The 104,723-nt window shown below is 64.2% G+C and carries 98 protein-coding genes and 1 pseudogene; 59 read left to right on the top strand and 40 right to left on the bottom strand.

All coding sequences use genetic code 11. The annotated features are described in order from the left end of the window. Positions 1-2,053, bottom strand: a 2,053-nt coding sequence (locus tag HYR72_13925; GenBank protein ID MBI1816073.1) for a DUF4215 domain-containing protein, incomplete at its 3' end; no start/stop codon positions are given. Positions 2,054-2,339: 286 nt separating this feature from the next. On the opposite strand from HYR72_13925, the gene HYR72_13920 reads away from it, so the two are divergent. The 5 genes from HYR72_13920 to HYR72_13900 all read left to right on the top strand — a co-directional run bounded on the left by HYR72_13920 (position 2,340) and on the right by HYR72_13900 (position 7,485). After that, positions 2,340-3,752, top strand: coding sequence for an MFS transporter (locus HYR72_13920; GenBank protein ID MBI1816072.1), 1,413 nt, complete (start codon positions 2,340-2,342; stop codon positions 3,750-3,752). Positions 3,753-3,828: 76 nt separating this feature from the next. Further along, a complete protein-coding gene (locus HYR72_13915) occupies positions 3,829-4,668 on the top strand; it encodes a thioesterase family protein (GenBank protein MBI1816071.1) in 840 nt (279 codons plus the stop codon). A gap of 30 nt (positions 4,669-4,698) precedes the next feature. Next, entirely contained in the window at positions 4,699-5,568 is an 870-nt protein-coding gene (gene ilvE / locus HYR72_13910; protein MBI1816070.1) for a branched-chain-amino-acid transaminase, read from the top strand. After that, positions 5,562-5,993 carry a GNAT family acetyltransferase gene (locus HYR72_13905; GenBank protein MBI1816069.1) on the top strand — a complete coding sequence of 144 codons (432 nt, stop codon included), beginning with the start codon at positions 5,562-5,564 and terminating at the stop codon, positions 5,991-5,993. The genes ilvE and HYR72_13905 overlap by 7 nt, the downstream gene beginning before the upstream one ends. A 451-nt stretch (positions 5,994-6,444) precedes the next feature. Further along, positions 6,445-7,485 (top strand): PilT/PilU family type 4a pilus ATPase, encoded by a 1,041-nt coding sequence (locus tag HYR72_13900; GenBank protein MBI1816068.1) that lies wholly within the window; start codon positions 6,445-6,447, stop codon positions 7,483-7,485. A gap of 157 nt (positions 7,486-7,642) precedes the next feature. Here HYR72_13900 and HYR72_13895 read toward each other — a convergent pair whose 3' ends face one another. The 11 genes from HYR72_13895 to HYR72_13845 form a co-directional block, all read right to left on the bottom strand. Continuing rightward, positions 7,643-8,290, bottom strand: a complete 648-nt coding sequence (locus HYR72_13895; GenBank protein MBI1816067.1) for a DJ-1/PfpI family protein — start codon at positions 8,288-8,290, stop codon at positions 7,643-7,645. 120 nt (positions 8,291-8,410) lie between these two features. After that, complete coding sequence (locus HYR72_13890; protein ID MBI1816066.1) at positions 8,411-8,824, bottom strand: DoxX family protein; 414 nt, start codon at positions 8,822-8,824, stop codon at positions 8,411-8,413. Positions 8,825-8,967: 143 nt separating this feature from the next. Beyond that, complete coding sequence (locus tag HYR72_13885; GenBank protein MBI1816065.1) at positions 8,968-10,026, bottom strand: questin oxidase family protein; 1,059 nt, start codon at positions 10,024-10,026, stop codon at positions 8,968-8,970. Positions 10,027-10,225: 199 nt separating this feature from the next. Then, positions 10,226-11,947, bottom strand: a complete 1,722-nt coding sequence (locus HYR72_13880) for an amidohydrolase family protein (protein MBI1816064.1) — start codon at positions 11,945-11,947, stop codon at positions 10,226-10,228. A gap of 153 nt (positions 11,948-12,100) precedes the next feature. Beyond that, positions 12,101-13,603, bottom strand: coding sequence for a response regulator (locus tag HYR72_13875; GenBank protein MBI1816063.1), 1,503 nt, complete (start codon positions 13,601-13,603; stop codon positions 12,101-12,103). Between the two features lie 127 nt (positions 13,604-13,730). Continuing rightward, on the bottom strand, positions 13,731-14,606 hold the full coding sequence (locus HYR72_13870; GenBank protein MBI1816062.1) for an LLM class F420-dependent oxidoreductase: 876 nt from the start codon (positions 14,604-14,606) through the stop codon (positions 13,731-13,733). 22 nt (positions 14,607-14,628) lie between these two features. Beyond that, the gene (locus tag HYR72_13865; GenBank protein MBI1816061.1) at positions 14,629-15,051 is read right to left on the bottom strand and encodes a YjbQ family protein; all 423 of its coding nucleotides are present in this window, start codon (positions 15,049-15,051) and stop codon (positions 14,629-14,631) included. Between the two features lie 59 nt (positions 15,052-15,110). Beyond that, on the bottom strand, positions 15,111-15,863 hold the full coding sequence (locus tag HYR72_13860; GenBank protein ID MBI1816060.1) for a phenylacetate-CoA oxygenase subunit PaaI: 753 nt from the start codon (positions 15,861-15,863) through the stop codon (positions 15,111-15,113). A gap of 4 nt (positions 15,864-15,867) precedes the next feature. Continuing rightward, on the bottom strand, positions 15,868-17,226 hold the full coding sequence (gene galK / locus HYR72_13855) for a galactokinase (GenBank protein ID MBI1816059.1): 1,359 nt from the start codon (positions 17,224-17,226) through the stop codon (positions 15,868-15,870). Then, entirely contained in the window at positions 17,223-17,993 is a 771-nt protein-coding gene (locus HYR72_13850) for a nucleotidyltransferase family protein (GenBank protein ID MBI1816058.1), read from the bottom strand. The genes galK and HYR72_13850 overlap by 4 nt, the downstream gene beginning before the upstream one ends. A gap of 133 nt (positions 17,994-18,126) precedes the next feature. Next, a complete protein-coding gene (locus HYR72_13845) occupies positions 18,127-18,609 on the bottom strand; it encodes a metallophosphoesterase family protein (protein MBI1816057.1) in 483 nt (160 codons plus the stop codon). Positions 18,610-18,845: 236 nt separating this feature from the next. Between HYR72_13845 and HYR72_13840 the strand changes: the two genes are divergently transcribed. After that, complete coding sequence (locus HYR72_13840) at positions 18,846-19,649, top strand: GNAT family N-acetyltransferase (GenBank protein ID MBI1816056.1); 804 nt, start codon at positions 18,846-18,848, stop codon at positions 19,647-19,649. A 173-nt stretch (positions 19,650-19,822) separates the two neighbouring features. Continuing rightward, complete coding sequence (locus HYR72_13835) at positions 19,823-20,650, top strand: hypothetical protein (protein ID MBI1816055.1); 828 nt, start codon at positions 19,823-19,825, stop codon at positions 20,648-20,650. Between the two features lie 231 nt (positions 20,651-20,881). Here the strand turns inward: HYR72_13835 and HYR72_13830 are convergent, their stop codons facing one another. From HYR72_13830 to HYR72_13810, 5 genes and pseudogenes are all read right to left on the bottom strand, one after another. Then, a complete protein-coding gene (locus HYR72_13830; protein ID MBI1816054.1) occupies positions 20,882-21,784 on the bottom strand; it encodes a hypothetical protein in 903 nt (300 codons plus the stop codon). Positions 21,785-21,810: 26 nt separating this feature from the next. Then, positions 21,811-22,002: pseudogene (locus HYR72_13825) on the bottom strand (hypothetical protein). 154 nt (positions 22,003-22,156) lie between these two features. Then, positions 22,157-23,059: an HNH endonuclease gene (locus HYR72_13820; GenBank protein ID MBI1816053.1), complete on the bottom strand. Its 903-nt coding sequence runs from the start codon at positions 23,057-23,059 to the stop codon at positions 22,157-22,159. 436 nt (positions 23,060-23,495) lie between these two features. Beyond that, complete coding sequence (locus HYR72_13815) at positions 23,496-23,840, bottom strand: DUF86 domain-containing protein (protein ID MBI1816052.1); 345 nt, start codon at positions 23,838-23,840, stop codon at positions 23,496-23,498. After that, positions 23,827-24,129, bottom strand: a complete 303-nt coding sequence (locus tag HYR72_13810; protein MBI1816051.1) for a nucleotidyltransferase family protein — start codon at positions 24,127-24,129, stop codon at positions 23,827-23,829. Before HYR72_13810 ends, HYR72_13815 begins: the two co-directional genes overlap by 14 nt. A gap of 136 nt (positions 24,130-24,265) precedes the next feature. Between HYR72_13810 and HYR72_13805 the strand changes: the two genes are divergently transcribed. The 7 genes from HYR72_13805 to HYR72_13775 all read left to right on the top strand — a co-directional run bounded on the left by HYR72_13805 (position 24,266) and on the right by HYR72_13775 (position 29,793). Continuing rightward, a complete protein-coding gene (locus tag HYR72_13805) occupies positions 24,266-25,513 on the top strand; it encodes a GNAT family N-acetyltransferase (protein MBI1816050.1) in 1,248 nt (415 codons plus the stop codon). After that, on the top strand, positions 25,510-26,322 hold the full coding sequence (locus HYR72_13800; GenBank protein MBI1816049.1) for a pantothenate kinase: 813 nt from the start codon (positions 25,510-25,512) through the stop codon (positions 26,320-26,322). Before HYR72_13805 ends, HYR72_13800 begins: the two co-directional genes overlap by 4 nt. After that, complete coding sequence (locus HYR72_13795; GenBank protein ID MBI1816048.1) at positions 26,322-26,603, top strand: Trp biosynthesis-associated membrane protein; 282 nt, start codon at positions 26,322-26,324, stop codon at positions 26,601-26,603. Before HYR72_13800 ends, HYR72_13795 begins: the two co-directional genes overlap by 1 nt. 13 nt (positions 26,604-26,616) lie before the next feature. Beyond that, positions 26,617-27,024, top strand: a complete 408-nt coding sequence (locus tag HYR72_13790) for a VOC family protein (GenBank protein ID MBI1816047.1) — start codon at positions 26,617-26,619, stop codon at positions 27,022-27,024. Continuing rightward, positions 27,011-27,574 carry a hypothetical protein gene (locus HYR72_13785; GenBank protein ID MBI1816046.1) on the top strand — a complete coding sequence of 188 codons (564 nt, stop codon included), beginning with the start codon at positions 27,011-27,013 and terminating at the stop codon, positions 27,572-27,574. The genes HYR72_13790 and HYR72_13785 overlap by 14 nt, the downstream gene beginning before the upstream one ends. After that, positions 27,571-29,352, top strand: a complete 1,782-nt coding sequence (locus HYR72_13780) for a carboxypeptidase regulatory-like domain-containing protein (GenBank protein MBI1816045.1) — start codon at positions 27,571-27,573, stop codon at positions 29,350-29,352. The genes HYR72_13785 and HYR72_13780 overlap by 4 nt, the downstream gene beginning before the upstream one ends. Positions 29,353-29,442: 90 nt before the next feature. After that, positions 29,443-29,793 (top strand): response regulator transcription factor, encoded by a 351-nt coding sequence (locus HYR72_13775; protein ID MBI1816044.1) that lies wholly within the window; start codon positions 29,443-29,445, stop codon positions 29,791-29,793. Positions 29,794-29,871: 78 nt separating this feature from the next. On the opposite strand, the gene yqeC is transcribed toward HYR72_13775, so the two are convergent. After that, the gene (gene yqeC / locus HYR72_13770; GenBank protein MBI1816043.1) at positions 29,872-30,618 is read right to left on the bottom strand and encodes a putative selenium-dependent hydroxylase accessory protein YqeC; all 747 of its coding nucleotides are present in this window, start codon (positions 30,616-30,618) and stop codon (positions 29,872-29,874) included. A 172-nt stretch (positions 30,619-30,790) separates the two neighbouring features. Here yqeC and HYR72_13765 point away from each other — a divergent pair, with 172 nt between their 5' ends. The 7 genes from HYR72_13765 to larC all read left to right on the top strand — a co-directional run bounded on the left by HYR72_13765 (position 30,791) and on the right by larC (position 40,718). Then, positions 30,791-32,239 carry a hypothetical protein gene (locus HYR72_13765; protein MBI1816042.1) on the top strand — a complete coding sequence of 483 codons (1,449 nt, stop codon included), beginning with the start codon at positions 30,791-30,793 and terminating at the stop codon, positions 32,237-32,239. Next, positions 32,236-33,273 (top strand): MoxR family ATPase, encoded by a 1,038-nt coding sequence (locus HYR72_13760; protein MBI1816041.1) that lies wholly within the window; start codon positions 32,236-32,238, stop codon positions 33,271-33,273. The genes HYR72_13765 and HYR72_13760 overlap by 4 nt, the downstream gene beginning before the upstream one ends. Then, positions 33,248-34,234, top strand: coding sequence for a DUF58 domain-containing protein (locus HYR72_13755; protein ID MBI1816040.1), 987 nt, complete (start codon positions 33,248-33,250; stop codon positions 34,232-34,234). The genes HYR72_13760 and HYR72_13755 overlap by 26 nt, the downstream gene beginning before the upstream one ends. A 42-nt stretch (positions 34,235-34,276) precedes the next feature. Beyond that, complete coding sequence (locus HYR72_13750) at positions 34,277-36,172, top strand: VWA domain-containing protein (protein MBI1816039.1); 1,896 nt, start codon at positions 34,277-34,279, stop codon at positions 36,170-36,172. Beyond that, positions 36,169-38,808, top strand: a complete 2,640-nt coding sequence (locus tag HYR72_13745) for a VWA domain-containing protein (protein ID MBI1816038.1) — start codon at positions 36,169-36,171, stop codon at positions 38,806-38,808. Before HYR72_13750 ends, HYR72_13745 begins: the two co-directional genes overlap by 4 nt. A gap of 96 nt (positions 38,809-38,904) precedes the next feature. Beyond that, complete coding sequence (locus HYR72_13740; protein ID MBI1816037.1) at positions 38,905-39,483, top strand: ImmA/IrrE family metallo-endopeptidase; 579 nt, start codon at positions 38,905-38,907, stop codon at positions 39,481-39,483. Positions 39,484-39,539: 56 nt separating this feature from the next. Beyond that, entirely contained in the window at positions 39,540-40,718 is a 1,179-nt protein-coding gene (larC, locus tag HYR72_13735; GenBank protein MBI1816036.1) for a nickel pincer cofactor biosynthesis protein LarC, read from the top strand. Between the two features lie 2 nt (positions 40,719-40,720). Here the strand turns inward: larC and bioD are convergent, their stop codons facing one another. The 4 genes from bioD to bioF form a co-directional block, all read right to left on the bottom strand. Beyond that, positions 40,721-41,434, bottom strand: coding sequence for a dethiobiotin synthase (bioD, locus tag HYR72_13730; GenBank protein MBI1816035.1), 714 nt, complete (start codon positions 41,432-41,434; stop codon positions 40,721-40,723). Positions 41,435-41,491: 57 nt separating this feature from the next. Beyond that, on the bottom strand, positions 41,492-41,653 hold the full coding sequence (locus HYR72_13725) for a hypothetical protein (protein ID MBI1816034.1): 162 nt from the start codon (positions 41,651-41,653) through the stop codon (positions 41,492-41,494). Between the two features lie 163 nt (positions 41,654-41,816). Next, on the bottom strand, positions 41,817-43,187 hold the full coding sequence (bioA, locus tag HYR72_13720; protein MBI1816033.1) for an adenosylmethionine--8-amino-7-oxononanoate transaminase: 1,371 nt from the start codon (positions 43,185-43,187) through the stop codon (positions 41,817-41,819). Continuing rightward, positions 43,184-44,365: an 8-amino-7-oxononanoate synthase gene (gene bioF / locus HYR72_13715; GenBank protein MBI1816032.1), complete on the bottom strand. Its 1,182-nt coding sequence runs from the start codon at positions 44,363-44,365 to the stop codon at positions 43,184-43,186. Before bioF ends, bioA begins: the two co-directional genes overlap by 4 nt. Before the next feature lie 116 nt (positions 44,366-44,481). On the opposite strand from bioF, the gene HYR72_13710 reads away from it, so the two are divergent. From HYR72_13710 to HYR72_13700, 3 genes are read left to right on the top strand one after another with little or no spacing between them, the layout of a single operon-like run. Then, positions 44,482-45,156 carry a TetR/AcrR family transcriptional regulator gene (locus HYR72_13710; protein MBI1816031.1) on the top strand — a complete coding sequence of 225 codons (675 nt, stop codon included), beginning with the start codon at positions 44,482-44,484 and terminating at the stop codon, positions 45,154-45,156. A gap of 2 nt (positions 45,157-45,158) precedes the next feature. Further along, positions 45,159-46,244 carry an acyl-CoA dehydrogenase family protein gene (locus HYR72_13705; protein ID MBI1816030.1) on the top strand — a complete coding sequence of 362 codons (1,086 nt, stop codon included), beginning with the start codon at positions 45,159-45,161 and terminating at the stop codon, positions 46,242-46,244. A gap of 56 nt (positions 46,245-46,300) precedes the next feature. Beyond that, on the top strand, positions 46,301-47,524 hold the full coding sequence (locus HYR72_13700; protein MBI1816029.1) for an acyl-CoA dehydrogenase family protein: 1,224 nt from the start codon (positions 46,301-46,303) through the stop codon (positions 47,522-47,524). Positions 47,525-47,551: 27 nt separating this feature from the next. Here the strand turns inward: HYR72_13700 and HYR72_13695 are convergent, their stop codons facing one another. From HYR72_13695 to HYR72_13675, 5 genes are all read right to left on the bottom strand, one after another. Beyond that, complete coding sequence (locus tag HYR72_13695; protein MBI1816028.1) at positions 47,552-51,622, bottom strand: PAS domain S-box protein; 4,071 nt, start codon at positions 51,620-51,622, stop codon at positions 47,552-47,554. 156 nt (positions 51,623-51,778) lie between these two features. Further along, the gene (gene rsmH, locus HYR72_13690) at positions 51,779-52,684 is read right to left on the bottom strand and encodes a 16S rRNA (cytosine(1402)-N(4))-methyltransferase RsmH (protein ID MBI1816027.1); all 906 of its coding nucleotides are present in this window, start codon (positions 52,682-52,684) and stop codon (positions 51,779-51,781) included. Between the two features lie 47 nt (positions 52,685-52,731). After that, positions 52,732-55,320: a PAS domain-containing protein gene (locus HYR72_13685; protein ID MBI1816026.1), complete on the bottom strand. Its 2,589-nt coding sequence runs from the start codon at positions 55,318-55,320 to the stop codon at positions 52,732-52,734. Between the two features lie 155 nt (positions 55,321-55,475). Continuing rightward, positions 55,476-55,934 (bottom strand): response regulator, encoded by a 459-nt coding sequence (locus tag HYR72_13680; protein MBI1816025.1) that lies wholly within the window; start codon positions 55,932-55,934, stop codon positions 55,476-55,478. Further along, complete coding sequence (locus tag HYR72_13675) at positions 55,931-57,514, bottom strand: response regulator (GenBank protein ID MBI1816024.1); 1,584 nt, start codon at positions 57,512-57,514, stop codon at positions 55,931-55,933. Before HYR72_13675 ends, HYR72_13680 begins: the two co-directional genes overlap by 4 nt. Positions 57,515-57,756: 242 nt before the next feature. On the opposite strand from HYR72_13675, the gene HYR72_13670 reads away from it, so the two are divergent. The 7 genes from HYR72_13670 (at position 57,757) to HYR72_13640 (ending at position 62,331) form a co-directional block, all read left to right on the top strand. Continuing rightward, complete coding sequence (locus HYR72_13670) at positions 57,757-59,166, top strand: alkaline phosphatase family protein (GenBank protein ID MBI1816023.1); 1,410 nt, start codon at positions 57,757-57,759, stop codon at positions 59,164-59,166. A 62-nt stretch (positions 59,167-59,228) separates the two neighbouring features. Continuing rightward, on the top strand, positions 59,229-59,441 hold the full coding sequence (locus HYR72_13665) for a dodecin domain-containing protein (GenBank protein MBI1816022.1): 213 nt from the start codon (positions 59,229-59,231) through the stop codon (positions 59,439-59,441). Positions 59,442-59,471: 30 nt separating this feature from the next. Next, the gene (locus HYR72_13660) at positions 59,472-60,449 is read left to right on the top strand and encodes an MBL fold metallo-hydrolase (protein MBI1816021.1); all 978 of its coding nucleotides are present in this window, start codon (positions 59,472-59,474) and stop codon (positions 60,447-60,449) included. A 312-nt stretch (positions 60,450-60,761) separates the two neighbouring features. Continuing rightward, on the top strand, positions 60,762-61,010 hold the full coding sequence (locus HYR72_13655; GenBank protein MBI1816020.1) for a hypothetical protein: 249 nt from the start codon (positions 60,762-60,764) through the stop codon (positions 61,008-61,010). Between the two features lie 41 nt (positions 61,011-61,051). Then, entirely contained in the window at positions 61,052-61,261 is a 210-nt protein-coding gene (locus tag HYR72_13650; protein MBI1816019.1) for a YgiT-type zinc finger protein, read from the top strand. Between the two features lie 175 nt (positions 61,262-61,436). Continuing rightward, positions 61,437-61,838: a hypothetical protein gene (locus HYR72_13645; GenBank protein MBI1816018.1), complete on the top strand. Its 402-nt coding sequence runs from the start codon at positions 61,437-61,439 to the stop codon at positions 61,836-61,838. Positions 61,839-61,902: 64 nt separating this feature from the next. Beyond that, positions 61,903-62,331, top strand: coding sequence for a hypothetical protein (locus HYR72_13640; protein ID MBI1816017.1), 429 nt, complete (start codon positions 61,903-61,905; stop codon positions 62,329-62,331). An 88-nt stretch (positions 62,332-62,419) separates the two neighbouring features. Here HYR72_13640 and HYR72_13635 read toward each other — a convergent pair whose 3' ends face one another. Both HYR72_13635 and HYR72_13630 read right to left on the bottom strand, forming a co-directional pair. Then, positions 62,420-63,391, bottom strand: coding sequence for a TIGR03560 family F420-dependent LLM class oxidoreductase (locus HYR72_13635; GenBank protein MBI1816016.1), 972 nt, complete (start codon positions 63,389-63,391; stop codon positions 62,420-62,422). Positions 63,392-63,578: 187 nt separating this feature from the next. Beyond that, on the bottom strand, positions 63,579-67,112 hold the full coding sequence (locus HYR72_13630; GenBank protein MBI1816015.1) for a hypothetical protein: 3,534 nt from the start codon (positions 67,110-67,112) through the stop codon (positions 63,579-63,581). Positions 67,113-67,469: 357 nt separating this feature from the next. On the opposite strand from HYR72_13630, the gene prfB reads away from it, so the two are divergent. Further along, positions 67,470-68,504 (top strand): peptide chain release factor 2, encoded by a 1,035-nt coding sequence (gene prfB, locus HYR72_13625; protein ID MBI1816014.1) that lies wholly within the window; start codon positions 67,470-67,472, stop codon positions 68,502-68,504. A 75-nt stretch (positions 68,505-68,579) separates the two neighbouring features. Further along, positions 68,580-70,544 (top strand): GIY-YIG nuclease family protein, encoded by a 1,965-nt coding sequence (locus HYR72_13620; protein ID MBI1816013.1) that lies wholly within the window; start codon positions 68,580-68,582, stop codon positions 70,542-70,544. On the opposite strand, the gene HYR72_13615 is transcribed toward HYR72_13620, so the two are convergent. From HYR72_13615 to HYR72_13605, 3 genes are all read right to left on the bottom strand, one after another. Continuing rightward, positions 70,437-72,083, bottom strand: coding sequence for a VCBS repeat-containing protein (locus HYR72_13615; protein MBI1816012.1), 1,647 nt, complete (start codon positions 72,081-72,083; stop codon positions 70,437-70,439). The genes HYR72_13620 and HYR72_13615 overlap by 108 nt on opposite strands. Before the next feature lie 202 nt (positions 72,084-72,285). Beyond that, positions 72,286-72,504 (bottom strand): hydrogenase maturation nickel metallochaperone HypA, encoded by a 219-nt coding sequence (locus HYR72_13610; protein MBI1816011.1) that lies wholly within the window; start codon positions 72,502-72,504, stop codon positions 72,286-72,288. A 24-nt stretch (positions 72,505-72,528) separates the two neighbouring features. After that, a complete protein-coding gene (locus HYR72_13605; GenBank protein MBI1816010.1) occupies positions 72,529-73,245 on the bottom strand; it encodes an iron-containing redox enzyme family protein in 717 nt (238 codons plus the stop codon). A gap of 136 nt (positions 73,246-73,381) precedes the next feature. Here HYR72_13605 and HYR72_13600 point away from each other — a divergent pair, with 136 nt between their 5' ends. Then, on the top strand, positions 73,382-74,080 hold the full coding sequence (locus tag HYR72_13600; protein MBI1816009.1) for a nitroreductase family protein: 699 nt from the start codon (positions 73,382-73,384) through the stop codon (positions 74,078-74,080). 4 nt (positions 74,081-74,084) lie between these two features. Here the strand turns inward: HYR72_13600 and HYR72_13595 are convergent, their stop codons facing one another. Beyond that, on the bottom strand, positions 74,085-74,282 hold the full coding sequence (locus HYR72_13595) for an AbrB/MazE/SpoVT family DNA-binding domain-containing protein (protein ID MBI1816008.1): 198 nt from the start codon (positions 74,280-74,282) through the stop codon (positions 74,085-74,087). A gap of 92 nt (positions 74,283-74,374) precedes the next feature. On the opposite strand from HYR72_13595, the gene hemL reads away from it, so the two are divergent. From hemL to atpE, 5 genes are all read left to right on the top strand, one after another. Continuing rightward, positions 74,375-75,661 (top strand): glutamate-1-semialdehyde 2,1-aminomutase, encoded by a 1,287-nt coding sequence (hemL, locus tag HYR72_13590; protein ID MBI1816007.1) that lies wholly within the window; start codon positions 74,375-74,377, stop codon positions 75,659-75,661. A 33-nt stretch (positions 75,662-75,694) separates the two neighbouring features. Beyond that, on the top strand, positions 75,695-75,889 hold the full coding sequence (locus HYR72_13585; GenBank protein MBI1816006.1) for an AtpZ/AtpI family protein: 195 nt from the start codon (positions 75,695-75,697) through the stop codon (positions 75,887-75,889). Between the two features lie 13 nt (positions 75,890-75,902). Further along, positions 75,903-76,277, top strand: coding sequence for a hypothetical protein (locus tag HYR72_13580; protein ID MBI1816005.1), 375 nt, complete (start codon positions 75,903-75,905; stop codon positions 76,275-76,277). Further along, positions 76,278-77,000: a F0F1 ATP synthase subunit A gene (gene atpB, locus HYR72_13575; GenBank protein MBI1816004.1), complete on the top strand. Its 723-nt coding sequence runs from the start codon at positions 76,278-76,280 to the stop codon at positions 76,998-77,000. Between the two features lie 105 nt (positions 77,001-77,105). Further along, the gene (atpE, locus tag HYR72_13570; protein ID MBI1816003.1) at positions 77,106-77,423 is read left to right on the top strand and encodes an ATP synthase F0 subunit C; all 318 of its coding nucleotides are present in this window, start codon (positions 77,106-77,108) and stop codon (positions 77,421-77,423) included. Positions 77,424-77,482: 59 nt separating this feature from the next. Here atpE and HYR72_13565 read toward each other — a convergent pair whose 3' ends face one another. Beyond that, positions 77,483-79,186 (bottom strand): hypothetical protein, encoded by a 1,704-nt coding sequence (locus tag HYR72_13565; protein MBI1816002.1) that lies wholly within the window; start codon positions 79,184-79,186, stop codon positions 77,483-77,485. Between the two features lie 57 nt (positions 79,187-79,243). Then, entirely contained in the window at positions 79,244-79,567 is a 324-nt protein-coding gene (locus HYR72_13560; GenBank protein ID MBI1816001.1) for a hypothetical protein, read from the bottom strand. Between the two features lie 117 nt (positions 79,568-79,684). Between HYR72_13560 and HYR72_13555 the strand changes: the two genes are divergently transcribed. From HYR72_13555 to HYR72_13535, 5 genes are all read left to right on the top strand, one after another. Beyond that, positions 79,685-80,170, top strand: coding sequence for a 4Fe-4S dicluster domain-containing protein (locus HYR72_13555; GenBank protein ID MBI1816000.1), 486 nt, complete (start codon positions 79,685-79,687; stop codon positions 80,168-80,170). Beyond that, complete coding sequence (locus tag HYR72_13550; protein MBI1815999.1) at positions 80,167-82,044, top strand: aldehyde ferredoxin oxidoreductase family protein; 1,878 nt, start codon at positions 80,167-80,169, stop codon at positions 82,042-82,044. Before HYR72_13555 ends, HYR72_13550 begins: the two co-directional genes overlap by 4 nt. Before the next feature lie 17 nt (positions 82,045-82,061). After that, the gene (locus HYR72_13545) at positions 82,062-82,322 is read left to right on the top strand and encodes a MoaD/ThiS family protein (GenBank protein ID MBI1815998.1); all 261 of its coding nucleotides are present in this window, start codon (positions 82,062-82,064) and stop codon (positions 82,320-82,322) included. 123 nt (positions 82,323-82,445) lie between these two features. Continuing rightward, positions 82,446-83,897, top strand: a complete 1,452-nt coding sequence (locus HYR72_13540) for an NAD(P)/FAD-dependent oxidoreductase (protein MBI1815997.1) — start codon at positions 82,446-82,448, stop codon at positions 83,895-83,897. A gap of 104 nt (positions 83,898-84,001) precedes the next feature. Further along, positions 84,002-84,244 carry a MoaD/ThiS family protein gene (locus HYR72_13535; protein MBI1815996.1) on the top strand — a complete coding sequence of 81 codons (243 nt, stop codon included), beginning with the start codon at positions 84,002-84,004 and terminating at the stop codon, positions 84,242-84,244. A gap of 53 nt (positions 84,245-84,297) precedes the next feature. Here the strand turns inward: HYR72_13535 and HYR72_13530 are convergent, their stop codons facing one another. From HYR72_13530 to HYR72_13520, 3 genes are read right to left on the bottom strand one after another with little or no spacing between them, the layout of a single operon-like run. After that, on the bottom strand, positions 84,298-85,296 hold the full coding sequence (locus HYR72_13530; protein MBI1815995.1) for an LLM class flavin-dependent oxidoreductase: 999 nt from the start codon (positions 85,294-85,296) through the stop codon (positions 84,298-84,300). A 38-nt stretch (positions 85,297-85,334) separates the two neighbouring features. Continuing rightward, a complete protein-coding gene (locus tag HYR72_13525) occupies positions 85,335-85,748 on the bottom strand; it encodes a hypothetical protein (GenBank protein MBI1815994.1) in 414 nt (137 codons plus the stop codon). Beyond that, the gene (locus HYR72_13520) at positions 85,741-86,433 is read right to left on the bottom strand and encodes an adenine nucleotide alpha hydrolase (GenBank protein ID MBI1815993.1); all 693 of its coding nucleotides are present in this window, start codon (positions 86,431-86,433) and stop codon (positions 85,741-85,743) included. Before HYR72_13520 ends, HYR72_13525 begins: the two co-directional genes overlap by 8 nt. A gap of 130 nt (positions 86,434-86,563) precedes the next feature. Here HYR72_13520 and HYR72_13515 point away from each other — a divergent pair, with 130 nt between their 5' ends. Further along, a complete protein-coding gene (locus HYR72_13515; GenBank protein MBI1815992.1) occupies positions 86,564-87,391 on the top strand; it encodes a hypothetical protein in 828 nt (275 codons plus the stop codon). Between the two features lie 86 nt (positions 87,392-87,477). Here the strand turns inward: HYR72_13515 and HYR72_13510 are convergent, their stop codons facing one another. Continuing rightward, positions 87,478-88,635 (bottom strand): lipid-transfer protein, encoded by a 1,158-nt coding sequence (locus HYR72_13510; GenBank protein MBI1815991.1) that lies wholly within the window; start codon positions 88,633-88,635, stop codon positions 87,478-87,480. A gap of 146 nt (positions 88,636-88,781) precedes the next feature. On the opposite strand from HYR72_13510, the gene HYR72_13505 reads away from it, so the two are divergent. The 4 genes from HYR72_13505 to HYR72_13490 are packed head-to-tail and all read left to right on the top strand — an operon-like array spanning position 88,782 to position 91,294. After that, a complete protein-coding gene (locus HYR72_13505) occupies positions 88,782-89,804 on the top strand; it encodes a phosphotransferase family protein (protein ID MBI1815990.1) in 1,023 nt (340 codons plus the stop codon). Beyond that, positions 89,801-90,544, top strand: a complete 744-nt coding sequence (locus HYR72_13500; protein MBI1815989.1) for a hypothetical protein — start codon at positions 89,801-89,803, stop codon at positions 90,542-90,544. Before HYR72_13505 ends, HYR72_13500 begins: the two co-directional genes overlap by 4 nt. A gap of 1 nt (position 90,545) precedes the next feature. Next, positions 90,546-90,953, top strand: coding sequence for a hypothetical protein (locus HYR72_13495; GenBank protein MBI1815988.1), 408 nt, complete (start codon positions 90,546-90,548; stop codon positions 90,951-90,953). After that, positions 90,950-91,294 (top strand): hypothetical protein, encoded by a 345-nt coding sequence (locus tag HYR72_13490; protein MBI1815987.1) that lies wholly within the window; start codon positions 90,950-90,952, stop codon positions 91,292-91,294. Before HYR72_13495 ends, HYR72_13490 begins: the two co-directional genes overlap by 4 nt. Positions 91,295-91,498: 204 nt before the next feature. Here HYR72_13490 and HYR72_13485 read toward each other — a convergent pair whose 3' ends face one another. Further along, on the bottom strand, positions 91,499-93,751 hold the full coding sequence (locus tag HYR72_13485; protein ID MBI1815986.1) for a hypothetical protein: 2,253 nt from the start codon (positions 93,749-93,751) through the stop codon (positions 91,499-91,501). A gap of 217 nt (positions 93,752-93,968) precedes the next feature. Here HYR72_13485 and HYR72_13480 point away from each other — a divergent pair, with 217 nt between their 5' ends. From HYR72_13480 to HYR72_13435, 10 genes are all read left to right on the top strand, one after another. After that, the gene (locus HYR72_13480; GenBank protein MBI1815985.1) at positions 93,969-95,669 is read left to right on the top strand and encodes a tetratricopeptide repeat protein; all 1,701 of its coding nucleotides are present in this window, start codon (positions 93,969-93,971) and stop codon (positions 95,667-95,669) included. Continuing rightward, positions 95,666-96,496 carry a hypothetical protein gene (locus HYR72_13475; protein ID MBI1815984.1) on the top strand — a complete coding sequence of 277 codons (831 nt, stop codon included), beginning with the start codon at positions 95,666-95,668 and terminating at the stop codon, positions 96,494-96,496. The genes HYR72_13480 and HYR72_13475 overlap by 4 nt, the downstream gene beginning before the upstream one ends. After that, complete coding sequence (locus HYR72_13470; protein MBI1815983.1) at positions 96,493-98,202, top strand: ABC transporter substrate-binding protein; 1,710 nt, start codon at positions 96,493-96,495, stop codon at positions 98,200-98,202. Before HYR72_13475 ends, HYR72_13470 begins: the two co-directional genes overlap by 4 nt. Then, a complete protein-coding gene (locus HYR72_13465; protein MBI1815982.1) occupies positions 98,202-99,185 on the top strand; it encodes an ABC transporter permease in 984 nt (327 codons plus the stop codon). The genes HYR72_13470 and HYR72_13465 overlap by 1 nt, the downstream gene beginning before the upstream one ends. Continuing rightward, positions 99,182-100,189 (top strand): ABC transporter permease, encoded by a 1,008-nt coding sequence (locus HYR72_13460; GenBank protein ID MBI1815981.1) that lies wholly within the window; start codon positions 99,182-99,184, stop codon positions 100,187-100,189. Before HYR72_13465 ends, HYR72_13460 begins: the two co-directional genes overlap by 4 nt. Positions 100,190-100,234: 45 nt before the next feature. Then, positions 100,235-101,026, top strand: coding sequence for a glucose 1-dehydrogenase (locus tag HYR72_13455; GenBank protein ID MBI1815980.1), 792 nt, complete (start codon positions 100,235-100,237; stop codon positions 101,024-101,026). A gap of 47 nt (positions 101,027-101,073) precedes the next feature. Beyond that, positions 101,074-102,186, top strand: coding sequence for an NAD(P)H-dependent oxidoreductase (locus HYR72_13450; GenBank protein ID MBI1815979.1), 1,113 nt, complete (start codon positions 101,074-101,076; stop codon positions 102,184-102,186). Then, the gene (locus HYR72_13445) at positions 102,183-102,620 is read left to right on the top strand and encodes a nuclear transport factor 2 family protein (GenBank protein MBI1815978.1); all 438 of its coding nucleotides are present in this window, start codon (positions 102,183-102,185) and stop codon (positions 102,618-102,620) included. The genes HYR72_13450 and HYR72_13445 overlap by 4 nt, the downstream gene beginning before the upstream one ends. Continuing rightward, positions 102,553-102,789 carry an SDR family oxidoreductase gene (locus tag HYR72_13440; protein MBI1815977.1) on the top strand — a complete coding sequence of 79 codons (237 nt, stop codon included), beginning with the start codon at positions 102,553-102,555 and terminating at the stop codon, positions 102,787-102,789. The genes HYR72_13445 and HYR72_13440 overlap by 68 nt, the downstream gene beginning before the upstream one ends. A gap of 694 nt (positions 102,790-103,483) precedes the next feature. Further along, a complete protein-coding gene (locus HYR72_13435; protein ID MBI1815976.1) occupies positions 103,484-104,542 on the top strand; it encodes a diacylglycerol kinase in 1,059 nt (352 codons plus the stop codon). Positions 104,543-104,723 lie beyond the last annotated feature (181 nt).

Below are 104,723 nucleotides of genomic sequence, written 5' to 3'. Positions count from 1 at the left end.
CGCACTGCTCCAGCAGACAATTGCGATCGCAGCCATCGCCGCTGATCACGTTGCCGTCGTCGCACTCTTCGCCTGGGCTGACGACGCCATTGCCACAGCGCGAGCGCGTGCAGTTGATGTCGCAGCCGTCGCCGTTGACGGTGTTGCCGTCGTCGCACTCTTCGTTGTCGGCGAGGTGAGCGTCGCCGCACACCTCGGCCACGCAGTGGCGGTCGCAGCCGTCGCCGCTGAGCGTGTTGCCATCATCGCAGTCTTCGTTGGGAGCGACGATGCGGTTGCCGCAGCGGCTGATCGTGCAGTTGACATCGCAGCCATCGCCGTTGATGGCGTTACCATCGTCGCACTCCTCGCTGCCTTCGGCGCGGCCGTTGCCGCATTGCTCACGCAAACAGCGAAAGTCGCAGCCGTCGCTACTGACGGTGTTGCCATCGTCGCACTCTTCGCCCTTGGTGACGATCCCGTTGCCGCAACGCGTGGTGGTGCAGTTGGCGTCACACCCATCGCCGTCGATCGTATTGCCGTCGTCGCACTGTTCGAGGCCGTCGACGCGGCCGTTGCCACAGATCTCGCGTAAACATCGGTGGTCACAGCCGTCGCCGTCGCGCGTGTTGCCGTCGTCGCACTCCTCGCCGGTGGTGACGATTCCGTTGCCGCAAGCGGTGCGGGTACAGTTGGAGTCGCAGCCGTCACCATCGAGTTGATTGCCGTCGTCGCACAGTTCTTTGCCCGCGACGATGCCGTTGCCGCAACGGCTCACCGTACAGTTCGCATCGCACCCGTCCCCGCTGACAGTGTTGCCGTCGTCGCACTCCTCGCCGCTATCGAGTTTCCCGTCGCCACACGGCAACGGCGTCGGCGTGATCGTCGGCGTTGCGGTGGCCGGTAGCGTCCCAGTCACCGTCGCGGTTACGGTCGGGCTGCGGGATCCGGCGCTACAGTTCGGCGCATCGAGGGGACAGATGGAAACGACATTGCCATAGATCGTGTTGTAGTAGACCCACGTGTTGACGAAGCCGCCGTCGGGAAGGGCTGCGCTGCGAAGCCGAATGCCAGACTGCGTGGAGAGCTGTGCGGGCGGACCGAACGGGTTGCCGGTGATATCGAAGGCCTGACCGAACAACGGCGAGTTAAGCCCACTGTTCAGATACATCCAAACCACCAAGAGATTGCCGTTGGGATCTGACTTCATATCGAGCATCTCGTGCGGGATGCCGGCCTGGATGGGGTCGGCAGGGTCCACTTGATGAATCAGAATGGCGTCGCCGGCAGGCGTGCCATCGCTGGCGTAGGAGCGGAGCCAGAGTTGGTGTTCGTCCCGAGTCGAACCGAGCACGGCGAATCGACCGTCCGGTGCCGCGGCAACTTTGGTCGCGACAAATTGAGAGCTAACCAAGATCGCCGGCGCTCGAGGTTGGCCGTTCGCGGCAAACAGCTGAACCCAACTCGTCGGTCCGGGATAGTCGACCGATCGGCTCATGACGAAGCCACCATCGGGCAGCGGCGCCATATCAACGAAGCTGCAGCTCCCGATGTTGAAGCTCGCCCCGAGCGGCGCACCAGCACTATCCAGAAGTCGCGCGCGGCAATCCCCTGCCCATGCCGCGACCGAACCGGTCGCGAGCCTGGTGATCGCCGGGAAAAATTTTAGCATCGATGACTGGTCCTCATCGATGAGGAACGCATCCCCGTCAGGGATTCCCGCGCTGTCGAGCAGACGCCCGCGTAAGGTTTGCTGGTACGGCGGCGACGCGACGACACCTTTTGTGGACGGCCACGCGGCAAGATAGCCACCGCGCGCATCGGGCGCGATGGCGATGGTCCACTCCACACCGCCAGTGTCATCGACCCGCACCGCATTTCCCAATGGCGCACCTTGCGCCGAGAAGTGGCGCACGGTCAGTGAGCTGGTTGGGGCGCTGATATATACGCCGCGATAGAGGTAGCTCGTGCCATTGTCCCACGCGAATAGGAGAGAGCCGTCGGTGCCGGCGGCGACATCGACGCCGTTGGTTGCAAAACCAGCGATCGTGGTCCCGACTTCGAAAGTCGGCACTTGAACAACCTGAGCGTAGCTCGTCGTCGCCGACGCAGGCACCGATACAGATGAGACGAGGATCAACCAACTGACAGGCCGACAGCGCATCCTAATTTCCCCCGTAGGATGACACGCGAGCTACGAATCGGGTCGGACTGTAACAGGCTTATCCGACCCTTGCCAAGGGCAATATGCGAGCTGGGGCGGGAACCCCGCAGGGCAACCCGACCGAGTCGCGCGATCGCGAAAGGAAGCCCGGCTGCGCTCGCCTGACCATCCCTGCTTGAGCTATGAGAAGCTCCCGATGGCGTTACCGCAACCAGCAATCGAACCGATGCACTCACTGCGCCGTACCAATCTCGGAGCGGCGGCAATGCTTGGCTATGGCGCGGGAAACTTCGCGTTCGCCTTGCTTGGGCTGGTGGTCGCGGTCAACTTGCAGTTCTTCTACACCGACTACGTTGGCTTGTCGGCGGGCTTGGTGTCGTGGGCGTTGCTGTTCGCGCGCCTGTTCGATGCGTTCGTCGATCCGTTGATGGGCTACGTCTCCGATCGCACCACCACGCGCTTCGGACGCCGGCGACCGTACATCATGGGGTCGGCGCTGCCGTTGGGCGTGGCGTTCTACCTTCTGTTCGCGCCGCCGGTGGTAGCCGATCCCGCGCAGAATCAGAACGCGCTGTTGCTGTACCTGCTGGTGCTCTACACGCTGACCTATTTCATCTGGACGATCGGCGCGATCCCCTACTACAGCCTGGGCGCGGAAATGAGCGACGACTACCACGAGCGCACGCAAGTGATCGCCGTGCGCGAAGGGTGGGGTTTGGTGGGTTTGCTCGCAGCGACGATCCTGCCAGCGTACCTGATCTATCTCTACGGCGGCCGCGCCGGCTACGGCGCGATGGGGGCGATCCTCGGCCTCGGGACCTCGTTCTTTCTGTTTCTCTCCGGCGCAGTGGCGCGTGAGCGACCGGAATTCCAAGGCCGGCCGGCGATGAATCCGTACGCCGGCATCATCGCCACGCTGCGCAACAAGCCGTTCCGCGTCCTGCTGATTGCGTTCGCCTTCAGTGCGATCGCCGGTGCGGTGCCGGCGGTGTTGGTGATCTACATCGCCGTTTACATCATCGGGACTCCGGCGTGGTGGGCGCAGTCGATCCCGGAGTGGCTGCCGACGTGGTCGTACTACTTGCTGATCTACTTTCTGAGCGCGGTGGTGTCCCTGCCGCTGTGGAACCGCGTGGCGGCGCGCTTCGGCAAACGTGGGACGTGGGGCATCGCGATCGTGCTCGCGACGTTCACCAGCGCCGCGTGCTTTTGGCTGAGCGAAGGCTCGATCGGATTTTTCTCGGTGATCTTGGTGCTCGGCGGCATCAGCTTCGGCAACTACCAAGCGCTGCCGCCGTCGATGGTGGCCGATCTGATCGATCACGACGAGATGCAAACCGGAGGGCGACGCGAAGGCGCGTACTTCGCGCTGTGGTCGTTTGTGATCAAAGCCGGCAACGCGGTCACCGGCTTCGCCGCGTTGCAAGTCCTCGAACACGTCGGCTATGTGCCCGGCGCGCCGCAGAGCGAAACCGTCAAGCTGTGGATGCTGTGGATGTACTCGTGGTTCCCGGCGCTGTTCTATCTCTTGTCGGGGCTGACGCTGCGGCGCTTCCGTTTCACCCGCGACGATCTCGCGACGGCGCAGCGGGCCGTCGGGCGCGCGTAGCGCATCTCATCGTCGCTCTACGAATGTTCGATCGCACCTCTTGCACGAACGGTAGTGCTTATGGCGCAATGCGCCCATGGGTGACTTCGGGATCGACACGGCCGTCGAAGGACGTGACGGCCACTATCGCGCGCGATTGTCACGCGATTGGGAGATCTGGGGTCCGAACGGCGGCTATGTCGCCGCCATCGCGCTGCGCGCCGCCGGCGCCGCGACGCCGCTCAAGCGTCCGGCGAGCTTCACCTGCCACTTTCTCAGTGTCGCCGCGTTCGATGTGGTTGACCTGCGGGTAACCACGCTGCGTGCGACCAAACGTGCGGCGTCGCTGCGTGTGTCGATGACGCAGCAAGAGCGGCCGATCCTCGAAGCCATCGTCTGGGTGGTCGATGAGGTGCCGGGACTCGAGCACGACGTAGCGCAGATGCCGACCGTGCCGACGCCTGATGCGCTGAAATCGATTGAAGAGCTGGTCGCGCCCGAAGATCGTAAGAGTGGCTACGCGTTCTGGCAGAACCTCGAGTCGCGACCGATCGAATGGGTACCGTGGACCGAGCGCAAGGCGGGCGCGCCGGAGTGGCGCGAATGGTATCGCTTCCGGCCGACGGCGACGTTCGGCGATCCATTCACCGACGCGGCGCGCTCGCTGCTGCTGATCGACACGCTGGTGTGGCCGGCGTGCTGCCGGGCATACGAAGCCGACACGATGCCGTTTATGGCGCCGAGTCTCGACGTCACCGCGCACTTTCATCGCGCCGCTCCGACATCGGAGTGGTTGTTGTGCGATGCATCGGCGGCGATTGCCGCGCACGGCCTGATTGGCGGCCGGGTGACGATCTGGTCGGTCGATGGTCAGCAGCTCGCCAGCGGCGGCGCGCAGTTGTTGTGCCGCCCATGGCCCAAGCCGAGCGACGCTTGACCGAAGGCGGCGCGCGAGCGAGGTTAGTGCATGCACATCTACATCGACGGCGAATGGTATTCACGCGAGACCGCCAAGGTTTCGGTCTTCGATCACGGCCTGCTCTACGGCGACGGTGTGTTCGAGGGCATCCGGGTCTACAACCGGCGAATTTTCCGACTCGAGGCGCACCTCGATCGGCTCTACGCCTCGGCGCTGGCGCTGGCGCTGACGATCCCACTCGATCGCGCGCAGATGACGGCGGCGGTGCGAGAGACCGTGCGGCGCAATGAGAAGGAAGACGCCTACATTCGCCTCGTCGTCACCCGGGGCGCCGGCGATCTGGGAATTGATCCACGCAAATGCGCGCGCGCCAGCGTGATCATCATCGTCACCGATATCTCGGTCTATCCGCGCGAGCTGTACGCCAGCGGCATCAAGGTCATAACATCGGCGACGCGGCAGGTGTCGCACGACGCCTTCGATCCCCGCGTGAAGTCGCTCAACTACCTCAAGAACATCCTGGCGAAGACCGATGCCAACCGCGCCGGAGTGCACGAAGCCATCATGCTCAACGCCGATGGCTTCATCGCCGAGTGTACCGCCGACAATTTCTACGTCGTGCGCGGTGGTCGTTTGCTGACGCCGTCGCCGCAGGACGGTGCACTCGAAGGCATTACGCGCGGCGCGATTCTCGAACTCGCCGCCGAAGCCGGTATCGCTGCAAATGAAGCGCGGTTGACGCGCTATGACGTCTATACTGCGGACGAATGTTTCGTCAGCGGTACGGGAGCGGAGTTGATGCCGGTCACCGAAGCTGACGGCCGCCCCATCGCCGACAGTAAGCCTGGCCCGATCACACGCAAATTGACCGAAGCCTTCCAGGCGTTGGTGCGGCACGAAGGCGAGCCGATCTGGTGAGTGAACTGGTTGTTCGTCCCTTTGAGACCGCCGACCAGGACGCGGTGATCAAGCTGTGGCGTCGTTGCGATCTGGCAACGCCGTCGAACGATTCGCAACGCGACATTGCCCTCAAGCTACGCGCACAACCGGAGCTGTTCTTCGTCGGCGTGATCGATGATCGCGTCGTTGCGACAGTGATGGCCGGTTACGATGGCCACCGCGGTTGGATCAACTATCTCGGCGTCGATCCCGACGCGCAGCGCCGCGGCGTCGGCCGCCGCATGATGAGGCACGCCGAGGCCGCTCTGCGCGAACGCGGCTGCCCGAAAATCAATCTGCAAGTGCGCGCATCGAACGACGCGGTTGTACGATTTTACGAGCGCCTCGGCTACACCGTCGAAGCGCGCGTCAGCATGGGCAAGCGCATCGATCGGGAGTCATGACGCGAGCATCTGACGCGTGAGTTGCGGCGCTGCGCTGGCTCAGGCAAATGTTCGCTGAACGGGCGAAGACGTGAAGCCGATCGACAGTGTGTTGAAGATTCTCGTGCAACAGGCGGGCACCGAGCTGCGGCTTGCATCCGATCGTCGGCCGCGGATGTTCCAGGGCGACACCGAGCTGCCGTTGACGATTCCCGCGATGTCCACGGAACGTATCCGCGCGTTGCTCGATGATCTGTGGACGATGCATGAAACGGAATTGCGCGCGCGCGGCCACTTGTCGCTCAGCTACACCAGCGCCGAGTTGGGGAACTTTAGCCTGCTGCTTGCACAGCCGGACGAGTCGATGTTGGAGGTGCGGGTTCGTCGCGACGGAGACGGGATTGGCGAGCGCGCCGAGTCCCCCGGCAGCGCTGTCGAGAAGACCGGCGCAATCCCGGCGCTGCTCGTCGACATGCTGACGCGAGCCGCGTCTCAGGGCGCCAGCGACATTCATTTGAGTCCGCAGCGGGCGCCGATTGTGCGCATCAATGGGGAACTACGAGTGTTCGATGACACGGCGGGATTCGATGCGACGGCGCTGCTCGCCGGGCCAGCGCAGTTGGAGCGCGTGCGAGACCGCGGCTCGGTGGATCGCGCCTTCGATTTGCCGGGAGTGGGACGAGTACGCGTGAACGTTTACGCCAGCGAAGAAGGGTTGTGCGCCGCCGTGCGCATTCTCCGGCGAGAAGCGCCACCGCTCGCGGATCTGAATCTGCCATCGCTGCTCGAACCGCTCGTTGACCTTGCGCACGGGCTGGTCATCGCCTGCGGACCGACGGGTTGTGGCAAGAGCACCACGTTAGCTGCCCTCGTGCAGCACGCGCTGCGGGCGCGTTCGCAGGTGCTGCTGACGATCGAAGACCCGATCGAGTACGTCATCCGGCCGCTGCGCGCGTCCGGACTGGTCCGCCAGCGTGAAGTGGGGACGCACGTGCGTGATTTCGCCACCGGCTTGCGCGACGCGCTGCGCGAAGATCCCGACATCCTTCTCATCGGCGAGATGCGCGACCCCGAAACCATCAGCCTGGCCCTCACGGCGGCCGAGACCGGCCACCTCGTCTTCGCGAGTCTGCATAGCCGCACGGCGGCATCAGCCGTCGAGCGGATCGTCGACACCTATGCGCCCGAACGCCAGCGGCAAATCCGAGTACAACTCGCGGATTCGTTGCGCGCGGTGATCTCGCAACGCCTGCTGCCGACGGCGGATGGAACGAGTCGCGTTCCGGCCGTGGAGCTGCTCAGGGTCACCCACGCCGTGGCCAATCTGATCCGCGAGGGCCGCACGGCGCAGATCGTCAGCGCACTCCAAGCCGGCGGAAGCGATGGCATGCTGGTGCTGGAACGCAGCCTCACGGATTTAGTGCGCACCAATCGGATCCGCCGCGAGACGGCGCTGGCAGTGGCCAACGACTCCACCACGCTGGGTGAATATCTGCGCGCGGCCGGGTGCTAACGCCAAAACCGGAAATACTTCAACGCAAAGTCGCAAGGACGCGAAGACGCAAGGCGACTATTTCGCGAAGAGAGTCCATTGCTCTGAGAGTCGTTCCAGGGCGTTCGTTATGCCGAACGATCGGACTCAAATCTTCGCGTCTCTGCGGTGAACCCGCTCACCGTGCCAGCGTCATCAGCACCTCCGCCATCGCCGCGAGCGCTCGCTGCACGGCCTCCGGGCCTGCTTTGTCAGGCGACCCCGTGTCGAACGGTGGCGCCGGATCGTACTCCATCATGAGCTGCAACGTCTGCGCGAACTCCGTCCCCGCGATTGCGGCCACGAGCGTCAGCGCCATGTCGATTCCGGCGCTCACGCCCGCCGCCGTCACGATCTTTCCGCGCTGCACGACGCGTTCGCGCACGGGCACGGCGCCGAGCCGCGCGAGATCGTCCATCGCACCCCAGTGTGTCGTCGCCTCGACCCCCGCGAGAACGCCGGCGCCCGCGAGCAGCAGCGAACCGGTGCAGACCGACGTGGTCCACGTCGTCGTCCGATGGGCCCGCGCGATCCAGCCGACGATCGGATGATCTGGCACCAGTGTACCGGTGATGATGCCGCCGGGTACCAGCAAGATATCCGGGTTCGGTAGATCGGCGAACGCGGCGCGCGCGTTCACGGTGAGGAAGCCCGATTCGTCGGTGACCGGGCCCGCTTTTTCTGCGACGAAGGTCACCTGCGCGCCAGGGAGACTCGACAGCACCTGGAATGGACCCATAGCGTCGAGCGACGTGAACCGTTCATAGAGGCCGATGGCAATGTGCATGCACGAACGCTAGGCGAGCGAGCGGGCTACGACAATGGGGCGCAGATGATTTGGCCGGATCGGTTGGCAGATTGTCCGGGGACGGTAGCAAGGATCGGATCAACCGCTATTGGATCGAGGTTAGGACCGCTGCACCCCCAGCTGCGTGATCAGCAGCGCGGCGCCCGCCATCGTCACGCCTTTCAGGAAGAACGAGGTCTGGATCGCGGCCATCTGCGCGTCTGGCGCTGCGACCATGCCGACGCCGTGCACGGTGATGGTCACGGGAATGAGAAAGAGGACGATCAACCAAGCGCCCAGGCGCGGGTAACGGTTGGTGACAATCAACGTCGCACCGGTTAGCTCAACCGCCGCGGAGATGATGACCCAGAATGCGCGAAACGGAATCACGGCAGGCATCAGGGCCACGTAGTCGCTCATGCTGGTGAGGTGCGTGATGCCCGACAAGAAGAAGATCAGTGTGAACATCACTCGCCCGACCATCGTGACGACCGGGTGCAGCAACTCGACGTCCGATCCTTTCATGGCTGGCATGGTCACCCCTCCCAATCTCCATCCGGAGAAGAAGAACTCAACGCAAAGTCGCCAAGGCGCAAAGCCGCAAGGGCTTCAATCCGAATATTCGCTTTGTGCCTTCGCGTCCTTGCGCCTTTGCGTTTGAGCAAGGTTCGACATTCTTACGAAACCGCAGGCAAGACGTCCAGCGCGTTGCGCGCGGCCGCCAAGTACGCGGGCGACGGATTGCGCGCGTATTGGCGCAGACAGGCTTCGGTGAATTTGATCGCGTGCTCGTCGCCGTGCGCGATCGCCATGTCGATGAGCGTGTCGGCATCTTCGCCCGGCGGGTCGATCGCGCCCTCCGGCGCCGGGCGGCTGCCGAAGGCGGCGTAGAGGCCGCAGCCCGCTTGCCATGCAAAGCGGAGCGCCGCGCGCGCCGTCGCGTCATCGAGATACGGCAACAGGCTGGCCAGCGCGGTGACGCTGGTGACCCCGTGGATGAACACGATCGCGGTCAGGATGTCGTGGGTGTTGGCGAGATACATGCGTGCAAAGACATCCGTTAGCTCGGAGACCAACTGATTCGCATCGCCGCTGACATCGACGAGCCCAATCACCGGCGCGAAGTCGGGAAAGTCGTTCAGCCCCACGAGTGACCCGACGATGGTTCCGGTAAAGCGACGCTGTTCCAATGGCACAACCGCGACCTTGGTGATGGCTTCGCGCGGACGCATCGCGCGATCGCTCACGCCGGCGCTCGTCGGCAGTTCCTGATACGCGTACGCCCACGACGCGAGCGCGTCGGCTAGTTCACTGAGGCGGCCTGGCGATTCGGATTCGGCCAAGCTGCGCACCGCGTGTCCGACGCGAATCACGCCGTGGGTTGCCGAGGCGCAGATGCCGGGCGCCATACGGCTCACCCAGCGATCGAGCACCTCGCGCCAGGGTCCGGCGCGCAGCTCTTCGCCGAAGAACGCGCTCCAGTCGCCGAAGCGATGCTCCTGCGCGAGTGCGCTGCGCCAGTTCTCGCGCGTGATCCGCTCGCGAACGGACAGTCGCGGCAACATCCCCTTGCGGTAACGCTCGATCCACGGGATCACCGCGTCGGGCCGGCCGAGCGCACACAACGCTTCCGCCGCCATCGGCGCGTGGCTGGTGAGGCCGTTGCTGAGATCGGGTCCGTAGGCGGAGAGAATCTCCAACGCTTCGTTCATTGACCGGTAAGAGGCGGCAGTCATCGCGACTCCTCGGGTTGCGGGCGGTTCCTTCTGGATATCAGAACGCGCCCCCGTGTCGATACTCGAAGTTTCGCCATGAGTGGAGATCAACCCGAACGAGGAAAGGGAACCGCCGATGCACGCCGATCCACGCCGATGGGATTTGCTGAAAGCTCCGATCGGCGTCCATCGGCGGTTCCATCAAGTCTTCGCCTTGGGACTAACTGCCAACTGTGACCGATTCGGTGTCGCGTCCGGAGCGCATGATTCGGCCGGGGAGATTGCCGGTTTCCTTGCCTGCGGTCACGATCTCCACACCGTTCACCAGCACGTGCTCGATGCCGCGGGCGCCGCAGAAGAGGCGGTCGGAACCACCGGGCAGGTCGGCGCGCATGCGAATTGGCTCGGACGCGATTGTTTTCGGATCGAACAGCACGAGATCGGCGTGCCAGCCGACGGCGATGCGCCCGCGCTCTTTCAAACCAAAGAAGCGTGCCGGAGCATCCGTCATCATGTGCACCGCCTCTTCCACCGAAATGAGTTGGCGCTCGCGGACGACGTCGCCGAGGAAGATCGTCGGGTAGCGAGCGCCGCACATGCGATCGAGATGCGCGCCAGCGTCGGAGCCACCGATCATCGCGCGTTCATCGCGCCACACTTGCACGCGCAGCTTCCAACTTTCCGCGTCGTCGTCGGCCGGATGCGGCCACAAGCCGGTCCGCAGCTCATCGGCGACGACGATATCGAAGAGGGTCTCGAACGGATCGCTCCCGCGTTGTTTCGCGATCTCGTCGACCGTGCGTCCGGTGAGTCCTTCGTTCTGCGGCGCGAACGTTTCGCCGATCTCGTAGGCGCCCCACCGCTGGAGGCTAACGAGCGCACCGGTGACGGCTTCGGCGCTGGTGCGCATTCGGCGGCGCGTCGCCGGATCGGCGAGCGCGCGCGCCCGCTCGGGCAGCGGCAGATCGAGAATCGACGCCCATCCGGGGAGCAGATTGAGCGCGCAGTAGTCGAGAAAACTCATCTTCACACCGCCGAGCATCGGCATCGTCAGCGCGACGATGCGCGCGCCCGCCCGCTTGGCGCGGGTGCCGGCGGCGAGCTGATGTTCGTGCCGGCCGCGATTGGCGGCCGAGACTTGCATGACGTTCCAGTTCACCGGCCGGTTGGCGGCGCGCGACATGGCGATCATCAAATTCATCTCGGCTTCGCCGAACTGCGTCATGCAGCCATCGACGATCAGCTCGAGCGTCGTACCGGGATGTTCGCCGACGGCTTTGGAAAACGCGAGCATCTCTTCGGGCCCACCAAAGCGCGAGGGGACAGGATTGCCGTCGCCATCCGAATGCGTGAATGCTTGCGACGACGAGAATCCGAAGCCACCGCCCGCGAGCGACTCGTGCAGGAGCTGGGTCATCTTCGCGATTTGGTCGGTCGTGGCGGGCGTGCCGACCGCTCCGTCCCCCATCACCGAGCGGCGCAGGGCACAATGGCCGACTAGGAAGGCGGCGTTCAAGCCGACGCGACCTTCGAGGCAGTCCATATATTCGCCGAAGCTCGACCAATTCCACTCGATGCCGTTTTCGAGCGCGGCGAGCGGCATGCCTTCGACCTTCACCATCATGCGGCGAATGTAGTCGGCGTCCTTGGCCCCGATCGGGGCGAGGCTGAAGCCGCAGTTGCCGCCGATGACCGTGGTGACCCCGTGCAGATTCGATGGAGTCAGGAACGGATCCCAGAAGATCTGCGCGTCGTAGTGCGTGTGCGGATCGATGAAGCCGGGCGCCAGCGTGAGGCCGGTGGCATCGAGGGTGCGCTTCGCGGGCTCGTCGGTCGCGCCGATCGAGAGGATGCGGCCATCGCGCAATCCGACATTCGCGCGAACGCCTGGTTTGCCCGTGCCGTCGATGACCGTGGCGTTCTGAATGAGAAGGTCCAGCATGATCACACTCCCGCCGAGGCAGAATCTGCCTCATGCAATGCCAGATATGTGAACGCTTGTTAATCTCCGCGACACAGAAAAATGCGTCCGCCGGAGGCGGCCACGCCGAAGATCGGCCTACAAAAGCATGCGGGAGAGTGCGGTAGTGGGTCGTTACTTCAGCAAGAAGACGACGACCGAAGCGATGATGCCGACCACCGCGGCGCCGGCAGCGAAGATGGCCATGCGAGTGGCTTGCTGGCTCTCGAAGGAGGCGAGGGCGCCTTCGAGCTGGCGGACGGCGAGCTTGGCGGCTTGCTTGCCGATGTCTTGCGCCGATTGTCCGGTCGCCTTCTGTACGGCGTGCGCACTGGCTTCGACCGCGGCTTGCGCCGCCGCGGTGCGCGCGGCTTGCTTGATCTCCTCTTCGATCTCGGGTGCGAGCCGTGTCGGCTTGGCGAGCAGCGCGCGGAACTCGGCGAGTCGCTCGTCCATCTGTTCTGTGAGTTGGGCGGACAGTTGGCTCGCGAGTGGATCGATGCGCGCGTTGAGCACTTCGGTGGCGACCTGTTGCGCCGCATCTTTGGCCGCGCGGCCGGCGAGTTCGTGCACCGATTGCTGCGCCACGCGCAATGCCGTCTGCGTGGCGGTGTCGACCGCCTCCTGCTTGGCGGCCGAGCGCGCCATGCTGCGAATGTCGTCCAAGATGGCGGACGAAACGGTCGCGGGTTCGCCGAGGCGCGCGTTGACGTCGGCGAGTTGGTCACGCACATGGTCGCGCAACTGATCGGCGAGCGCGTTGGCGCGGCTGGAGTAGACCTCGGCGGCGACCTGTTTCGCGGTGTCGCTGGCGGTGTGCTTGGCGACGTCGCGCGCCGCCTGTTGCGCGACGCGCTGCGCGGTTTGCGTCGCGGCCTCGGTCGCGTCGCGGGTGGCGACGGAGCGGGCCACCTTGGTAACTTCTTCGAGCAGCGCGGGCGTCAATGAGCTGGGCGCGGCGCCGCTCTCGCGCAACTCCTCGATCTGGTCCTGCAGCTTCTCCTGCACCCGGATCAGCAGCTCGCTTTCTTGGGCTTGGTTGAGTTCGACCGCGGCTTGGCGGGCCACATCTTCGCACCGCGCGATCATGTCCTGGCGCAGCTCAGAGAGCTGCTCTTGCAGCACGCGGGTCACGAGGGTCTGGACGACCGCCTCGGCCGTCCGTCGCGCGAGGTCCTCGATCGCCTCGGAAGTCAGCGCTGCCGGCGTTGGGACGTGCGACGGAGCAATCGGGGCAACGGTCGGCGCCTTGGGGGCGTTCTTCACCGCGCCGTTGCCGACCTGCTGGAGGATGCGCTTGAGCAGATCCGCCTTGGGTGGCTTGGGCAGAATGGCGACGGCGCCATGAGCGCGAGCCTTTTGCACGTAGGCGTCGCCCTCGGTCGAAGTATACATGACGATCGGAATTGCGGCGGTAATGGGATTGGAGCTGATCGCCTTCGCCGCCTCCAGGCCATTCATCCCGGGCATGATGTGGTCCATGAAGACGATGTCCGGCTGCTGCCCACCCAAATACGCTAGTGCGGCTTCTGCGGACTCGGCTACATCGACCATCATGCTGTGTTGTTCGAGCATGCGGCGGAGCATGAGCCCGGCGGACTTGGAGTCGTCGACTACTAGTGCGTGCTTGATCGTCATGTCGGTCCCTTGCCGGCGGATGAGAGGATTGGCCTCGTAGGAAGTCATAGGGTTTCCCAGTCGGGAACCTGCTCAGCACACGCCATGCCGAACGCCTGGCCGCGCACAAACGTAGCCGGGCGGGCACTTAACGTAGAAGGGCAGCGGCCAATTCCCGCCACTGGCGCACGGGAATGGCGCGTGGATCGGCATCGAGCACTTGCAGGCACACATGGTCCGCGCCGGCATCGTGATGGGCGCGCACCCGCTTGGCCACAGCCTCGACCGTACCCCAGACGACGATGGCGTCGACCAGGCGATCGCTGCCGCCCTTGGCGATGTCGTCGTCGCTGAAGCCCAGCCGCTTCAGATTGTTTACGTAGTTCGGCAGGCCGAGATACGTGGCCATGTGCGTGCGGGCGATGTCGCGCGCTTTGATCGGATCGGTTTCCAACACGACGGCTTGCTCGGGAGCGAGCAGCGGACCCTTGCCCATGGTTTCGCGGGCGTGTGCCGTGTGCTCGGGAGGTACGAAGTACGGGTGCGACCCGTTGGCGCGTTCGGCGGCAAGCTTGAGCATCTTGGGTGCGAGCGCGGCCAGCACGCGCACCGGTGGCGTGGACGGGGTCGCGGCCATGAATGGCGCGCTGTCCATCGCATCGAGATAGCCGCGCATCGCGCTCAGCGGCTTGTCGTAGTTGTGGCCGCGCATGCCGACCAGCGGTCCATGGCTGACGCCGATGCCGAGCAGAAAGCGATCGGGATAGGCTTCGGTGAGCGTCTTCTGCGCACCGGCCATCGCCATCGGATCGCGGGCCCAGATGTTGGCGATGCCGGTGGCGATCACAATGCGCTGAGTGCCCGCGAGCAGGAGCGCCGAACTGGTGAAAGCCTCGCGTCCAAGCGCTTCGGGAATCCAAATCGCGCCGTAGCCGAGCGCTTCGATCTCCGCCGCCGCCTCCTGCGCCTTCGCAGTCGGGTGCAGGTCGAGGAAGGTCCAGATGCCGACTCGCCCGATGTCCATGCGTTCCTCCGTTGCGATGCTGTTATTCGCCGATGATTTTGATGAGCACGCGCTTGGTGCGATTGCCGTCAAACTCGCCGTAGAAAATCTGCTCCCAGCGGCCGAAGTCGAGCTTGCCGTTGGTGATGGCGATCACGACCTCGCGACCCATGATCTGGCGCTTGTGGTGCGCGTCGCCGTTGTCTTCGCCAGTGCGGTTGTGGTGATAGCGCTCGGGGCTGGGGTCGAACGGCGCGAGCTGTTCGAGCCAGCGGGCATAGTCCTCGTGCAAGCCCGGCTCGTCGTCGTTGATGAACACGCTCGCGGTGATGTTCATCGAGTTGACCAGGCACAGCCCTTCGCGGATGCCGCTCTCGGCCAGCGCCGCTTCCACTTGCGGTGTGATGTTCACGAACGCCATCCGCGCTTTGAGGTGCAGCGGGATCTCTGTGCGGAAGCTGCGCATACCCGTCGTTGTCTGACGACGCACGCAGCAAGTCAACAGGGGCGAGCGTGACGGCCGATCTATGCGGACGGAAGCAGGACGCGATGGGGGTAGGTCGGCGTGAGTCGCGGCATCTGCAAGCCGACCGCAGTGAGCCGCCGCTCGACGATGCGACGAAACTCGTCGGCCAGCTCGCTGTTGTCGACCGCCTTGAAGCCGAAGGCGCGACAAGCCGCGGTGAAGCGCGAGTGCGGCGGTCCAAAGAAGTTGAGGCCGCGCGGAATCCACACGCCGACCTTCTGCTGCACGATGACCGCGCCGCGTTCATCAACGGCGCGGCGGAACTCGGCGGTGGCAAAAGCATCGTGATCGCGCTCGTCGCGCAGGATCGCGTCGGCCGCCTCCGCGTGCGGGCGGTAGCTGCTCACGGCGTAGTTGCGGCCGATCATCAGCAGCCCGCCGGTATCGAGGCAGAAACCGGCAAGCAGCATGTCGACGAAATCTCCATCCGTGGTGGCGAACGCGCGCGGGGCGTCGAACGATGGCGCCTGCCACGCGGCGGCGACCAGTGCATCGGCGGCGGCTTCGGCCACATCGAGCTCCGCGAGCAGGTCATAGATGAGGCGCGCGTGATCCAGCTCCTCCAGGACATTCTTGGCGATCGCGTGCTGTCGTCGATAGCCGGCGAGAGCGGGCAACGCGCGCGCGAATCCCAGGCCCGTTACCTTCTCCGCGAGCGCGTGCGCCGCCAGCAAGCGCAGCAACGTCTCGCGATAACCGGGACCCGCCGGAAGATTTGACGTGTCGATGCTACGGGGCGACAACGCGGTCATCGCCCTAGGCGCCGAGCCGTCGGACCGTCGCCCCGGCGCAGGGTTGAAACACGAATCGATGCCCGACCGTGCGCGCGCCATTGCCGAGCCGTGGGCGGTAGAAGCGCCGGTCGATCAATTCGAGGAAGCTGTTCACCGCACTCGCGTTGACCAGCGCGACGATGCAGCCACCGAAGCCGGCGCCGGTTACCCGCGCGCCCACTGCCCCCGATTCCTTCGCCGTGGCGACGAGCTCTTCAATTTCTGGGCAACTGATTTCATAGTCGTCGCGGCAACTCGCGTGCGACGCATCCATCAAGGCGCCGAAGGCGGGTGCGTCGCCGCTCGCCAAGATACGCTCGGCGCGATTCACGCGCTCGGCTTCGGTGAGTACATGGCGCAATCGCGGCAGCACCGTGAAACGATCCCCGATCTCGCCGGGGATGTGGCATTCGTCGCGCAACTGCATTGGGCTGGCGCCCACCACGCGCGCGATCTCCGCCAATGTCAGAGGCCGCGGTGGCAGCCGGGCGTCGACGGCGGGTAGCAGCTCGGGCAGCGAGCGACCGGGAAACAGGTTAGCGAGATCGCCCAGCGTGCGCAGCGCGCGCGGCAGCGCCGGCGCCAGGGCCACTTCGCAGGCGCGCACCGCCAAGCGACACTCGACCACGCGCAGATTGTACGCCAGGCGCGCGGCGCCCGACTTCTCCGCGGTCACGAGACTGTGGCACACGACGACGCGATAGCCCGACGGCAATGGCACTGGCCGCACCCGCAGCGGAAAGAAATCGATGCGCAACGCATGGTCGGCGACTGCGAGCAAACTGATGCATTGATCCATGCCGCCGCTGAGCGTGCCGACGTAGCGCTCGGCGTGGGGCAGCAGTTCGGCCAGCTCGGCAAATGGAATCTCGATGTCGTTGAGCGCGAGCACGGCCAGCGCGCTCGCCACCACCAAGGCGGACGACGACGACAACCCCGCGCCGGCGGGGATGTTGCCGTCGACCAGAAAATCGCCTCCCTGCCGCAGTGTGCCGTGGCGCGTCGCGTACAGCCCCTGCGTTGCGGCCTTGTGATAGTTGCCCCAGTCACCACCAGCGAACGGCGCGATGGTCGAGGCAAGGTGGTAGTTGCGCGCCGGATAGGTTTCATCGAGGTTGCGTAGCCGCACGGCCGTGTCGGCATTGGCCGCCGCCGCGATCATCACCGCGTGATCGATCGCCATCGGTAACACCGGCAAACCGTTGTAGTCGGTATGCTCGCCGAGCAAGTTGACGCGGCCGGGAGCGCGGACGAGGTGCGTCGGCGGGCGTCCAAAATGGTTGCGGAAGCTCGTCAGCAGGCGCGCGATGCGCCCGTCGTCCGGATCAATCGTTGCGGTCATGGCTGGCAAGGCGCCGGGCGCACGGTGGACTCACCTAGGTGCGGCGCGGCGGCCGGAAATTCGCGGTCGGCGCGGCGCAGATCGTCCGGGGTGCCGACGTCGCTCCAGTAACCTTCGATTGGTAGGCTGTAGATTGCGCGCCCGTCTGTGATCATCGCTGCGATCGCCTGCGGTAGCTCGTACTCGCCGCGCGCCGACGGTTGCAGACGCGCCGCGTAGTCGAGCACGAGCTGATCGAACACGAACACGCCGGCGTTGTTCCAGTGTGTAGTCGAGCTGCCGCGTCGCGGCTTTTCAATGATGCGGCTGACACGGCCAACGTCGTCGACGTACGCCGCCGCGCCGGCCCACGGATCGTCGACCGCGTTGAGCGCCAGCAACGCATCACACGGGCGCGCGCGGAAGCGCTGCACCATGGCGGCATAGAACTCCGGCTGCACCAAGATGTCGCCCCAACTGAGCGCGAACGGTTCGTCGGCCAGCGCGTCGCGCGCCAGCAACAGAGCACGCGCAGTGCCCTCGGCGGTGGTTTGCCGGCGGTAGATGATGCGCACGCCCAGGCGCGCGCCATCGCCCAACGCCGTTTCGATCTGCTCGCTGCGGTAGCCGGTCACGATGACCAACTCGCGCACGCCGGCCGCGGCGAAACCGGCGATGATGTGTTCGATCAACGGCCGGCCGGCGACAGGGAGCAGAGGCTTCGGGCATGTCTCCGTCAGCACGCCCATGCGCGTGCCACGGCCCGCGGCCAGCAACACCGCTTGCATGCGGCGAGCATAGTCACGCGGACGCCAAAACGCGAGAACGAAATTCGCAGGCGCGTGGACCTTTCGACGGCGTCGACGATGGCGGTCGATCGGAAATCGACTGCGCAAGGGCGGTCGAGTACCGGTGGCGGCTTCAATCCCGGTCCAACCACACTAGCCGCGCGGTCGGATCGCCAGCGCCGACCGTGAGCAACGCGACACTCCGTCGCAGTCGAAACCGCCGCCGGCCGCCGCCGCCGGGATTCACGAACAACACACCGTCGTGCTCAGCGACGTACTGGACGTGGCTGTGACCGAAGATGACCACGCGCGGCCGATGCGTGTCGATCAATCTCGCGACGTCAGGCAACCAGCGGTGATCTGTTTGCGCGTGGTGAACCAGCAGCATCCGTGTGCCGTCGCAGCGGACCATCCGGTGCGCCGGCAGCGTGCGCTGCAACTCCGGCGGATCCGCATTGCCATGAATCGCGGTCACCGGCGCGAGTGTTGCGAGTTCGGTGAGCACCGCCGCACTGCCGACATCACCGGCATGGAGAATACGCGCAACCCGGCGAAACGTCCGCGGCACGTCCGGGTGCAATTGCGCGTGGGTATCGGCAATCAGTCCGACGAGCATGCGAATCCCGACCAGCGACCGCAACCGTTGCCCGGTGCGATAATCGTGTCAAGCTTGCGTGGCGCCAGCATACGTTGGCGCGTGGCGCTTTCGGTGTTGAGGGAAAGACACCCTTCGACAGGCTCAGGGTGAAACGGATAGGGTCATTGAAATCGTTCCGATCATCCGTTCGTGCTGAGCTTGTCGAAGCACGTCTTGGGAGAAAATCGACAGTCCCTTCACGCGAAGGAGAGGCAATGACGGTGAACGACGATGATCTGATGCACCGCGTCTGCGACACCGTGCATGGCTATCTCGAAGTCGGCAACGAGGTATTCGAAGCCAACGGTGCGCGGTTTGTGCGCAACCGTTCATGCCCCCGGCGCTACGATGCGAATCACGTGGCGCATGTCCAATGCGCGGTGACGACCGAGATCGCGCGGCTTTTGCAGCGGGTCGAGTCGGAGTTTGCGGAGTTCCGCCACCGCCGCTTCGAGGTCAATCCGTTCACGCCGCAGCAATTCGTCGCGCGACTCACGATCGACGACTACACGTTCAGCGAGACCTTGCAGATGGTGCTCCATGGAGAGTTGCAGGCGCGGCCGCGCGCCGTCGACATTCGATTGGTGCATAGCGAACCCGAGTGGCTCGCGTACGGTGAACTCGTCGCGCTCGAATGGGACGAGCGAACCCACCAAAGTGAACGCGCGCCGGACCCCGATACGCTTGCCGACTTCATGACCAACAAGCGCTGCCAGTCGCCCGCGATTCGTCACTGGTTAGCGTACGAAGAGGGAGTCGCCTGCGCCTACTTCTCATCATGGCCCGGACGTAACGGCGTCGGGATCGTAGAGGATCTCTTCACCGTGCCCGCGCGGCGCCATCGCGGCATCGCGACCGCGTTGATCGTACACGCGGTGGCCGATGCTCGCGCCCGGGGCGCCGGCCCGATCGTCATCGGCGCGCGTGTCGACGACACCCCGAAGCACCTCTACGCCGCGATGGGCTTCGAGCCGCTCCTGCTCACCCGGCAGTATCTGCGTGTGGCGTCGTCGACCTGACGGCACGACCCGCGTACGACGAAGGCGCTGGTGTCGAGCGAATGCTCGCCGTCATCCACCAACTGCAGGCGTTGTGAGCCGAAGCGGACTCGTTCTTGAATCGTGCTAACGTGCTGGAGGCACGATACACGAGCGCTGGCCCGTGGCTCGGCCAGATGTGGAAGGGTGGGCTCATGGACGAAGGTGTGCAGAAATTTACCGAGGCTGTCACGAGTTCGCTGTGGATATTCGGCGGGGTGCAGGTGGTCGTTGTGAGCTTGGCTGCCTGGCTCGGAAAAGTATGGATGGGGCGTGTTTCGGAGCGGGAGCGCCGGCGAACGGAAGAGAGTGTTGAACGGCTGAGGCATGAACTTCGCGCCATGGAATCAATGACGGCTGCCACCCGCGACGCGTTTGCGTTCGGCAGTCAAGTTTCACACGAACGCCGCCTCCAGGCCGCTGAGGCGCTATGGGTCGCTGTTCTCAAGCTGCGGGTGTCTACGAATCTCATGCGGGGATTCCATGATGTACCCGCAAAGGGAGAACACGAAGCTGCAATCCGCAATCCCGAGAACGAATTGCTCAAGGACTGTAACTGGAAGACCGTGGCTGAGCTGGCGGAGTTGGGGCCACAGATTGAAATGCACCGTCCCTTCCTAAGCGAAAGGCTCTGGGATTTGTTCTTCGCATATTCGTTCGTGTTGATGCGCTCTTGCGTTGTAACGATCGAGGCTCTCCGCGGGGAGCCGTTCGTGGTGTGGTATGACGATCCCGGTATACGCCAGATTCTCGGCGCTGCGCTCACCGAACGCGAGCAAGCCGACATATTCAGCGAGAGGTTCCCATTCGCCAGTTGCGTCGACATTCTGGAAAGGAAGATCCTCGGGGAGAGTGAGCGCATTATCTCCGGGCGCCGTGCAGGGGAGGAGGCCCTGGACAGAGAACAGGAACTCGCTCGTACAATCCGCAGCCTTCCTGCAGAGCTCGGAATTTCAAGCGCAGAGCAAGCTCCGCAGGCATAGGGCCTCTATACCTGCGCCATGCCACGACGGGAGCCCAATCCCGCCTGACACTTCCTTGTGGCGCCCAGACGACGTTGTGACGAATCTGCTCGGTTCGTTCGACACGAGCAGGCCGGACGTGCGGTGAAGCGACGGAATACGGAGAGCTTTCTGTGTCGCGCGCGGCAACTCGCGTCCACACGGTAGGGGACACAGCCCGACCACTCGCGAGCACAGGGCACAGGGCTGCGATCAGTTGACTTTTTCACCGTGTCTTGCGGCCCACGCTGCCCAGTGAGGCTGAAGTGCCTCCTCGAACTGCTGGCCTACCGCCATCAGCTCCGTTGCCAACGCCGTGAAGCCGTTCCGCTCAGACTGCGGAAGGCCCACTCCTTGGCACTCAATCAGTCGGCACAACTCAATGAAGCGCGAAGTCAACTGATGGTAGAGGCACCGGTCGAACGTGACGTGGAATTCGAACCACATATCGAGAAGTCCTTCTCTAACCTCTACCTTCTTGCTTTCGCTTTGGACCTGCTCAAGGAACTGCCCGAAGAGCCATCCTGTTTGGTTCACAAGTTCTCGACTCTTGTGGATGTACTTGTTCGCGTCCAGCGTGCGACGAAACCTTTCATGTACTTCGCTCAGGTCCTCGATCATTGTGATGAGTTGAGGATCCGTTTGCGAGGCTCCGGCTTGTTCGGCCAGCGACCGCAGCCACCGTGCCAGCTCCCCGTACGTGCAATCGTCAATGGTGAGCCGCCTGCCCTTCCGCATGCCCTTCCATGGGACCTCGACGCGGTCACCTGCGAGCCAGTCGGAGAGATGGTTGGACCAACCGAGTATCGTGAGCGTACACCCAGTTTCCATTGCGACTCGCAGCATCGCAGGAGCTTGCACGCGGAATCCTTCATCAAGCAGTCTCTTTGAAGCCGCGAGGTCATAGGCAACGACTTCCGCGACGCGCCGCCACTGGGCCAAAGGCTTAGCTTGGCGATCCGAGGCGAACGACAGAACGCGTTCGACTTGCGCTACAACACGTGAGTAGAGCGCAGCAAACTCGTCCCATGATCGCTCGACAAGTGCCAAGTCCTCTCGGCCATGACCTTGGGCGATCTCCTTTAGGTAGGAGGAGAATTGTTGAGCAATCTGCATGGCTGTCCTGAAACCCGCAGCCCCTGCTACACGCCGTACACCTTCAGCACCTCATCGCCGTAGTGGTTGATCACTTTGATTGCGATCTTGCCGGTCTTGGGTGGATCGAACGGGCAGCTGGTGGTGGAGTAGAGCGACGACCACGCGGCTTCGTCGACCTCGGTGCGGAGGGCGCGTTTGAGTTTGTCGTAGGGTTCGTCGGCGTCGGTGAAGTAGGCTCCGGCCCTCGCCACTATTCTCTTGGTCCCAGATGTGCGAACCCCGTGAGGTCGATTGCTGTTTGGTTGGCGCATCCGCTCCACCTGACCCCACTCCTTCACCGCGACAAGAAGCGAGACCTTCGACTGCGTCCTTCTGCATGCGGCCCGTTGGTCACTCGACCCGATCGCCCTTTGCCCGGTTGCATTGTTCGCAGAGCAGCTCGATGTTGCGGGCTGTGTTGCTGCCTCCCCGCGAGATCGGCACGATATGGTCGTATTCGAGCTTCTCGCGGCTGCCACAGCGACCACATCTACCATCGTCTCGGCGCCAGACGGCAATCCGTACCTGTTCGGGAATGCGTTCGCGCCGTTGTGAGTCTTGCTGAACGGAGTCGGACTTGTAGAGCTGCTTCAACTTCTCGAACCTTCGTCGCTCACGATCGTAGTGTTCGAGGATCAGGAGTTGCAGCTGCTCGTCGCTGTAATTCTTCCTTGCGAGCGGGACTCCGATCTCGACCGCCTCTCCCTTAAAGAACCAGGTATACCGGGAAAACCCATCCGGCTGCCGAGGGGCACGCACTGGATCCCGTTCCGACGCGTGAATCGCGTCCTTCAACCGCTGCTCGAAGTGCCGAATGTCCTCCGCTCCGACGAATGGACCAGGCGGTTCCATCGGCGGTCGGGGCAGAATCGGTGAAATCGGCGGAGTCGGCGGAGTCGGCGAAATAGGCGGAGTCGGCGAGATAGGCGAAATCGGTGCGATAGGCCGAACCGGCGGATCGGGCCGAACGGGCTTAGGACACGAGCACGCTATTGCGTTCGGATGCGACAAGCAACCCGACGGTGGCAATTGCGGATTCTGCCGCTGATATTCCGCCATCTTCTGTTCATATTCTGCCTTTTGCCCTGCCACCTTCCGTTCATGTTCTGCCATCTGCCGCTGATATTCTGCCTCTCGCTCTGCCATCTGCCGCGGATATGCTGCCTTTTGCCCTGCCACCCTCCGTTCATGTTCTGTCATCTGCCGCTGATATTCTGCTTTTCGCTCTGCCATCTGCTGTTTATGTTCTGCCATCTGGCGCTCGTATTCTGCGCTCTGCGAAGCGTAATCCTCCCACCGCCGGCGGAGCGGTGACATCTCTTCGACGCGGTTGGCTGCCCACCCACGCGCTGGCCCCATTTTCTGTATTGACATTGCAACCCTCTCCAACTCTCGGCGAGTATCGAGAGCGACACGACACTAGCCACAACTCCTCTGCAGCAGGTGGTCGGGCGCGGCCGGCGCCGCGTGAGTTACGTTTTTCTTGTTGCCCAGTTCGCGCCACACGCGGCGGACCATTGGGTCCGGCGTCTCCGTGAACGGGCTTGGGCCGCTGCGGTTGAGAATGGTCTTGGGCTTCGCTTCGTCCTCAGCAACGAAGTCGCGCAACTCCTGGTGGGGATGTTCTTGCGTTTGTCCTTATGGCGGACGGACTCGACCGCGACCGTCTTTACGCTCTTTCGCGCCATCGTCAGGGTTTCTCGATCGAGAGGATGTGTTCCAACTGGGCGATCAAGGGTGGAAGGTCGACCGTCGCCACTTCCCAGACGATGTCGAAGTTGATCTGGTCGTAGCCGTGCGCGATGCGGTGGCGCATGCCGATGATGCCGGGCCACCGAATCGCGGGGTGTTTGGATCGAGTCTCCGGAGACACGCGTGCCGCGGCTTCGCCGATGATCTCGATGAGGCGCACCAACGACAGGTTCAACATCCGATCCGAATCGAGGTCGCTGCGCGAGCGTGCCTGCGCAAAGCCAACGGCCTCGCGCGCCGCATCCAGCATATGGAGCAAGCGGACGCGATCACTCTTGAGCATAGATGACCTCTGCCTCAGCGACGACTTCGTCACGGAAGTAGGGACTCAGGCACTGGGGCGTATTGAGATCAACCCTTCGCCCCAGCAGTTCGGAAAGCTCGTGCTCCAGCTCAAAGAACTTGAGACCCGGCACATGTCCAGGCTCGAACTCGACCAGTACATCGATGTCGCTGTCAGGTCCGAACTCCCCGCGGAGGATCGAACCAAACACCGCGAGGCGCCGGATGTCGTTGCGGCGACAGAACGCCGCCAGTGTCTCGCCAGGGATCTCGATCCCGTGCAGTTTCATTCCGCCCCTTCTTCCGCACTATTCTGCGGGCTAGTTCCCGACGTGTCAAAGCCACGCGACTTCATATCATTCCCCGGCGTTGCAACGCTCGTCCTTTTCGATTACCGGCCACACGCGATTGTGGTATGGGGGCGCGGTGACGAAACCCGCAGCGGCCGAGGTCGCCACCGACCTCCTGTTCAGCGAGAAGGAATTCTATCTCGACGAGTTTCGCGGACGCACGCTCGTGCTGGCGCTGCCGCTGCGTGAGTTTGCCGGCGACGCGGAGTACGACGCGCTCGGTGCGGTCGCCCGCGAACTGCTCCGCAACGACACCCGGGTCCTGTTGATCTTCGGCGGCACCGGTCGCTTGTCGGGCGAACAGTTGCTGCGCCGTCTGCAACGGCGACTGGGACCGTTGCTGTTCCACGAGGAGACGCTGCCGTTGTTCTCGCAAGTGCGCGGGCAACGCGGGCGCACTACGGCCTTCGCTCAACTGTCCGATGCGGCCTTGGCGGACCCGGACGCCGCGATGGGCGTGCTGGCGAAGGTGTGGGGCATCTTGCGCGGTGGCCCATTGCTCGTCGGTGCGGTCGAAGACGAAGCGGCGCTGTGTACTGTCAGTGCCGCGGTTGCCGAGCGCTTCGGCGTTCACAAGTTGGTGTTGGTCGAGCCGCAAGGTGGCATCACTGGAACGGACGGGCAGCAGCTCTCGTTCATGGACGAACCGACGCTGGCCACGCTGTTGAATGAGGGCGAGGCCGAGTGGGCGGGGCTGGCTGACCGGCGGGGCACATTGCGCGTGGTGCGGACCGCCCTCGCCGGCGGTGTCGGCTCGGTCAATCTGTGTTCGCTCGCCGGCTTGGCGCGCGAGCTGTTTACCTACGAGGGCTCGGGCACGCTGTTCACGCTTCAGGACTACTGCCGTGTCGAGCGGCTGCGCATCGATGAGTTCGAAGAGGTCGAACGCCTGATCGAGCGTGGCCAGCGCGAAGGCTTCCTCAAGTTCCGCAGCCAGGAGGAGATCAGCGAGATACTGCTGACCGGATATGGCGCGACTATCAGCACGCATCACCTCGCCGGCGTCTGCGCGCTGGTCACCGCACCGTACGCGGACGCATGCGCCGGTGAAATCGTCGGCCTCTACACCGTCACTCGGTTCAAGGGTGAAGGTGTGGGTGCTCGCTTGATTCAGCGCGTGCTCATCGATGCCGGCGAGCAAGGGCTCGACTACGTCTTCGCCTGTACGACCGAAGAACGAGCACAAGCGTTCTTCGAACGCCAAGGATTTCGTCCTGTCGCCAGCGCCGCCGTACCGGAAGCCAAGTGGAAAAACTACGCCGCCGCCCGCCGCGACCGCGTTGCGGTCTATCGCTTGGACATCAGTAAGGCCACGCGTTCATGATCATCGGCATCGACATCGGCGGATCGACCACCGACGCCGTGGTCCTCGACAACGAGTTCCGTGTCGTCTCGGTGGAAGCGAACGATCCCATTGCCGCAGCCGCCGGCGCACTCGGTAAGCTGGTCAACGACCTCAACGCGCAATTGACCGACGTCACGGCCATCGCGGCCACCGGTGGGGGTGCGTGCCACCTGGGCGATCAGTTGCTCGGCATCCCGATACGCAAAGTCGACGAGATCACCGCGATCGGCGTCGGCGGCTCCACGCTGGCGGACAAACGCGACGCGTTGGTGGTGTCGATGGGCACTGGCACCGCGATCGTCTCGGTCAAACCCGAACGCATCATCCATGTTGGCGGCACCGGTGTTGGCGGTGGCACGTTGCTGGGTTTGTCGAAGCACTTGCTCAACGTGGCGCGGCTGGAGACGCTCGAGCAACTCGCGTCCACCGGCGATCTCACGCGCGTCGACCTAACCGTCGGCGATATCGCCGGCGGTCCACTCGGTACGCTGCCCGCCGACGCCACCGCGAGCAACTTTGGCAAGCTGTCCTCCGACGCGCGGCCGGAAGACAAGGCGCGGGCGCTCATCAACATGATCGCCGAAGTCATCGTCGTGCTGAGCGTGTCGGCGGCGCGCGCCGCCGATCACCGCGACATCGTGCTCACCGGCAAACTGGTGCGCGTGAAGCCGTTCCTCGATCGCGTCACCGCCACTCGCTTTCTGTTCGAGCGCAACTTCATCGTGCCACAGCACGCGGAGTACGCGACGGCGATCGGCGCCGCGCGCAGTGTACGGGGGGAAGCGTAATGGCCAGAGCGTGCAAGGTCGTCGGCGTCTTGTTGATCGCGATTGGTGTGGCGGTCGCGGTTTCCTTCGCCACGCTGATGGTTCGCGATGACGACTACGCCAAGAAGGAACTCATCGTTGCCCGTAATCCGACCAACGACGTGTACAAACTCGAATTCGGTTTCGCCCAGATCCGGCGTGGGTTTCACTTGGTCTCGGTGGCGGGCGGCGTGTTGCTCACGCTCAATGGGGCGACGCTCGTATTGCTCGGTTCGGTCGCCGGGCGCGCGGGTCGTTCTTGAGTCAGGTGGCGCGTTGGTCACCGGCATCGACCACATCGGCATCTTCGTGCGTGACCTGGACGCGTCGTTGCGCTTCTACACGCAGACGCTGGGGCTGGCGGCGACGCCGATCGAGTCGCGCAGCGAGCCCCCGATCCGCATGGCCTACGTGCAGGCCGGCAGCGTACGGTTGGAGCTGATCGAGGCGTCCGATCCGGCGCAAACAATGATTCGCTATCTGCCGCGACAGGAGCCGGGCATCTACCACGTCGGCCTCCGCGTGGATGACGTCGATGCCGACTTTGCGGCTCTTCAACAGCGCGGCGTGGCGACGATCGACACCGTACGTGAAGGCGACGCGATGCGCGTGGCGTTTCTCCACCCCGATGCGGCAGGCGGTGTGCTGATCGAGTTGGTGACGCGGAAGGATGAACACGCATAAGACAGGAAAGGCGCGGCGAGCGCTACCGTTGCGGTTAGCCATCGTCTGTCTGGCGGCGGTCGCACTGGCGGGCTGTGCGAATCGGCGCCCGATCTCAGCGCCGATGTTCCCGGCTTCGGTGCCGGCAGCCGGGCTGCGGGTGATGCTGACGTGGGACGGGACCGCCGATCTGGATCTCTACCTCACCGGGCCGTCGTGGGAGACCGTCTACTTCGGCAACAACCCGAGCAGCGAGGGCGGCAAGCTAGAACGCGACGTGCGCTGCGCGGACCTGAGCGAAGCCGGGGAACCGCCGCTCGAATCCGCGACGTTCGCCGAACCCGCCGCGGGTCACTACCGCATCGGCGTCGACTACATGGAAGCGTGCGGCGGCCAGAGCGATCCGCAGCCGTATCGATTGCTGGTCGAGTACGGCGGCGTCCGCCACGAGCAAGTCGGGGTTGCGCGCCATCACGAGTTCGTGCCGATTGTGCTAGAATTCGAACTGCGTCAGATGTCGAATGGTCCGCTCACGCTCGTGGTTGATTCCAAGCCGGGGGTGAATCCATGAAACGCACGCTGCTGCTGGTGGTGAGTCTCGGGTTGTTACTCGCGCTGCGCGCGCTCGCAGCGGAGACGGGAGTATTCGATGGCTTTGTGGTCGATGCCGGCGGCGCGCCGGTCGAAGGCGCGATGGTCACCGCCACAAGTCGCGGTTTGCAGCGCGGCACGACCGTCTACACGACGGCGAACGGAGCGTTCCGCTTACCCCCGCTCGAGGCGGGCGCGTACGATGTCCGCGTCCGCCGCCTCGGCTACCAGGATGTCGTGCAGCAAGGACTCGATCTGCATGACGGTACGCAGCGGTTGCGGCTGGCGCTGACGCCCGAGACGGATCCCAACGAACTTGCGTGGCAACTGCCATCGAGCCTGTGGATGCCGTTGCTGCTGGCCGAGTTGTCGAGCGACGAGAAGCGCGAGGAGTTCACCCGCCAATGCACCTTCTGCCATCAGCAAGGCAGTTGGGCGACGCGCGTACCACGCAGCGCCGAGGACTGGGACAAGATCTTCAAACTGATGGCGCGCATGGGCGGCGTCATCTCGCCCGCGCTGCGTGCCGAATTGCCGCACGCCTTCAACACGGCGTATGCCGAGGCGAGCTACCAGCAGCCGCTGATGCAAGCGCGCTTCACCGCCCCGGCGGCGCCGCGCAATGCCGCGGCGGTGATCACCGAGTGGGACATCGGCCATCCGGCCTCGATGCAACACGACATCACCGTGCATCCGGACGGCACCATCTACTCGGTGGATACGAACCAGGATCAACTCTACCGTTTGGATCCGCGCACCAATGAGCGGAAAGCGTGGGACATCCCGCGCGGCGACTCGCCGCTCGGTGGTGTGTTCGGCACCGCCGGTGCGTTGATCGCGCCCAACAGCAACGCCCACGTCGCGCCGCACAGCCTGCAAGTCGCTCCCGACGGATCGGTGTGGATCACGCTCTGTTTGGGCAACAAGGTCGCGCGCTTCGATCCCAAGACCGAGCAGTGGCAGATCATGCCGCAGAAGGAAGGCTTGTACCCGCACACGCTGCGCTTCGATCATCAAGGACGTGCTTGGTACACGCTCGCGGTGAGCAACCACGTCGGCATGATCGATCCCAAGACCGGTGAGCAGCGCACCATTCGGCTGCCGGCCCGGACCTGGGGCCAGGCGCTCACGGTGCGCGTCGTGCCCTGGTTTCTGTGGGCCAGCAAGTACGTCTCGATGGGTGACACCTCAAGCGGTGAAGGCGTCAATCTCCCGGTCCCGTACGGCATCGACATCGCGCCCGACGGCGGGGTATGGTTCAGCCAACTCAACGAGCGCCGCATCGGCCGCATCGATCCCAGCAACGACGCGATCACGCTCATCGACACGCCGTTCCCGGGGCCACGCCGGTTGCGGTTCGACTCGCAGGGCAATCTGTGGATTCCCGGCTTCAGCGCCGGCCTGATCGCGCGCTACAACCTCAGCAGCGGAGAATTCAAGACGTGGAAGCTGCCGATCGGCGGCGTCGAAACTCCCTACGCGCTCAATGTCGACCGCCACACCGATACGATCTGGATCTGCGGGACCAACTCCGACACCTTGATGCGTCTCGATCCGGCGAGCGAACAATTCACCGTGTTCCCGCTGCCGACCCGGGTGACGTACACGCGCGAGATCGACTTCGACGATGCCGGAGGGGTGTGGACGTCGAACTCGAACTTCCCCACCTGGCAGATCGAGGGGCCGGGTCCGAAGATCATTCGCCTGCAGCCCAACGCCGCACCGGCGCCGGACGGCTTGCAGGCGCGCCGCGATTGACTCGATTGCTCAGCGTCCCTTCGATCGGTGAGCGGGCGATTGCCGCTGGCCACCCTCTTGCTAGAACTCATCAGCTCAACGGGGGGACGGATGGCGCGCATACTCGTTGCGGATTGCAGCGATCCAGATTTCAGTACGGCACTAGCCAAGGTGCTCGCGCTCAAAGGTTTCGGTACGGTGGCCACGGCGTGTGGTACGGCCGAGGCCGTGTGGATGCAGATCCTCGCCGAGCCTCCCGACTTGCTCCTCATTGACAGGCGCGTCGGCGCGGAAATTCTTACGAAGCTGCGGGCAACGCCGCGCGCTCAAGCGGTCCGCGTGTTGGTGATCGATAGCAACTACAAACATGGGCACGAGGTGCCCGGTGCCGATGGCTACATCCAGAGCCCCGCGCCGCCGCATGCCTACATCCAAGCCGTCCGCGATGCCTTGGCCACCTGAATGTGCGTCATTGCAACGCATCAGTGCCATTGGCGTGACACCCACAGCCCGCCGGCGGTTCGCTAGACCGTAAGCGGTTCAGCCTCCCCACACCGCGCGGACCGGATCAGGCGATTGCAGCGCCGTTGCGATCACCAGGATCGCCGCATGGGTGCGAATCGCGGCCGTCAATGAGCTGGCGATATCCAACTCGGGTTGACCGTCCACTCTATTGAGCACAATCGCTCGTCGCGTCGCCGGTGACACATCGCGGAAGCCGCCGCGAGGATGCAGCAGCACGCGCGCGGCAGCATCGATGGTCAACGGCGTGCCCAACGCAACGCCGGCGAACTCCGCGACCCGCTCGGGGCGATGCATGTGGCGTTCGTCGATCGGCTTCCCGATCGCGTCGATCCCGGCCACGGCGGCGACCAGCGTCGCTTGCGCTGGAATCACTGGTTCGTGCGCCGCCGGCGCTTTGAAGGACCGACGCCCGGCCCCGTCGGCCTGCACCAGAGTAACATCCGCCCACGCGGCGAGCGGTGCCACCCAATCGACCGGTACGCCGCGCAGTCGAGTCGGGAGCTGTTCCGTAACGATCAAGAGCGGTAGATCGCCAGCGCGGCGACTCCGAGCCGCCGCACACGCCGTGGCGAGCGAATCGCACAACTGTGTGTCGATGGCGCCCCGCTGAGCCTCGATCTTGGTGGTGCTGAGCACCAACACTCGGCGCCGCAACTGATGGAACTCGACCGCGAGCCGTCGCACTGCGCTGGTCTTACCACCGGCGCCGATGACGGCGACGATGTCGTGGTCGTCGATTGCTAGAGCTTCTCGCAGTAGCATAGGTCGTTGCGGGATCTCTCTGCACGCAGCTATCGCTCAGCGGCGGCGATGTCCATCGGCTGTTCGCGTCATGTAGGCGGGCTCCACCCGTGCTCCACTTCTGTTGAAGTTAGTTGACCCCCCTGTGCCCCTCCTTTATGGTGCGCCTACATTGCACGCGGTGTGGGCATAGATGCCGGCTGTGATTCTCGGCTTCGAGGAGATTGAGGACCGCCTGCGCATCCTGCGCCGCCGTGTGAATCTGTTTACGGCGCAGCATGTCGGATACGTCACCGCCAGCGTTCTCGCGCTCGCCGTCGCGGCGTTGGTGCTGGCGGCGCTGCGCGGCTCGCCGCTGATGTTTCGCATCACCTTCTACGCTGGATTGGTCGCGACATTCACTGTGCTTATCGGTGCGCCGCTGGTGCTCTATCAACGCTGGCGCGATCTGCCGCACGTTGCGGCGCTGGCAGACGAGCGCGCGCGGCTGAAGGACCGGTTGGTGACGCTGCTCACCGCCCGCGAACGCCGGCCGCCCTCGCGCCTCGCGGGACTGTTGCTTGCCGACGTGCTCGCCTTGGGACAACGCTGGGACCCGCGTGCCATTGCGCCGCGGCGCGTGCCGCATTCGGTCTACGTGTTTCTGCTGGCGCTCGCCACGCTTGGTTCCACCGCATTCATCGCGCGGCCCGAGCCACCCGCCGCCCATGAAGCGGTCGCGCTCCCTGCCAGCGGCAGCGCGGAGGCGGCTGCAGCGGCGCAGGCGCTCGCTGGTGGCAAGCTCGTCGGCAAGCCGCAGGCGGCACCGCATCCGGGTGAATCGGGACAGAACGCACCGCAACCCGACGGCAGCGCTGACCTTGCGCCGCTCTCGACTCAAAACATGACCGGTGATGTACCCGCGCACGGTCCCGGGGCGCCCAAGCTGTCCAACGACGGCGATTCGCAAACACCAGACAACCCACGCAACGGCGAACTCGCGCCGCAACTCCAGCAACTGATCCGACAAGCCTTCAACGCCGAAGCCGCGGGCAAGCCGCAACAACTCGCGCAGAATCAATCACAGCGGGCTGAGTCTCCAGAGCACAGGGCCGGAGCGACCAAAGACCGGAACCCATCACACGACGATCGCGGACAGCCGGATCGTGAATCGAAGGGCGACAGTAAGACCCAAAGTGACCACCAACAGTCCGGCAGCAACGACAAGCCGAACGGTGATGCGCGGGTGAACTCGGATCAGGCGAAGCCGCGCGATAACGAGCAATTGCACGCGGCCCAGAACCCTGGCAGCCAACCCTCATCAGAGGGACAGAACTCCGAGCATGGCGAAGTCGGACCGAATGGCAGCAACCCGGGCAATCTACTCGCCAAGCAGGCCAAACCTGGCGCCAACGGCACCGCGGAACCGAAGACATTCAAGCTGACGTTGAACTCCTTCCTGCAAGGGATGCCGCGCAAAACGGATGCGCAACCACCGCCACCGCATGGCCGCGTAACCGACGACGGCTTCGCCGAGGTGGCACGTGGCACCGCCACGCTCAGCGAGCAGCAGCTCGGCGATGATCTCCTGCGCAAGACCGACGTGCCGCCGGAGTTCGAAGACGTTGTCCGCCGCGTTTACAGCCAACGGCCGGAGTCATGAGCGTCGCCAACAGCCGCCGCCAGGTCGAGGAGTTTCAATCGACCTTCCAACAGATCCGCGATGAGATGGAGCGGGTCATCGTCGGCCATCGCGGCATCCTCGAACAGATTCTGATCACGTTCTTCGCTGGCGGACACGTGCTCATCGAAGGTGTCCCCGGCACCGGCAAGACGCTGATCGTACGCTCGCTTGCCGAGGTGTTGAACCTGCGCTTCAGTCGCATTCAGTTTACCGTCGATCTGATGCCCGCCGACATCACCGGCACGCGCATGGTGATGGAAGTCGACGGTCGCCGCGAGTTCGCCTTCATCGAAGGGCCGGTCTTTTCGCACGTCCTCCTCGCCGACGAGATCAACCGCGCGACACCGAAGACGCAGTCCGCGCTGCTCGAAGCGATGGCCGAGTTGCAGGTGACGGTGGCCGGGACGACCTATCGGCTATTGCCACCGTTCTTCGTGCTGGCCACGCTCAACCCGATCGAGATGGAAGGTACCTACGCGTTGCCCGAGGCGCAGCTCGATCGCTTCTTCTTCAAAGTGCGGTTGGCGTATCCGAACGCCGAGGAAATGCAGCGCATCATCGGAACGACCACGACCGCGGAGATTCCCACGGTGCGGCCGCTGTTCGACCCCACCGACGCGCCGGCGCGCATCGAAGGCTTGAAGGCGCTGGTGCGCCAAGTGTTGATTGCGCCGCACCTCGAGCAATACGCGGCAACTCTGGTGCGCGCGACCGTGCCGTCAGGCTCGAAGTTTGCGCCCGCTGGTGGCAGCGGTCTGCCGCCCGATGAGCGCATCGCGCGCTACGTGAGCTTTGGATCGAGTCCACGTGGCGGACAGGCGTTGCTGCTCGGCGCCAAGGTACGCGCGCTGCTCGATGGGCGGGTGAACGTCACTTTCGACGATATCGACCAAGTCGCGGTGCCCGCGCTCAATCATCGGCTGGTGCTCAACTTCGCCGCCGAAGCCGATGGCGTCGATGCGGGCAATTTGATCGAGGGCATCGTTCATGCCGCGCGCCGGCTCCAGCGCTGAGCGCTTGCGCGGCCTGCTTGCAGCGTTCAACTCCGCGCCGACGGCGCCCGCCTCCGCCGGGCTTGCCGAGGTGCTGCAGCCCGTTTTTCTGAAAAAGCTCGATCGGTTGCAACTGCGCGTCCGTCACAGCTTGGCCACCCGTCCGGGCAACACGCCCATGCCGCACGGGACCCAGCCGTCGGGTATCGAGCTGGCCAACTACAAGGCGTATCATCCGGGCGACGATCTGCGTTACCTCGACTGGAACGCGTACGGGCGCCTCGATCAGTTGCTGATCAAGACCTTTCGCGCGGAGCGCGAAGCGGCGCTGCATGTGTTCATCGACTGCAGTGCGTCGATGGCCGCGCCGGTCGCTGATCGAAAGTTTGAGTTCGCGATTGGCCTCGCCGCCAGTCTCGCCTACATCAGCTTGCGCCACAACGATCCGGTGCGATGCGTTGCACTGTCGGCGGACGGTGGACGTGGTTTCCGCGCCTCGCCGTGGTTTCGTCATCGCGACATGATCGGCCAGGTGCGCGACTACCTCATGAGCTTGCACACGGCCGGCGCGACGACATTGGCGGAAGGGGTAAGCGACTACGCCGGTCATGCGCGCGTACCCGGCGTCGCCGTGGTGGTGTCGGACTTTCTTGTCGAACCCGCGCGCTACGAGGCGGCGCTGCGCGGATTGGTCGGGCGTGGCTGGACCGTCGGGGCGTTGCGCCTACTGGGTCCGGGCGAGCGCGATCCGGCGCAGGTCTTTCGGCGTGGACGACTCCGCGACAGCGAAACCGGTGTCGAACGCGTGATCACGCTCACACCCACCAACCGCCAACGCTATGAAAGCGCGCTGCAGCTCCACCTCGATGCGTTGCAGACCTGGTGCCGCCGCCATGAAGTCTACTTCGCCACCGTCGATCCGCAGGCAGGACTCGAACACGCGCTGTTCGACACGTTGCCAGGAATGGGCATGCTGCGATGAGCGCATTCCGCACTCCGCATTCGCCATTCCGCATTTGAAGCCATGGGCTTGCTGAATCCTGGCGCGCTGATCTTCGCGTCACTCTACATCGTCCTGGTGTTGCTCTACCTGTGGGAGCGCATTCGGCGGCGCGTCGAGATCCCCTCGTTGTTGTTGTGGCAGACGGTGGCCGACGATGTGGTGCAGGCGCGCAAGTTTCGCCCGGACCTGCTCTTCTTCCTGCAAGTGCTGTTGCTGGCCGCGTTGATCGCGGGGCTCGCGCGCCCGTATCTGAGTGACGGCCGCGCGATCACCGCCGCGCGTCGGCACGTCTACATTCTCGATACCTCCGCGAGCATGCAGGCGCGCGAAGGCCGCACGACGCGTTTCGAGGCGGCGCGCAGCGAATTGCGCCGCCGACTCGAAGCGCTGCCCGTCACCGACGAAGTCATGCTCATCACCGCCGCCGCGCATCCGGAAACCATCGCCGACTTCACTCGCGACCGCAGCATGCTGTTACGCGCCTTGGAGAACACCGTCCCCACGGACACCGGCACCGAACTCGAACTCGCGCTCGCGGTCGCTGCGGGCGCGCGCCAGCGCACCGACGCGTTCACCGACGTGATGGTATTCACGGATCAGTCGCCGAGCCATCTGTCGCCGCGTTGGCGCGACGAGGCGACGCTGGTTCCATTCGGCGAGAGCGACGCCAACCTCGCCATCACCGGCCTGCAGATCTTCCAGGGCCGCTTCCAAGACGCGCGCGCCGCCCGCGCCAACGTGGTGGTGCAGAACTTCTCGCATCGCGAGGGCCACGGCATGTTGACCGTTCGGCTCAACGACACGCCGGTGACGCAGACCGGCTTCAGTATCCCTCCCCGTGACGTGCGTGCATTCTTGGTCCCGAATTTCCCCGGCTCGGGTCGTGTCGTGGCGCAGTTGGACGCTCAGATCGATGGCGACGACGCGCTCGCCGCCGACAACGTTGCGCTCGGCTGGATTCGACCGCTCGCGCTCACGCGCGTGCTCGTGGTCTCGCTCGCCACGCCGCTGGTCGATGAGTTGACGACCGTGGCGCGCGCGACGGCGGGTCTGCAGCTCATGACACTGACACCGGAGGCGTACGCGGCACAAGCGAAAACGGCGGGGTTCGACAACTATGATGTCGTGATCTTCCACCGCGTCGTCCCCGACACCGCCCCGGCCACGGCCGCGCTCTACATCTATCCGCCGACCGACAACCCGCTGTTTGCCATCGGCGGCGATGTCCACGGCGTCGAAGTGCTCGATTGGAATGATCAACATGAAGCGGTCGGCGCCTTGCACCCGCTGGCGACCATGCCGATCCAGCACGCGCGGGCAATTCTACCCGCCGAATGGTGGGAGCCGCTGTTGTTTTCGCGCACACTCGAGCGGGAGTTTCCGCTTGCCCTCGCAGGCGAGCAGCACGGTCATCGTGTCGCTTGCATCACCTTCGACCTCGAAGCTGAGCGGCTGCTCAGCAGTGACAACGTCAGCTTTCTGCTGTTCTTCCTCAACCTGGTGAACTGGCTCGCGCCTCCGCCGGTGGACGTGACCACGACTACGACGGGCAGTGTACTGCCGATTGCCGGCTTGCCGTCGTTGCCGACAACCGCTGTCGATCCGCACGGCCGGCATCTCGCTCTCGGCGACGGCGCGCATGCGAGTCTCGAAGCGCTCAGCGCTGGCGAGTACCGCATCAGCACCGACGGCACCACGCGCACGGTGTACGCAAACTTCTTCGACCCGATAGAGTCGGATATTGGCCGAGCGGACAAGGAGCCGCTGGTGCGAACGGCGGCCACCACCGCGCAGCCCGAGAAGACCGCGCGACCAGCGCCTGGTGCCGAGTTCGGCTGGTGGCTGGTTGCCGCCGCTGCGGCAGTGCTGCTGACTGAGTGGGTAGTGGCGATGCGGCGGGCGGAGCGGGCCGCATGATTCAGGAACCCAGCCTGCCATATCTGTTCGCGCATCCGGAAACCGTCAGCGTGACGGTCGCGCAGCCGTGGATGCTGCTGTTGCTCGCCGCGGCTCCGCTGCTCATCTACCTTGGACGGCGGCGCGCGCGAGTCGCGCGTTGGTTGCGGGCGGCGGCGTTCTCGCTCGTGACGCTGAGTTTGGCGGGGCTCGCACTGACGACGCGCCTGCCGAGCGATCGGCTCTCGCTGGTCGCGGCGGTTGACGTGTCGACCAGCATCGATGAAACCGGGCGCCAGTGGGAGCAACGATATCTGAGTGAACTGGCGCGCGCGCTCGGACCCGAGGACGAACTGGCGGTGGTCGCCTTTGCGCGCGAAGCCAGCGTGATACGGCCCCCGAGCGCACCGAGTCCAGTCGAAGGGTTGCCACGCCTGCTCGCCGGCGAAGCCGCCGCAACCGACATCGCCCGCGGGCTCGATGCGAGTCTGGCCCTGTTCGCGCCCGACACGGAACGCCGTCTTGTCCTACTCAGCGACGGCCTCGAGACTCGCGGCAACACTGCTGCACCGATTGCCCGCGCGCGGCGCAGCGGCGTGCATGTCTCGGTCGCGGTGCCAGCGCACCAAACCCATCGCGATGTCGCCCTCGAGCGGGTCTCGATGGCGTCGGTCGTCGGCGAAGGCGCGATCTTTCCGCTGCGCGTGATTGCCCGTAACTACGCACGCCCTGGGCCGGCGTTGCTCACGCTGTTCGCCGACGATCAGGCGCTCGGCAGCGAGACCGTCACCTTGCAAACTGGACTTAACACGATTGAGATTCCGTATCGTCTCACGGGCGCCGGCAGCCATCACCTACGTGCCGATTTGCACGCACCCGACGACGACATTCCCGGCAACAATCAGCGCGACGCCACGGTGACGGTGCTCGGGAAAACGCGCGCGCTACTGATCACGGCCGAGCCGCATTCGCCGCTCGCCTCGGTTCTGGCGCGCAAAGATATCGAAACCGAGGTGCGGCCACCGGCACGTTTTCCCGATCGCCTCGACGAGCTGCTCGGCTACCACTGCGTGATCATTCAAGATGCCGTGGCGAATGGCTTCGATAGCAAGCGGCTGGCACTGCTTGAGCGCTACGTGCGCGACTTCGGTGGCGGACTGATTGTCGTTGGCGGCGACCGCACCTACGGCGATGCCGGTTTCAAACACACGGTGCTGGAGCAACTGTTACCGATCACCCTCGAACCGCGACGGCCGCAGCACACCGAGCGCGAGCCGATGGGGTTGTTCGTCCTGATCGATCGTTCCAACAGCATGGGGTACAACAGCCGCATCCGCACGCTGCGCGACGGCGAAAAGCTGCGCTACGCGCGCGAAGCGGCGCTGGCGGTCATTCATCAGCTCAAGGATCACGACCTGGTCGGGGTCGCGGCGTTCGACTCGCAACCGTTCGAACTGGCGCCGTTGCGCTCGCTGCGCGAAAACCGCGCATCGCTTGAAGAGACCATCCCTCGCCTCTCCGAGGGCGGGGGCACCGACTTTTACGACGCGCTCGAATCGGCGCGGGCGCAACTGGTCGCGTCGCGGGTCGGCACCCGCCACATCATCTTGCTCACCGATGGTGACACCAATCGCGGCGCGTCGGATCACTACCCCTTGATCGCCGCGCTGGCGTCAGCCGGCATCAGCGTCACCACGATTCGGATCGGTGACGATACCGTGAACATGCAGCTCCTCACAGATATTTCGGGGCAGACTGGCGGCCAGTTCTATCACGTCGAGAACGTCGAAACGCTGCCCGAGTTGATGCTGCGCGATACCACCGAGAAGCTCGCGCAAGCGCCGCACCAGGATCGTCACTTCCTGGCGCAGTTCGGCGCGCCGAGTCAGTTGCTGCGCGGGGTCGAGGCGAAAGACGTACCGGCGCTGAGCGGGTACGCGTTCGCCAAGCTCAAGCCGGGCGCGGAAGCGCCGCTCTGGGTGCTGACGCGCGATCGCAAAGACCCGCTGTTGGCGGATTGGCAGTACGGGCTCGGCCGTGTCACCGCGTTCACCGCCGGCCTGATGGATGACGCGGAAACCTGGGTCGGCTGGCCGGGCTTTGGAAAATTTTGGTCGCAAGCGGTGCATTGGAGCGTGCGCGATCAAACGCCGTGGGACTACGCGCTCACGGTGACTCGGCGTGAGGGCATCACGCAACTGACGGTGCGCACGTTCGACGGGAGTGACGACAGTACGATGCTCGCGCGCTTGCATGTGAGCGACGAAAATACACTCGACATCGCGCTGGTGCCGGCGGCACCCGGGCAGTTTGCGGGGCGCGTGCCGAACGTGCCGGGCGGTCGCTATCCGCTCACGATCCTGAAACGCCGGGGCGAGCGCGATGTGAATCAGCGCATGACACTGGTGACAATTCCGAGTGCCGATGAGCCGGCGCACGAGGAACGCTACGCGCCGACCGCCGACACGGCGTTGCTGACTCGCATCACTGAGGCCACCGGCGGGCTTATGAATCCGACGGTGCGCGAACTGGTCGCCCGCAAAGCGGGCTCCCGCGAGCTGATCCACGGGCTCGACTATCTCCTCATCCCGCTGGCCATGGCGCTCTTTCTGGCCGACGTAGCCGTCCGCCGCATGACCCAGCCGCCGCAAGTGTAGCCCCGGGGCTGTTCAGCAGGGTTCGACGCAAAAGCGGTTGCGGCAACGTTTGCTGCATGGTACAAGCTGCCCCTTTCCAAAATTCAGGAGGCTCCCGTGCCGAACACCAAGCGTCCCCGCTCCGCTCGTCCGACGCCGCATTACGATGCCGCGCAAGCTATCGTTGATGACATCCACCGTCGCGTCGATTTTCGGCACCCGCCGTTTCATTTCGAGCCGTTTCTGAGCGCGCACGATTCCTACAAGGTGTTTGAAGTCGAGTTGCCGCTCGGCCTCGATGGGCAGTTGTTCCTAACCCCCGACGGCGAGCAGAAGACGATTCATCTGCGCAAAGATAATCCGCGCCCGCGCCTGCGCTTCACCCTCGCGCATGAGATCATTCACGCCGAACTTCACTTCGCGCGCGGGCAGTTGCAAGACCTGACGGCCTGTCGCACCACCGAGCACGTCGAAGGACAGCGTCCATTGCTCGAACGCGAAGCGGATTTTGGTGCGGCCGCGTTACTCGTACCGCTGTGGATGCTGGATCAACATCTGCCCTATCGCTTGCGTCATGACTATCCGGACACCGTGGTGCGCGAGATGGCGCGCGTGTTTCGCGTGAGCGAGATGGCCATGCGCATCCAGATGAAGCAGTACACGTCGCACAGCGGCGAGTTCCCCCGTCCGTTCTAGTTCGGTACTGCGCGCGTGGTTGCCGGTCGCGGCTGCCCGCGTGCTACGATGACCGCATGCGCATCGCCTACTTCGACGCGTTCTCCGGCGTCAGCGGCGACATGACCGTTGGCGCGTTGCTCGCGCTCGGCTTGTCCCTCGATCGACTCAAAGCGGAATTGCAGCAACTACCCGTCGCCGGCTACGAGTTGGACGCCGCCCAGGTGCAGGTCAACGGCATCGGGGCGACTCAGTTTTCGGTCCATGTGCATGATCATCATGATCACGGGCACGCGCATCATCACCGTCCATTTCGCACCATTCGCGCGCTGATCCACGACAGCGGGCTCAGTGCCGCGGTGAAGACCACAGCGCTGGCGATCTTCACGCGGCTGGCGGAGGCCGAGGGACGCGTCCATGGCATCGCGTCGGATGATGTCGAGTTCCACGAAGTCGGCGCGGTCGACGCGATCGTCGATGTGGTCGGCACGGCGATCGGCTTCGCGGCGCTCGGCATCGAAGCGGCATACGTGTCGCCGTTACCGCTCGGCTCGGGCATCGTGCACACGCAACACGGGCCGCTGCCGGTGCCAGCGCCGGCGACGGTCGAATTGCTGCGTGGGCTGCCGGTCCGCGCCGAAGATGGCGAAGGCGAGCTGGTGACGCCGACCGGCGCCGCGATTGTTGCCGCACTTGCGCGATCGAGCGCGCCACCGATGCGCATCACGGCCGTCGGCTACGGTGCCGGTACTCGCCGTCTCGCCGACCGGCCCAACGTCTTGCGCCTTGTCCTGGGTGAGTCGATTGCTGCGCTCGGTGAAGACGAACTCGTGCTGATCGCCACCAACATCGACGACGCGAACCCCGAACTCTTCGACCATGTCATCGAGCGCCTGCTCACCGGCGGCGCGCGCGACGTGTACCTAACGCCGGTGCACATGAAGAAAAATCGCCCTGGCATCGTGCTCAACGTGTTGTGTACCGAGATCGATCGCGAGCGATTGGCCGCGATCATTTTCGCTGAGACCACGGCGATTGGCGTGCGTTATCACGCGGTGCGACGCCAGATCCTGCCGCGCGAAACGATACAGGTCACGACGGAATTTGGAACCGCCAGCGTGAAGATCGCGCGCGGCCCCGACGGCCGCGAGAATGTTGCTCCCGAGTACGAAGACTGCCGCCGGCTGGCGAACGAGAAACGGGTACCGCTGAAAGTCGTCTATCAAGCCGTCATTGCCGCCGCGCTGCGACGATAGAGTCAGCGCAACGCGTTGAGATCGACGCGGTCGGCGAACAACCGGGCGAGACGTTCGCGGTCGGCCGCAGTTTGGTTCACCGCGCCGAGCCAGGGGATCACGCCGAGCGGTGGCCCGAGCAGCTCATGCAGCAGGCCGACGTTCGTCTCTGCGGCCAGATCGTGAGTTGGAGTCAGCGCATTCACCACGTAGCCGACGAGCGGCAAGCCAACCTGTTGCGCGTGCCGCAGGGTGAGCAATGCGTGATTGATCGCGCCGAGTTTGTTGCCGACCACGACCACCAAGCGTCCGTGCAGCCGCCGACATAGGTCGGCGAACGTGAAGGCATCAACAAGCGGGACCAGCAGACCACCGGCGCCTTCCACCAACACCACGTCGTGAGTGGCAGCGAGGTGTTCGTTGGCGGTTGCGATGACGTTGATGTCGATTGTCCGTCCCTCCCGTTCGGCGGCCACGCGGGGCGCGAGCGGATCGCGAAAGCGGTACGGGCAGATGAGGTCGTCGGCCGCATCACAGCCCGAGAAAAACGCTAACCGTTGAGCATCGATGGCAATGCGCTCGCCGGTGACGGCGAGCGCACAACCAGTTTCCGCCGGCTTGAGGACCCCGACGCGGGTTCCTTGGGTCCGCAGCGCAGCGGCCAATCCGGCGGCGACGGTGGTCTTCCCGACCCCCGTGTCGGTACCAGTGATGAGAATCGTGTTGGGAGAAGGCACGGGCTCGTCCGGCGACCAGCCCTTTGTAACAGATGACGCTCGAAAGGAAACGGATGCTCAGGCGACCAGATGGAGCGCCACCCAACTGATCAGCGCCCACAATCCGAGGCTGATCACGGTTCCAGACAGGAACCCGAGGAGCGGAACGCCGGGGAGCCGATCCAACTCAAGGAGATCGTCGCCTTCAAACCCGATGACTTCTGCAAATGGGGGCTGCATCTTTATCCTCCGCCGTACTCGACGAAGCAGCAATGCTCATGCCGTACCTCGACCGGCGAGCCGCACTGAGCCGTACCCAGCAAACTGTCCTGTGAACTGGACGGTTGTGTGCGCAAAAAGTGACTAAAACTTTGCAGGTGTTACGAACGCGACGCTATGCGACCTAACGCGTCACCTCGTCTATCGCCTGGCGGGTCACGTGACACAGGGTCACCAGCTCGTGAGCGGTGATGCTCAGTGGCGGCATGAGCACGATCACGTTGCCGAGCGGGCGCAGGATCACGCCGAGGGCGCGGGCTCGTTCGACCACGCGCGCCCCGACCCGATCCGCTGGGTCGTAGGGTGCGCGCGTGGCCACGTTTCGAACCAATTCGATTCCGACCATCAGTCCCCACTGGCGAATGTCGCCGACGTGCGCGAGGCGAGCAAAATCCGAACGCAAAATCTGGGCGAGTTGCGCGGAGCGGCTGGCCACCCGATCGATGACCCGCTCGTTGTCGAACAGCTCCAAGTTGGCGAGCGCCACGGCACAGCCGAGCGGATTGCCGGTGTACGTGTGCCCATGGAAGAAGGTTTTGAAGTCTTGGTACGGCGCGAGGAACGCGGCGAATATTTCCTCCGAGGTCAGCGTCGCTGCCAGCGGCAGGTAGCCGCCAGTGATGCCCTTACCCACGCACAGGATATCGGGACTGATACGGTCGTGTTCGACCGCGAACATCTTCCCGGTGCGGCCGAAGCCGGTGGCCACCTCATCGCAGATCAACAATGTGCCGGCCTTGTGAGTCAGCTCGCGCAACGCAGCCAGGTAGCCTTGGGGTTGGCTCCACATGCCCGCGGCACCCTGCATCATTGGCTCAATGATCAACGCCGCGATGTGATCGCCACGATCGGTGAACAGCTCCGCCGCTTCTTGTACGGCCATCGCCAGGGCCTGCGGCTCCGACGCGCCACGCTGCCAGCGGAACACGTGAGGTGGATTGAGCCGCTCGCAGGGGAACAGCAGCGGCTTGAAGTAGCGGTGGAAGGCCTCCGAATAACCGACGCTGACCGCGCCGAGCGTATCACCATGGTACGACTCGGTAAGCGACACGAACGTGTCTCGCTGCGGCTGGCCCTTGAGTTGCCAATATTGATACGCGAGTTTGAGTGCGATCTCGACCGCAGTCGCGCCGGCGTCGGAGTAGAAGACGCGAGTCAATCCGGCCGGCGCGATCGCGATCAGCCGCCGCGCCAGTTCGATTGCCGGCACGTTGGAAAGGCCGAGCATCGTGGTGTGGGCGATGCGATCGATCTGCGCGTGCAATGCCGTGTCGAGTTCCGCCTTGCGATGGCCGTGAACGTTGCACCACAACGAAGATACGCCATCGATGTAGCGTCGACCCTGCGCGTCGATGAGATAGTTGCCCTCGCCGCGCACGATGATCAGCGGTTCTTGCGCGAGCCAATCGCGCATCTGCGTGAACGGGTGCCAGAGATACTTGTGATCCCACTCGGCGAGTTCGAAGAACCCCGTCGGTTCGGGGAAGGTCGTCATGCGTGGGCGACGCTGCGCTGGCCGGCGACACGCGCGAAGGCGGCAAGCGCCCCTTCAATCTCGTCCGGCCGGTGCGTCGCCATGGTTGTCGCGCGCAGACGCGACGTGCCGACGGGCACTGTCGGTGGCCGGATGCCTTGCACGAACACGCCATCGAGCAGCAACTGTTCGCAATCGCGCATCGTCTCGCTCGCATCGCCGATGAGCACTGGAACGATCGGCGTACCTTCGGCAGCCACCGCGAAGCCGAGCGCGCGCACACCTGCGGCCAAGTGTGCTGCGTTGGCCAGCGCACGCGCGCGGCGGGTCGGCTCGGTCTCAACCACCATCAGCGCCGCTGCTGCCGCGGCGACCACCGGTGGAGGTAACGCGGTGGTGTAAATCAAGCTGCGCGCCGTGTTGACGAGGAAGTCGATGAGCTGGCGGCTGCCAGCAACGAAGGCGCCAAACGAGCCGAGCGCCTTGCCGAGCGTCCCCATCTGGACGGTCATTGCATCCTTGACGCCCAACAATTCGACCGCGCCGGCACCCGATGGGCCGAGCACGCCGGTGGCGTGTGCCTCGTCGACCATCACCATGGCGCTGTGACGCTCGGCCAGTGCGCCGATCTCGCGCAGCGGCGCGATGTCACCATCCATGCTGAACACCGAATCGGTGACGATCAACTTGCGCCGCGCCGGCGTGCGCAGCGCGCTCTCGAGTTGGCTGAGGTCGCAATGTCCGTAGACTCGCAACTGCGCTCGCGAGAGGCGGCAACCGTCGATCAGGCTGGCGTGATTGAGTGCGTCGCTGCACACGAGATCGCCGTCGCCAACCAGCGCCGCGATCACGCCGACGTTGGCGTGGTACCCTGAGTTGAACAGGATCGCCGCTTCGGTGCCTTTGAAGGCCGCGAGCCGCTCTTCAAGCTCACGATGCGCACGCATCGAGCCCGAAACCAATCGTGACGCCCCCGCTCCGAATCCTTGATCGCGCGCAGCCGCGCACGCGGCTTCGACTACCGCTGGATGATTGGCGAGACCGAGGTAATTGTTCGAGCACAGCATCAGCACGCGCCGATCGTCGAGCGTAACCCAGGCGTCCTGCGCCGACTCGATCCAGCGCAACGCGCGCCGCAGTCCGGCCGCCTCGCGGCGCGCCAACTCGGCCGCGATCCAGTCATCCGCCCTCATCGTCATCGCCGCCACGCTTATGTCCGGGCTGACGGCGAGTCAATTCGGGGTGCGCCAACCCGTGTCGGCGGCGAACAATCCCATTGACACGGGGCGTCAAATCAGCATACTGAACGTTCAGTATGCAGGCGACAGCGCAGAGCCGAGGCGGCGAATCGCGGCGTGAGCTGCTCGATGTCGCCATCGATTGCTTCGCACGCTTCGGTTACCAGGCGACCTCGATCGACCGCATCGCGCGCGAGGCGGGGGTGACGAAGGGCGCGCTGTACTATCACTTCAAAGACAAAGGCGAGCTGCTCTTCGAGGCGGTCAAAAGCCGGGTCGGACAGTGGGAGAACCGCGTGGTCGGCGAGGTGCGGGCGGTGACGTCCGCAGCCGAGCGCTTGCGGCAGGTTGCGCAGGTGTGTCTCGACCACGCCACCAAGAGCAATCACCGGCGCATGATCATCACGCTGATGGTCGAAGCGCTCGACACCAACGCGCCGTTGTCGGCGGAGTTCCGGGCCATGATGCAGCGCTTCAGGACGTTCTTGCGAACCCTGGTGCAGAGTGGGCAACGCCACGGAGAATTCCGCCCCAACGTCGATGCCGCGGTTGCCGCCGAAGTGTACGCCGGTGCCGTCATGGGGGCGGAGATCCAGTACTATCAGGATACGAAGGCGATCTCGCTGCAGGCCACACTCGACGCATTCATCGAGCAGTACCTCGGCTGGCTCGCCGCCGACTCGCACTCGAATCACAATCATCGCCGCACACGTGCCGCGGCGCCCGCAAAGCCGCGCGGGAGGAGGAGCTAACCATGGTGAGTTTCCAACCGAGCGAAGACCAACAGCTCATTCGCGACACGGTCGCGAGCTTCGCCCAGGAACAGATCCGTCCGGCCGCCCACGAGGCGGACGAGACCGGTGCGATCCCGAGCGCGCTGATTCAGCAAGGCTGGGGATTGGGGCTGGTGCAGAGCGTGATCCCGGAAGCGCACGGCGGGGCCGGCGAGCCCATTTCGGCGATCAGCGGCGCGCTGGTGGCGGAGGAACTCGCGTGGGGCGATCTCGCGATTGCCCTTCATCTGCTGGCGCCGCGGCTGCTGCTCTATCCGATCATTCTCGCCGGCACGCCCGAACAGCAACAGCGCATCCTGCCGGCATTCGGCGCGAATCAATTTCGGGCCGCGACTGCCGCGGTGATGGAGCCGCGCTTCGGTTTCGACCTCGCCCAGCTAAGTACGACCGCGCAGCGCAGCGACGGCAGCTTCACCCTCAGCGGTGCGAAGTGCTTTGTCCCCATTGGTGGCAGTGCTGAACAGGTGTTGGTCTACGCACGGACCAGCGACGGCGTGGCCAGCGGATTTCTCGTCGACAAGGGCGCCGCGGGCATCGTCCGTATCGAGCGTGAGCAGAACATGGGTATCAAGGCGCTCGAAACCACCGAGATGGATTTCGACAAGTGCACGGTGCCGGCGGCCAACCAACTGGCGTGCGATTTCCCCGCGTTGATGAACCGCTCGCGCGTGGGCTTGGCCGCGCTGGCGGTCGGCGTGGCGCGCGCCGCCTTCGAGTACGCGCGCGACTACGCCAAAGACCGCAAAGCCTTCGGCGTCGCCATCGCGCAGAAGCAAGCGATCGCGTTCATGCTCGCCGAGATGGCGATCGAGATCGACGCCACCCGGTTACTCGCCTGGGAAGCGGCGTGGAAGATCGATCGTGGTGAAGACGCCACCCGCGAGGCGGTACTCGCCAAACACTACGCCGCCAGCATGGTGATGAAGGTCACCGACAACGCCGTGCAGGTGCTTGGCGGCCACGGCTATATTCGCGAGCATCCGGTCGAGTTGTGGGCGCGCAACGGGCGTGGCATCGCCACCTTCGAGGGTCTGGTAATGATCTAGAGGACCGTGGTTTTCACGGGTCCCGAATGTACGAGAGTGAGAAAACGGAGGTCACCATGATCGACTTCGAATTGTCCGCCGACATCGCACGCAGCCGCGACATGATTCACATGCTGGCGGAATCGGCGATGCGACCCATTTCGCGCGAATACGATGAGCACGAGCACGACAAGCCGATGGAGTTCTTCGATATGATGTGGAACGCATCGAAGATGAGTCCGGTCAGCATCGGCGGCGATGGCAAGGCGGCGAAAAAAGATGGTCCTGCCACCCGCAGCCTCGGCGCCGCGGTCACGATCGAAGAGCTGTCGTGGGGCGATGCTGGCCTCTATCTGAGCATCCCCAACCCCGGCCTCGGCGGCGCCGCGGTGATGGCCGCCGGCACGCCTGAGCAGAAGGAGCGCTTCCTCGCGCGCTTCAAGGAAGGCGCACCCAAGTGGGGGGCGATGGCGATCACCGAGCCGAGCTGCGGTTCCGACTCTGCCGCGATCACCACCACCGCGGTGCGCGACGGTGACCAGTGGGTGCTCAACGGCACCAAGATCTTTTGCACCAGCGGCTATATGGCGGTCGAGAAATCGGAAGGCTTTGTGGTCGTCTGGGCCACCGTTGACAAGTCCGCCGGCCGCGGCGGGATCAAGGCCTTCGTCGTCGACCACCACACGTCCGGCATGACCGTCACCGGCCTCGAAAAGAAGATGGGCATCCGCGCCTCAGACACCGCCACCATCGTGTTCGAGGACTGCCGCATCCCGCTCAACAATTTGCTCGGTACCGCCGAGGTGAAAAAAACTACCGAAGGTTTCAAGGGAGTCATGGCCACCTTCGACTCGACGCGTCCGATCGTCGCCGCGAGCGCGTTGGGCATCGGCCGCGCGGCGCTCGACTACACCCGCGAGGCGCTCGCCAAGGAAGGCGTCGCCATTCGTTACGGCGCACCCGCGCACACCCTCACCACCATCGAGCGCGATTTCATGGATATGGAGGCCAACCTCCAAGCCGCGCGCCTGCTCACGTGGCGCGCATGTTGGATGATGGACCAAGGAATGCAGAACAACTTGGAAGCTTCGATGTGCAAGGCGAAGGCGGGGCTCGCGGTCACTCAAGTGACGCAAAAGGCCGTCGAGCTGCTGGGACCGATCGGCTACTCGCGCAAGATCCTGCTCGAGAAGTGGATGCGCGATGCCAAGATCAACGACATCTTCGAAGGTACCCAACAGATCAATCTGCTCATCATCGCGCGCCGGATTCTGGGCTACTCGAGCAAGGAGTTGAGCTGAGCGGATATCGTCGGCCGCCGCTTGGCGTCACCCGGTCTCCGCTTGCCGCGCCGAGCGGGTGTCGGTCGGTACCCAGATGTGGAAGGTCGAGCCGCGATCGACCTCGCTGTCGACGGTGATTGTCCCGCCCAGCATGTCTACCAAGCGGCGCGCCACGTACAGGCCAAGCCCAACCCCGCCGTAGCGGCGCGTGGACGAGCCGTCTACCTGGCGAAACGGTTCGAAGATCACCCCTAGTGACTCCGGCGCGATACCGACGCCAGTGTCGGCGACATTGATCTCCACGCCCCCATCACGCGCGTGCGCTTCGAGACTCACCTGACCTCGAGGCGTGAACTTCAACGCGTTGGCGATCACATTTTTTACCACGACCTTCAACTTGAGCGGATCGGTTTGTAGCGACGGCAACTCGGGCGCCAAGTGCGAAACGAACTGGACGCTCGGCTTCTGCTGCCGCAACTCGCGCAGCTCGTTGTCGACCTCGGCTAACAGATCACCTAGACCTGTCTCGCGCAGATCCAGCGGTACTCGCCCCGATTCCAGTCGACTGAGATCGAGTGTTGCATTGATCAACTCGAGGAGCTGACGCGCGCTGTAGTCGGCGCGCCGGAGGCGCGAGGCCTGTTCCGGTGCGAGCGGCCCGAACGCGCCATCGAGCAGGAGATCATGGTATCCCATGATGATGTTCAGCGGCGTCCGGAGCTCGTGCGACATGGTGGCGACGAAGTCTGACTTCAGTCGGTTCGCTCGCGCCAGCTCCTCAACCAGGTGGGCGTTGGTGAGCGCGACGGACGCGAGTTGCGCGACCCCTCGCGCGGTACGTTGCTGCTGCTCGCTGAACGGCAAGAGTCGGCCGCGATAGCCCGCAGTGAGCAGCCCGAAAATCTGGCCGCCGTGGCGCAGCGGCAGGAACATGGTCACGGTGACCCCGAAGAGACTCGGCCGTTCACCCAGTAGCAAATCGGCCGGTTCATCGTTGACCACCTGCGCCACCTCATCGCGCTCGATCCGCTCGAGCAGCTTGACCAGGTGAGTCCGTGGCAGATGCAGTACGCGGAACGCGTCCCACTGCTCCATCGGATCGCCAGCGTTGCCCGAGGGCACGAACACCTCGCCGTTCCGGTGCAACAGATAGGCGTGGCTGTAGTCACACCCCAACACCTCACGGGTGAGTCGACACAAGCGATCGACGAGCACGCCGTGATCGAGCGACCCGATCAATTCTTGTCCGACACGGGCGAGGGCGCTGGAGACCGCCGCTTCTTCCTCCAATGCCTCATACAATTCGCTGGCCTCGATGGCGACCGCCAGCTGGCGCGCGATGGCGTCGAGCAGCTCCGCCTGGCGCGCACTGAACGCGTGGCCGGGGGAACGGCTGAAGGCGACCAACGTGCCGAACTGCCTGTCGCGCATGTGCAACGGTGCGGCGATGAGGGCGGTAATATGAAAGCGTTCACAGATCTCGACCGGAACCCACGGCTGAGCGTGAATGTCATTGATCACCAGCGCCTCGGCAGCGCGCTCCTGGTCGCTGAACAGGGGCTGCCCGAACGTGAGCGCGTCGAGGTCGGCCGCCGAATGCGGGGCCATGCCACAATGCGAAATGGCGCGCTCGGCTTGCTGCGCGTTGTCCCACGAGAAAGTGATGACCGCATCGCACGGCAGCACTTGAGCGGTGCGTCGTTGCACGCGTGCGAGCAGCTCGGAGAAATCGAGCGTCCCACTGATGTCGCGAGCGACTTCGAGCAGCGCCGCCTTCTCGGCTTCCCCGCGCCGTCGTTCGGTGATGTCGCGCGCAATGCCGTCGATCGCCACCGCTACACTCTCCCGATACTGCGTGCTGGAGGTTACTTCGAACGTGATGCGCTGCCCGTGCTTTCCGATCAGGTCGAGTTCGAAGGCCGGGGTCTTGTTGCCCTGCAGTTGGCGCAGGAAGGCCTCTTGCGCGTGCGCGAGCTGGTCGGGGGCAATCGCCGAGACGAAGTTCATCGCCATGGCTTCGGCACGGGTGTAGCCAGTGATCCCTTCCACCGCCTGGTTGATCGATGTGATCTGTCCGGTTGGATCGATTGAGAAGATGATATCCTCGGCGTTCTCCACTAGTTCGCGATAGCGTTCCTCGCTGGCCTGCAGCGCTTCGGTCGCGCGCACGCGTTCGGAAATGTCGAACGCGATCCCGAGCACAGCCGGTTGTCCGCCGATCTCCACGATCGCCCCGGCCGCGTCAAGCCAGCGTGCTTCGCCGCTTTTGGTACTGATCTTGATCTCCGAGTGCCGTACCCTTGGCTCATCGGGCGGCTGCGCAAACGGAAGGATCCGTACCTGTTCTCGAAAGTCCGGATGGAGCACGTCCCAGAAATTCATCTTCAGGATCTCGGTCTGCGAGTATCCGGTGATGGCTTCAGTGGCAGGATTCGCGTAGCGGAAGGTCTCGCCTTGGATGAAGATCGCAGACTTGGCCGTCTCGGCGACGGCTCGGAAGCGCTCTTCGCTCTCACGCAACGCTTCCTCAGCGCGCTTGCGCTCACTGATGTCCCGCGAGATGCCGAACAATCCGATGACGTTTCCGCTCGGATCACGGTACGGCCCTTTCGTGGAGAGGTAGGTACGGGTCGTCCCCGCAATGGTTCCGACTTCCTCGTAGGTTTGCGTTTCGCCCGCGAACATGACGTCGCGGTCGCGGGTCATGATCTCGCGCGCGGTGTCGGGCGAGAAGAATGCCGTATCATCCTTGCCGATGACGGTGTCGACGGGGACGCCGAGTACCTGCGCTCCGGCGAAATTGATCAGCAGATACCGGCCGTGCAGATCCTTGACGAACACCGCATCGGTCGTGCCCTCGCTGATCGCGCGCAGCAGCACGTGGCTATGCCGCAATTGTTCCTCCGCTTCCTTGCGGTCCGTGATGTCTTGCGCCGCCCCGAACACCTGCACGACCCGACCGGCCGGCTCGTCCCATACCGGGCGGGCGTAGTTGCGCAGCCAGCGCTGCGAGCCGTCGGAGGTGACGATGCGAAACTCGAAGACGTCGGGTTTGCCGGCGAATATGCGAGCGCGGTGCTGAAGCGCAACCGGCAAATCATCCGGATGAAGGCGCCTTGGCCAATTGGCGCTATCACGCATTTCTTCGACGGAGTAACCGGTGATCGCCGAGAAGGCGGGGGTGGCCCAGTCGAATACCAAGTTGCCGTCGGGCTCGACCCGCAACGAGTAGGCGAAGTCCGACGTGAGTTCGGAGACCGCGCGGTAGCGCGCTTGCGACACCTGCAGCGCCGCTTCCGCCTGCTTCTGCTCGGTGACGTCCTGCGCGGCACCGTGGATGCGCACGACACGCTGCTGCGCCGCATCCCACACCGGGCGCGCGACGAGGCGGGACCACCGCACTTCGCCGCTCTTGGTGACGAAGCGCGCATCGGTCTGCGCCTGTTCGTTGCTGCGCAGACGATCGAGGAGCGCCAGCACGCCCGGCAGATCGTCGGGATGCATCGCGCTGGCCCACCCGCCGCGCGCGTCGAACTCCTCCGGCGCGTAGCCGAAAATCGGGGTATCGCGTCCGAAGCGCTCGCGTACCAACGTGCCGTCGGGTTCGACCCGGAGGGTGAACGGATAGTCCGACGTGAGATCGAGTAAGGTGCGGTAGCGCTCTTCCGAGCGACTGAACTCCGCTACCGCCGCGCTACCTTCACTGCGGCGGCGCGCGCGGTCGAGGCTTTCCCACACGGCGGTGGTCAAGCGGCCGAGATCGTTCTTCGGCACGTAGTCGTCGAAGCCGGCTTTCATGGCCGCCACCGCCGCCGCAATGCTGCTGATCTCGGTGACCATGACCACCGGGGCGTGCGGCCGGCGCGCTTTGGTGTCGCGCAGCAATGCGAGGCCGGTGGTCCAGCTCAGACGGTACTCGGTGACAACGAGATCAAACGCACTAGCGGCGAGCACTTCCGCCCACGCTGCGGCACCGCCGATCTGGATGACCTTGAGCCGAGGAAACTCGCTATGAAGTGCGGCGACGGTGCGGCGCGAGTCATCCGCGCTGTCGTCGGCCAAAACAACGCGCAGTACGGAATTCTCTGTTGGTTCAGCGGTAGGGGTCAACACCATGGCCAGCCCGTGCGGGCTGCCGCTGGATCTCTCACCATCCTCGCGACCACCCTCACCGCCGATCCGTCCAGCGTGCAGCAACGACCTCGCACACTTGGAGTCGAACTTACGCCGCGGCGATGGACGCGGTCAAGCACAAGTTGAAGAGAGGGCCCTTCACAACTTCTCGGCGACGCGCAGCTTGGCGCTGGCGGCGCGTGGATTGGTGGCCACTTCGGCCTCGGTCGGGCGCAGCGGTCGCTTGGTTACCACCCGCACGCGGCCGGCGCCCCGCTCGGCGACGAAGAACTGTTTCACCAGGCGATCTTCGAGTGAGTGGAAGGCGATCACCACCAGCCGACCACCCGGATTGAGGAGGGCCAGGGCCTGTGGCAGGGCTTCACTGATGGCCTCGAGTTCATCGTTGACGGCGATGCGGAGCGCTTGAAAGATACGCGCCGCAGAGCGTGCCGCCCGCCAGCGCAAGCGCGCCGGCAGCGCCGTCGCGATCAGCTCGAACAGTTGGTCGGTGGTGGTGATCGGCGTCGCTTCACGCTCGATCATGATGCGGCCCGCAATCCGGCCGGAGAAACGCTCCTCACCGAAGCTTTGGAAGATCGCCCGCAACTGCTCGTGGGTGCGTGTGCGCAGGAGGTCCGCGGCGGTTTCAGTCGCGGTGTCGGTCGGATCGAAGCGCATGTCGAGCGGCTCGCCGCGCATGAAGCTGAAGCCGCGGCCGCTGACGTCGAAGTGGTAGGAACTGAGCCCGAGATCGAACAATACACCGTCGACCGGAGCGAATTGCCTGGCTTCGACGATGGTGGTCAGAGCCTGGAAGCTCCCGCTGGCGAGCACGAGGCGGCCCGACTCGACTTCCGCCGCGAGCGTGCCGCGTAAGGCCGTGAGCAAATCCGGATCGCGGTCGATCCCGAGCACCCGCCCCGCGGGTGCTGTGCGCTCCAGGATCGCGGCGGCGTGCCCGCCGCCATCGATGGTGGCATCGACGAAGCGGCCGCCCGCGCCGGTTACCAGATGGGCGAGCACCTCAGGCAGCATGACAGGGATGTGCACCGGTTGGGTCATGGTGGTCGCGTAGCGCGCGGGTGGCGCGAGAGCAAGATCGCGGAGACTCAGTTCGGAGCTAGCGTGCGCTCGCGGGTGAGTTGACGGGCCGCGCCGGCGGCGCTGTAGGTGCGCGGAATCCACACGCGGAAACACGAGCCGCGACCGGGTTCGCTCTCCAACGTCACGTTACCGCCGAGCAAGTCGAGTAGTCGTCGTACGATGTAGAGACCGAGACCGACTCCACCGGCCCCGCGTGCGTGCGCGCTGTCCGCCTGCCGAAAGGGTTCGAATATGAACGGCTGGATGGCAGGCTCGATGCCAATCCCGGTGTCACTCACGGCGATCTCTACACCATCCTCACGGCGTTGCGTCGTGATAGTCACGGATCCAGCGTCGGTGAATTTCAGGGCGTTCACAACCAGGTTCTTCACGATCACTCGCAGCTTGAGCGGATCGCTCACCACGTTGGGGAGATCGGGGGCGCTTACCCACTCAAAATTGACGCCGGGCTTGACGCGCACCACACGCGTCTCCGCGTCGAGTTCCTCGATCAATTGCTCAAGGCGCACCGGGCGAAGGTCGAGCGGCACCCGGCCCGCTTCGAGCCGGCTCAGATCGAGGGTCGTGTTGACCAAATCGAGCAACTCGTGAGAGCGCTGGCGAATGCGCTGCAAGGTCTCAGCCTGCGCCTCGGTCAAGTGGCCGAACATTTCGTCGAGCAACAGATCATTGTAGCCGATGATGACATGCAGCGGACTGCGCAGCTCGTGCGACATGGTCGCGACGAAGTCAGCCTTGAGGCGATTGGCATGTTCGAGCGCTGCCACCAGGTGGACGTTCTCCAGCGCGAGCGAGGCCAGATGCGCGATGCCGCGGCTGATCCGCTCCTGTCGAAGGCTGAAGGGATCGGTGCGATCACGATATTCGGCGGTCAGAATCCCGATGACCTCGTCGCCCCGACGCAACGCTACGTGCAACGTGCGGCTGGCTCGCGGCACCGCGGGTGGTAGGAGGTCGGACCGCTCGGCGGCGGTCTGCACGAAGCCATCGTGTTCCAGCCGATCCAACAGGGGCGCGATCACCGACCGCGGTACTTTCACCAGGCGCAGCGACTCCCAATCTTCCGACGTGTAGCCATAGGCCGAGGCCGCGCTGAACACACCCGCCTCGGGCTCCCAGATGAGCGCGTGACTGTAGTCACAGGCGAGCACCTCGGTGGTCAGCCGGCACAGCCGCTCTTGCACCACCGGTGCGCTCAGCGAGGAGATCAACTCGCGGCCGACCCGTGCTAACGCCCCGGCGACTTCCGCCTCGTCTTGCTGCGCGCGGTACAATTCCGAGGCCTCGATGGCCACGGCCAACTGTCGCCCGATGCTCTCACACAACTGCACTTGGTCGGGGGTGAAGCGCCGGCCGCTGGTCTGGGTGAACGCCACCAAAGAACCCAGCATCCGCCCGCGGACGTGCAGCGGCACCGCCACCAAGGCCGCGAGATGAAAGCGCTCGTAGATCGTGGCTGGCAGCCAAGGCTGCTCACGGAAATCATTGATCACAATCGTTTGCCCGCCAGTCAGCCGCCCGCCGAACAACTCGCCGTACGAGAACTTCAGTGCCGTCGCCGCAGGGATGAGGTCGGGCGGTACGCCGTGGTGGGAAACGATGCGGAAAGCTTGTTCACTCGGGTGAAAGTAGAACGTGGCGACGGTCTCGCACGGCAGGATTTCCGCGGTCCGCCGTTGCACACGATCCAGCAGCTCGTCGAGGTCGAGTGTGCCGGTAATATCGCGCGCCACTTCGAGCAGCACCGCCTTCTCTTCCTCGGCTCGACGCTGTTCGGTGACATCGATCAAGAAGCCAACCATGTGCAGAGCGCCCGTGCTGTCGGTCACGAAGTAGCCACGGTCCTCCACGCAGATGTAGCGGCCATCCTTGCGCCGCACGCGATATTCGAGTCGAAACGGTTCACGCGTCCGGCGCACGTGTGACACTTCGCGTTCGAAGCGCGCCAGATCATCTGGATGCGTCATACTGAGCGCGTCGTCCAACTGACGGGGTACGTCCGCGGGCGTGTAGCCGAGGATGCGCTCGTAGTCGCCGGCGAAGGTGACCTCGTTGGTGCCGGCGTTCCAATCGTAGAGGATGTGGCCGCTGGCCCTGACCGCTGCCTCGTAGCGGTCTTTCCACTCAGTCAATTCGGCGATGGAGCGCTTCAACTCCGTGATGTCCTGCGCCGCGCCGTAGATGCGTACCGTGCGGCGCGCGCCGTCGTTCCACACCGGACGGCAGTGATTGCGAATCCAACGCACCGCGCCCTGCTTGGTGACGATGCGAAACTCGGTGACGTCGGCGTGACCGGCGAGCAGCCGCTGATTCTGTAGCAGCGCGGGTGGCAGATCGTCGGGATGAACCAGTGCGCGCCAGCCCCCGCGGGCATCGAGATCGCCTTCGGCGTAGCCAGTGACGCGCCGAAACGCATCGGTCACCCACTCGCTTACCAGTCGTCCGTCCCGCTCCACACGAAACGCGTAGGCCCAGTCGGATGCCAACTCTGAGATCGCGCGGTAGCGTTCGTTGGCCACACTCGCGGCGGCGCGGCCGCGCCGCGGAGGCGGTGTTGCTGCGGCAGTGCGGCGTCGCTTGGGTTTGCGTATCACGTGTCCATCCACTGCCCCGCTTGTCTCATTCCGTTGCGGCCGGGGTCAATCAGCCCGTACCCTAAATCGGAACGTGCCCAACGTAAAGTGCAATATTGAAGCGAGCCGGCTTGCTGCGAGCCGACCTGAGATTGAATGAAGGAAGGGGTCGGGCGTTACGAACGTCGGTCGAGTTCGTCGGAGATCTGATTCACGTTCAACCAGTAGTGGGCTAGATCGCACACCGTTTCGCGAAACTTCCCGAACTCGACCGGCTTGCACACGTAGCTGCTCGCACCACTCTGCCACGCGGCGCGGATATCGTAGCTCTCGGTTGACGAGCTAAAGATGACGACAGGGAGTAGCGCGGTGCGGGCATCGGCGCGCAGGCGGCGCACGACTTCCAGGCCATCCATTTTGGGCAGCTTCAGATCGAGGAGCACGAACACCGGCAGTCGCTTGGGATCGTGGCCAGAATGCGCGCCGGTGGCGAAGAGAAAATCGAGCGCCTCGACACCGTCGCGCGCAATTTCGATGTCCACGTGCGCCGCGTCACTACGCTCGAACGCGCGCAACGTCAGCGCCGCATCGTCGGGACTATCTTCGACCAGCAGGATGAACCTGTCTGCCATCAGATGCCTCCGTGGGTCGCGGGGGACTCAAGGAGCCCATTGGTCGCACTATCCGGCGCGAGTGTAAAGGAAAACGTCGCCCCGCCCTCGGTGACGCCGTTCGTCCACACGCGCCCGCCGTGGCGCTGGATGATCCGCGCGACGGTGGCGAGGCCGATACCGGTCCCTTCGAATTCGGCGATGCCGTGCAGGCGTTGGAACGGCCGGAACAGCTTGTCGGCGTATGCCTCATCGAACCCGGCCCCATCGTCGCGCACGAAGTAGACCGGCGTGCCGCCGGTGTGAATGACGCCGAACTCGATGTGCGCGGCGGCGTGATGGCTGGTGAACTTCCATGCGTTGTTGAGCAGATGTCGGAGCGCGATGCCGAGCAGCTGAGGGTCGCCGAGCGCAACGACATCCGCCTCGATCTCGATGCAGACGCGGCGATCTGGCTGCGCTTGCTGCAACGACTGGACGGTCGCGCGGGCGAGTGCAGTCAGATTGACCGACTCGCGCTGCAAAGGTGCCCGCGTGACCCGTGAGAGGTTGAGCAGATCATCGATGAGGCGGCCCATCCGTTGGGCGGCGCCGCGGACGCGGCCTAGGTGCTCTCGACTCGGCGGGTCGAGTTGGTTCGCGTCGTCCAGCAGCACCGAGCTGAAGCCGTCGATGCCGCGCAACGGGGTGCGCAGATCGTGTGCGACCGAATAGCAGAAGGCTTCGAGTTCGGCGTTGCTGGCGGCGAGTTCGGCGGTGCGCTCGCGCACGCGTTGCTCCAGTCCCGCATTGAGGCGTCGAATCTCGTCGGCGGCGCGCTTGCGCTCGGTCACATCACGGAGGGTGATCACGATGGCCGCGCGCTGCCCCCACATGGTCGTCGTCGCCGTCAGGTCCATCGGACAGCGCGAACCATCCGCGCGGCGGAACTCCTGCTCCAAAAGGGTCGCCCCTTGCACTCGTACCTGGCGCAGGATCTCCTCCGCTGCGGCGCTCGAATCATCGGCGAGCAGCACGTGAATGGGTTGCCCCGTGAGTGCGTCCGGCTCGTGCAAGAGGGTCGCTTGCACGGCTCGGTTGGCGTTGAGGATGCTCAGGGTGACCGCATCGACGACGAAGATCGCATCGAGTGACTCGCGGAAAATGGTCTCGAACTTCTCCTGCGATTCGCGCACGGCGGTCTCGGCTGTGTGGCGCTCGCGTGCGTAGCGAATCGCGCGTCCGAGTAGATGCGCATCCATCTGGCCCTTGATGAGGAAATCCTGCGCGCCGGCGCGCACCGCTTGCAACGCCAACGCTTCATCGTCCGATCCGGTCAGGACGATGATTGGGAGCCGCGGCGCGGCCGCCCGCACCTGCGTAAAGGTTTCGAACCCCCAACTATCAGGCAAGCCGAGGTCGAGCAGGACGATGTCGATGTCGCCGATCGAGAGCCGTGCCAGCGCTTCCATGACCGAGGCCACGTAGGTGACCGCGATGGCGAGACGCGGGACGCGGCGCAGCATCGCACCGAAGAACCGCCGATCACCGGGGTTGTCCTCGATCATCAAGAGATTCAGGGATTCCGGCGCGGACTGCTCGGCCGGCACCTCGTTGGTTGCCACTGCACTCATTTCAGCCGTTAAGCAGAGCAATCCGCGTGCTGGGTCTCGAACGCAGACGTGTCAGCAATCGCGGGCAGAATATCATTGTGAGCGCACCGGCTTAGTGAGTGGCAGCTCCTCAGACGGGCGAGCACGGCCGATGTTACGCCATTGCCTCTTTCGTGCAGAGTGCCAGGTTCTTGCCGCCACAGACTTCATCGCCGCGGTACAACCCGCTAAGGTCGCGAGGCATGGAGGGCGAGATGCGAATCAGTCGAACGCGGTCGCTGGTCACCCTTGGCCTTGCCGTCGCGATGGCTTCCGCCGCGACCGCTGCTGAGTCCCGACACGTGTACATTCTCTTGATCGACGGCTGCGATGCCCGGCGTCTCACCGAGGAAACCACGCCGACACTGTGGGCGCTGAGTCACCCCGGGCCCCTGCGCGCGACGTCTTACTCCGCCGCGCGGGCGGCGATGCCATCAGTGACCAACACCAACCATGCGGCGATCATGACCGCGGCCTATAGCGCGGCGAACGGCATCGTCGGCAACTCGTTTTGGGACCGTGACCCGGCACACGCGCCGGTCAGTACCGAGTCGGCGCAATATCTCGAGGTCGAGACGTTGTTCACGGTAATTGAAAAGGAACGCCCCGCGCTCGTCACCGCCGGACTGTTCGGCAAGTCGAAACTCGTCAACCTATTCTCCGCTGTGCCCGATCAACAGCACGCGCCCGATATGTTGTGGGGCGATGCCGCGAGTGAAGCGGAGGCGATCGACGTGCGCGCCGGCTTTGCGTCGGATCAACGCACGATGGACGAGGTGGTGCGGACCATCGAGCAACGTCAGCCAGACTTCATGTTTGCCGCGCTGCCCGATGTCGACCGTACGTCGCACATTTTCGGGCCCGACTCCGTGCCTGCGCGCAAGGCGCTCAGCCAAGCGGACCGGCAAGTCGGGCGTCTGCTCACGTTCCTCCAACAGCAGGAGAGTTGGCCGCGGACGGTGCTGATGATTACGGCGGATCACGGCTTCGCCTCGGTTGAACCGAACCGCGCGGAAGGTCGCCCGTATCCGTTGGTGCTGTTCGGCCGTGAGTTACTGCGCGCCGGATTCACCGACCTGGTGCCGGTCGCCAACGGGGCGGTCGAGTCGATCGCGTTGGCCGGCGGCAGCCGCGACAAACTCAGCGACGCCGATGGCCAACGGATGGCCCAGGCTCGTGCGCTCGCGCTAGCGCAGCCGGAAGTGGCCGAGGCGTGGTACCGCGTTCCAAATCCGGCCGACGGCGGCAGCGAGTTCACCTTGGCGCACGCGCATCCCGATTGGCACCTCGAACATCCGCGCACCGGTGAGCTGATTCTGGTGGCCAAGCCGCACCATCACTTCGGCGACCCGTTCACGCCGCGCGTGGCGGGATTGCTCGGCAATCACGGCGGGCCGGACGAATCGCACATCCCCATCCTCATCACTGGCGGCGATCCGAGTGTCCGAGCGCAAGTGGTGGCCGACGACGGTGCGGTGCCGCAAGCCGCAAATCCCGACCTCGGCGCCACGGCCGCGTGGCTACTCGGCGTGCGCATGCCGCGCACGATCAAAGGCAAAGCTGTCCCCAAGGAACTCACGGGACGCGTCTTGCGCGAAGCATTCGAGCCGTCAGCCACGCCGTAACCACGCCGGCTGGCTTGACTGGTGCGGAGAGCTTCCATACGGTCGGCTGCGGGAGGTGCGTGATGGTCGAGAAGACGATTGAGTTGACCGGCGCATCGGCGAACAGCATCGAGGACGCCGTCAACATCGCGTTGGCGCGCGCGGCGGTGACCATCGACGGCATTCGCCACGTCCACGTCGACGACATCTCCGCTAGCGTCGAGGGCGGTACGGTCGCGCACTGGCGTGTGAAGATTCGCGTCACCTTCGCGGTCCAAGATCGCCTGCACGAGTAGGCCCCGCACTCTCGGCAATTCAAGCGACGTATGGAACCTAAAATCCGGGAAGTGTGGCCCGGCGTTTTCATCCTGCACTTGCCGTTGCCGATGCGGCCGACCATCGTCAACGTCTTCCTCTTGCACAGCGGCGGCGAGTGGGCGCTGATTGATACCGGAGTCAACAGCACCGACAGCATTCAGACCTTCGAAGAGGCGCTGCGCACGGTCGGCTGCCGGCCATCGCAGATCACCAAGCTGATCTGCACGCACCATCACCCGGATCACTTCGGGACGTCGAAGGCGTACAAGGAACTCACCGGCGCGAAGCTGTTCATGCATCGCGCGGAATACGAGCGCTCGCACATGTTCGCGCCGCACGAGCGGCCGGCTGATGCGGTCAAGTTCTTCGCCGCCTGTGGTATTCCGATCGAGCGCTTCGCCCACATTCCATCGCCGGCGGAATTTTGGTCCGGTCTGTACGTTACGACCGCGCCCGATGCGTTCATCGACGACGGCGACGTGATTCGCGTCGGCGACTTCGAAGTCGAAGTGATCTGGACGCCCGGGCACTCACCGGGTCACTGCGTGATGTACCTGCGCAAGGAAAAGCTGATGATCGTCGGCGATCACCTGCTGCCACGGATCACGCCGCACGTTGGCTACTTTCCCGGCAGTGCCGGCGATCCGCTCGGCGACTTCATCGCGTCACAACAGAAGGTACAGCGCTTCGACGTGAACCTCGTGCTGCCGGCCCACGGCGGCGTGTTCCCGGACCACCGCCACCGCGCCAATCAGATCATCCAGCACCACGAGTACCGCATGAAGGAGATGCTCGATTGCGTGCGCCACGCCCCGCACACCGGCTACGAAGTCGCCTGCCACGCCTTCGGGATGGATTTCAACAGCCCGCTGCAGGTGCAATTCCCGGCCACGTTCGAGACGCTCGCCCACCTCGAGCACCTCATCCACCGCGGCCACGTTACCAAGGACACCCGCGGCGATCGCGTGTACTACCGCGCGGCCTAGTGGCCGGTGCCTCGTCATCGACCTGGAATCCAAGCAATAGTCCGCGAAGGGCGAGACAGTTGGGGGCGATCGGTGAGCCTTGTCTATCTCGACGCCTTGGCAATTGTGATGTAGACGGACATCCGACGGACAACCGTGTCCTGAATGCGCGCGCTGTCCACGTGCCAATGCCGGAACTGGATGACGGAGTCCGATAGAAGGGGATGAGCGCATTCGATGCCAAGGATCGGTGATGATGCAGACCAGGCACGTCAAGTTCAGCGACTGGTGGCGTCAGGGTGCTATAGGGTGGGTCTCCACGCTGTGAGGCATATGGTGGAAGAAGGGTTCGACGAACGGCAGTTAGTGGAAGCGCTGAGTGGTAGGATCCGTGCGATCGAGGAGTATCCCGAGGAGCACCGGTGTCTGATGCTTGGACGCTTCCACTTCACGCCGACCACTTCTTCCGCTTTACATATTTTGTGCGATTTGAGCGACGGTAGCGTGCTGGACATCGTGACCGCCTATGTACCGCAACGTCCATGGTGGGTAACGCCCACGCAACGCGGGAGAAAGAAATGAATCGAACGCTCCATACCCCCTGCTCTGAGTGCGGAGGTTCCGTGAGAAAGCGGACGATCAAGCAAGAGTTCGAACGTGAAGGCATTCGCGTGTCGGTGGCGGGCATCCGTGCCCTGGTTTGCAACCGGTGTGGCGAGGTCTACTTCGCTCCGGGCGGCGCGCAAGCGCTGGTCGAAGCAGCAAACGGCCTCTTCGCCCTCGCGCGGCGCAACCGGCAATCGCGGGGCAGACTGTCCGCTGGCGTGTCCTGAGCAGCTTGGGGCATCCCCGTCTCGGGCATTGGTCTGCGGTCGGTCGATGGCTGGAGTCTCGGCAGTTTCGCTGCACCGGTACAGGCTGAAGTCCCACGCGACCTGAAAGACAGGGAGTAAAACGACTACAGTTTTTCGCGCATCGGTTCTCGGCTCGTTCGCCATCTATTGAACTATGGCTCAGTCGGTCGGACTACAGTGCGTCGTCGCCGCCCTCGTTATCTGGGGTGGTGGTGTGGGCGTGGTTTCGGCCACGGAACGTCGCACGATCGATTTGCGGCAAGGTAACAATCTCAAGATCATCTTCGACGCGGGGCTACGCCCGTGGCGGACTCGCGGGCTTGAAGACTCGAGCTGCGGCGTCTTTCACGAAGAGCCGTTGACTATCGTTCTCCCAAGCGGCGAGCAGATTGAAATCGACATTGAACGTGCACACTTCACCGTGCTTGCGGGCAACGCCCTAAACGCCGCAGATTTCTTCGGAGTGACAGAACCAGTATCGAGAGCCGTCGAGCGTGTCAGGAGTATCTGCGGAGCAGTCGGCCTATCCGACGAAGGCCTTGCGCATTGCGAGTGACCTTGGCGATCTGCCCGATCCGAACAAGAGATGGTTTCGGGCGGGGCGCGTAGCCGGAGTCGATGTGTCTGTGACCTTCTACCCGATGTGGTTCCGTGATCCGGTAGAGGCACAAGTGTGGGTGACGGTGCAGTGGGGACCCTTCGGCGAGCCGATGAAGTTTCTGACGGAGCCGATTCAGCCGCCCCCTGGTTACGAAGATGTATCGATGGACCCACCAACATTGGTCCCACTCCCGACAAGGACTAGCGGGCCGGCGCAGTCCCCGACGGAAGGGCCTGAAGGTGGGCGCGAGCCGCTTCCGCTCGCGACTTCGCCGCAGCCGCTGGCAACGGCGCATCTGCGAGCGGCGCTGCCGACCCAGCAACCCACGCGCGCACCCGTTTCTGACGAAGCGCCGGCAACTCGGGCATGGAAGTGGTTGGTCATCATCGGGGTTGGCCTGATCGCGGCGGCGGCATTGGGACTCCGCTGGTGGCAGAGGCTAGAATGAAGCGACTCGTGCGAGATCTGACGCGGGAATCGACGGGTTGAGCGATGGAGGTAGCGGTGGGCTGCCCCCGGGAGCCGTCGCGGCGCCTTTACAGCGTCGGTCGCACTTCCTTGGCGAAGCGTTCCATCTGTTTGCGGCTGACGGGATCGGCGAATGCGCAGATGATCGTACCGAGTCCAAGTTTGATCCACGGCTGCAGGCGCTCCGCTACTTCCGCGGGTGTGCCGAAGATGGCGCCGCGCTGTTCGTAGGTTTTGCGTAGCATCTCGACGGGAATCGTCTTCGGCACACGTTCTGAGAGTACCGCGTTGATGTCCCTGTGATCGTCGACGATCACGATCGGCAGCGATACCGTCAGTTCGATCTCGTCGGGGTTGCGTCCGACCTCCTTGCAGTGTTGGCGCAGGATGCCGAGCTTGCGCTGGTACTCGTCGAACGGCAGGTTGGCGTTCCACGCGTTGGCGTAGCGCGCCACGTGGCGCAACAGCACCTTCTCGCCACTGCCACCGATCAGGAGCGGAGGGTGTGGCTTCTGCAGCGGCTTCGGCTCGCAGATCGCGTCCTTCAATTGGTAGTGCTGACCGCTGAACGTGACGCGTTCTTCGGTCCACAGTCGCTTAAGTATCTGGCAGGCTTCTTTGAGCATGCGCAGCCGAGTGGCGATGGGCGGGAACTCGTAGCCGTAGGCGTCGTACTCTTCCGAATACCAACCCGCGCCGATGCCGACGTCGAGCCGGCCACCGGAGATGACATCGAGGCACGCCGTGATCTTCGCGAGGTGGGCCGGGTTGCGGTACGAGTTGCAAGTCACCATCTGACCCAGACGGATGGTCTTGGTGGCTGCGGCCAATGCCGTCAGTGTCGTGAAGGCTTCAAAGGTGGCCTCGACCGTCTTGAGCGGAAAGGTGTGAAAGTGATCGACGATCCACGCCGAGTCGAAGCCATGGGCTTCGGCGGCGAGCACGTTGGCGCGCGTCGTTGCCCACTTCTGCGCGGCCCCGTCGACCTTCGACAACTCCAGCAACCAACCGTTGGGAATCGAAACTCCGAAGCGTGGCATAGGATGGATCCCTTTCCGTTTCTGTTCTCGCCGACGTGTGCGTAATTCGATCTGAAGCTCGGAGAATCACGAAACCACGAAAGCTCGAAACCACAGGGGGGAAGATCTCTTTCGTGGTTTTCATTGTTTCGTGGTTTCGTGATCTCAGCCCCATTCATCGAACTTGAGAGGCAGGACGCTTTTGGAGCTACGACCCCGGCGTTTCGGTGGCCGTCTCGGTCGCCGTTTCAGTCATCGTCGGTGTCGTCGTCTCGGTTGCGGTCACGGTTGATGTCACGGTCGCGGTAGCGGTGACGGTCGGGGTGAGCGTGATCGTAGGCGTGCGCGAGATCGTCGCGGTGCGCGAGCGTGTCGGCGACAGGGTCACCGTTCCGGTCGCGGTGTGCGAGGGGACGTGAGTTCGTGTCACGGTCACTGTCGGCCGCCGGGTATTCGTGATCGTCGGCAACGGGCTCTCCGTCGGCGTGCGCGATGGCGACGGAGTCGGTGAGAACGTGGGTGTCTTCGACGGCACGCGCGTTCGGCTGGCCGTCTCCGTCGGGCGTATCGTCAATGTTGGCGACGCGGTGACGGTGCGCGTGGGCGGGCGGGTGAACGTCAGCGTTGGTGTCGCGGTGGGCGACAGCGTTGGCGTCTGAGTGGGCGTATTGCTTGGCGTGCGCGTTGATGTGGGCGACGGCGTCTCGGTCCGCGTGCGGCTGGGTACGCGGGTGTTGGTGAGGGTCTGCGACGGCGTGGCCGTCGGGGTGATGGTGGGCGTCCGCGTGTTGCTCGGTATCGGCGAATTCGTCGCCGTCGGCGTCAACGTCGGGGTCTTGGTGAACGTGGCAGTGGCGGTCTCGGTGCGCGTGCGCGTGGGCGGCACGGTCGGCGACGGCGAAAAGGTGCGAGTTGGAATACGCGTGTTGCTCGCCGTCGCCGTGACCGACGGAGTGCGCGTGTCCGTCGCGGTGAAAGTCGGCGAAGTGGTTGCGGTTGGCCGCAGGGTTCGCGTGCTGGTTGGCGGCGGGGTGTCGGTGATCGTCGGCGTGACCGACGGCGACGCGCTCGGTGTGCGCGAGGGCGAGCGAGTGACAGTGAGGGTCGCCGATGCGGTCGGCGACGGGGTTGTCGTGATCGAAGCGGTGCGCGTCGGAATCCGCGACGGCGACGGTGTGAACGTGTTGGTCGGCCGGCGCGTGTTGGAGGGCGTCTGCGTGCGCGTGGGAGTGCCGGTGTCGGTCGGCGACGCCGACGGCGTTGCTGTGCGTGTGAAGGTGCGCGTGGCGGTCGCCGTCCTTGTTACGGATGGCGTCGAGGTCGCGGTCGGAATACCGAGTCCCTGCGCTTGCAACGAGAACGACGCGACCACGTTACCGGTCGGACCGAGCACGGTTGCCACGGCGACGAAGTGACCGGTGCCCTTGGGTGCGAAGCTGAACACTACATGCAGCGTTTGGCCGCCGGTTAGCTGCACCGGCAGCGACGCCATTTGGCCGGCGGCGGGATTGGCGCACGGCGCTTCGAACGCGGTGAGCGCGAAACTACTGATCATGCCGCTCAAGGCAATGTTCGCGATGGTGCCAGCCTGACTGCACGAATCGCCCAAGAACACATCGGCAGTCGCGGTGCTGATGGTGCCGATGATGGTGCCGGGAAACATGATCGCCTGTACCGGCTTGGGCGTGGGCGACGGCGTCGGCGTCGGCCGCCGCGGCGCGATCGCGATTGACGAGGCGTAGACGTCGTTGACTTGATTCTTGTCGACGGTCCAAAACCCTTGCGCGCTGGTGAGCACGACGAGTCGACCGGCATCGGCGATGTCTTCTAACAGGCTGAGCCGCGCGATTTGGCCGAACACGCCGACGCTGGCGCGCTCGGTGGCGCCGCTGACTAGGTCTTGCACGAACACGTCGCGCAGAGCGTTGGTGTCGCCACTGATCCAGTTGGTCGCATCCGATTCGAATGCGAGGAGGCGACCGCTCGCGGTGATCGTCGCCAGCGGCGTAGTGCCATTCGGTTGAGTCGACTGCGCCGTCAGCACGCGTCGCAATGTCCCCGCGCAGCGATTGCGCACAAAGATGTCCGCAACACCATTGGTATCGCCACTCACCAGCGTCGCGCCTTCCGAGATGAACGCGACCTCACAGCCATCGGCGCTAATGGTGGCGCCGTAACTGCGCCCGCCCGACGATGTGCCAACCAGCGGGCGGCTCAGGTGTTCCAGTTGATGAGTGCTCAAGTCGATTGCGAACACGTCTGACGGCGAGTTGGCGTCGTCGTTGAGCAATGCGTCGCTCGTAAACACCAACACGTGACCCGCCTGATCGAAGGCGTGGGCTTTGAGCAGTTGCTTGCGGGGCGCGGTGGCCGGCGCCAGCAGATACAAGTTGGCTGCCAGCCAGCGGTTGCCGGTGGTCGAGGTGTCGCGCATGAATCCGCACTGGTCGGCGAACACATTCGAATCGCCTACCAGTAGGACATCACCCGCGAGTCCACCGGTCGCCAATTGCTGCGTCAGTGCTAGGCACTTCTGATTCGCGCCCGTCACTAGACAGCGCGGCGCTGCGGCGGCCGGCCACGAGGTCGATCCGTTGACGACCTGCACCGAGGCCGCGTCGGAAAACGTCACGCTCGTCACCGGATTCGGCGTCTGCGTCAGCGGGTCGGCCGCGATGTTGGTCACCGGCACCGACCCGCACGCGGTGGTGAACAAGTGATCGAGGTTCACGCGCACGCGGGTGTCGAGTCGCGTCAGCAGATCGTTCACCGTCGACGCGCCCGGCAGGCTGCTGTTTTCACCGAGCACGATCAGGCGCCCGCCGCCGTCGATGAACGCGCGCAACGCCGCCACCTGGGCGTCGCTGAAGAAGCTCGCGGGCGTGCCGTCGGTGGAGCCGGGCGAGATGATGAACACCAGGCGAAAGTCGCTGAGGTCGTTCGGAAAGTTGGCGGTCTCCAACACGTCGGCGCCGAGCATCTGATAGCGGTCGGTCAGGCTCGCATAGGTGTCGGGTTCCTGAATCACGCCGGCATTGCCGTGGTAGAGAAGGACGCGCATCGCGCGGATCGGCAACGGGCTCATGTCGGCCAAGCGATCGATCGTGCCGTGGCAGCGGTCGCGGACGAACAAATGGGTGCCGCCAGTGGCGGGCTCGTCGGTGAGATCGGTGGCTTCGGATACGAAGGCGACCAGACACCCGTCGGTACTCAGCACCGGATCGAAGCTCCGCCGATTGCCCGCGTGATTGGCGGGCGTGCGCGAGATCAGTTCCGTCGTGTTCGCGCAGCGATCGCGCAGATAGACGTCGCCCACGTTGTTGGTGTCGGTCACCGTGTCGTCGAAATTGTTCGCATCGGATTCGAACGCGACCACGCAGCCGTCGTCACTGATCGCTGGGCGCGTGCTGGCAGCGTTGCCCTGGCGTTGCGCTGGACCAATACTCGCGCGCTCAGTCACTCCAGCACAGCGATCGCGCACGTACACGTCAGTCGCCTGGTTGGAGTCATCGTTGGGGCTGGCGGTGAGCGCTGCCCGCGTGGTGAACGCGACCAGACAACCATCCGCGTTGGCCACGGCGCCCGGGCCGCTGCCACTCCCTGCGGGTTGTTCGGCCGAGGTTACGCCGATGCTCGAGGCATCGGGAACGAGTGCCGCAATCTTCGCCGGCGCGAATGCGACGCCGGTCAGAAGAAACAGAGTGAACCGCCACGACCACGACATCAATGGGTGGGACGGCACGCGTGGATGTCTCACGTCAAACCAGCAGACGCCGACGGCGGCGCGCTCTCGGGCGCCACGATCCGCGCCTTCGAGCGACCATCAGCCACGTACGTCCACAACTCCTGGGCAGCATGATTCACCGCGTCCATTTGTACAGCACCGGCGGGGGTGCTTCAACGCAAATGCACGATCCGCGCGCCTTATCCATACCCAATCCTATCCTACGCGCCCGGCTTGCCTGCTGCCATGTGAAGTGGAATGAAGGTGCACGATCAGCAACAGAAAGGCGGTCCCGCGACAGCATGAGCATCGAACCGGCAGAACTGCAGCAACGCCTTAGCGGCTTGGAGGAGCGTTTGACTCTCCTCGGGAGGCATCTTTGACGTCGCGGCGCGCGAAGCGCAGATCGCCAAGTTGGACGAGGCCGCCGCAGCCCCCTCGTTTTGGAACGAGAGCGAGAAAGCTCAAGCGACACTGAAGGAGCGCTCGCAACTCGCCGAGCCACTCGACGCCTGGCGCCGCCAACGCGGCGAACTCGACGAGGCACAGATCTTCGCCGAGATGGCGCGCGAGGGCGACGTGGACGCGGCTCGTGAAGCGCTGGCGAAAATCGAATCCATCGAAACCGGGGTCCACGCCATGGAGATGCAGGGCATGCTCGGCGGCGAGCACGATGCCGGCAACGCCATCGTCACCCTGCACCCCGGTGCGGGCGGGACCGAGGCGCAAGATTGGGCCGAGATGTTGTTGCGCATGTACCTGCGCTGGACTGAGCGCCGCGGCTTCAAGACCGAACTCGTCGATCAGCAAGCCGGCGAAGGGGCCGGCATCAAGAGCGCGACCTTCACCGTCGAAGGTCCGTACGCCTACGGCTATCTCAAGGCCGAGGCCGGTATTCATCGGCTGGTGCGGATTTCGCCGTTCGATGCCAACGCCCGACGGCACACCTCGTTTGCTTCGCTCTTCGTCTACCCGGAAGTTACCGATGAGGTCGAAGTCGAAATCGACGAAGGCGATTTACGCATCGACACCTATCGCTCCAGCGGGGCGGGTGGCCAACACGTGAACAAGACCGACTCGGCGGTGCGGCTGACTCACCTGCCGACCGGTATCGTCGTGGCTTGCCAGAACGAGCGCTCGCAACACAAGAACAAATCCATGGCGATGAAGATCCTGCGCGCGCGCTTGGTCGAACTCGAACTGCAAAGGCAGCGCGATCGGATGGACGAGCTGAGCAAGACCAAGCGGGACATCGCGTTCGGCAGCCAAATCCGCTCGTATGTGCTGCACCCCTACCGCTTGGTCAAAGATCACCGCACCGGGGTCGAGATCGGCAACACCGATGCGGTGCTCGACGGCGATATCGACCGCTTCATCGAAGCGTTCCTCGCCCAGAAGATCGCGGCGTAGCCACGCGGCGAATTCATTCTGGGCTGATGTTCGCCTCTTGTTCGTCTCCGGTTGGTGGTGGTAGACGTGCACGGAATGCGCGATGCCCTCCACCGCTACCTCCTCGACCGCCCCGCCGGAGCCGGTGCCCACGAGCTGCTCGATCTCATCTTCACGCAGCCAGGCGCGGATCGCGAGTTCGGTCCGCGCTTCATGCAGACGCTGCTCGCCAGCGATCCACGTTTCGCGTTTCGTGAGGCGGATCAGTGCTGGATCGCCAGCGCGCACGCAACGCTGGCGCGAGCGTTGTCCGACACCGAGTTCGTCGTCGTCGATATCGAGACCACCGGCGGATCGCCGCAGCACGGCGACGGCATCATCGAGATCGGCGCGGTCCGGATTGCGGGCGGGCGTCTCGCTGAACGTTTCTCGCAGTTGATCGATCCCGGCCGCCGCTTGCCGTTCTTCATCACTCAGCTCACGGGCATTACGGACGATCACCTGGCAGGCCAGCCGCGGGTTGCCGATGTGCTGCCGCAGTTCCTCGAGTTCGTCGGCGAACGGGTACTGATTGCGCACAATGCGAACTTCGATCTGGGCTTTCTCAACGCCGCGGTGCAGACGCATCGAGGTTCTCCGCTCCACCAGCCGCACGTCTGCACGCTGCGGCTCGCGCGGCGCCTGCTGCCGCAGTTGCGCCGGCGCGGACTCGACACGGTGGCCGCGCACTTTGGCATCCCGCTGGTCGATCGGCACCGTGCCTTGGGCGACGCGGCCATCACGGCGGAGGTCTGGCTGCACTTTCTCGAATTGCTCGCGCAGCGCGGAGTGACGCGGCTCGATCAAGTGCTGGCGCTGCAAGCGAGCGCGCGCGACGGTCGCGCCTTCGCCTGCCCACTGCCGCGCAGCGCGGTCACGGCACTGCCGGAGTCGTCCGGCATCTATCGCTTTGTGGACGCTGACGAGCGGTTGCTCTACATCGGCAAGGCGAAGAACCTCCGTCAGCGCGTCAGCCAGTATTTGAGCAACGCCAACGGACACAGCAACAAGACGCTCGATCTGATCCGCCACATTCACGCCGTGCGCGTCGAGATCACTGCGTCAGAATTGGAAGCGTCACTGCGTGAGGCCGAAGCGATCCGCAGCGAGCAACCACCGTACAACCGTCTGCGAAAGCATTTGCCCCGCATCGCGTTCCTCAAGCTGACGAGCGACGCGGAGTTTCCGCGGCTGATGATCAGCCGCCAGATCAGCCAGCGGGGCGGGCAGTACTTCGGCCCGTTTCGTTCGCGCGAGTCGGCCGTGAACGTCATGGGGCTGGTCACGCGCGTATTCAAGCTGCGCACATGCATCGGCCGCTTGCGCCCCGAGCCATCGGCAACGCCGTGTCTGCAGGGACAGATCGATGCGTGCAGTGTGCCGTGCGTTGGGCGGGCATCTGCCGCTGACTACCAGCTACAGGTCGCGACGTTCTTGCGTTTGATGGCGGGCGACGCCGCGGTTGCCACCGAGGTGCGCGCCACGCTCACCCTGCGGCGCGATGCGCACACCGACGCCTTGCGCTTCGAGGCTGCCGCCAGTGCGCAACGCGATCTGGAACAGTTCGAGCGTCTGCTGCGCCGGCAGCGCACGCTCGGGTGGGTCGTGGCGCAGCAGCACTTTTTGGTGATGCAACCAACGTTGGATCGCGAGGCGGTGGTCGCCTACCTCGTGGTAGCCGGTCGGCTGACAGCGCGAGGCACCGTGCGTGACGGCACCGATCTCTCAGCGATGCTTCGCGATGTCGCCCCGCGTCAACCCCTGGCGTTGTCTGCGGAGGACGTCGATGGCACTACGATCCTCGCCGCCTGGCTGCGGGATCGGGGTGAACGTGACGGCTACGTGTTGCGATTCGAAGATCCCAGCACGGCCGCTCAACACCTGAGTGAGTGGACGGCCGTGCTGGGCACGATGTTACCGAGTGCGGTTGCGGATCGTCGCGCGGGCGGGACCAACGTTCCGCCGCCGTCCGAGCCACAGCGCGGCGGGGATGAACACGACCGCGAACGGGCTCCAAGGTGAGCTGCCACGATCGTCCGTAGAACAACCGCTACTACGGCCGACGACGGTGCTGCCAGTCCCACCGGTTGTCGGCGTCCGGCTCGGGATGACCTTCGGCAGGCAGATACCGGGATTCGGATTCTGATCGCAGGACTCCGTCACCCCATTGCAGGCGCGGTTGCAGCAGCGCCCCTGTTCGCAGAAGCCGGAGAAGCACTCGTCTTGGCCGCCGCAGAGGTCACCGTTTTGTTTGCTCGGTGTGACCGGGGGTCGCACGGATCCCGTCGCAGTAGCCTTCGGCCCCAAAGTGGGTCCGGTAGGTGTCGGCGTCGCGGTTGCCGGTATCGGGAAGTCGGTATTGTTCAGTAAGAGACGGATCACTCCACCCGAGGTTGCGTCGGCGCGCTCGGCGATCGCCAAGTCGACGCGACCGTCGTCATCGAAATCCGCGGCCACCATGAAGGTGGGATTGCCGACGATATCGATCGGCTGGCCGATCAGATCAAATGTCCCATCACCGTTGCCGGCATAGATCAGGAGTTTGTTCGCATAGGCGACGGCAACCGCGAGATCTGGAATACCGTCGAGATTGAAATCGCCAGCGGCAATGCCGATCGGCAGACACACGGCGGTACTGGGGATCAGCTGCGTGCAATCCACTTGGAAGTTGTTCGAGCGTCCGAAAAACCCGGTGCCGTCTCCAAGCAACACGGTAAACGAACTGGAGAATACGTGGCGCGATGTAATGCGGCCACTGGCCACCGCGATGTCGACGTTGCCGTCGTTGTCAAAGTCAAACGTGGTCGCCTGCTGGGCGCCGTCGCCAACCACGAAGTTGCCGTGGTTTTGGAAATTGACCCCGGTGCCAAGCAGTTCGGTCATATCGTTCGCGCCGATGTTTCCGATGTTGATATCGACGAGGTCGGGGAGCAAATCGTTGTTGAAATCGTTAGTGAACAGGAGTCCCGGTTTTTTGCTGGTGGGAAAGCTCGTGGGCGGCGTAAATGACGCGCGCCCGTTGCCGCTGCAGCGGTTGAAAAATACCGAGACGTTGTCGTCGGACTGATTCGTGACCGCGATGTCGTTGCACGCCGTGTTGCCGAACTGGCCAATGGCAATGCCCCACGGTTTGCTGCCGGTCTGAATGAACACCGGGTTGCTGAGCGACCCATCGTTATTGCCAATTAGCACTACGACCTGATTGGCCTGTGAGTCCGCCACGGCGACGTCGGTGAAACCGTCACCGTTCAGATCGCCCGCTGCAACTTGTTCCAGCTTGCTGAATCGTGTCGTCAGAAACGGCCCGGCGGCCACCACTGCCGCGAAACCGCCCGAGCCCCCGGTGAGAACGGTAACCTTCTGAGATGTCGGCGAACTCGATATCAGGTCGGGCACACCGTCGCTGTTCATATCGGCCACAGCGAGGAACTCCGGGCTTTTGGCGATCTCGTATGGCGGCCGCGCATCGAATTTGACCGGATTGACCGGTTGCGCTGAAGCTGTTGCGGCAGCCCCCAAACTCCAAACCCCGGCCAGCGCCATCAGCAACGGTTTTCTCATGTAGTTCTCCTCGCGATCGACGGGCACATGCTGCCGCCGATTCCGTGTCGAATTCAGTATCCAAATGTCTATCGGACGGCATGTGTTTGTCAAACGAAAAAAGCGCCCCGGCACCTTGCATGCGTCTGCAGGCGACCCCCACGCCGCCTCAAATGGCCCATCCCGCAGCTCGAAGTACGGGCGACGGCAGCGACGGGCACCGTTACCCGCTCACCAGTTGAACGTCCGCGCTATCGCACTCCGGGCACAGCGGCTTCTTGCGCCGAGCCTCGAACACTTTGCCACACATCTGACACTCGAACACGAACGGCTCGGTTGGCAATTCGACGACCTGTTCTGACACTGAAGGCGGCGGTGGCGCTGGGGCTGGGGACGGCTTCACCGCCGCCTTGCGCTGAAACAGGCGAGCCCACAAACTCATCGCGTCACGTTCGGATGACCCGCACTACGAATCGAGGAAGCGGTCGTACCCTTCCGTCATGCTGGCGTGCGCCAGAATGCTGAAGCGAAAGGCGCGCCGAATGCGGGCTTGCTGTTCACGCGTCTGACCGCAGTGTTCGAGCGCCTGCACCGCGTTCTCGCCGTGCTCTTCTTCCGCCGCCACGTGAATCGACCAGAACTCGAGCGTCTTGGCGTCGAGACCATAGTGCTGCTGCAAGCCATCGTGGATGAACTTGGCGCCGTTCGGACGGCCCGGCACCTCCATTTCGACGGCGAGCCCGAATGCCCCGAGTCCTTCTTCGAACGAGTTGCGGCAATAGTACCCCATCGTTGACGCTGCGCCGATGGTCGACCCCAGGGGCAAGTGGTCGAGCAACTCCGCCCGAGTGATGTCGAGTCCCGCACAGAATTGTAGGTACAGGTCGTGATGCTCGGCCTCCTTGATGTAGCCCATCTCGCCGGCGAGGTTACGGGCAATCAAGCGATAAATCTCGCGGTCCGGCAACGTCGGCGCCGCGGAGAGCCACGCCGCGATGGTCGGAATCGCCGGCTCGACGTAATAGTAGAAGTCCTTCGCCCAGCGTTTGACCTGCGCATTATCGAGCTTGCCCAGTACCAGGCCGCGCAGAAAGCGGCTCTGCGGGCCGCGGTCGCGCTTGAAGGCGATGCACTCGTCAAGGAAATCGCGGGCCGACAACGCCCGCTCGGTTACCAGACCCATAACGGCCTCCCTCTGTTCGTGTCGCTGAGTTCACACGTACAGCAGGTATGCGACGGCCGAGGGCACTTCGTCAAACCCGAGCCAACCAGGGCGTCGGCGATTGACGGCTTCCATCGCCGCGCGATAGGCGTCGACTATGAATGATGAGATTGGCGAGATCGGCGAAATTGGAGAGATTGGACTATTCGAGGCGATCTATTCGCAGCGTGCCTTGCGCCGACTCAAGCCCGATCCGATCCCAGACGATCTGCTCTGGCGCGTGCTCGAAGCTGCCACCAAGGCGCCGAGCGGCAGCAACACCCAGGTGTGGCGCTTTGTCGTCGTGCGCGATGCTACGCGAAAGCGCTTCCTCCAAGAACGATACAAGCGTGCGTGGGATCTCTACGCGAGCGCCAATGCAGCGGCGGCCGCCGAACGCCCGTCGCTGCCCCTTGCCGAATTGCGCGCGCAGATGCGCATGGTGCAGTCCGCCGTGCATCTCGCCGAACACCTGCACGAAGCGCCGGTGTTGCTGCTGATCTGCATGGTGCCGCGCCCGCTGCCGCCTCCGCTGCCAGGGACACGGCGCAGTGGGGCGGCGCTCTACGCGTCAATTTTTCCCGCCGTGCAGAATCTCCTGCTCGCCGCGCGCGGCGTCGGCCTCGGCGCCACGCTGACGACCCTCCACCTTATGTTCGAAGATGAGATCAAAACCGAGTTCGGCATTCCCACCGACACCGAAACCGTCGCCCTGATCCCGCTCGGATTTCCGCACGGCAAATACGGTCCGACGACGCGCCGGCCGGTAGAGGACATGACGTATTGGGATCGTTGGGGCGAACGCCGCGGGCGCTGAGCGGCTACGGCTTGGCGGTCAACGAATCGAGGTACTCGCCGAAGCGGTGTGCTTTGCGGCGCAACACGAGTTGCTCGCTTTCGACGCTCAGCACCATTTCGTCGCCTTCTTGCACGCCGAAGGCGGCGCGCACGCGCCGCGACAAGGTCAACTCGCCCCGTCGCCCAACCTTTACGACTTCCGTGATTCCCTTGGTGGCCATGACGCCGCAGCGTAGAAGGATCGCCGGCCAAATTGCAAGCGAACCACGTTTGCCTTGACTGAAGCAGACCCGCGGGTTAGCCACGCCGCATCATGAAGGCGCCCGATCTCTCCGACAAGTTGTTCGCGGCCGCGCGCCAAGTCATTCCGGGCGGCGTCAACAGCCCCGTGCGCGCGTGGAAAGCCGTTGGCGGTCATCCCCTGTTCATTCAGCGCGCACGAGGTGCGAATCTGGTCGACGCCGATGGCAACACGTACATCGACTACGTCGGCTCGTGGGGGCCGATGATCCTGGGCCACGCGCACCCCCGAGTGCTCACTGCGATTCACGAAGCGATGCGCGATGGTACCAGTTTCGGTGCCCCGACCGCACGCGAGATCGAGTTAGCCCGCGTGATTGTGGACGCGCTGCCGTCGGTCGAGATGGTACGCCTAGTCAGTTCGGGCACCGAAGCGACGATGACGGCGATCCGACTCGCCCGTGCGTTTACCGGCCGCGTCAAGATCATCAAGTTCGCCGGCTGCTACCATGGCCACAGCGATGCGCTGCTGGTGCGCGCCGGTTCGGGTGCCCTGACGTTCGGCGTACCTGACAGTCCGGGCGTGCCCGAATCCGTCACCACCCATACCGTCATCGCCGAGTTCAACGACCGTGACGGTCTCGCGAAGTACTTCGCAGCCGAAGGGCATCACGTCGCGGCCGTCATCATCGAGCCGGTGGTCGGCAACATGGGCGTAGTCATTCCCGAACCGGGGTTCCTCGAAGCCGTGCGCGAGATCACGCAGGCGCACGGAGCGGTGTTGATCTTCGACGAAGTGATGACCGGTTTCCGTCTCGCCTACGGTGGTGTGCAGACGCTCCGCCGCATCACACCCGACCTGACCTGTCTGGGAAAAGTCATCGGCGGCGGTATGCCGCTCGCCGCGTTCGGCGGCCGGCGTGACATCATGCAGCAACTCGCCCCCGAGGGTCCGGTGTATCAAGCCGGAACGTTGTCGGGGAACCCACTCGCGGTCGCAGCTGGTTTGGAAACGCTCAAACAGTTGCGCGCCGGCAGTCCCTACGATCGACTCGAACAACTCGGCGCCAGTCTCGAAACCGGTTTGCGCGCCGCGCTGGCCAAGCACCGGATCGTTGGTACCGTCAATCGCGTTGGCTCGATGTGGACGCTGTTCTTCGGCGTCGATCGCGTCCGTGGCGCGGCCGACATCCCGCGCATCGACACGGCGAAGTTCGGGAAATTTTTTCACGGTATGCTCGCACGCGGTGTCTACCTCCCGCCGTCCGCGTTCGAAGCCGCCTTCATCTCGCTTGCCCACAGCGACGCCGACGTCGAAGCCACTGTCCGCGCTGCCGACGAGACGCTGGCCGAGATTTGAATCGTGCCTGACGACGACTCCAAAGATTCAGGCTTGGCCCAAGCCGCGCGCTACACCGGCTTCGGCTTCGAGTTCGCCGGGATCATCGTCGCTGGGGTGGTGCTGGGGTACTACCTCGACGGCTGGCTCGGCAGCTCGCCGTGGCTGACCCTGCTCTTCACTCTGGGCGCGTTCGTGGGCGCCGTGCAGCGCTTGATTTGGAGCCTGAAAAAGCATAGCTCGCCGTAGGCAACTTTTCGGAATGAACCTCCAACGCATCGAACTCGTGCACGTCGTGCTGCTCGGCGTGGTGGCACTCGTCGCAGTCGCGACCGGGTGGCTCTATGCCGGCAGCGTGCTGCTCGGCGGCGCGGTGATGGGCCTCAATTTCCGGTTGCTCAAGGAAATCGTCCAGCGCGTACTGCAGCCGGGACGCGGGCGCTACGTCGCGCTCGGGTTGTTCGTTGCCAAGTTCGGCGTCTTCCTCGGCTTGCTGGCGCTGGTGTTCTGGCGCGTGCCGGTCGATGGTCTCAGCTTCGCCGTCGGCATCACACTCTTGCTGGCCGCTTGCGTGGTCGAAGCGCTGCGCTTCACTCCGACCCCGCCGAGCGTACTTTCAAAGGAAGGATCAGTGTAAGTGGAACACAGCTTCTCTTGGGTCCAGATCATTCCCGGCTTCAACTTGCTGCCGGAACACACGGCGACGGCGACGTTGGTGATGCTCGCGCTGGTGGGATGGGCGCTGGTGGCGTTGCGACAACTGCGAGCCGCAAATGATCCCGTGGTCCCGGACGACAAACTCAGCGCCCGCAATCTGATGGAGATGTTCGTCGACCTGTTCAACGCCCACATCGTCGCGCCGCTCATGGGGCATCGCGGGCAGAAGTACGTGCCGCTCTACGGGACCTTCTTCCTCTTCATCCTCGCGTCGAACTTCTGCGGACTGCTGCCGGGGTTTGCGCCGCCGACGAGCAACTTCAATGTCACCTTCGCGCTTGGCGTGATCTCACTGGTCGCGTACACCTACTACGGCTTCGCCGCGCGCGGTGTGGGCTACCTGAAGCACTTCGTCGGCCCGATCTGGTGGCTGGCGTTCTTGATGATCCCGCTGGAGATCATCGACAACCTCGTGCGCCCGGTCTCGCTGGCCTTACGTCTCTTCGGCAACATGACCGGCGACCACGTGGTGCTTGAGATTTTCACCGATCTGACGAAGATGGTAGTCCCGGTGCTTTTCTATGTGCTGGGAGCGATGGTGTCGGTGATTCAGGCGTTCGTGTTCACGCTGTTGAGCGTGATCTACCTGTCGCTGGCGACGGCGCATCACGACGCGCACGACGAGCCGCATCACGCACATTGAGCACATTGATCACAACGGAGTCGGCGCTGGCCGTGGGGTGGCGAGGAGGACAGAGAGGTGTGGCTGGGACGGGCTCCGAACGCTGAAGGAAAGGAGGAAGACAACATGCGCAAAGCACTACAGATGATGATGCTGGGCGGGCTGGTGTGGTTGCTGTCGGGCGGTACGGCGATGGCGGCCGAAGGCGCCAGCGACGGCAGCCGCGGCTACATCGCAATGGCGGCCGGTCTCGCGGTCGGTATCGCGGCAGTCGGCGCTGGCTTGGGCCAGGGTCGCGCGGTGGCGGCAGCGATGGAGTCGATCGGCCGCAACCCGAACTGTGCCGATCGTATCCAGACGCCAATGATTCTCGGCATCGCGTTCATGGAAGCACTGGCGATTTACGCGCTGGTGATCGCGTTCTTCTTGCAAGGGAAAGTCTGAGCGCGCTGGCGTTCAGGGAATGCAGAGGCAGGGGAGCGGTTTCCCCTGCCTCTGCCGTTTCAAGGACTCGCCGCCTCCGACGTCACGCAGTCGTAACAGACCATCTCGAACGAGTTCAGCAACGGGAATGGCCGCAGCGCACGGTCGAAGCGCGCGAGCAGCGGCCGGAAGCGCGGTTTGTCGGCGTTCGGCTCGTAGCACAACAGCAAATGTGCTTCGCACGCGCCGGTGACGGTCGCGTCCTCGAAGCGCATGTCAATGGTGAGTTGCTCCGGAACTCTGTAGGCCCGCTGCAAAAAACTATCGGGTGCGAACGTGTCGGCGTAGGCCGCCTGCGAGGTGAGAAACAGAACGCGGCGCTCGGGAAAGCGTTGGCGCAATTCGATCAAGCCGTCAAACACGTTGACGCCGTAGACGCCCGGCGCCGGCTGCGCGATGACAAGCAGATTGAAGACGGCATACACCCCGAGGCCGCCGCCGATCGCTGCACCGCTCAGGTAGCGCGACCACCGCCATCGCATCGCCCATGCGTCGACCACCAGCATCGGCAGCAGCGCGAAGAAGACTTGCAGCGGGATGAGATTGTACGTGCGCTTGGTCGACGGCGTGCCGTAGCCACCGTTCGTCACAGTCATCAGCACGGCATCCCACACCAGCAACGCCAACAGCACCGGCGCGACGGCCGGAATGCGCAGCCACCGCCGCACCGGCGGCACGATGGCGATCAGTGCGAGCGCGCACCCGACCACGTACAAGCGGCCGAATGGCCAGCGCAGAAACGCACCGTTGACGCCCGCGCCGAGGTGTGGCGACTCGAATGGCAAACACAGGATGGTGGTAAAGATGCGTTGCAAGTACTCCACGGTGTAAATCGATCCAGCCTGACGCGTCGTCATCGTCAGCAGGTCCGTCAGCTGCACCAACACCGGGCCGCCCGCGAGGCCGAACGAGATCCCATAGACCATCGCCGACGGCAACCGGCGCGTCGCCAGTGCGAACACCCCGAGCACGATGCCGACGGCCGCAACCGCCGACCATGATGTTTGCGTGAAGAACAAAGCGACACCGCCGACGAGACCGCAGAGCATCCAGAGCCCGAGCCGGTCCGGCTCGCGCCAGATCAGCGCTGCCATGGTCAGCGTGGAAAAGTAAAAGATGTGGCTGTCGATGTGGCCATAGCTCACGTACGAGAACCACAGCCAGACAAAGTTGGTCGCCGTGCCGATCAAAACCGCCACGGCGGCGCGCCGCCCGATCGTGGTCGCGAAGTACATGTAGATGGCGGCCAGCGACAACCCGCTGGCGATCAACTTGCCGACGCGATGCCAGAACAGCGTTGGCTCGAACACGAACAGCAGGGCGTTGAACCCGAGTGTGTGCAGCAGCGTGAAGTTGTTGTCCACGCCGTGAACGCTCAGTAGATTCAGCACCAACCCGTGCTGCGCCAAACCTTCTGCCGATGAGAACCATGCGACGGAGTCGCCCGTGTAGGCCCAGCGCCAGTTGTCGTAGAACGGCAGCCAGCACGCGGCGAAGATCGCGAGCAATGCGCCCAGTAACACGAGGCCGCGCGCGCTTGGCCACGACCGCAGCAACGTGGTGCCGCTGATGCGGCGAATCGTCGCGCCCCACAACACCAGCGTGGCGACCCACAGCGAGTCGACCCCCCACTGAACGTAACCGGGGCGGAAAAAGCCGACGAACAGCGCGAACAGGATCAGCGCTCCCAGCGCGCCGCCGACGCTGGCGCGATCCACGCGCACTGAACTATCGCTCGGCGGGCTCATGCGTCGGGGGCCCGGTCACGCAACAAGCACCACTTAGCCCGCCACGCGCAGCAGGGCGACGACGAACGCGTGGCGCAACGCCGCCACTTCGTGATCGTCCGCGTCGTCACTGTCGGCCGTTAGCAAAGCGCGCGGGAAGAAGAGGGTGTGGGTCTGTCGCTCAGGTGGCAGCGGACCGATCGCCACGCGCACGCGGTGCCCGCTCGACAACGTGACGCTGAGCTCGGCTCGCGGATCTTCGCTACATCGTACCCCGTCGTTTCGGATCCAATGATGGCCCAGCTTGTCGAGTAACCGCTCGGTGCGCGTCACCAGATCCGCGACCTCGTACGCTAGGTCGTACTCGAATCCTGCCATCCCGCGCCGGATAGCCGAGGGGCGCGGGCGACACAAGCGCGCGCTTAGTGGTTGAATGTTCTTGCTCCGTTGCGACGAGTAGGGCTAGGATCGCGCGCGACAGACGGAGGAGACGACGTGGCGAAGCAACTGCGCATCATCCCGGAGAAATGTACTGGATGCATTCAGTGTGAACTGGCCTGCTCGTTCGTGCAGACCGGCACGTTTCAACCTGCACGCTCGCTCATTCGCGTGCACCTGTTCGACGACCAGGCGAGCTATGCACCGTACGCCTGCTTCCAATGCGACGAAGCGTGGTGTTTGACCGCGTGTCCGGTGAACGCCATCACCATCTCCGCGGCGGCGGCAAAGGTTGTGGTGCCCGAGTTGTGCGTCGGCTGCGGACTCTGCACCATCGCCTGTCCCTACGGCACGGTCTGGTACAGCCCCGACACACACAAGGCGGTGAAGTGTGATCTGTGCGCGGGCGATCCGGCGTGTGCACACGCCTGTCCAACCGGCGCCATCGAGTACGTCGACACGCCCGCCGCCGACTGGCTCGGCCCGTGGGCCGCGGATCTCAACCAGACCCACGCGGAGATGCGATCCGGAGGTGGAGCATGATCGGCGACCAGGCTGGAACGTCGGGCGGGATTCATGGCGGCTGGACGGGCACGGTCCTGCGGGTGAACCTTTCGCGTGCCACGATCAAGAAGGAGTCGCTGCGCCAAGACTGGGCGCGCGAATACGTCGGCGGCCGCGGACTGGGCGCGCGCTATCTGTGGGAGGAGAGCGATCCAAACGTTGATCCGCTGAGTCCGAAGAACAAACTGCTGTTCGTCACCGGTCCGCTCACCGGTACCAACGCCTCATGCGGCGCGCGCTACATGGTGGTGACCAAGGGTGCGCTCACGGGCGCCATCACCACCTCCAATTCTGGCGGTCACTGGGGGCCCGAGCTCAAGTGCGCCGGCTACGACATGATCATCGTCGAAGGTCGCGCCCCGCGTCCGACCTATCTGTGGATTCACAACGACGAGGTCGAACTCCGCGATGCTACCCACCTGTGGGGCAAGGGTGTGTGGGACACGGAAGAAATGATCCGCAGCGAATCGGGTGTGCCCGACACCATCGTTGCCTCGATCGGACCGGCGGGCGAGAATCTCGTGCGCTTCGCCTCGATCATGAACGATCTCCACCGCGCCGCTGGCCGCTCCGGCGTTGGCGCGGTGATGGGATCGAAAATGTTGAAGGCGATCGCCGTGCGCGGCACCGGCGGCGTGAAGCTGGCCGACGCGCGCGGCTTCATGGCCGCGTCGTGGGCGATGAAGGCGAAGCTGAAGGAGTCCGCCGTCACCGCCGAAGGCCTACCGACGTACGGCACCGAAGTGCTCGTCAACGTCATCAACGAGCACGGCGCGATGCCGACGCGCAATCACACCGAAACGATCTTCGAGAAGGCCGAAGACATCAGCGGCGAGACGCTCACCGAGACGCGGCTGGTCGCCAACAAGGCGTGCTTCGCGTGCACCATCGCGTGCGGGCGCGTGACCAAGTTGCCGGGCGAGGCCTCCAGCAAGTTCATGGTGAACACCAACCCGCGCAATTGGAAGATCGCCGGCGAAGGCCCCGAGTATGAAAACGCGTGGGCGATGGGCGCCGATTGCGGCATCGGCGACCTCGACGCGCTGATCAAGACCGGCTGGCTGTGCAACGACTACGGCATGGACCCGATCACCTACGGTGCCACGCTCGCCGCGGCGATGGAGATGTACGAGAAGGAGATCATCACCAACTCCATCACCGGCATGCCACTGCGGTTCGGCAGTGCCGACGCGCTAGTCGCGATGGCCGAGAAGGTGGCCTTCCGCGACGGCTTCGGCGATCTGCTCGCGGAAGGTTCGAAGCGCCTCACCGCACGCTTCGGCCATCCCGAATTTTTCATGGGCGTACGCGGGCAGGAGTTTCCCGCCTACGACAGCCGCGCGATTCAAGGCATGGGTTTGGGCTACGCGACGTCCAACCGCGGCGCGTGTCACTTGAAGTCGTACACCGTGTCGCCGGAGATCCTCGGCATTCCGACCAAGATGGACCCGCACGTCACCGAAGGTAAAGCGGAGATCACCAAAATCTTTCAAGACATCACCTCCGCTGTCGACGCTACCGGGCTCTGCCTGTTCCTCACCTTCGGCGTCGGGCTCGAAGAGATGCTCCCGCAGCTCGTCGCCGCCACCGGCGTGTCGTACACGATGGACAGCCTGACCCAGGCGGGCGAACGCATCTGGAATCTCGAACGCCTGTGGAACGAGCGCGCCGGGTTGGGCAAAGGCAGCGACACCTTGCCGAAGCGAATGCTCGAACAACCGATCCCGTCCGGCCCCGCGAAGGGGATGGTGAATCGGTTGGGCGAAATGTTGCCTGAGTACTACCGCCTGCGCGGTTGGACCGCCGACGGCAAGGTGACGGCGGCGAAGCGCAAGGAACTCGGTCTGGTGTAAGCCGTACGCGACGAGGAATGGCTGTGCTGAGAATCCTCGGGGGATTGCGCCGCTTCGGCGCGGAGCAAGCGGTGACCGGCGACACTGTCGCGGTAGTATTGCACCATGCGCCGGTGCCGGCGGCGATCTTGTTTCCCGACGGCCAACTCAATCGTGACATCGAAGTGCTGGTGAACGGCCGCAACATCGCCTTCCTCAACGGCCTCGATACGCACGTGACCGGCGATGACCGCGTGACGATCTTTCTACACGGCGCACGGGGATATCCCGGAGGATGAGAGTGCAGGTTGTTAGGTTGTTCGCTGTTAGGCTGTTAGGGGGCGGAAATCGCCTCCAGGTCGAGCAACGGCTATCCGTAACCTAGCAACCAACAACCTAACACCTAACAACCCGAGGTGATCATGTCTCATCACGTCATCATCGGCGGTGGCCCCGCCGGCATCAATGCGATAGAAACCATTCGTCAGATCGACACTGGCGCTACTGTCACGCTGATTTCAGACGAACGGGCGTACGCGCGCATGGCGCTGCCCTACTTCTTGGCGAAGGAGATCCCGGCCGCACATCTCGACACCGGCTCGGACGAGTACTTCGATCGGCTGCAGGTCACGCGCCGTATCGGCCGGCGCGCCGAACGCATCGATAGCAGCGCGCGCACCGTCGAACTCGACGATGGCGAAGTGATTACCTTCGACACCCTCTTGATCGCCACCGGCTCGGCGCCGATCCAACCGGCAATACCGGGCGCCGATGGCCGGCACGTGCACAATCTGTGGACCCTGGCCGATGCGATCAAGGTGATGGAGTCGGCGGAGGCGAAACGACCATCGGTGGTGCTGGTCGGTGCCGGCTTCATCGGCCTGATCATTCTCAACGCGTTGCACAAGCTCGGTTGGAAACTCGCCGTGGTCGAGTTGGAGGGGCAGATCTTGCCGCGCATGCTCGATCGGCGCGGCGCGGAAGCCGCCGAAGCGTGGCTGCGCGCACGCGGCATCGACGTCTATACCGGTTGCAGCGTGCGGGCGATCAAGGGCGCGCGCAAGAAAACCGTGGCGCTGTCGGACGGCCAAGTACTCACGGCCAATCTCGTCGTGCTGTCCACCGGCATTCGGCCGAACGTCGGCTTCCTCGACGGATCAGGCATTCACGTCGAGAAGGGCATCGTGGTCGATGTGCACATGCAGACCAAGGTGCCGGGGATCTATGCGGCCGGCGACGTTGCCCAAGGTCCCAATCTGCTCGGCGGTCCGCCGGTGATTCATGCGATTCAGACCACTGCGGTCGATCATGGCCGCATCGCCGGCGCCAACATGGCGGGTCAGACGCGGACCTACCCCGGCAGTTTGGTGATGAACATTCTCGACGTGGCCAACCTCCACTGCACCAGCTTCGGCCGCTGGCAGGACACCGGCGACACCACCGTGGTGTGGAATGCCGCGCGGCCGGTGTACCGCAAGCTGGTGTGGGACGGCACGCGACTCGTCGGTGGCATCATCGTCGGCCCGATCGAAGACACAACAATGCTGACCGACGTCGGTATGCTGAAGGGGCTGATCCAATCGCAGGTGGATCTCGCGGAATGGAAGCACTACCTGCACGAGCGGCCCTGGGATCTGCGCCGCGTCTACGTTGCCAGCCGCGCCGCGTCCAAGTTGTTGGCACAGACTACGATCGGAACGTCATCGAAGTCGCGCGGATATCACTTCAATCACCTCAGCCCGCCCACGACACCAAGCGAACATCACGCGACCCTGGTCGGAACGCAGCCGGCGAACTTCGACAACCTACCGCGGACGCCGACGCCGGGGATTTACAAGACACCGCCACCGGCGAAGGATGCAGCGAAGCACTAACCAAATGAGGCCGAGGCACCGCTGGCGTATGGCAGATGGCTGATGGCCTTCCGCGCCATCTGCGATATGCGATCAGCCATATGCGCGAGGCGTGCCGAGACTCCATGAAGATCGAGCTCCGTCTCTTCGCCAGTCTGCGCAAGCAACTGCCCATCGGATCTCCGCGTGGAAAGTGCGATCTTGATTTGCCCGACGGCACCACCATCGGCGACTTGCTCATGCGCATGAACATCCCACGCGCGAGCGCGCAGATGATCCTCGTCAACGGCGATCATGACCGTGACTTCGCTCGCCGGCTGAGCGACGGTGATGTGCTGAGCATCTTTCCGCCGGTGGCCGGCGGCTGAAGCGTGTTGCAGGTCGCCGATTCTAAACGAAGTCGTGGGTTGGGATGGTCCCGCTAGCGCAGTTTCGCGATCACCTGCTCGCCGAAATTCCGGATGTGATCGGGGTGGCTGAAGTTGATGGCCAGCAGCGACAACCCGTGCGTCGCTTGGCGGCGGCGCAGCTCGGCGATCATTTCCTCGGGTGTGCCGATCAAGGCGATCGGATGCTTGAGCAACTCCTCGGGCGTGAGACCGAAAACGCCGCCGAGCCGCGTGGCCATCGCGCGGGTTTGTTGCGACGAGCTGGTCATCAGGTAGTTGAAGATCGTCGAGGCGAAGCGGACACCACCGCGCGGCCGTCCCGCGATCGCTTCGGCGCGCCGAACCCGCGCGAGTTTCTCGGCGAGGGATGCGTCGCTGAACTTGCCGATCTCTTCGATCGTCGTCGTGCCGGCCGCGCCGATCACCGGCACCATGTGGATGATGTCGGCCCACTCGCCGGCGCGCCGCAGGATGCCGTTGCCGCTGCCACCGAGCATCAGCGGCGGATGCGGTTGCTGCATCGGTTTGGGAAGGCATACGGCCTCGGTGACCTGGAAGTACTTGCCGTGGAACGTGAACGGCGCGGCGCCCCACAAGCCGCGGATGATCGCCACCGCTTCGTCCATGATCCGCAAGCGCTCGGTGACCTCCGGGAACGCGATCCCCATCATCGCGAACTCGGCGCGCGTCCACCCGGCGCCAATACCCGCGATCACGCGGCCGCCGCTGGCTTCATCGAGCTGTGCGAACAGCCGCGCGTGCATTGCCGGGTGGCGGAACACCATGCAGGCGACGTGGCTGCCGATCTTGATGGTCTTCGTCCGCTGCGCCAGCGTCGCCATCACGAAGAACATCTCGTAGGCGGGGACGTTCGTCTGCAGCACTCCCAACGCCTCGAAGCAATAGTGATCCGGGACGAAGATCGCGCTGAACCCGACCGCCTCGGCTAGCTGTGCCTCTTCGATCACGGCCTCGATGCCAGACTTGTCGTGGCGGACTTGGCCGCCGGCCACTTGGATCGCGAATTCCATCCTCGTCCCTCTTCACTGCGGACGACAAACACTCCGCGCTACGATAACTCGTCTTTTCGCCGCGTCAGAGTGATCGCCGAACCCAACGACACGCCGATCGCAATCACCGCGTAGACGGCGCCAAAGATCGCGTAGCCCATCCCCGCGCCTTCCGGCTTCGGACCGGATTCTTGGAACATGAACAGATTGATGATCACGTACAACGCGTAGGCGTGCGCGAGTGGGATCGCGAAGCGCTTCATCCGCCAGATCGCCAGCGCGTAGGTGGCGAGGTAGAGGCCGAACAGCGGGCCGATGATCATGTTCGGTGTACCGCTCAATCGTTGCCCGAAGAACACGAAGCCGGTTCGCGCCCCGCCGAGCTGCAGTGGCTTGAGCAGATTCGACACCGCGATCAAAGCGAAGAGCACCGCGAACGTCGTGAGAATCGGACCGCGCTTCTTGTCAGCCATTCACCCTCCTCCTGTCCGTTGCCGGCATCACGTCGGCAAACACAAAGCCGTCGCGCGTCACCATTTCGCCGACCGTGATCGCGATATCGTGCGCGAACATCGGTCCGGCGTGCGCAAAGGTATGAAACTCGCCGTTCTCGCCGCACGGGTCAACAGCGCTGGGCAAGTCGGCCAGCAGTGCGTGATCGAACGAGCGTCCCGCGAATGCTGCGGGCAGTTGTTGCGGATCGACACAGGTCAGCACGGCCCGCAAACCGCCGGCGAGCATCTCGCGCGCGAGCGCCGCGGTCGGCCGCTGCCACAGGGGGAACAGCGGCGCCACACCGGTGCCCGCCAGTTGCCGCTCGCGGTACGCGCGGACGTCAGCGAGAAAGAGATCGCCGAAAGCGAACGCCTCGATACCGTCGTCGCGAGCGCGCCGGATCACGCGCGTCATCGCCGCTTCGTACTCGTCGTTGCTACACGGAGAGGGGATCGGCACCGGCCAGAGCGGCAGACCTGCCGCGTCGGCCTGCGCCTCGAGCAGCACGCGCCGCACCGCGTGCATCGCAACGCGGTCGACGGCTTCGTTGATGGTCGTGACCAACCCCACCACTTCGTATCGCCCCTCCTGCCGCAGCACATGCAGCGTCCACGCGCTGTCCTTGCCGCTGCTCCATGCCAAAAGTATCCTCAGTTTTGGCATTGCGACTGCATTGACTCAGCTCTGAGCATCGGCTGATCTATGGCGCGCGCCGCACGGTAACACAAGTACGCAGGCGTAGGAGGTCGGATTGAGAAGCGGATCACATATCTATCGCAACGCATTATTTGGAATGCTGCTTAGCGTCGCGTGGACATCGTCGACCCACGCCATCTCGACCGGCATCGTCGGATCCTCCGGCAAGCCGGGGAGTCTCTACGGTACCTTTGTGTGCAACAGCTGCCACGGCGGGGGCTCACCGGCACCGGTGGCGCCGCTGGTGCAGTTCAGCGGGCCGAGCCAAGTTGCGGCCAGCACCGTGGCCACCTTTACCTTCACGGTGACCTCGCAAGCGCCCGACAATCAGACCCAGGCGGGATTCAATGTTGCGGCGAGCGCGGGGACGCTCGCGGTGTTGGCGGGCCAAGGGGAGAAACTCGTGAGCGGCGAACTCACGCACACCGCACCCAAAGTGAACGATGGCAGCGGCGTTTCCGCGTGGAACTTCACTTGGAAGGCACCGTCGGCACCCGGCAACTATACGCTCTTCGGCGCCGGCAACAGCGTCAATCGGAATTTCAACTCGGGCGGCGACAAGGCCAGCGCCACCACTCTGATCGTGATGGTCAGCGCGAGTGGGCCGTCGCCCACACCGACGGATTCACCAACTCCAACGGCCACGACCGCGCCGAGCAACACGCCGCTGCCAACCGAGACTCCCACCGATACGCCCACGCCGACGGTAGCGCCGTCGGGCACTGTGTCGCCGCCCCCGTGCGTCGGTGACTGCGGTCACATCGGTAGCGTGACCGTTGATCAGTTGATCATCGGCGTGCGCATCGCATTGGGTACGACCCAGCTTGATGTCTGCCCCGCGTTCGACGCTGACAACAGTAACGACGTTACGGTCGACGAACTGATCCTCGCGGTCAACGCGGCGTTGAACGGATGTCCGAGGTGAGGAGTCAGGAGTCAGGAGTCAGGAGTCAGGAGTCAGGAGTCAGGAGTCAGGAGTCTATTGGCCTTACCGCTTCTGACTCCTTCCGCCTACTTCTTCGCGTACATCGCGACGATGCCGGCGCCGCCGAGGCCGAGGTTGTGCTGCAGCGCCACCTTCGCCCCTTCTACCTGACGCTTCTCCGCTTGGCCGCGCAGGTGCCACGTCAGCTCCGCGCACTGACCGATCCCAGTGGCGCCGAGCGGGTGTCCCTTCGACAGCAATCCGCCTGACGGATTCACTACCCATTTTCCGCCGTAGGTGCAGGCATCGGTTTCCACCAGCTTCTCGCCTTCGCCTTCCTTGCACAGGCCGAGGCCTTCGTAGGTGATCAGCTCGTTGCTGCTGAAGCAGTCGTGCAACTCGATGACCTGCACGTCCCTGGGTCCGAGACCGGCCTGCTCGTAGACCGACTGCGAGGCGCGCTCGGTCATGCCCATGCCGATCATGCCGATGTTGCCGCGGGCGAAGTCCTCGAACTTATCGGTGGCCATCGCCATGCCGAGAATCTCGATCGCGCCCGAATGCGGATGAGCACGGAGATAGTCTTCCGATACCAACACCGCGGCGGCGGCGCCGTCCGAGGTCGGACAGCACTGCAGCAATGTGAGTGGGTCGTACACCATGCGCGATGCCAGCACTTCGTCGAGGCTGAAGGCTTCGCGATACTGCGCGCGCGGGTTGTTGACCGAGTGGCGGTGGTTCTTCACCGCGATCTTGGCGAAGGTTTCGGGCTTGGTGCCGTACTTCTCCATGTGATCGCGGCCGCCGTTGCCGAACATGCGCGCGGCGATCGGCGCTTGCTTCTTCTCGGTGGTCTCCTTGGCGACTTCCTGCAGTCCTGGGAGCTGATTTTCCAGCGGCCCCTTTTGCATCTTCTCGAACCCGAGCGCGAGCACGCACTCGTTTTGGCCGAACTTGATCGCGTTGAAGCCCATGAACAGCGCGGTCGAGCCGGTCGCGCAATTGTTGTTCACGTTGTAGACCGGGATGCCGGTCATGCCGATGTTGTAGACGCACTGCTGGCCGAGCGTGCTCATGCCGCTGACGTAGCCGCAGAAGGCCTGCTCGATCTTGTCGAAGTCAACGGCCGCGTCCTTGAGCGCCTGCGTGCCCGCGTCCTTGGTGAGGTCGCGCACATCCTGCTCGCAGCGCTCGAATTTGGTCATGCCGACCCCGATCACAAACACTCGTCGTCCTTTGCCCATGGTGTATCCCTTTCGAAGTTGAGGTGCGCACGACATAGCGAGAAGCAGCGGGCTGGGCAAATCGCGCGCCCGGTGGGTGCTCGTCGTACCGGTAATTCGGATGGGGCGGTTTGAATCCCTCCCTGGCGACCGGCTATGACTCGCCTATGAATCCGGCGGAGGTGCAGCAGCGGTTGGCGGCGTTCATCGCGCGGCAGGTCGACGCTGATGATGTGCAGATCGAGGGCTTGCGGCGGGTGCCCGGCGGCGCGTCGCGCGAGACCTGGTCGTTCGATGCGTCGTACCAACAGAACGGGCAGGCCGTGTGCCGGGCCTTGATCCTGCGCCGCGATCCCGGTGCGACTAGTGTGCAGACGAATCGTCGCGAAGAGTTTCTGCTGCTCCAGGCCGCGCACGCCAGTGGAGTGCCGGTGCCGCGGGTGTTCTGGCTCGGTGATGAAACCGAGAGCCTGGGCGCGTGTTTCTTCATTATGGAGCGCATCGACGGCGAAACCATCGCGCGGCGCTTGCTGCGCGATGAGGCGTACGCTCCCGCGCGTCGCGTGATGACGCGCGAACTCGGTGCCATCCTCGCTCGCATTCATCGCATCGATCTCGCCGCCCATCACCTCGACTTCCTGCCCAAGCCACCGCCTGGAGAGTCACCGGCACAGGCCGAGCTGGACCGCTACGAGCAGATTTTTCGCGGTCTCGCACCGGATCCGCATCCGGCCTTCGAATTGGCGTTTCGCTGGCTGCGTGCGCGGCTGCCGAGCGGCGCTCGGCTGGCGTTGGTGCACGGCGACTTCCGCATCGGCAACGTGATCTTCGGTGCCGAAGGCACGCGCTCGATCTTGGATTGGGAGCTGGCGCACCTCGGCGATCCGATGGAGGACCTGGGCTGGATGTGCGTGCGGTCGTGGCGGTTCGGCAGCGACGACAAACCCGTTGGCGGCATCGGCATGCGCGACGAATTCTTCGCGGCGTATGCAGACGCCGGCGGCGGCCACGTCGATCCCGAGCGCGTTCGCTTCTGGGAAGTGTTCGGAAATTTGAAATGGGCGACCATCACCGTCAGTCAAGCGCACACCTATCTCAGCGGCGGCGTGCGCAGCGTCGAGCTGGCGAGTCTCGGGCGGCGAACCGCGGAGATGGAGCTGGAGCTGTTGAACCTACTGGAGGGGACATGATTCGACGCGCGCTCTACGTTGGTGCTGTGGCTGTCTTGCTCGCGGGATGTGCACCACGGCAGCCGGTCGCGCCCGCTGCGCCGGACGTGGTGCTGTTCAGCGGCACGTTGCAGGAACTGGCGCCACATCACGATGGCGATCACTTCGTCTATCGCACCACCAGCACCGGGCAGCCGGATCGGTTGACTGTCGAGCACCTTACGGTCCTCGACCAGCCTGGCGAGTTCGCTGTCAACATGACCGAGGACGGCGTCGCACTCGGCAAGAGTCATCTGCGCGATGACGGAAGCTCGATCACGATGATCAGCGAAGGCATGCTGCGCGAGGGGGTGCTGATGTTGTACGAAGTGCCGCTACCCAGCCTCAGCGTTCCGCTGCACAGCAGCGAATCCAAAGCCACGTCACCGGTCACGCTTTCGCGTTTGTCAGACGGTAAGTTGCTGGCGTACGGACAAGCCGAGCAAACCGTCACAGCGCGCCGCGTGACCGCGGCGGCGGGTAGCGACGAATTCGAGATCCACACCGAGCGCACGATCGAAATGCGCAGGGGCAGCATGCACCTCAGCGTCACCACGTGGATCACGCCCGGCGTGGGCGAGACGCGTTCACAGGGGAGCGCCGACGGTGGCGTGACCTTTCGCCGTGAGCTGATCTGCGCCACCGTTGGCGGCAAGCGCGTCGGGGACTGCGCCGGCATCATGCAAAAGGGACAAGAGGGGCAAAAGGGAATCGAGCAATAGCATGCACGATCGACCGACCGCGGTGGAACTGCTCGACGCTGTCCGCCAGTTTCTCGAAGCCGATGCGATCCCGGCGCTCGAGGGGACGAAGAAATTTCACGCCCGGGTCGCCGCCAACGTGCTCGCCATCGTCGTCCGCGAGTGGCAGAGCGAGAGCGATCAGCTGCGCGGGGAGTGGCAACGACTTCGCCAGCTCCTCAGCGAGTCCGCCGCCGACGCGCCGACCGATCTCGCGACGCTGCGGCCCGCGATTCGCGCCGCGACCGAGCAGTTGTGCCAACGCATTCGCAGCGGCGACGCCGATCGTGATCCCTGGCGCGCGGCGGTGCTGGCACACGTGCGTCAGACCGTCGTGGACAAATTGAGCGTGGCCAATCCGAAGTTCCTCGCCGGCGGAGGTGGAGAATGAGAATCTGGAACACCGTGCGCAATGCGCGTGGCCTGTCGTTCGTCTCGATCTTGCTGGCGCTGGTGATCATCGGGGTGCTCTACTTCGGCTACTTTAAGATGTCGGCGACCAAGAACGAGAAGGCGGTCGGCATTCAGAGCATCCAAGTATCGAAGGCGGCGGCCTGCCGGACCCAGCGGCAGCAAGTCGAACGCGACATTCAGTCGTACATGGCCAGCCACGACGCGGCGCCGGGATCTCTCGGCGACCTCGAGCGCGACGGCATCCGCATTCCCAACTGCCCCGAAGGCGGGCGCTACGCGCTCGCCGGCACGCACGTCACCTGCAGCGTTCACCCGTAACGGGTCACGCTGGTAGCCAGTTTCACGAGTGCGGCGCCCCCTTCGACGGGGCTCAGGACAGGCTTCGAGACGGCGCTGCGACTCCGGGGTGAGCGGGAAAATGTTGTCGCACAAGGGAAGCACCGCTCATGCTGAGGAGCGCCGACAGGCGAGTCTCGAAGCATGCGGGTTTTCAAACGGACTGCTGGGCAATCGACCGCTGCGTCACCACTCGACGGAGACAGCAGCGTGTGTGTCGACCATCGCCTGCGTCACCGCTACCACCACGATACGTTCGCCGGCAGTGAAGCGATAGCCGCCGTCGACGCGAAAGCTGTCCTCTTCAACCGGCGCGGGCAACGCGGTGTGAAACTCGAACCGGCCGTCACGGTTCACGCTGAGCGGAATGCGCACTTCGGCCGGTGGCGCATCGGCCGTGCGTACGACGTAGCTCGCCGTGATGGTCTGCACTTCGGTAGGGAGGTTGCCGGTGAGCGTTGCGCCGGGTTTCAGTTCGTAGATCTGCCCCTTTGGAATGGCGACCCGACGTTGCTCCCCGCCGTCGCCGCCGGCGGTGTAGATCTCGGCATCGCGGCTGAAGAAGCGCGGCTGGAGCTGGCCGAACTCGCCGGACCATCCGCTCGTCATGAACAAGCGGAAGGCGGCGAACTGATTCATCGCCGGCCGAAACACCGGCGCACCGCTGGCGTCGAAGGTGACGAATCGATCGGACCGGACGCCGCTGCGGCGCAGCGTGCCGACGATCTCTTCGGCCGGATTCATCAGCACGAGATAGCGGGCCGGCTGCGCGCGTAACGCGTCGGTGAACTCGTCGGCACCGCGCGACTGCCAGACGCGATCGAGCGTCTGCTCGGTCCCCGGCGCGATTTCGAAATTGAACGGATCGACAATCACCGGCCGGTCCGCGAGTACGCGGAGCTGGTGGCCGATCGACCATGGACTGAACACGCCGTAGCTCGGCGTGCCGTCACCGATTGGCGCTGGGTCGGGCGTGTGCGCGCGCAGCCAATCCGTCAGCTCGGCAATCACCGGCATGCGCGCGCACGCGTCGCCGTGAATCGCGACGCGATCGGCAAGGTCGCCGGTGTAGAAGATCGGCCCGATCGTCAGCGCCATCACGCCGGCGGGCAGCCAGCGAGTCACGCGACTTGAGAAGAGCGGCAGCCGCCGCAGTGCGCGGACGGTTTCGAATGCCGCGACGGCCAGCCCGATTACCTGCAGTGAGCTGAGGATGTAGAGGTGACGAAACTCTTTGAAGCCGAACAGTAGTGCGGCTGCCAGCACGATCCAGCGGAACCAATAGTCGGTGCTCGCGTGGGCGCGCGCGCCTGCCCACAATTTTGCGCAGATGAACAGCCCCGAGAACGCGAGCAGACGGTACCACGCCGGCGCGCCCCAGAAGCCTGCCTGAAATACCGGCGCCTCTTCGCCGACGAAGATGCGGTTGCTGATCATCATTCGGCCGACGATCGTCGCGAGTGTGCCCGTCCAGTACAGCACCGCGACGGCTGGCAGCGCGACCAGCGCCAGCGCGGCGGCGGTGCCGAGACTGACACGGCCGAGGCTGTGCCGCATGCGCACGACGCGCTCGAATCCGTTCAGCGCGCTGCTCATGCTGACCCCGAGCGTCGCCAACCACAGGGGTTGGAACAGCGTCGGGTACGTCCAGCTGAGATCGGCGAGGGGTAGCGGATCGGTTTCGAGCCCGCGCTGCGCGACGACGACCATGATCGCCACCGCGCTTGGCGACAGAAACCAGAACCATCCCGCGCGCGGTTCGGGATCGCTGTTGCTTGCGATGCCCGTCAATTCGGACGCGAACACACAGCCGAGAAGCAGCGACACGTAGAGAATCGCTTCCGGCGTCATGCCGATGAGCGCCAACAGTCCGAGGAGCCAGCCGAGCGCGTGTCGGCGGAGCCGACCCCACACCAGTAGCAGAGTGCCGACGTGAGCGAAGAGATGATGGTCGATGGTGCCGAAGAAAAACGGCCGGCACACGTCGGCGCTGAACGCGCACAAGACGCCGACCAGTGCGAGGCACCAGACGCTGTCAGTGAAGCCGCGAGCGATGGCCACCGCGAGCGCAACCGCCAGCAGCCCGAACAGCGGTGGAATCCACGACAGCAGCGCGATCAGCGCGTCGCGCTGCTCGGCGCCAACGCCGGCGAGCTTGGCAACGGTCGCATAGAACAGCGAGTGCAACGCCAGCCAGTGAACGCGATAGCCATGCGGATAGTGCGAGAAACGGTCGATGGACGGGACGTGCGGATACTGGCGCAGACAATCCTGTATCCGGTGGAGTTGATAGAGCGAGTCGTTCTCGCACAGGGTGAAGCGCCACTCGGGGGCGGCCACCGGCAAGCGCCACAGCAGGGCGCCAGCCAGCACGCCGGTCAGCACGACTGCCCACACCAGGCGATGGCTCGCTGGCGAAGTAGCGGCGGCGGGACTCATGCGAGGGCTCGGATCGCGACTGATTTGCTGCGCACGCGTCGCTCATGAACCAGAATTCAGCGCGCGGCACAAACGCCTTGCGATGGCGCCGGACTCGATAGCGCGACTCTAGCCATTATGCTACGCGTTCAAGGTGATGCTGCAACGATTTCCTTCGTCAGTCATGCGTGTGAGCGTGGTAGCGGGCGCGGCCGGGGCGCTTGTCGGCTGCGCGTCGATGCGCTCACCAATTCGTCACGTGTCGTCCCCCAGTTGGTCGCCGGAGCTGCAAGCCGAGGTGTTGGCGCCCCAAGCTCCGCCGCCCGAAGCCGCGGCGATGGGGCACTTTCTCAAGGCCGAGATCGCCGCGAACCAAGGCGATCAAGATCGGGCGTTGAAGGAGTACGAGCAGGCGGTGGCCGACGATCCCAACTCCGCCATGTTACGAGTGCGGTTGGCGACCCTCTACGTCCGCAGTGGCATGTTGAACGAGGCGCTCGAACAGTGCCGCGCCGTGGTCGACATCGATCCGCAAAACGTCGACGCGCGGCTGCTGCTCGCCGGCATCCAGTCGTCGCTCGGCCACGATCAAGAGGCCGCCACTGAGTACGAGACCGTGCTCACGCTCGAACCCGACCACCAAGAGGCGCAGCTGCTGCTCGGGGCGCTCTACGGCCAGTTGCAACAGTACAACCGCGCCATCGAGGTGTTGCGCCGCCTGACGAAAACGAATCCTGATTCGTTCCTCGGCTACTACTACCTGGGGCGCGTGTACGCCGCCGACCACCAATTCGACCAGGCCGAGAAGGCGTTGCGCGAGGCCATGCGGTTGAATCCCCAGTCGGAACTCGTCCTCATCGACCTCGGGCTATTGTACGAAGCGCAAAAGCAGCCTGAGAAGGCCATCGAGTACTATCAGCGGGCGCTGAGTACGAATCCGATGAGCAAGGCCGCGCGCAAACGGCTCGGCGGCGTCTACGTCGGCCAGAAGCGGCTCGAGGAAGCGCTGTCGCAGTTCCAGGAGCTGGAAAAAATCGAAGACAACCCGCAGGAGACGCGTGTCAAAATCGGCCTGATCTTCTTCGAAAAGAATGACTACGAACGCGCCGCCACGGAGTTCACCCTGGTGCTCGCCGCCGACCCCAGCAACGACCGGGTACGCTACTATCTGGCGTCGGTGTACAGCGAGATGAAGGTCTACGATCGCGCGGTCGATGAGTTCGAGCGTATTCCCGCCAGCAGCGAATTCTATCCCGACGCCCGTGTCCACATCGCCTACATCCGGCAGCAGACGGGCCGCGTCGACGACGCGATCGCTGAAACCAAGCGCGCCATCAACGCCAAGCCCGACAATGCCGAAGTCCTCAACTATCTCGCCGCGCTGTACCGCGAGAAGGGCGCGTTGGCCGACGCGATTCAATTGCTGGAGCAACTCGTCGCCAACAGCCCGGACAACGACAAGTACTGCTTCACGCTCGGCGCGCTCTACGACGAGGCCGGTAACAAGGAGCAGGCCGTCGTCGAGATGCGCAAGGCAATCGAGATCAATCCGCAGAACGCCTCCGCGCTCAACTACCTCGGCTACACGTACGCCGAAACGGGTACCAACCTCGACGAGGCGGAGAGCTTGATCCGTCGCGCGTTGGCCATCGATCCCGAAGACGGCTTCTACCTCGATAGCCTCGGCTGGGTGTTCTATCAGCGCGGCAACTATGACGCGGCGATCGAACAATTGGAACGCGCGGTCGAACGCTCGGGTGACGATCCCACCATCCTGGAACATCTCGCCGACGCGTATGGAAAGGCTGGGCGCCCCGCGGAGGCGCTGCGCTTGTATCGCGACGCGTTGGGACGCGCCAAGGCCGCCGATCAACCGCGCCTGCGCGAAAAGATCAACATCCTCCAAGGCACCAACAGCGGGGGCGAGAGGGGCTCGTGATCTCCGCCATCGGGGCGGCCATGGTCAACGCGACGGTCAGGCGACCGGCGCTCATGACGGTCGCGCTGCTGCTCGTGAGCGGCTGCGCGACGCTGCGGCCTCCGGCTCCTGCGATCGCACCGCCGCTGCCGAGCGCAGCCGAATTGGTGACACGCTTGGAGCAGCAACGCGCTGCCCGCGTCAGCCTGCGTGCGCTCGCCCACTTCGTTTACGACGGCCCCGATGAACATCGCCGTGCTCGCCAAGTCGTGCTGGTGCAGCGCCCCGAGCGTTTGCGCATCGAAGTGCTGTCGCCGCTCGGCACCGTGTTCGTGCTGACGGCGGACAACGGCGCACTCGCGGCCTACGTGCGCAGCGAGGCGACGGTGTATCGCGGCCGCGCCTCGCGCGCGAATCTGCAACGCTATGCGCGCGTCGACCTCAGTGTCGCCGACGCGGTCGATGTGTTGCTCGGCACGCCGCCTGTGGGTGATGGGCGCAACGATGCAGTGTCGTTCGATCCCACGTCGGACACGATCCAGCTATCAAGCGCCACTGACGCGGGTGCCCATGTGATTGCGTTCGACCGGGCGTTGCGCGCGGTGGCGATCGAAACGCACGATGCGGATGCACAGGTGCGCTGGCGCGCCGAGTTCAGCGCCTTCGCAGCTCCAGCGGATGTCCCGACCACCATTGTGATCGCCCTGCCACCGCAACAGCAGCGACTCACCCTCGAACTGCAGGAGGTCGAGGTGAACCCTGCCATCGATGCCGCGCTGTTCACGCTCGCGACCCCGGCGGGTACGCGGGAAGTCGCGCTCGATGACGGGGCGGAGGCGGAGTCATGATCGCCCGACGCGGCGCCGCATTCGGTTTCGCCGCGTGGCTGGCGTGGGGTTGCGCGTCGGACCCCAGCACTCCGACCAGCACCCCGGCGCCGGTGACGGCCAGCAAGCGCGGACAACAACTCACCACCGCCACGATCAGCGACCCGAAGACATTCAATCCCATCTTAGTGACCGACAGTGCATCCGGGATGGCCCTTGGCGATCTCTTCGAGGCATTGGTTCGCATGAACCCCAAGACCACCGAGACCGAGCCGCAGCTCGCCGAACGCTGGGAGTACAACGCCGACGGCACCGTGTGTACGTTCTACCTGCGCAAAGATGTGCGCTGGCACGACGGCAAGCCGTTTACCGCGCGCGACGTGGCGTTCACATACAAGGCGATCTTCGACGATCGCGTGCCTAACAGCACCAAGCATGTGCTCACCATCGACGGCAAGCCGATCAAAGTCGAGGCGATCGACGACTTCACCGTGCGCTTTCAACTCCCGCGTCCGTTCGCTCCGCTGCTGAACTCGATCAGCACCGAGATCGTTCCCGAGCACATTCTCGGTGAATCGCTGGCCAACGGCACGTTCGCGCAGCAGTGGGGTATCGACACGCCGCCGGAAAAGCTGATCGGCACCGGGCCGTATCGCATGGCGCAGTACGTCCCCGCGCAGTACGTCCGGTTCAAGCGCAACCCGGACTACTGGAAGCGCGACGACAGCGGCCAGCCGCTGCCGTACCTCGAAGAGCAGACGCTGCTCATCGTGCCGAATCAGGACACGCTCTTCCTCAAGTTCCGCGCCGGTCAGACCGACATCCACCAGCCGCGCCCCGAAGAGATTGCCGATCTGCAGCGCGACAGCCAGCAGCTCAACATCACTGTGCGTGAGATCGGTATCGATACCGGGACGCAGTTTGTGGTCTTCAATCGCAGTCCCAAGCACTACGAGCGCGAGGGCAAGCGCGATCCGCAGCTGACGTGGTTTACCGACAAACACTTTCTCCAAGGGCTGGCGCACGCCATCGACAAGCAGTCGATGACGGTCAACTGCTTCAGTGGCTACGGCGTGCCCGCAGTGGCCGACATCTCGCCCGAAAACAAACTGTTCCACAATCCGAACCTCGCCGACTACAGCTACAACCTCGACGAGGCGCGCCGCGTCCTAGCCGAAGGCGGCTATGCCCTCAAGGACGGCGTGCTCAGAGATCGCGACGGCAATGCCATCGAGTTTTCGCTCTACACCAACTCGGGCAATCAACTGCGCGAGCAGATGTCGGCCATCCTCAAGGAAGACTGGACGAAACTGGGGATGAAGGTGAACTATCGGCCGCTGGATTTTCCCGCGTTGGTGGAGAAGATCGACACCACCTTCGATTGGGACGCCATCCTGATCGGCTTCACCGGTGGCATAGAGCCGCACAATGGCGCCAACATGCTGCGCTCGAGCGGCAACCTGCACATGTGGAACCCGAATCAAACGACGCCGGCCACCGACTGGGAGAAGACGATAGATACCTTGGTGGAGGAGGGATCGCGCGAGTTGGACATCGAAAAGCGCCGGCGCGTGTACTGGAAGATTCAGGAGATCTTACACATCGAGCTGCCGATGATTCAAACCGTGCGCCAGCGCATGTTCGTCGCGGTCAAGAACTACGTGCAGAACTACGAGCCGTATGTGTGGGGCGTCTACCGCCCCGAGCGGATTCGTATCGCGGAATGATGGGACCGTATCTGCTGCGCCGGTTGGCGCACATGGTCCCGCTGCTGTTGGGGATCACCTTCCTCTCGTTCTTCGTCATCAACCTCGCGCCCGGGGACTTCTTCAGCACGCTGAAGATGAACCCATCAATCCGTCCCGAAACCATCGCCGAGCTGCAACGGCAGTTCGGTTACGGCGAGCCGCTGCTGACCCGCTACTTCAAGTGGCTGTGGCGCGCGCTGCACTTCGATCTCGGGATGTCGCTGGCCTATCGCGTCAACGTCGCCGAGCTGATCGGCATGCGCGTGTTCAACACCGTGATCCTGTCGGTCGCGAGTATGGTGTTCACCTGGAGCCTGGCGATCCCGATCGGCATTCTGGTCGCGCTGCGCCCGGACTCGTTCACCGACCGTGTGCTGTCGTTCGTCGCTTTCTTCGGCATGTCGGTGCCGAATTTCTTTCTCGCGTTCCTGCTGATGTACGCCGCGCTGCAAACCGGGTGGTTCCCGGTTGGCGGTAGCACCTCGATCGACTACGACAGCCTCGGCGTTGGCGGTCGGCTGCTCGATCGCGCGCACCATCTGATCTTGCCGGTCATAGTCTTGGGCACCAGCGGGATGGCGAGTCTGATGCGGCTGATGCGCGCCAACATCATCGAGATGAAGCGCGCCGAATTCTTACTGACCGCGCGCGCCAAGGGCTTGCCCGAACGCGTCGTGGTGTTGAAGCACATCCTGCGCAATGCCCTCAACCCGTTCATTACCTTGGCCGGCTACGAGCTGGGCAGCCTGCTCGGTGGCGCGGCGCTGGTCGAAGCGGTGATGAACCTGCAAGGGCTCGGCACGTTGATGCTCGACGCGGTGCGTTCGCTGGACATCTATCTTGTGATGGCGTCGGTGCTGATCGGGTCGCTGCTGCTGTTGATCGGCAACCTGTTTGCGGACGTGGCGCTGACGCTGGTCGATCCGCGTATCGACTTCACGCGGCTGGAGGCCGATCGATGAAGCGCGGACCGGGTCTGACCGTTTCGCTCAGCGCCGGCATCCTGGCGGTCTTGTATCTCGCCGCCGCCGCCGCGCCGTTTGTCGCGCCGTACGACTACACCGAGCAGTTCCGCCCCTTCCCGCACTGCCCGCCGTCGCTGTGGCGACTCAATCCGCCGTCGCGCTGGTCGGAGTCGGTCTTCTACACCTACGCCTACCAGCTCGAAAGCCCGACGACGCGCCGCTACGCGGCGCTGACGGACGAGCGGGTGCCGGTGCTGCTGTTTCACGAGGGGCATTTGTTCACGACTCCGGCTGACGGGCCAAAGTTTTTCTTGTTGGGCACTGATGGACTCGGGCGCGATTTGTTCTCCCGCATCGTCAACGGTGGGCGCGTCAGTCTCACCGTCGGCCTCGTCGGTGTGGCGATCAGTTTCACGTTGGGGACGCTGGTCGGCAGTTTCGTCGGCTACCTCGGCGGCTGGATCGACAACCTCACCATGCGCTTGGTCGAGATCGAGATGTCGCTGCCGTCGTTCTACTTTCTGCTGGCGCTGGCGGCGGTGATTCCGGGATGGATCGCGCCGGCGATGCGCTTCATGTTGATCATCGCGATCATGAGCCTGATCAGTTGGGCCGGGTTCGCGCGCATCATTCGCGGCATGGTGTCGTCGTTGCGCGAGGGCGAGTACGTGATCGCCGCGCGCGCGCTGGGCGCGACGCGCTGGCGCATCGTCACGCGCCATCTGATACCGGGCACCTTCGGCTACACCATCGTGGCCGCCACGCTCGCGATCCCGGGGTTCATTCTCGGCGAAAGCGCGCTGTCGCTGCTCGGCCTCGGCATTCAGGAACCGGGCGCGAGCTGGGGCAACTTGTTGGCCGAAGCGCAGAACGTGCAGAACCTGACCAAGTACCCGTGGATTCTGGTTCCCGGACTCTTTATCTTCGTGACCATCATGTCGTTCAATTTTCTCGGAGACTACTTACGCGATCGGCTCGATCCCCGCGGCGCGCAACGGTAAGAGCACCGTGATAGGGTTCAGCATCAATTGGAAGGGAAGTGACAAATGATCCTCGATCGTTTTCGGCTCGACAACAAGGTGGCCATCGTCACCGGCGCCAGCGCCGGCATTGGGCGCGGCAGTGCGCTGGCTTTCGCCGACGCCGGGGCGCACGTCGTCTGCGCGGCGCGCACGCCCGATCGACTTGAACGAGTTGCGGACGAAGTTCGCAGTCGCGGCGTACGCGCGCTGGCGGTACCGTGCGACGTCAACGATGAGCGGCAGATCGAACGCGTCGTGGCGCGCACCGTCGAAGAGTTCGGTCGCATCGACATCGTTGTCAACAACGCCGGCGGCACCGCGCCGACCGCCGCACTCGATCTCAGCACGCGCGACTTCGAAGCGGCGTTTCACTTCAACGTGACCACCTCGTTCCTGCTCACGCGGCTCGCCGCGCCGCATCTGGCGAAACACGAAGGGTCGGTGATCAATATCTCCAGCGGCTTGTCGCACCTGGTCGAGATCGGCTTCGTGGCGTATGGCACCGCGAAGGCGGCGCTGTCGCACATGACGCGCCTGCTGGCGCATGAGTTCGCGCCGAAGATCCGCGTCAACGCGCTCGCCGTCGGCGCCACCGAGACCGATGCGCTGTCGCCGTTTCTCGCCGCCGCCGAAGGCCTGCGCGATCAAATGGTGGCGATGACGCCGATGGCGCGCCTCGGCACGCCGGAAGACATCGCCTGCGCGGTGCTGTACCTCGCGTCGCCGGCAGCGAGCTGGGTGACCGGCAAGATCTTCGAAGTCGATGGCGGCACCATCGCCTCGAACTGGCCGTTCAAGATGCCCACGGGCCTGTGAGCCACGCGAGCCGTTGGGCTCGTTCGATGGGCAGAAGCGGAGGGCGGATGACGACGTGGCATCGGCTCGGAACGAAAACGGAGTTGCTCGCGCGCGTGCCGTGCGCGGTCAAACTGGACCGCCATGGCATCGCGCTCTTCTTCTATCAGAACGCGTTTCGCGCCATCGGTAGTTCCTGCAATCACAAAGGTGGTCCGCTGTGCGAAGGACGTCTGCGCGACGAGTTCGTCATGTGTCCGTGGCACGGATGGGAGTACAGCGTCATTACCGGAAAGGGACCCGCCGGCTACGATGAGGAGCAGGTGCCGGCATTCGCGGTCGAAGAACGCCCCGACGGTGTCTACGTGGCGACGCCGCCGCGCATGCCTCGCAAGCTGGTCAAACACAAGCCGCTCCACTTGCTCGAGGAACATTCGAAGGCGCCTGGGGCACCGCCGCGCGTGCTCGGGATTTCGACGACGGCGATGGATGCCGGCAATCCGCGCTTCTCGACGTCGGATGCGCTCCTGCAGCACGCACTCACGCACGCGAAGGAAGCGCTCGGCGCCGATACGCAGCTCATCCAACTGCGCGATCTACAGTTCCGTCATTGCGAGGGCAATTACTCGAAGGCGGCGCGTGCGTGTACGTGGCCGTGCGCGATCACCGAGCGCGATCCCGACGATCGGCTCACACCGGTGTACGAAGGCTTAGTCCACTGGGCCGACGTCCTTCTGGTTGCCACGCCGATTCGCTGGGGCAACCTGTCGTCGCTGTACTACAAGATGGCCGAGCGCCTGAACTGCGTCCAGAATCAGATCACGACCCACAATCGCGTGCTGATCAAACACAAGGTCGCGGCCTTCATCATCACCGGCGGGCAGGACAACGTGCAGGGCGTGGCCGGCCAACTGCTGACGTTCTGGGGCGAACTGGGCTTCGCGGTGCCACCGTTTCCCTTCATCGCGCATTCGCGCGGCTGGGACGCGGAGGACATGGAGCAGAATGTCCGGAAGGTGCGTGCGAGTGTCGCGCTCCGCGAGGCGTCCGCTCAACTCGTCACCCGGGCGCTCGACCACTGGCGGGTCCTCGACCACCACCGTGCCGAGTTGGACAAACCAATGGAGCGCAGCGGTCGCAAGGCGCATCGCCTCGCCCCGCCGCCGGAGGTGTCGTCATGAGCGAGCGTATGACCATTGCGAAGGCGTACGAGCGTGCCTTGTTCGCCGGGCGGATGGATGAAGTCGGTCGGCTTTTCACCGACGACATCGTCTATTGGGTTGCGGGTGCACCGCCAATCGGGGGCGAGTGGCGTGGACGCGAAGCGGTGCTGCGGGCGTTTGCCAACCGCGAATTCGGTCTCGGCGCGGCCGATTGGGGCTACGACGAAGTGTGGCGCGATTGGTACGAGGCGGACGAGCGAGTGATCGTCGAGATCCGCGAACGCAGTTGGTTGAAGCACGCGCCGGACGACGCCATCGATCAACGCACCTGCGTCGTCATCAAGTTCCGCGACGACCACATCTGCGAGATGCGCGACTACAGCGATGCGTATTTGTACGAATCATTTCGCCAGCGCCATCCTGAGCTGCCGAAATTTCGCGGCACAGTGTGAGTTCAGACACGCGCCCGCGATGGCGCGCCTCGGCACGCCGGAAGACATCGCCTGCGCGGTGCCCTACCTGGCGTCGCCGGTCGCGAGCTGGGTGACCGGTAAGATCTTCGAAGTCGACGGCGGCCCCATCGCCTCGAACTGGCCGTTCGAAATGCCCACGGGGTTGTGAGCGCCTGTTCTGCGCGTGATCTGGAGCGGGAGGCCGCTGTTACCGCGGAGGTGAGCCTTGCCCTAGCTCAAGCCGCCGTGGTAGGCCGCGATTACGAGCAGCGCGATGCACATTCCTGATTTGTGGTTAGTGGGACTTGTGGCGATCGCTGCTCTAGCGAATCTGCTTTGGTGGCGGTTCCTTTCGACGAGTGATCGCGGCAGTGATGATCCCCATATAATTCGTGCAGGGCTTGCGCGGATCAAGAAGAGGCAACGATTTACATGGGGCGTTTTCCTGACCTATATGCCCGTGGGGTACGTGGTCTTCTCAACCGCGGGACCAGGCTGGATCTCCACAACCACTGTAGTCTCGTGGTTTATGATGTTCGCTGTCGGTGGCACCATCGTCAGCCTCAGTCGTTGTCCTAGATGCGGGAAACCCTTCTTCGCGACGCGTTGGTATCACAATGGATTCGCGCGTCGATGTTTGCACTGCAAGCTTCGGCTGAATGCGGAGCCCTATCAGAGCGGAATGCCCCCGAAACCTTGCTAGCGTTGTCAAAGTAGATCACTCGCCAATTCAAACCGGGTCACTTGCGGCCCATTGTAGCTAGCACAGGGCGCCCCCCCCATGATCGCGATTGCTTGACCCTCCCGTCGCCCTCCGCCATAGGTGGCGGCCCGGCGCGCGCCGGAGATCGGAGCGGAGCGTCATGGCGTATCGTGTGATTCAGTGGGGGACCGGCAACGTGGGGGCGTTCTCGTTGCGTTGCATCGTCGACCATCCGGAGCTGGAACTCGCCGGTGTGTGGGTGAGCAGCGACGCGAAGGCGGGTAAAGACGCCGGCGAATTGTGCGGCCGCAAATCGGTGGGCGTGCGCGCCACCACCGATGCCGACGCGCTGCTCGCGCTCGACGCCGACTGTGTCTGTTACACCGCGACCGCCGATCTGCGCCCGTTCGAAGCGATCGAGGACATGTGCCGCATCCTCGCCGCCGGCAAGAACGTCGTGTCGAGTTCGATGGTGCCGCTCGTGCATCCGAAGTCGTTCATCGCAGAAGTGCGCGACAAATTAGCGGAGGCCTGCCGCATCGGCGGCACGTCGTTCTTCACATCGGGAATCGATCCGGGCTTCGCGAACGATCTGCTGCCGCTTACGCTCACGGGATTGTGCGGACCCTGGCAGGAAGTGCGCGTGCTCGAGATCATCAACTACGCGACCTACAACCAGCCGACGGTGATCTTCGACACGATGGGATTCGGCAAACCGCTCGACGACACGCCGCTGCTGCTGACGCCAGGCACACTTGAGTTCGCCTGGGGCGGGACGGTTCGGTTGCTTGCAGATGGACTCGGCGTGACGCTCGATGACGTTACGTCGTGGTACGAGAAGCGCCCGGCGGTAAGACCGATCCGCATTCTCGGGCGCACCGTCGAGGTTGGCACCATGGCGGCGTTGCGCTTCGAGGTGCGCGGCATGATCGCCGGGAAAGCGGCGATCGTGGTCGAGCACGTCACCCGGCTCGATGACGAGCTGTGCCCGGAGTGGCCGCGCGGCAACGGCAGTTACCGCGTGATGATCACCGGCAATCCGAAGATGAGCTGCGAACTCGAATTCGAAGACGAGCACGGCGACCACGCCGTCGGCGGTGTGGTGCTCACGGCGACGCGCATCGTCAACGCCATCCCCGCCGTCTGCCAAGCCGCGCCGGGATTACTCTCGGCACTCGATCTGCCGCTGGTGACCGGGCGCGGCCTCTATCGGCCGTGACCGTGAAGGGGTAACAGAAAACTTCTCACGCACAGGCGCCGAGTTACCATGTGTTCGGTTGGAGTGAGCTGAGAAAGATGGGAGCCTCACCTTGTGCACGCGGGACACGCCAAACGTGGCCGCAAGATTGTTGCACCAAGAAGGGAGGCTCCCATGACCAAGGTAGTGCAGCGACCCGAGG

This window comes from Deltaproteobacteria bacterium (assembly GCA_016178705.1).
Classification (GTDB): domain Bacteria; phylum Desulfobacterota; class Binatia; order HRBIN30; family JACQVA1; genus JACOST01.
The sequence above is the reverse complement of the archived record's forward strand: the minus strand, read 5'-3'. Positions and strand labels throughout refer to the sequence as shown.

What these genes read in the sequence shown, in the direction of transcription:
- HYR72_13920 (MBI1816072.1), top strand. Translation starts at nt 2,340, where the DNA reads ATGGCGTTACCGCAACCAGCAATCGAACCGATGCACTCACTGCGCCGT.
- HYR72_13915 (MBI1816071.1), top strand. Translation starts at nt 3,829, where the DNA reads ATGGGTGACTTCGGGATCGACACGGCCGTCGAAGGACGTGACGGCCAC.
- ilvE (MBI1816070.1), top strand. Translation starts at nt 4,699, where the DNA reads ATGCACATCTACATCGACGGCGAATGGTATTCACGCGAGACCGCCAAG.
- HYR72_13900 (MBI1816068.1), top strand. Translation starts at nt 6,445, where the DNA reads ATGCTGACGCGAGCCGCGTCTCAGGGCGCCAGCGACATTCATTTGAGT.
- HYR72_13895 (MBI1816067.1), bottom strand. Translation starts at nt 8,290, where the DNA reads ATGCACATTGCCATCGGCCTCTATGAACGGTTCACGTCGCTCGACGCT.
- HYR72_13890 (MBI1816066.1), bottom strand. Translation starts at nt 8,824, where the DNA reads ATGCCAGCCATGAAAGGATCGGACGTCGAGTTGCTGCACCCGGTCGTC.
- HYR72_13885 (MBI1816065.1), bottom strand. Translation starts at nt 10,026, where the DNA reads ATGACTGCCGCCTCTTACCGGTCAATGAACGAAGCGTTGGAGATTCTC.
- HYR72_13880 (MBI1816064.1), bottom strand. Translation starts at nt 11,947, where the DNA reads ATGCTGGACCTTCTCATTCAGAACGCCACGGTCATCGACGGCACGGGC.
- HYR72_13875 (MBI1816063.1), bottom strand. Translation starts at nt 13,603, where the DNA reads ATGACGATCAAGCACGCACTAGTAGTCGACGACTCCAAGTCCGCCGGG.
- HYR72_13870 (MBI1816062.1), bottom strand. Translation starts at nt 14,606, where the DNA reads ATGGACATCGGGCGAGTCGGCATCTGGACCTTCCTCGACCTGCACCCG.
- HYR72_13865 (MBI1816061.1), bottom strand. Translation starts at nt 15,051, where the DNA reads ATGCGCAGCTTCCGCACAGAGATCCCGCTGCACCTCAAAGCGCGGATG.
- HYR72_13860 (MBI1816060.1), bottom strand. Translation starts at nt 15,863, where the DNA reads ATGACCGCGTTGTCGCCCCGTAGCATCGACACGTCAAATCTTCCGGCG.
- galK (MBI1816059.1), bottom strand. Translation starts at nt 17,226, where the DNA reads ATGACCGCAACGATTGATCCGGACGACGGGCGCATCGCGCGCCTGCTG.
- HYR72_13850 (MBI1816058.1), bottom strand. Translation starts at nt 17,993, where the DNA reads ATGCAAGCGGTGTTGCTGGCCGCGGGCCGTGGCACGCGCATGGGCGTG.
- HYR72_13845 (MBI1816057.1), bottom strand. Translation starts at nt 18,609, where the DNA reads ATGCTCGTCGGACTGATTGCCGATACCCACGCGCAATTGCACCCGGAC.
- HYR72_13840 (MBI1816056.1), top strand. Translation starts at nt 18,846, where the DNA reads ATGACGGTGAACGACGATGATCTGATGCACCGCGTCTGCGACACCGTG.
- HYR72_13835 (MBI1816055.1), top strand. Translation starts at nt 19,823, where the DNA reads ATGGACGAAGGTGTGCAGAAATTTACCGAGGCTGTCACGAGTTCGCTG.
- HYR72_13830 (MBI1816054.1), bottom strand. Translation starts at nt 21,784, where the DNA reads ATGCAGATTGCTCAACAATTCTCCTCCTACCTAAAGGAGATCGCCCAA.
- HYR72_13820 (MBI1816053.1), bottom strand. Translation starts at nt 23,059, where the DNA reads ATGGCAGAACATAAACAGCAGATGGCAGAGCGAAAAGCAGAATATCAG.
- HYR72_13815 (MBI1816052.1), bottom strand. Translation starts at nt 23,840, where the DNA reads ATGCTCAAGAGTGATCGCGTCCGCTTGCTCCATATGCTGGATGCGGCG.
- HYR72_13810 (MBI1816051.1), bottom strand. Translation starts at nt 24,129, where the DNA reads ATGAAACTGCACGGGATCGAGATCCCTGGCGAGACACTGGCGGCGTTC.
- HYR72_13800 (MBI1816049.1), top strand. Translation starts at nt 25,510, where the DNA reads ATGATCATCGGCATCGACATCGGCGGATCGACCACCGACGCCGTGGTC.
- HYR72_13795 (MBI1816048.1), top strand. Translation starts at nt 26,322, where the DNA reads ATGGCCAGAGCGTGCAAGGTCGTCGGCGTCTTGTTGATCGCGATTGGT.
- HYR72_13785 (MBI1816046.1), top strand. Translation starts at nt 27,011, where the DNA reads ATGAACACGCATAAGACAGGAAAGGCGCGGCGAGCGCTACCGTTGCGG.
- HYR72_13780 (MBI1816045.1), top strand. Translation starts at nt 27,571, where the DNA reads ATGAAACGCACGCTGCTGCTGGTGGTGAGTCTCGGGTTGTTACTCGCG.
- HYR72_13775 (MBI1816044.1), top strand. Translation starts at nt 29,443, where the DNA reads ATGGCGCGCATACTCGTTGCGGATTGCAGCGATCCAGATTTCAGTACG.
- yqeC (MBI1816043.1), bottom strand. Translation starts at nt 30,618, where the DNA reads ATGCTACTGCGAGAAGCTCTAGCAATCGACGACCACGACATCGTCGCC.
- HYR72_13765 (MBI1816042.1), top strand. Translation starts at nt 30,791, where the DNA reads ATGCCGGCTGTGATTCTCGGCTTCGAGGAGATTGAGGACCGCCTGCGC.
- HYR72_13760 (MBI1816041.1), top strand. Translation starts at nt 32,236, where the DNA reads ATGAGCGTCGCCAACAGCCGCCGCCAGGTCGAGGAGTTTCAATCGACC.
- HYR72_13755 (MBI1816040.1), top strand. Translation starts at nt 33,248, where the DNA reads ATGCCGCGCGCCGGCTCCAGCGCTGAGCGCTTGCGCGGCCTGCTTGCA.
- HYR72_13750 (MBI1816039.1), top strand. Translation starts at nt 34,277, where the DNA reads ATGGGCTTGCTGAATCCTGGCGCGCTGATCTTCGCGTCACTCTACATC.
- HYR72_13745 (MBI1816038.1), top strand. Translation starts at nt 36,169, where the DNA reads ATGATTCAGGAACCCAGCCTGCCATATCTGTTCGCGCATCCGGAAACC.
- larC (MBI1816036.1), top strand. Translation starts at nt 39,540, where the DNA reads ATGCGCATCGCCTACTTCGACGCGTTCTCCGGCGTCAGCGGCGACATG.
- HYR72_13725 (MBI1816034.1), bottom strand. Translation starts at nt 41,653, where the DNA reads ATGCAGCCCCCATTTGCAGAAGTCATCGGGTTTGAAGGCGACGATCTC.
- bioA (MBI1816033.1), bottom strand. Translation starts at nt 43,187, where the DNA reads ATGACGACCTTCCCCGAACCGACGGGGTTCTTCGAACTCGCCGAGTGG.
- bioF (MBI1816032.1), bottom strand. Translation starts at nt 44,365, where the DNA reads ATGACGATGAGGGCGGATGACTGGATCGCGGCCGAGTTGGCGCGCCGC.
- HYR72_13710 (MBI1816031.1), top strand. Translation starts at nt 44,482, where the DNA reads ATGCAGGCGACAGCGCAGAGCCGAGGCGGCGAATCGCGGCGTGAGCTG.
- HYR72_13705 (MBI1816030.1), top strand. Translation starts at nt 45,159, where the DNA reads ATGGTGAGTTTCCAACCGAGCGAAGACCAACAGCTCATTCGCGACACG.
- HYR72_13700 (MBI1816029.1), top strand. Translation starts at nt 46,301, where the DNA reads ATGATCGACTTCGAATTGTCCGCCGACATCGCACGCAGCCGCGACATG.
- HYR72_13695 (MBI1816028.1), bottom strand. Translation starts at nt 51,622, where the DNA reads ATGGTGTTGACCCCTACCGCTGAACCAACAGAGAATTCCGTACTGCGC.
- rsmH (MBI1816027.1), bottom strand. Translation starts at nt 52,684, where the DNA reads ATGACCCAACCGGTGCACATCCCTGTCATGCTGCCTGAGGTGCTCGCC.
- HYR72_13670 (MBI1816023.1), top strand. Translation starts at nt 57,757, where the DNA reads ATGCGAATCAGTCGAACGCGGTCGCTGGTCACCCTTGGCCTTGCCGTC.
- HYR72_13665 (MBI1816022.1), top strand. Translation starts at nt 59,229, where the DNA reads ATGGTCGAGAAGACGATTGAGTTGACCGGCGCATCGGCGAACAGCATC.
- HYR72_13660 (MBI1816021.1), top strand. Translation starts at nt 59,472, where the DNA reads ATGGAACCTAAAATCCGGGAAGTGTGGCCCGGCGTTTTCATCCTGCAC.
- HYR72_13655 (MBI1816020.1), top strand. Translation starts at nt 60,762, where the DNA reads ATGGTGGAAGAAGGGTTCGACGAACGGCAGTTAGTGGAAGCGCTGAGT.
- HYR72_13645 (MBI1816018.1), top strand. Translation starts at nt 61,437, where the DNA reads ATGGCTCAGTCGGTCGGACTACAGTGCGTCGTCGCCGCCCTCGTTATC.
- HYR72_13635 (MBI1816016.1), bottom strand. Translation starts at nt 63,391, where the DNA reads ATGCCACGCTTCGGAGTTTCGATTCCCAACGGTTGGTTGCTGGAGTTG.
- HYR72_13620 (MBI1816013.1), top strand. Translation starts at nt 68,580, where the DNA reads ATGCGCGATGCCCTCCACCGCTACCTCCTCGACCGCCCCGCCGGAGCC.
- HYR72_13615 (MBI1816012.1), bottom strand. Translation starts at nt 72,083, where the DNA reads ATGAGAAAACCGTTGCTGATGGCGCTGGCCGGGGTTTGGAGTTTGGGG.
- HYR72_13610 (MBI1816011.1), bottom strand. Translation starts at nt 72,504, where the DNA reads ATGAGTTTGTGGGCTCGCCTGTTTCAGCGCAAGGCGGCGGTGAAGCCG.
- HYR72_13605 (MBI1816010.1), bottom strand. Translation starts at nt 73,245, where the DNA reads ATGGGTCTGGTAACCGAGCGGGCGTTGTCGGCCCGCGATTTCCTTGAC.
- HYR72_13600 (MBI1816009.1), top strand. Translation starts at nt 73,382, where the DNA reads ATGAATGATGAGATTGGCGAGATCGGCGAAATTGGAGAGATTGGACTA.
- HYR72_13595 (MBI1816008.1), bottom strand. Translation starts at nt 74,282, where the DNA reads ATGGCCACCAAGGGAATCACGGAAGTCGTAAAGGTTGGGCGACGGGGC.
- hemL (MBI1816007.1), top strand. Translation starts at nt 74,375, where the DNA reads ATGAAGGCGCCCGATCTCTCCGACAAGTTGTTCGCGGCCGCGCGCCAA.
- HYR72_13580 (MBI1816005.1), top strand. Translation starts at nt 75,903, where the DNA reads ATGAACCTCCAACGCATCGAACTCGTGCACGTCGTGCTGCTCGGCGTG.
- atpE (MBI1816003.1), top strand. Translation starts at nt 77,106, where the DNA reads ATGCGCAAAGCACTACAGATGATGATGCTGGGCGGGCTGGTGTGGTTG.
- HYR72_13560 (MBI1816001.1), bottom strand. Translation starts at nt 79,567, where the DNA reads ATGGCAGGATTCGAGTACGACCTAGCGTACGAGGTCGCGGATCTGGTG.
- HYR72_13550 (MBI1815999.1), top strand. Translation starts at nt 80,167, where the DNA reads ATGATCGGCGACCAGGCTGGAACGTCGGGCGGGATTCATGGCGGCTGG.
- HYR72_13545 (MBI1815998.1), top strand. Translation starts at nt 82,062, where the DNA reads ATGGCTGTGCTGAGAATCCTCGGGGGATTGCGCCGCTTCGGCGCGGAG.
- HYR72_13540 (MBI1815997.1), top strand. Translation starts at nt 82,446, where the DNA reads ATGTCTCATCACGTCATCATCGGCGGTGGCCCCGCCGGCATCAATGCG.
- HYR72_13535 (MBI1815996.1), top strand. Translation starts at nt 84,002, where the DNA reads ATGAAGATCGAGCTCCGTCTCTTCGCCAGTCTGCGCAAGCAACTGCCC.
- HYR72_13530 (MBI1815995.1), bottom strand. Translation starts at nt 85,296, where the DNA reads ATGGAATTCGCGATCCAAGTGGCCGGCGGCCAAGTCCGCCACGACAAG.
- HYR72_13525 (MBI1815994.1), bottom strand. Translation starts at nt 85,748, where the DNA reads ATGGCTGACAAGAAGCGCGGTCCGATTCTCACGACGTTCGCGGTGCTC.
- HYR72_13520 (MBI1815993.1), bottom strand. Translation starts at nt 86,433, where the DNA reads ATGCCAAAACTGAGGATACTTTTGGCATGGAGCAGCGGCAAGGACAGC.
- HYR72_13515 (MBI1815992.1), top strand. Translation starts at nt 86,564, where the DNA reads ATGCTGCTTAGCGTCGCGTGGACATCGTCGACCCACGCCATCTCGACC.
- HYR72_13510 (MBI1815991.1), bottom strand. Translation starts at nt 88,635, where the DNA reads ATGGGCAAAGGACGACGAGTGTTTGTGATCGGGGTCGGCATGACCAAA.
- HYR72_13505 (MBI1815990.1), top strand. Translation starts at nt 88,782, where the DNA reads ATGAATCCGGCGGAGGTGCAGCAGCGGTTGGCGGCGTTCATCGCGCGG.
- HYR72_13500 (MBI1815989.1), top strand. Translation starts at nt 89,801, where the DNA reads ATGATTCGACGCGCGCTCTACGTTGGTGCTGTGGCTGTCTTGCTCGCG.
- HYR72_13495 (MBI1815988.1), top strand. Translation starts at nt 90,546, where the DNA reads ATGCACGATCGACCGACCGCGGTGGAACTGCTCGACGCTGTCCGCCAG.
- HYR72_13490 (MBI1815987.1), top strand. Translation starts at nt 90,950, where the DNA reads ATGAGAATCTGGAACACCGTGCGCAATGCGCGTGGCCTGTCGTTCGTC.
- HYR72_13485 (MBI1815986.1), bottom strand. Translation starts at nt 93,751, where the DNA reads ATGAGTCCCGCCGCCGCTACTTCGCCAGCGAGCCATCGCCTGGTGTGG.
- HYR72_13480 (MBI1815985.1), top strand. Translation starts at nt 93,969, where the DNA reads ATGCGCTCACCAATTCGTCACGTGTCGTCCCCCAGTTGGTCGCCGGAG.
- HYR72_13470 (MBI1815983.1), top strand. Translation starts at nt 96,493, where the DNA reads ATGATCGCCCGACGCGGCGCCGCATTCGGTTTCGCCGCGTGGCTGGCG.
- HYR72_13465 (MBI1815982.1), top strand. Translation starts at nt 98,202, where the DNA reads ATGGGACCGTATCTGCTGCGCCGGTTGGCGCACATGGTCCCGCTGCTG.
- HYR72_13460 (MBI1815981.1), top strand. Translation starts at nt 99,182, where the DNA reads ATGAAGCGCGGACCGGGTCTGACCGTTTCGCTCAGCGCCGGCATCCTG.
- HYR72_13455 (MBI1815980.1), top strand. Translation starts at nt 100,235, where the DNA reads ATGATCCTCGATCGTTTTCGGCTCGACAACAAGGTGGCCATCGTCACC.
- HYR72_13450 (MBI1815979.1), top strand. Translation starts at nt 101,074, where the DNA reads ATGACGACGTGGCATCGGCTCGGAACGAAAACGGAGTTGCTCGCGCGC.
- HYR72_13445 (MBI1815978.1), top strand. Translation starts at nt 102,183, where the DNA reads ATGAGCGAGCGTATGACCATTGCGAAGGCGTACGAGCGTGCCTTGTTC.
- HYR72_13440 (MBI1815977.1), top strand. Translation starts at nt 102,553, where the DNA reads ATGCGTATTTGTACGAATCATTTCGCCAGCGCCATCCTGAGCTGCCGA.
- HYR72_13435 (MBI1815976.1), top strand. Translation starts at nt 103,484, where the DNA reads ATGGCGTATCGTGTGATTCAGTGGGGGACCGGCAACGTGGGGGCGTTC.